Origin of the sequence: Leifsonia shinshuensis (assembly GCF_031456835.1) — a bacterium.
Classification (GTDB): Bacteria; Actinomycetota; Actinomycetes; order Actinomycetales; family Microbacteriaceae; genus Leifsonia; species Leifsonia shinshuensis_C.
This window is the reverse complement of record NZ_JAVDVK010000001.1, coordinates 273,226-386,274: the sequence shown is the minus strand read 5'-3', so window position 1 is coordinate 386,274 and position 113,049 is coordinate 273,226. Positions and strand designations below refer to the sequence as shown.

109 protein-coding genes and 2 tRNA genes (2 of these 111 cut by a window edge) are annotated in these 113,049 nt (G+C 71.8%); 51 read left to right on the top strand and 60 right to left on the bottom strand.

Features of this window, described 5'->3' with window-relative positions; genetic code table 11:
• From J2W45_RS01985 to J2W45_RS01970, 4 genes are all read left to right on the top strand, one after another.
• Positions 1–1,044 carry the 3' portion of an MFS transporter gene (locus J2W45_RS01985; RefSeq protein ID WP_310128583.1) on the top strand. The gene continues 222 nt to the left of window position 1, outside the view, so only the last 1,044 of its 1,266 coding nucleotides appear in the window; its start codon lies beyond the left edge, outside the window; its stop codon occupies positions 1,042–1,044.
• A gap of 62 nt (positions 1,045–1,106) precedes the next feature.
• On the top strand, positions 1,107–2,144 hold the full coding sequence (locus tag J2W45_RS01980) for an LLM class flavin-dependent oxidoreductase (RefSeq protein ID WP_310128582.1): 1,038 nt from the start codon (positions 1,107–1,109) through the stop codon (positions 2,142–2,144).
• A gap of 15 nt (positions 2,145–2,159) precedes the next feature.
• Positions 2,160–2,239, top strand: a tRNA-Leu gene (locus tag J2W45_RS01975).
• A gap of 123 nt (positions 2,240–2,362) precedes the next feature.
• Complete coding sequence (locus J2W45_RS01970; RefSeq protein WP_310128580.1) at positions 2,363–3,142, top strand: DedA family protein; 780 nt, start codon at positions 2,363–2,365, stop codon at positions 3,140–3,142.
• A gap of 335 nt (positions 3,143–3,477) precedes the next feature.
• Here J2W45_RS01970 and J2W45_RS01965 read toward each other — a convergent pair whose 3' ends face one another.
• The 4 genes from J2W45_RS01965 to murI form a co-directional block, all read right to left on the bottom strand.
• Complete coding sequence (locus J2W45_RS01965; RefSeq protein WP_310128578.1) at positions 3,478–4,380, bottom strand: cation diffusion facilitator family transporter; 903 nt, start codon at positions 4,378–4,380, stop codon at positions 3,478–3,480.
• A 72-nt stretch (positions 4,381–4,452) separates the two neighbouring features.
• Complete coding sequence (rdgB, locus tag J2W45_RS01960) at positions 4,453–5,067, bottom strand: RdgB/HAM1 family non-canonical purine NTP pyrophosphatase (RefSeq protein WP_310128576.1); 615 nt, start codon at positions 5,065–5,067, stop codon at positions 4,453–4,455.
• Positions 5,064–5,813: a ribonuclease PH gene (gene rph, locus J2W45_RS01955; RefSeq protein ID WP_310128574.1), complete on the bottom strand. Its 750-nt coding sequence runs from the start codon at positions 5,811–5,813 to the stop codon at positions 5,064–5,066. The genes rdgB and rph overlap by 4 nt, the downstream gene beginning before the upstream one ends.
• Before the next feature lie 31 nt (positions 5,814–5,844).
• On the bottom strand, positions 5,845–6,663 hold the full coding sequence (gene murI, locus J2W45_RS01950) for a glutamate racemase (protein ID WP_310128572.1): 819 nt from the start codon (positions 6,661–6,663) through the stop codon (positions 5,845–5,847).
• 67 nt (positions 6,664–6,730) lie between these two features.
• Here murI and J2W45_RS01945 point away from each other — a divergent pair, with 67 nt between their 5' ends.
• Positions 6,731–8,050, top strand: a complete 1,320-nt coding sequence (locus J2W45_RS01945) for a nicotinate phosphoribosyltransferase (RefSeq protein ID WP_310128569.1) — start codon at positions 6,731–6,733, stop codon at positions 8,048–8,050.
• 27 nt (positions 8,051–8,077) lie between these two features.
• On the opposite strand, the gene J2W45_RS01940 is transcribed toward J2W45_RS01945, so the two are convergent.
• From J2W45_RS01940 to J2W45_RS01930, 3 genes are all read right to left on the bottom strand, one after another.
• Positions 8,078–8,356 (bottom strand): DUF3039 domain-containing protein, encoded by a 279-nt coding sequence (locus J2W45_RS01940; RefSeq protein ID WP_310128568.1) that lies wholly within the window; start codon positions 8,354–8,356, stop codon positions 8,078–8,080.
• 69 nt (positions 8,357–8,425) lie between these two features.
• Positions 8,426–9,967 carry a hypothetical protein gene (locus tag J2W45_RS01935; RefSeq protein ID WP_310128566.1) on the bottom strand — a complete coding sequence of 514 codons (1,542 nt, stop codon included), beginning with the start codon at positions 9,965–9,967 and terminating at the stop codon, positions 8,426–8,428.
• An 11-nt stretch (positions 9,968–9,978) separates the two neighbouring features.
• Positions 9,979–10,962 carry an ABC transporter ATP-binding protein gene (locus J2W45_RS01930; RefSeq protein WP_310134870.1) on the bottom strand — a complete coding sequence of 328 codons (984 nt, stop codon included), beginning with the start codon at positions 10,960–10,962 and terminating at the stop codon, positions 9,979–9,981.
• A gap of 344 nt (positions 10,963–11,306) precedes the next feature.
• Between J2W45_RS01930 and J2W45_RS01925 the strand changes: the two genes are divergently transcribed.
• From J2W45_RS01925 to J2W45_RS01900, 6 genes are all read left to right on the top strand, one after another.
• Positions 11,307–11,999, top strand: a complete 693-nt coding sequence (locus tag J2W45_RS01925; protein WP_310128564.1) for a phosphocholine cytidylyltransferase family protein — start codon at positions 11,307–11,309, stop codon at positions 11,997–11,999.
• Between the two features lie 71 nt (positions 12,000–12,070).
• Positions 12,071–12,934, top strand: coding sequence for an ABC transporter permease (locus J2W45_RS01920; RefSeq protein WP_310134868.1), 864 nt, complete (start codon positions 12,071–12,073; stop codon positions 12,932–12,934).
• Complete coding sequence (locus tag J2W45_RS01915; protein ID WP_310128563.1) at positions 12,935–13,669, top strand: ABC transporter ATP-binding protein; 735 nt, start codon at positions 12,935–12,937, stop codon at positions 13,667–13,669.
• A 133-nt stretch (positions 13,670–13,802) separates the two neighbouring features.
• The gene (locus tag J2W45_RS01910; RefSeq protein WP_310128561.1) at positions 13,803–14,120 is read left to right on the top strand and encodes a hypothetical protein; all 318 of its coding nucleotides are present in this window, start codon (positions 13,803–13,805) and stop codon (positions 14,118–14,120) included.
• Positions 14,121–14,307: 187 nt separating this feature from the next.
• On the top strand, positions 14,308–14,619 hold the full coding sequence (locus J2W45_RS01905; RefSeq protein WP_310128559.1) for a helix-turn-helix domain-containing protein: 312 nt from the start codon (positions 14,308–14,310) through the stop codon (positions 14,617–14,619).
• 68 nt (positions 14,620–14,687) lie between these two features.
• Entirely contained in the window at positions 14,688–15,716 is a 1,029-nt protein-coding gene (locus J2W45_RS01900) for a hypothetical protein (RefSeq protein ID WP_310128557.1), read from the top strand.
• A 25-nt stretch (positions 15,717–15,741) separates the two neighbouring features.
• Here J2W45_RS01900 and J2W45_RS01895 read toward each other — a convergent pair whose 3' ends face one another.
• The 4 genes from J2W45_RS01895 to J2W45_RS01880 form a co-directional block, all read right to left on the bottom strand.
• The gene (locus J2W45_RS01895; RefSeq protein WP_310128555.1) at positions 15,742–16,647 is read right to left on the bottom strand and encodes a glycosyltransferase family 2 protein; all 906 of its coding nucleotides are present in this window, start codon (positions 16,645–16,647) and stop codon (positions 15,742–15,744) included.
• Positions 16,640–17,458 (bottom strand): CDP-alcohol phosphatidyltransferase family protein, encoded by an 819-nt coding sequence (locus J2W45_RS01890; protein ID WP_310128554.1) that lies wholly within the window; start codon positions 17,456–17,458, stop codon positions 16,640–16,642. The genes J2W45_RS01895 and J2W45_RS01890 overlap by 8 nt, the downstream gene beginning before the upstream one ends.
• A gap of 2 nt (positions 17,459–17,460) precedes the next feature.
• A complete protein-coding gene (locus J2W45_RS01885; protein WP_310128552.1) occupies positions 17,461–18,504 on the bottom strand; it encodes a glycosyltransferase family 2 protein in 1,044 nt (347 codons plus the stop codon).
• Positions 18,505–18,630: 126 nt separating this feature from the next.
• Positions 18,631–20,325 (bottom strand): S1C family serine protease, encoded by a 1,695-nt coding sequence (locus J2W45_RS01880; protein ID WP_310128550.1) that lies wholly within the window; start codon positions 20,323–20,325, stop codon positions 18,631–18,633.
• A 145-nt stretch (positions 20,326–20,470) separates the two neighbouring features.
• Here J2W45_RS01880 and J2W45_RS01875 point away from each other — a divergent pair, with 145 nt between their 5' ends.
• Positions 20,471–21,670 (top strand): pyridoxal phosphate-dependent aminotransferase, encoded by a 1,200-nt coding sequence (locus tag J2W45_RS01875; RefSeq protein ID WP_310128548.1) that lies wholly within the window; start codon positions 20,471–20,473, stop codon positions 21,668–21,670.
• On the opposite strand, the gene J2W45_RS01870 is transcribed toward J2W45_RS01875, so the two are convergent.
• The 7 genes from J2W45_RS01870 to J2W45_RS01840 are packed head-to-tail and all read right to left on the bottom strand — an operon-like array spanning position 21,657 to position 27,672.
• Positions 21,657–22,493 (bottom strand): carbon-nitrogen hydrolase family protein, encoded by an 837-nt coding sequence (locus J2W45_RS01870; RefSeq protein WP_310128546.1) that lies wholly within the window; start codon positions 22,491–22,493, stop codon positions 21,657–21,659. The two genes, J2W45_RS01875 and J2W45_RS01870, sit on opposite strands and share 14 nt — an antisense overlap.
• Positions 22,490–24,268, bottom strand: a complete 1,779-nt coding sequence (locus J2W45_RS01865; protein WP_310128544.1) for a sensor histidine kinase — start codon at positions 24,266–24,268, stop codon at positions 22,490–22,492. The genes J2W45_RS01870 and J2W45_RS01865 overlap by 4 nt, the downstream gene beginning before the upstream one ends.
• On the bottom strand, positions 24,265–24,663 hold the full coding sequence (locus J2W45_RS01860) for a response regulator (RefSeq protein WP_310128542.1): 399 nt from the start codon (positions 24,661–24,663) through the stop codon (positions 24,265–24,267). The genes J2W45_RS01865 and J2W45_RS01860 overlap by 4 nt, the downstream gene beginning before the upstream one ends.
• Complete coding sequence (locus J2W45_RS01855; RefSeq protein ID WP_310128540.1) at positions 24,656–24,814, bottom strand: hypothetical protein; 159 nt, start codon at positions 24,812–24,814, stop codon at positions 24,656–24,658. Before J2W45_RS01855 ends, J2W45_RS01860 begins: the two co-directional genes overlap by 8 nt.
• Positions 24,811–25,584 (bottom strand): PHP domain-containing protein, encoded by a 774-nt coding sequence (locus J2W45_RS01850; protein WP_310128538.1) that lies wholly within the window; start codon positions 25,582–25,584, stop codon positions 24,811–24,813. Before J2W45_RS01850 ends, J2W45_RS01855 begins: the two co-directional genes overlap by 4 nt.
• The gene (locus tag J2W45_RS01845; protein ID WP_310128537.1) at positions 25,581–26,594 is read right to left on the bottom strand and encodes an ATP-grasp domain-containing protein; all 1,014 of its coding nucleotides are present in this window, start codon (positions 26,592–26,594) and stop codon (positions 25,581–25,583) included. The genes J2W45_RS01850 and J2W45_RS01845 overlap by 4 nt, the downstream gene beginning before the upstream one ends.
• 10 nt (positions 26,595–26,604) lie before the next feature.
• Positions 26,605–27,672: a response regulator gene (locus J2W45_RS01840; RefSeq protein ID WP_310128536.1), complete on the bottom strand. Its 1,068-nt coding sequence runs from the start codon at positions 27,670–27,672 to the stop codon at positions 26,605–26,607.
• A 119-nt stretch (positions 27,673–27,791) separates the two neighbouring features.
• Between J2W45_RS01840 and J2W45_RS01835 the strand changes: the two genes are divergently transcribed.
• Positions 27,792–27,868: transfer RNA gene (locus J2W45_RS01835), tRNA-Met, on the top strand.
• Positions 27,869–27,989: 121 nt separating this feature from the next.
• Complete coding sequence (locus J2W45_RS01830) at positions 27,990–29,144, top strand: ROK family transcriptional regulator (RefSeq protein ID WP_310128534.1); 1,155 nt, start codon at positions 27,990–27,992, stop codon at positions 29,142–29,144.
• Positions 29,145–29,170: 26 nt separating this feature from the next.
• Here the strand turns inward: J2W45_RS01830 and J2W45_RS01825 are convergent, their stop codons facing one another.
• The 4 genes from J2W45_RS01825 to J2W45_RS01810 form a co-directional block, all read right to left on the bottom strand.
• A complete protein-coding gene (locus J2W45_RS01825; RefSeq protein WP_310128532.1) occupies positions 29,171–29,644 on the bottom strand; it encodes a hypothetical protein in 474 nt (157 codons plus the stop codon).
• The gene (locus tag J2W45_RS01820; RefSeq protein WP_310128531.1) at positions 29,644–30,837 is read right to left on the bottom strand and encodes an ROK family transcriptional regulator; all 1,194 of its coding nucleotides are present in this window, start codon (positions 30,835–30,837) and stop codon (positions 29,644–29,646) included. Before J2W45_RS01820 ends, J2W45_RS01825 begins: the two co-directional genes overlap by 1 nt.
• Before the next feature lie 175 nt (positions 30,838–31,012).
• Positions 31,013–33,937: a UPF0182 family membrane protein gene (locus tag J2W45_RS01815; protein WP_310128528.1), complete on the bottom strand. Its 2,925-nt coding sequence runs from the start codon at positions 33,935–33,937 to the stop codon at positions 31,013–31,015.
• Positions 33,938–34,019: 82 nt separating this feature from the next.
• The gene (locus J2W45_RS01810) at positions 34,020–35,183 is read right to left on the bottom strand and encodes a PDZ domain-containing protein (protein WP_396427051.1); all 1,164 of its coding nucleotides are present in this window, start codon (positions 35,181–35,183) and stop codon (positions 34,020–34,022) included.
• Positions 35,184–35,355: 172 nt separating this feature from the next.
• On the opposite strand from J2W45_RS01810, the gene J2W45_RS01805 reads away from it, so the two are divergent.
• Together J2W45_RS01805 and J2W45_RS01800 are read left to right on the top strand one after the other, a co-directional pair.
• Complete coding sequence (locus J2W45_RS01805) at positions 35,356–36,717, top strand: zinc-dependent metalloprotease (RefSeq protein WP_310128526.1); 1,362 nt, start codon at positions 35,356–35,358, stop codon at positions 36,715–36,717.
• Positions 36,718–36,850: 133 nt separating this feature from the next.
• Positions 36,851–37,657 carry a TOMM precursor leader peptide-binding protein gene (locus J2W45_RS01800; RefSeq protein ID WP_310128524.1) on the top strand — a complete coding sequence of 269 codons (807 nt, stop codon included), beginning with the start codon at positions 36,851–36,853 and terminating at the stop codon, positions 37,655–37,657.
• On the opposite strand, the gene J2W45_RS01795 is transcribed toward J2W45_RS01800, so the two are convergent.
• On the bottom strand, positions 37,602–39,428 hold the full coding sequence (locus J2W45_RS01795) for an ATP-dependent helicase (RefSeq protein WP_310128521.1): 1,827 nt from the start codon (positions 39,426–39,428) through the stop codon (positions 37,602–37,604). The two genes, J2W45_RS01800 and J2W45_RS01795, sit on opposite strands and share 56 nt — an antisense overlap.
• Positions 39,425–40,444: an NAD(+) diphosphatase gene (nudC, locus tag J2W45_RS01790; RefSeq protein ID WP_310128519.1), complete on the bottom strand. Its 1,020-nt coding sequence runs from the start codon at positions 40,442–40,444 to the stop codon at positions 39,425–39,427. Before nudC ends, J2W45_RS01795 begins: the two co-directional genes overlap by 4 nt.
• Positions 40,445–40,504: 60 nt before the next feature.
• Between nudC and J2W45_RS01785 the strand changes: the two genes are divergently transcribed.
• On the top strand, positions 40,505–41,578 hold the full coding sequence (locus tag J2W45_RS01785) for a phosphotransferase (protein ID WP_310128517.1): 1,074 nt from the start codon (positions 40,505–40,507) through the stop codon (positions 41,576–41,578).
• Here the strand turns inward: J2W45_RS01785 and J2W45_RS01780 are convergent.
• A complete protein-coding gene (locus tag J2W45_RS01780; protein ID WP_310128516.1) occupies positions 41,509–44,937 on the bottom strand; it encodes an ATP-dependent DNA helicase in 3,429 nt (1,142 codons plus the stop codon). The genes J2W45_RS01785 and J2W45_RS01780 overlap by 70 nt on opposite strands.
• Positions 44,934–48,110 (bottom strand): ATP-dependent helicase, encoded by a 3,177-nt coding sequence (locus tag J2W45_RS01775; RefSeq protein WP_310128513.1) that lies wholly within the window; start codon positions 48,108–48,110, stop codon positions 44,934–44,936. Before J2W45_RS01775 ends, J2W45_RS01780 begins: the two co-directional genes overlap by 4 nt.
• 108 nt (positions 48,111–48,218) lie before the next feature.
• Between J2W45_RS01775 and J2W45_RS01770 the strand changes: the two genes are divergently transcribed.
• Complete coding sequence (locus tag J2W45_RS01770; protein WP_310128512.1) at positions 48,219–48,443, top strand: DUF3107 domain-containing protein; 225 nt, start codon at positions 48,219–48,221, stop codon at positions 48,441–48,443.
• Positions 48,444–48,453: 10 nt separating this feature from the next.
• Entirely contained in the window at positions 48,454–48,756 is a 303-nt protein-coding gene (locus J2W45_RS01765; protein WP_310128510.1) for a hypothetical protein, read from the top strand.
• A 162-nt stretch (positions 48,757–48,918) separates the two neighbouring features.
• Here J2W45_RS01765 and J2W45_RS01760 read toward each other — a convergent pair whose 3' ends face one another.
• On the bottom strand, positions 48,919–49,635 hold the full coding sequence (locus tag J2W45_RS01760) for a ferritin-like fold-containing protein (protein WP_310128508.1): 717 nt from the start codon (positions 49,633–49,635) through the stop codon (positions 48,919–48,921).
• A 124-nt stretch (positions 49,636–49,759) separates the two neighbouring features.
• Here J2W45_RS01760 and J2W45_RS01755 point away from each other — a divergent pair, with 124 nt between their 5' ends.
• Complete coding sequence (locus J2W45_RS01755; RefSeq protein WP_310128506.1) at positions 49,760–51,238, top strand: DEAD/DEAH box helicase; 1,479 nt, start codon at positions 49,760–49,762, stop codon at positions 51,236–51,238.
• Positions 51,239–51,329: 91 nt separating this feature from the next.
• Here J2W45_RS01755 and J2W45_RS01750 read toward each other — a convergent pair whose 3' ends face one another.
• On the bottom strand, positions 51,330–52,430 hold the full coding sequence (locus tag J2W45_RS01750; protein ID WP_310128504.1) for an aggregation-promoting factor C-terminal-like domain-containing protein: 1,101 nt from the start codon (positions 52,428–52,430) through the stop codon (positions 51,330–51,332).
• A gap of 76 nt (positions 52,431–52,506) precedes the next feature.
• The gene (locus tag J2W45_RS01745; RefSeq protein WP_310128503.1) at positions 52,507–53,379 is read right to left on the bottom strand and encodes a PHP domain-containing protein; all 873 of its coding nucleotides are present in this window, start codon (positions 53,377–53,379) and stop codon (positions 52,507–52,509) included.
• Between the two features lie 33 nt (positions 53,380–53,412).
• Between J2W45_RS01745 and J2W45_RS01740 the strand changes: the two genes are divergently transcribed.
• Positions 53,413–54,933, top strand: a complete 1,521-nt coding sequence (locus J2W45_RS01740; protein WP_396427050.1) for an aminopeptidase P family protein — start codon at positions 53,413–53,415, stop codon at positions 54,931–54,933.
• 89 nt (positions 54,934–55,022) lie between these two features.
• Here the strand turns inward: J2W45_RS01740 and J2W45_RS01735 are convergent, their stop codons facing one another.
• A complete protein-coding gene (locus tag J2W45_RS01735; protein WP_310128499.1) occupies positions 55,023–55,670 on the bottom strand; it encodes a YflT domain-containing protein in 648 nt (215 codons plus the stop codon).
• Positions 55,671–55,748: 78 nt separating this feature from the next.
• On the opposite strand from J2W45_RS01735, the gene J2W45_RS01730 reads away from it, so the two are divergent.
• From J2W45_RS01730 to J2W45_RS01720, 3 genes are read left to right on the top strand one after another with little or no spacing between them, the layout of a single operon-like run.
• On the top strand, positions 55,749–57,071 hold the full coding sequence (locus J2W45_RS01730; RefSeq protein WP_310128497.1) for a magnesium transporter MgtE N-terminal domain-containing protein: 1,323 nt from the start codon (positions 55,749–55,751) through the stop codon (positions 57,069–57,071).
• Positions 57,058–57,579: a DUF1003 domain-containing protein gene (locus J2W45_RS01725; RefSeq protein ID WP_310128495.1), complete on the top strand. Its 522-nt coding sequence runs from the start codon at positions 57,058–57,060 to the stop codon at positions 57,577–57,579. Before J2W45_RS01730 ends, J2W45_RS01725 begins: the two co-directional genes overlap by 14 nt.
• Positions 57,572–58,726: an Mrp/NBP35 family ATP-binding protein gene (locus tag J2W45_RS01720; protein WP_310128493.1), complete on the top strand. Its 1,155-nt coding sequence runs from the start codon at positions 57,572–57,574 to the stop codon at positions 58,724–58,726. Before J2W45_RS01725 ends, J2W45_RS01720 begins: the two co-directional genes overlap by 8 nt.
• 126 nt (positions 58,727–58,852) lie before the next feature.
• On the opposite strand, the gene J2W45_RS01715 is transcribed toward J2W45_RS01720, so the two are convergent.
• From J2W45_RS01715 to J2W45_RS01705, 3 genes are all read right to left on the bottom strand, one after another.
• Positions 58,853–60,334 (bottom strand): pyridoxal phosphate-dependent decarboxylase family protein, encoded by a 1,482-nt coding sequence (locus J2W45_RS01715; RefSeq protein ID WP_310128491.1) that lies wholly within the window; start codon positions 60,332–60,334, stop codon positions 58,853–58,855.
• Positions 60,321–61,691: an MFS transporter gene (locus tag J2W45_RS01710; protein ID WP_310128490.1), complete on the bottom strand. Its 1,371-nt coding sequence runs from the start codon at positions 61,689–61,691 to the stop codon at positions 60,321–60,323. Before J2W45_RS01710 ends, J2W45_RS01715 begins: the two co-directional genes overlap by 14 nt.
• 79 nt (positions 61,692–61,770) lie before the next feature.
• A complete protein-coding gene (locus J2W45_RS01705; protein ID WP_310128489.1) occupies positions 61,771–62,136 on the bottom strand; it encodes a twin-arginine translocase TatA/TatE family subunit in 366 nt (121 codons plus the stop codon).
• Between the two features lie 94 nt (positions 62,137–62,230).
• Between J2W45_RS01705 and J2W45_RS01700 the strand changes: the two genes are divergently transcribed.
• Positions 62,231–62,863: an O-methyltransferase gene (locus tag J2W45_RS01700; protein ID WP_310128486.1), complete on the top strand. Its 633-nt coding sequence runs from the start codon at positions 62,231–62,233 to the stop codon at positions 62,861–62,863.
• 63 nt (positions 62,864–62,926) lie between these two features.
• Here the strand turns inward: J2W45_RS01700 and J2W45_RS01695 are convergent, their stop codons facing one another.
• The 3 genes from J2W45_RS01695 to dapE form a co-directional block, all read right to left on the bottom strand.
• Positions 62,927–63,100: a DUF3117 domain-containing protein gene (locus J2W45_RS01695; RefSeq protein WP_310128484.1), complete on the bottom strand. Its 174-nt coding sequence runs from the start codon at positions 63,098–63,100 to the stop codon at positions 62,927–62,929.
• 68 nt (positions 63,101–63,168) lie between these two features.
• The gene (locus J2W45_RS01690) at positions 63,169–64,431 is read right to left on the bottom strand and encodes a mannosyltransferase family protein (RefSeq protein ID WP_310128482.1); all 1,263 of its coding nucleotides are present in this window, start codon (positions 64,429–64,431) and stop codon (positions 63,169–63,171) included.
• On the bottom strand, positions 64,400–65,497 hold the full coding sequence (gene dapE / locus J2W45_RS01685) for a succinyl-diaminopimelate desuccinylase (protein WP_310128481.1): 1,098 nt from the start codon (positions 65,495–65,497) through the stop codon (positions 64,400–64,402). Before dapE ends, J2W45_RS01690 begins: the two co-directional genes overlap by 32 nt.
• A gap of 17 nt (positions 65,498–65,514) precedes the next feature.
• Here dapE and dapD point away from each other — a divergent pair, with 17 nt between their 5' ends.
• A complete protein-coding gene (gene dapD, locus J2W45_RS01680; RefSeq protein WP_310128479.1) occupies positions 65,515–66,504 on the top strand; it encodes a 2,3,4,5-tetrahydropyridine-2,6-dicarboxylate N-succinyltransferase in 990 nt (329 codons plus the stop codon).
• 87 nt (positions 66,505–66,591) lie between these two features.
• On the opposite strand, the gene J2W45_RS01675 is transcribed toward dapD, so the two are convergent.
• From J2W45_RS01675 to pdhA, 3 genes are read right to left on the bottom strand one after another with little or no spacing between them, the layout of a single operon-like run.
• Positions 66,592–67,980: a dihydrolipoamide acetyltransferase family protein gene (locus tag J2W45_RS01675; protein ID WP_310128477.1), complete on the bottom strand. Its 1,389-nt coding sequence runs from the start codon at positions 67,978–67,980 to the stop codon at positions 66,592–66,594.
• The gene (locus J2W45_RS01670) at positions 67,980–68,990 is read right to left on the bottom strand and encodes an alpha-ketoacid dehydrogenase subunit beta (RefSeq protein WP_310128475.1); all 1,011 of its coding nucleotides are present in this window, start codon (positions 68,988–68,990) and stop codon (positions 67,980–67,982) included. The genes J2W45_RS01675 and J2W45_RS01670 overlap by 1 nt, the downstream gene beginning before the upstream one ends.
• The gene (gene pdhA / locus J2W45_RS01665; RefSeq protein ID WP_310128473.1) at positions 68,987–70,147 is read right to left on the bottom strand and encodes a pyruvate dehydrogenase (acetyl-transferring) E1 component subunit alpha; all 1,161 of its coding nucleotides are present in this window, start codon (positions 70,145–70,147) and stop codon (positions 68,987–68,989) included. Before pdhA ends, J2W45_RS01670 begins: the two co-directional genes overlap by 4 nt.
• A gap of 184 nt (positions 70,148–70,331) precedes the next feature.
• Between pdhA and J2W45_RS01660 the strand changes: the two genes are divergently transcribed.
• Positions 70,332–70,796 (top strand): Lrp/AsnC family transcriptional regulator, encoded by a 465-nt coding sequence (locus tag J2W45_RS01660; RefSeq protein WP_310128471.1) that lies wholly within the window; start codon positions 70,332–70,334, stop codon positions 70,794–70,796.
• A gap of 58 nt (positions 70,797–70,854) precedes the next feature.
• On the opposite strand, the gene J2W45_RS01655 is transcribed toward J2W45_RS01660, so the two are convergent.
• Positions 70,855–73,152 carry a polyribonucleotide nucleotidyltransferase gene (locus tag J2W45_RS01655; protein ID WP_310128470.1) on the bottom strand — a complete coding sequence of 766 codons (2,298 nt, stop codon included), beginning with the start codon at positions 73,150–73,152 and terminating at the stop codon, positions 70,855–70,857.
• 372 nt (positions 73,153–73,524) lie between these two features.
• On the opposite strand from J2W45_RS01655, the gene J2W45_RS01650 reads away from it, so the two are divergent.
• Genes J2W45_RS01650 through J2W45_RS01640 form a run of 3 tightly spaced genes read left to right on the top strand, consistent with a single transcriptional unit; the run spans position 73,525 to position 76,111 of the window.
• The gene (locus J2W45_RS01650; RefSeq protein WP_310128468.1) at positions 73,525–74,238 is read left to right on the top strand and encodes an ABC transporter ATP-binding protein; all 714 of its coding nucleotides are present in this window, start codon (positions 73,525–73,527) and stop codon (positions 74,236–74,238) included.
• Positions 74,235–75,524, top strand: coding sequence for an ABC transporter permease (locus J2W45_RS01645; protein WP_310128466.1), 1,290 nt, complete (start codon positions 74,235–74,237; stop codon positions 75,522–75,524). The genes J2W45_RS01650 and J2W45_RS01645 overlap by 4 nt, the downstream gene beginning before the upstream one ends.
• A gap of 2 nt (positions 75,525–75,526) precedes the next feature.
• On the top strand, positions 75,527–76,111 hold the full coding sequence (locus tag J2W45_RS01640) for a TetR/AcrR family transcriptional regulator (RefSeq protein WP_310128463.1): 585 nt from the start codon (positions 75,527–75,529) through the stop codon (positions 76,109–76,111).
• Between the two features lie 95 nt (positions 76,112–76,206).
• Here J2W45_RS01640 and J2W45_RS01635 read toward each other — a convergent pair whose 3' ends face one another.
• From J2W45_RS01635 to J2W45_RS01625, 3 genes are all read right to left on the bottom strand, one after another.
• Positions 76,207–76,503 (bottom strand): hypothetical protein, encoded by a 297-nt coding sequence (locus J2W45_RS01635; RefSeq protein ID WP_310128462.1) that lies wholly within the window; start codon positions 76,501–76,503, stop codon positions 76,207–76,209.
• A 69-nt stretch (positions 76,504–76,572) separates the two neighbouring features.
• A complete protein-coding gene (locus J2W45_RS01630) occupies positions 76,573–77,331 on the bottom strand; it encodes a fructosamine kinase family protein (protein ID WP_310134863.1) in 759 nt (252 codons plus the stop codon).
• Positions 77,332–77,365: 34 nt separating this feature from the next.
• Positions 77,366–77,779: a VanZ family protein gene (locus J2W45_RS01625; RefSeq protein WP_310128460.1), complete on the bottom strand. Its 414-nt coding sequence runs from the start codon at positions 77,777–77,779 to the stop codon at positions 77,366–77,368.
• An 18-nt stretch (positions 77,780–77,797) separates the two neighbouring features.
• Here J2W45_RS01625 and J2W45_RS01620 point away from each other — a divergent pair, with 18 nt between their 5' ends.
• Both J2W45_RS01620 and J2W45_RS01615 read left to right on the top strand, forming a co-directional pair.
• A complete protein-coding gene (locus J2W45_RS01620) occupies positions 77,798–79,003 on the top strand; it encodes a low temperature requirement protein A (RefSeq protein WP_310128458.1) in 1,206 nt (401 codons plus the stop codon).
• A gap of 45 nt (positions 79,004–79,048) precedes the next feature.
• Entirely contained in the window at positions 79,049–79,216 is a 168-nt protein-coding gene (locus J2W45_RS01615; protein ID WP_310128456.1) for a hypothetical protein, read from the top strand.
• Between the two features lie 22 nt (positions 79,217–79,238).
• On the opposite strand, the gene J2W45_RS01610 is transcribed toward J2W45_RS01615, so the two are convergent.
• From J2W45_RS01610 to pdxR, 5 genes are all read right to left on the bottom strand, one after another.
• A complete protein-coding gene (locus J2W45_RS01610) occupies positions 79,239–79,769 on the bottom strand; it encodes a DUF1269 domain-containing protein (protein WP_310128454.1) in 531 nt (176 codons plus the stop codon).
• Between the two features lie 201 nt (positions 79,770–79,970).
• Entirely contained in the window at positions 79,971–80,240 is a 270-nt protein-coding gene (gene rpsO / locus J2W45_RS01605; RefSeq protein ID WP_018190446.1) for a 30S ribosomal protein S15, read from the bottom strand.
• Positions 80,241–80,385: 145 nt separating this feature from the next.
• Positions 80,386–81,153, bottom strand: a complete 768-nt coding sequence (locus tag J2W45_RS01600; protein ID WP_310128452.1) for a VOC family protein — start codon at positions 81,151–81,153, stop codon at positions 80,386–80,388.
• Between the two features lie 65 nt (positions 81,154–81,218).
• The gene (locus J2W45_RS01595; protein WP_310128450.1) at positions 81,219–81,845 is read right to left on the bottom strand and encodes a TetR family transcriptional regulator; all 627 of its coding nucleotides are present in this window, start codon (positions 81,843–81,845) and stop codon (positions 81,219–81,221) included.
• A 7-nt stretch (positions 81,846–81,852) separates the two neighbouring features.
• The gene (gene pdxR, locus J2W45_RS01590) at positions 81,853–83,304 is read right to left on the bottom strand and encodes a MocR-like pyridoxine biosynthesis transcription factor PdxR (protein ID WP_310128449.1); all 1,452 of its coding nucleotides are present in this window, start codon (positions 83,302–83,304) and stop codon (positions 81,853–81,855) included.
• Between the two features lie 82 nt (positions 83,305–83,386).
• Between pdxR and J2W45_RS01585 the strand changes: the two genes are divergently transcribed.
• On the top strand, positions 83,387–83,827 hold the full coding sequence (locus J2W45_RS01585; RefSeq protein WP_310128447.1) for a carboxymuconolactone decarboxylase family protein: 441 nt from the start codon (positions 83,387–83,389) through the stop codon (positions 83,825–83,827).
• Positions 83,828–83,912: 85 nt separating this feature from the next.
• On the opposite strand, the gene J2W45_RS01580 is transcribed toward J2W45_RS01585, so the two are convergent.
• Positions 83,913–84,287 carry an FKBP-type peptidyl-prolyl cis-trans isomerase gene (locus J2W45_RS01580; protein ID WP_310128446.1) on the bottom strand — a complete coding sequence of 125 codons (375 nt, stop codon included), beginning with the start codon at positions 84,285–84,287 and terminating at the stop codon, positions 83,913–83,915.
• 180 nt (positions 84,288–84,467) lie between these two features.
• Positions 84,468–85,862, bottom strand: a complete 1,395-nt coding sequence (locus J2W45_RS01575) for an FAD-binding oxidoreductase (protein ID WP_310128444.1) — start codon at positions 85,860–85,862, stop codon at positions 84,468–84,470.
• A gap of 206 nt (positions 85,863–86,068) precedes the next feature.
• Between J2W45_RS01575 and J2W45_RS01570 the strand changes: the two genes are divergently transcribed.
• The 7 genes from J2W45_RS01570 (at position 86,069) to J2W45_RS01540 (ending at position 91,221) form a co-directional block, all read left to right on the top strand.
• Positions 86,069–87,541: a DNA-3-methyladenine glycosylase 2 family protein gene (locus J2W45_RS01570; RefSeq protein ID WP_310134861.1), complete on the top strand. Its 1,473-nt coding sequence runs from the start codon at positions 86,069–86,071 to the stop codon at positions 87,539–87,541.
• 33 nt (positions 87,542–87,574) lie between these two features.
• Complete coding sequence (locus J2W45_RS01565; RefSeq protein ID WP_310128442.1) at positions 87,575–88,339, top strand: glycosyltransferase family 2 protein; 765 nt, start codon at positions 87,575–87,577, stop codon at positions 88,337–88,339.
• 45 nt (positions 88,340–88,384) lie between these two features.
• Positions 88,385–88,612 (top strand): hypothetical protein, encoded by a 228-nt coding sequence (locus J2W45_RS01560; protein ID WP_310128440.1) that lies wholly within the window; start codon positions 88,385–88,387, stop codon positions 88,610–88,612.
• A complete protein-coding gene (locus J2W45_RS01555) occupies positions 88,609–89,004 on the top strand; it encodes a type II toxin-antitoxin system death-on-curing family toxin (protein ID WP_310128438.1) in 396 nt (131 codons plus the stop codon). The genes J2W45_RS01560 and J2W45_RS01555 overlap by 4 nt, the downstream gene beginning before the upstream one ends.
• 66 nt (positions 89,005–89,070) lie before the next feature.
• Entirely contained in the window at positions 89,071–89,946 is an 876-nt protein-coding gene (locus J2W45_RS01550; protein ID WP_310128436.1) for a fumarylacetoacetate hydrolase family protein, read from the top strand.
• A gap of 35 nt (positions 89,947–89,981) precedes the next feature.
• Entirely contained in the window at positions 89,982–90,905 is a 924-nt protein-coding gene (locus J2W45_RS01545; RefSeq protein WP_310128434.1) for an alpha/beta fold hydrolase, read from the top strand.
• Between the two features lie 103 nt (positions 90,906–91,008).
• A complete protein-coding gene (locus tag J2W45_RS01540; RefSeq protein ID WP_310128432.1) occupies positions 91,009–91,221 on the top strand; it encodes a hypothetical protein in 213 nt (70 codons plus the stop codon).
• Between the two features lie 37 nt (positions 91,222–91,258).
• Here J2W45_RS01540 and J2W45_RS01535 read toward each other — a convergent pair whose 3' ends face one another.
• From J2W45_RS01535 to J2W45_RS01515, 5 genes are all read right to left on the bottom strand, one after another.
• Positions 91,259–92,830 carry an aspartate ammonia-lyase gene (locus tag J2W45_RS01535; protein ID WP_310134859.1) on the bottom strand — a complete coding sequence of 524 codons (1,572 nt, stop codon included), beginning with the start codon at positions 92,828–92,830 and terminating at the stop codon, positions 91,259–91,261.
• Between the two features lie 168 nt (positions 92,831–92,998).
• The gene (locus J2W45_RS01530; protein ID WP_310128430.1) at positions 92,999–94,381 is read right to left on the bottom strand and encodes an aldehyde dehydrogenase family protein; all 1,383 of its coding nucleotides are present in this window, start codon (positions 94,379–94,381) and stop codon (positions 92,999–93,001) included.
• A 44-nt stretch (positions 94,382–94,425) separates the two neighbouring features.
• On the bottom strand, positions 94,426–95,109 hold the full coding sequence (gene trmB / locus J2W45_RS01525; RefSeq protein ID WP_310128428.1) for a tRNA (guanosine(46)-N7)-methyltransferase TrmB: 684 nt from the start codon (positions 95,107–95,109) through the stop codon (positions 94,426–94,428).
• Between the two features lie 24 nt (positions 95,110–95,133).
• On the bottom strand, positions 95,134–95,427 hold the full coding sequence (locus J2W45_RS01520; RefSeq protein ID WP_310128426.1) for a hypothetical protein: 294 nt from the start codon (positions 95,425–95,427) through the stop codon (positions 95,134–95,136).
• A gap of 94 nt (positions 95,428–95,521) precedes the next feature.
• Positions 95,522–96,988 (bottom strand): NCS2 family permease, encoded by a 1,467-nt coding sequence (locus tag J2W45_RS01515; RefSeq protein ID WP_396427104.1) that lies wholly within the window; start codon positions 96,986–96,988, stop codon positions 95,522–95,524.
• A gap of 98 nt (positions 96,989–97,086) precedes the next feature.
• Here J2W45_RS01515 and J2W45_RS01510 point away from each other — a divergent pair, with 98 nt between their 5' ends.
• Positions 97,087–98,364: a uracil-xanthine permease family protein gene (locus J2W45_RS01510; RefSeq protein ID WP_310128424.1), complete on the top strand. Its 1,278-nt coding sequence runs from the start codon at positions 97,087–97,089 to the stop codon at positions 98,362–98,364.
• A gap of 197 nt (positions 98,365–98,561) precedes the next feature.
• Here the strand turns inward: J2W45_RS01510 and J2W45_RS01505 are convergent, their stop codons facing one another.
• The 3 genes from J2W45_RS01505 to J2W45_RS01495 form a co-directional block, all read right to left on the bottom strand.
• Positions 98,562–98,894 carry a peptidase gene (locus J2W45_RS01505; RefSeq protein WP_310128423.1) on the bottom strand — a complete coding sequence of 111 codons (333 nt, stop codon included), beginning with the start codon at positions 98,892–98,894 and terminating at the stop codon, positions 98,562–98,564.
• A complete protein-coding gene (locus J2W45_RS01500) occupies positions 98,891–100,099 on the bottom strand; it encodes an inorganic phosphate transporter (RefSeq protein WP_310128421.1) in 1,209 nt (402 codons plus the stop codon). The genes J2W45_RS01505 and J2W45_RS01500 overlap by 4 nt, the downstream gene beginning before the upstream one ends.
• Positions 100,100–100,257: 158 nt before the next feature.
• Entirely contained in the window at positions 100,258–102,846 is a 2,589-nt protein-coding gene (locus tag J2W45_RS01495; protein ID WP_310128419.1) for a DEAD/DEAH box helicase, read from the bottom strand.
• Positions 102,847–102,913: 67 nt separating this feature from the next.
• Here J2W45_RS01495 and J2W45_RS01490 point away from each other — a divergent pair, with 67 nt between their 5' ends.
• The 9 genes from J2W45_RS01490 (at position 102,914) to J2W45_RS01450 (ending at position 111,521) form a co-directional block, all read left to right on the top strand.
• Complete coding sequence (locus J2W45_RS01490) at positions 102,914–104,440, top strand: molybdopterin-dependent oxidoreductase (protein ID WP_310128417.1); 1,527 nt, start codon at positions 102,914–102,916, stop codon at positions 104,438–104,440.
• Between the two features lie 45 nt (positions 104,441–104,485).
• Positions 104,486–105,616, top strand: coding sequence for a ThiF family adenylyltransferase (locus tag J2W45_RS01485; RefSeq protein WP_310128415.1), 1,131 nt, complete (start codon positions 104,486–104,488; stop codon positions 105,614–105,616).
• Positions 105,617–105,724: 108 nt separating this feature from the next.
• On the top strand, positions 105,725–106,957 hold the full coding sequence (locus tag J2W45_RS01480; protein ID WP_310128413.1) for a molybdopterin molybdotransferase MoeA: 1,233 nt from the start codon (positions 105,725–105,727) through the stop codon (positions 106,955–106,957).
• Entirely contained in the window at positions 106,954–107,964 is a 1,011-nt protein-coding gene (gene moaCB / locus J2W45_RS01475) for a bifunctional molybdenum cofactor biosynthesis protein MoaC/MoaB (RefSeq protein ID WP_310128411.1), read from the top strand. Before J2W45_RS01480 ends, moaCB begins: the two co-directional genes overlap by 4 nt.
• On the top strand, positions 107,961–108,374 hold the full coding sequence (locus J2W45_RS01470; protein WP_310128408.1) for a molybdenum cofactor biosynthesis protein MoaE: 414 nt from the start codon (positions 107,961–107,963) through the stop codon (positions 108,372–108,374). The genes moaCB and J2W45_RS01470 overlap by 4 nt, the downstream gene beginning before the upstream one ends.
• Before the next feature lie 37 nt (positions 108,375–108,411).
• The gene (locus J2W45_RS01465) at positions 108,412–108,816 is read left to right on the top strand and encodes a TOBE domain-containing protein (protein WP_310128406.1); all 405 of its coding nucleotides are present in this window, start codon (positions 108,412–108,414) and stop codon (positions 108,814–108,816) included.
• The gene (modA, locus tag J2W45_RS01460; RefSeq protein ID WP_310128404.1) at positions 108,813–109,625 is read left to right on the top strand and encodes a molybdate ABC transporter substrate-binding protein; all 813 of its coding nucleotides are present in this window, start codon (positions 108,813–108,815) and stop codon (positions 109,623–109,625) included. Before J2W45_RS01465 ends, modA begins: the two co-directional genes overlap by 4 nt.
• A 10-nt stretch (positions 109,626–109,635) precedes the next feature.
• Positions 109,636–110,478, top strand: coding sequence for an ABC transporter permease (locus tag J2W45_RS01455; RefSeq protein ID WP_310128402.1), 843 nt, complete (start codon positions 109,636–109,638; stop codon positions 110,476–110,478).
• Positions 110,475–111,521: a sulfate/molybdate ABC transporter ATP-binding protein gene (locus tag J2W45_RS01450; RefSeq protein ID WP_310128399.1), complete on the top strand. Its 1,047-nt coding sequence runs from the start codon at positions 110,475–110,477 to the stop codon at positions 111,519–111,521. The genes J2W45_RS01455 and J2W45_RS01450 overlap by 4 nt, the downstream gene beginning before the upstream one ends.
• 90 nt (positions 111,522–111,611) lie before the next feature.
• On the opposite strand, the gene J2W45_RS01445 is transcribed toward J2W45_RS01450, so the two are convergent.
• A complete protein-coding gene (locus J2W45_RS01445; RefSeq protein WP_310128397.1) occupies positions 111,612–111,863 on the bottom strand; it encodes a MoaD/ThiS family protein in 252 nt (83 codons plus the stop codon).
• Positions 111,856–112,953, bottom strand: coding sequence for a GTP 3',8-cyclase MoaA (gene moaA, locus J2W45_RS01440; protein WP_310128396.1), 1,098 nt, complete (start codon positions 112,951–112,953; stop codon positions 111,856–111,858). The genes J2W45_RS01445 and moaA overlap by 8 nt, the downstream gene beginning before the upstream one ends.
• A 47-nt stretch (positions 112,954–113,000) precedes the next feature.
• On the opposite strand from moaA, the gene J2W45_RS01435 reads away from it, so the two are divergent.
• Positions 113,001–113,049, top strand: partial view of a sulfite oxidase-like oxidoreductase gene (locus J2W45_RS01435; RefSeq protein WP_310128394.1) — the 5' portion only. Its footprint extends 545 nt past the window's final position; the window shows 49 of its 594 coding nt (coding positions 1–49); it begins with the start codon at positions 113,001–113,003; its stop codon lies beyond the right edge, outside the window.

Sequence of the window (113,049 nt, the reverse complement as noted above, 5' to 3'; positions counted from 1 at the left end):
GGCGAGCGCACATCCATGATCGGCGCGGCCGTCGTGGCCATCGTCGGCGTGGTGATCTGCCTGCTCGCGCCGAACTACTGGGTGCTGATGGGCGGCATCTTCCTGGTCGGGATCGCGACCGCGGTCTTCGCGCTCGCCCGGCACGCCTTCATGACCACCTACGTGCCCGCCCGCTACCGTGCCCGGGCGCTGTCGACGCTCGGCGGCATCTTCCGCGGCGGCTGGTTCATCGGACCGCTGATCGCCTCGGCTGTCATCGCGGCGACCGGCTCGACGCAGTCGGTGTTCTGGATCTTCATCGTCAGCTGCCTGGGCTCGGTGATCGTGCTGCTCGCCCTCCCCGACCCGGAGGCGATGTTCGGTCCGTCGCAGCGGGTCGCCGACGAGTCCGGCGCCCAGGTGACGGAGGGCGAGGAGGATGCGGAGGAGCGCACGCACGGACTGTTCCGCACCATCTGGTCGTTCCGCGAGGTGCTCGCCCGGATGGGCGCGGGCGTCTCGCTGGTCGCCGCCATCCGTTCGGCGCGCACGGTGCTGCTCCCGCTGTGGGCGGTGTCCATCGGCCTGAGCGAGTCGAACACCGCGCTCATCATCGGCATCGCCGGAGCGGTCGACTTCGCACTCTTCTACGCCAGCGGCCAGATCATGGACCGGTTCGGCCGGATGTGGAGCGCCATCCCGTCGATGATCGGGCTCGGGCTCGGCTTCCTCGTGCTCGCCTTCTCGCACGATCTCAGCACCAACGTCGCCTGGTACATCGGGGTCTCGCTGTTCCTCTCGCTCGCCAACGGCATCGGGTCGGGCATCGTCATGACGCTCGGCGCCGACCTGGCGCCGAAGGACCGGCCCGCGCCCTTCCTCGGCGCGTGGCGTTTCTCGGCGGACGCCGGGCAGGCCGCCGCTCCCCTCTTCGTGTCGCTGCTGACCGCGCTCGTCTCGATCTCCTTCGCCAGCGGTGTGATGGGCGTGCTCGGACTCGTCGGCGCCGGGATGCTGGCCCGCTACATCCCCCGCTATGTGCCGAGGAAGGCGCGCACGGCCTGACAGGGAATACGCTCGGCCCCGACGGTGCTAGCTTCCATGCATACGCATGAGACGAGGATGACATGGCCGCACGACTGGAACTCGGGATCGACACCTTCGGGGACGTGACGCTGGACGCCGACGGCACCCCGCTGCCGCAGGCACAGGTGCTGCGCAACGTCGTCGAGGAGGGCGTGCTGGCCGACCGCGTCGGCCTCGACTTCTTCGGCGTCGGCGAGCACCACCGCGCCGACTTCGCCGTCTCCGCGCCCGAGGTCGTGCTGGCCGCCATCGCCGGCCGCACCGAGCGCATCCACCTCGGCTCGGCCGTAACCGTGCTGAGCTCGGACGACCCGGTGCGCGTCTTCCAGCGCTTCGCCACTCTCGACGGCGTCTCGGGAGGCCGCGCCGAGGTCATCCTCGGGCGCGGGTCGTTCATCGAGTCCTTCCCCCTCTTCGGCCTCGACCTCACCCAGTACGAGGAGCTGTTCGAGGAGAAGCTGGGACTGTTCGCCGCTCTGCGCGCGCAGGAGCCGGTCACCTGGACCGGGCAGCTGCGCGCACCGCTCACCGAGCAGTCGGTCTACCCGCACGTCGAGAACGCGCCGCTGAAGACGTGGATCGGCGTCGGCGGCAGCCCGGAGTCGGTCGTCCGCGCCGCGCACTACGGGCTCCCGCTGATGCTGGCGATCATCGGCGGCGGCCCCATGCGCTTCCAGCCGCTCGCCGAGCTCTACCGCAACGCGCTGGAGCAGTTCGGCCAGGACACGACGCTGCCCATCGGCATCCACTCCCCCGGTTTCGTCGCCGAGACCGACGAGGAGGCGAAGGACACGCTGTGGCCGCACTACGAGGTGATGACGAACCGGATCGGCCGCGAGCGCGGCTGGCCGCCCGCCTCCCGTGCCCGGTTCGAGCACGAGGCGGGGCCGGACGGCGCGCTCGTCGTCGGCTCGCCGGAGACCGTCGCGCAGAAGATCGTGTACGCCGCCCGCGGCCTCGGCGCCTCGCGCGTCGACATCAAGATGGGCAACGGGACGCTGCCGCATTCTGACCTGATGCGCTCGATCGAGCTGTACGGCACGGAGGTCGCGCCGCGCGTCCATGAGCTAATGTCGTAGCCGCGCACAGCGACCGCGGGAGTGGTGAAACTGGCAGACACGCAGGATTTAGGTTCCTGTGCTTCGGCGTGAGGGTTCGAGTCCCTTCTCCCGCACCTCGTACGACCACGGGATGATCTTTCCCCGCGGCGCCGAATTCGCACGCTTCGTGCAGCTTCCGGCCACCAGCCGCCGCTAAACTCGGCCACAGCTTTCCCACCGATCCCTCCTGGAGAACAGTGATCCATCACGCCGGCCTCATCCCGTGGCTCGACCCCCACACGATCATCGACTCCGCCGGGCCGTGGGCGCTCCTGGTCGTGTGCGGCATCGTGTTCGCCGAGACCGGCCTGCTGATCGGCTTCCTGTTCCCCGGCGACACACTGCTGATCATCTCCGGCCTGCTCACGCACACCTCGCACGTCTTCGGGCTCGACATCTGGTGGGTGGCCCTGGCCATCGCGTTCGCGGCCTTCATCGGCGGTGAGGTCGGCTATCTGATCGGCCACAAGGCCGGGCCGAAGGTGTTCGAACGCAAGGAGTCCGGGCTGTTCTCGATGGAGAACGTCCGCCGGACCAACGCGTTCTTCGAACGCTTCGGAGCGCTCGCGATCATCGTCGCCCGGTTCGTGCCCATCGTCCGCACCTTCGCACCCGTCGCTGCCGGCGTGGGTCACATGAGCTACCGCAAGTACTCGCTCTACAACGCCCTCGGCGCGCTGCTCTGGGGCGCCGGCGTGACGTACTTCGGCTACCTGATCGGCTACATCCCGCCGGTCGCGGACTTCGTCTCCAGCTACATCGACGTCATCCTGATCGGCGCCGTGCTGATCACCCTGGTGCCCACGCTGATCCACTACTTCCAGTCCTCCCGCAAGGCCAAGCGCAAGGCCGCGGAGGCGCAGGCCGCTGCGGCGCAGCCGGGCGCGCAGCCGACCCAGCCTGCCGCCGGCGACGCGGCCCCCGCCCCGCGCGCGGCGCAGCCCGCGCAGCCGGCGCCCACCCACCCCGAGGCGTAAGCGTCCGCGTCCCTCCCGTCGCGGAGCGCCCGTCCCCTCTCGCTGAGGTGCACGTTGTTGCGCCGCGGCACGGCGTGTCGCCCACAACAGGGTGCACCTCACCGAGCTGACCCTTGGCTTAACGTCGGAGAACGGGTCCCGAATCTCCGACGCAACGCTCGGGCGACGGAGATTGCGCGGCGAAGCCGTCGGATCTCCGACCTTCGCGCACAGATCTCCGACCGTAGGTCGGCGCCGTCTCATTCGCTGAGGTGCACGTAGTTGCGCAGGCGCACGGCGTGTCGGGCGCAACAAGGTGCACCTCGGCGGACTGACGGACCAGAGCCCGACGCGGGTCAGCGGTGGAACTCGTCCTCGTGGGCGGCGTGCTCGGCCGGTTCGAGCTGGAACGTGGAGTGCTCGACGTCGAAGTGCTTCGAGAGGCAGCCGGACAGCTCGTCGAGCAGCGCGCCGGTGCGGCCGGAGCGGAACACCGACTGCTCGCACACCACGTGGGCGCTGAACACCGGCGCCCCGGAGGTGATCGCCCAGACGTGCACGTCGTGGACGGCGACCACGCCCGGCGTGCCCAGGATGTGGTCCCGGATCTCCGCGACGTCGGTGTCGGCCGGGGCGGCCTCGCTGAGCACGCGCACCACATCCCGCAGCAGCGAGAACGCGCGCGGCACGATCATCACGGCGATGAGCAGTGACGCGATCGCGTCGGCCGGGGCGAAACCGGTGGTCAGGATGACGACCGCCGCCACGATGACGAGCGCGGACCCGATCAGGTCGCCCAGCACCTCGAGGTAGGCGCCGCGCATGTTGATCGACCGGCCGGCCGCCGGCCGGAGCAGCAGCAGCGCGCCGAGGTTCGCGACCAGGCCGATGACGGCGACGATCAGCATCGGGATGCTGTGCACCTCCGTCTCACCGCCGACCAGCCGGCCGATGGCGCCGATCGTCACCGCGACCGCCACCACGACGAGGATGAGCCCGTTGATGAGCGCGCCGAACACCTCGGCGCGGCGGTATCCGAACGTCTGGCGGTCGGTCGCCGGGCGCGCCGCGACGATGGTCGCCATGAGCGCGATGACCAGTCCGGCCAGGTCGCTGAGCATGTGCCCGGCGTCGGCGAGCAGAGCGAGCGAACCGCTCAGCCAGGCTCCGAAGACCTCGACGACGAGCACCGCCGCCACGATCCCGATGGCGATCAGGAGGCGGTTTCGGTTGGCGGTGTGGCCGTGGTCGTGACTCATCTCGACTTCTACGGTAGATAGAACTCGCGGTGTCCGCCAGGGGCGGCGACTAGATGGGAATGAGTGGCGTTCTCAGCTGCCGGCGTGCTCGGCCGCCGAGAGCTCGCGCAGCGCGGGCACGATGGCCGCGAACGCCCGCGCCCGGTGGCTCTCCGCGTTCTTCTGCTCGGGAGCGAGCTCCGCCGCCGTCACGTCGTGGCCGTCCGGCACGAAGATCGGGTCGTAGCCGTGTCCCCCGTCGCCGCGGGGCTCCCGCGCGATGCGTCCCGGCCAGATGCCCTGGACGATGGTCGGCTCTTCGCCGGGCACCACCAGAGCGAGCGTCGCCGTGAAGTGCGCGGCTCGGGCGGTGTCCGGGATGTCGGCGAGCTGGTCGAGCAGCAGCCGCAGGTTGGCGGCCGCGTCGCCGTGCGTGCCGGACCAGATGGCGGAGAAGATGCCGGGCGCGCCGCCCATGACATCCACGCAGATGCCGGAGTCGTCGGCGAGCGCCGGCAGGCCGGTGTGCTCGGCCGCCGCGCGCGCCTTGATCAGCGCGTTCTCCTCGAAGCTCGTGCCGTCCTCGACCGGGACGGGCCCGTCGTAGGCGACGATCTCGAGCCCCGGCAGCTCGCTGCCGAGGATCCCCTGGAACTCGCGGGCCTTGTGAGCGTTGTGGGTGGCGAGGACCACGCGCACGGCGGTCACGCCTCCGCGACGGCCGGCGTCAGTGCGGCCGACTGGATGCCCGCGAGCTCGGTGGTCCCGGCGAGGGCGAGGTCGAGCAGGTCGTTGAGTTCACGACGGTCGAAGGGCGCGCCCTCGGCGGTGCCCTGCACCTCCACGAACAGCCCGCGGCCGGTGACGACGACGTTCATGTCGGTCTCGGCGCGCACGTCCTCCACGTAGGCGAGGTCGAGCATCGGCGTGCCGTCGATGATGCCGACCGAGACGGCCGAGACGGAGTCGATGAGCGGCGTCGCCTTCTGACCGATGAAGCGGTGCTCGCGACCCCACTCCAGGGCCTCGGCGAGCGCCACGTAGGCGCCGGTGATCGCGGCGGTGCGCGTCCCGCCGTCGGCCTGCAGCACGTCGCAGTCGAGCACGATCGTGTTCTCGCCCAGCGCCTTCATGTCGACGACGGCGCGGAGGCTCCGGCCGACCAGTCGGCTGATCTCGTGCGTGCGGCCGCCGACGCGTCCCTTCACGGACTCGCGGTCCATCCGCTCGTTGGTCGACCGGGGAAGCATGGCGTACTCGGCGGTGACCCAGCCGCGGCCCTTTCCGGCCATCCAGCGCGGGACGCCGTTCGTGAAGGATGCCGTGCACAGCACCCGCGTGTTGCCGAACGAGATCAGCGCGGAGCCCTCGGCCTGACGGCTCCAGCCCCGCTCGATGGTGACCGGCCGGAGCTGGTCGGGGGTGCGCCCGTCGGCGCGGGTGATGTCGGTCACGGGGATCTCCTCGGATCGGGGGACGGTTGCTCTACAGGGGCAGGTCGATGACGCCGGTCTGCACCAGGTCGACCCGCGAGACCTCGGGGCCGATGAAGCGGTGCGCCAGGCGCAGGAAGGTGTCGGCGTCGGAGCCGGTGGCCTCGTACCGGATGGTGGGGGGCAGCGGCGAGCGCCGCTCGAGTCCCTGGCCCACGAGCGTGCGGTAGACGTCCTTCGCGGTCTCCGTGTCGCTGGAGACCAGCGAGACGCCCTCGCCCATGACGTAGGAGATGGCGCCCTTCAGGAACGGGTAGTGGGTGCAGCCGAGCACGAGCGTGTCGACGTCCGCGTCGCGCAGCGGGCGCAGGTACTCGGCGGTCACGCGCAGCACCTCCTCGCCGGAGGTGATGCCGGCCTCCACGAACTCGACGAACCGGGGGCACGCCTGCGTGAAGAGCTGCAGCGTCGGTGCTGCCGCGAAGGCGTCCTCGTAGGCACGGGAGGCGATGGTGCCGACCGTGCCGATCACGCCGACGCGGCCGGTGCGGGTCGCGGCGACGGCGCGGCGGACGGCGGGCTGGATGACCTCGATGACGGGCACGTCGTAGCGCTCGCGCGCATCCCGGAGCATGGCCGACGAGGCGGTGTTGCAGGCGATCACCAGGAGCTTGACGCCCTGCTCGACCAGGAAGTCCATGACCTCGAGCGAGTAGCGGCGCACGTCCGCGATGGACTTCGGCCCGTAGGGCGAGTGCGCCGTGTCGCCGACGTAGAGCAGCGACTCGTTGGGGAGCTGATCGCGGATGGCGCGGGCGACGGTCAACCCGCCCACACCCGAGTCGAAGATCCCAATCGGCGCATCCGTCACAGCAGTCCAGCCTACCCGCCGTCCGCTCGCCGCCTCCGCTGCGGCGGTCGTGAGTAGGCTGGGCGGCGTGACCGAGAGACCGACGTCCTCCGCCTTCCTCACCGACCGCTACGAGCTGACGATGCTCGACGCCGCCCTCCTCGCCGGCACGCACGATCGCGAGTGCGTGTTCGAGGCGTTCACCCGCCGCTTGCCGGCTGGGCGCCGCTACGGCGTGCTCGCCGGAACCGGGCGGCTGCTGGAGCTGATCGACCAGTTCCGCTTCGGGGATGCCGAGCTGCAGTTCCTGCGGGACAACCGGATCGTGCGGGACGAGACCATCGACTGGCTGGCCGACTACCGCTTCTCGGGCACCATCCGCGGGTACCGCGAGGGCGAGCTGTTCTTCCCGGGCTCCCCGTTCTTCATCGTGGATGCGCCCTTCGCCGAGGGCGTCATCCTCGAGACCCTGCTGCTCAGCGTGTTCAACTACGACTCCGCCGTCGCCTCGGCGGCCGCGCGCATGGTCGCGGCCGCGGGCGGGCGCCCGCTGGCCGAGATGGGCTCACGCCGCGCGAACGAGCGCTCCGCGGTGGCTGCTGCGCGCGCCGCCTTCATCGCCGGGTTCTCCGCCACCTCCAACCTCGAGGCCGGACGCACCTGGGGCGTGCCCACCATGGGCACCGCCGCGCACGCCTTCACGCTGCTCCACGACTCCGAAGAGGCCGCGTTCCGGGCGCAGGTGGATGCGCTGGGCCCGGGCACGACGCTGCTGGTCGACACCTTCGACGTCGCCAAGGCCATCGAGACCGCCGTGCGCGTGGCCGGCCCCGAGCTCGGCGCCGTGCGGCTCGACTCGGGCGACCTGCCGAAGCTGGTGAAGCAGGTGCGCGAGCAGCTCGACTCCCTGGGGGCGACGAAGACGCGCATCACCGTCACCAACGACCTCGACGAGTACACGATCGCGGCCCTCGCGGCCTCCCCCGTCGACTCCTACGGTGTGGGGACGTCGGTCGTGACCGGCTCGGGCAATCCGGCGTCCGGCATGGTCTACAAGCTGGTGGCGCACCGCAGTCACGGCAGCTCGGGCGAGTGGATCCCGGTGGCGAAGAAGTCGGACGGCAAGGCGAGCGTCGGGGGCAGGAAGCATCCGGTGCGCCGCCACGACGCCGCCGGCACCGCCGTGGCGGAGGTCGTGCACATCGTCGAGAAGGGCGACATCCCGGACGACACCGGTCGCGACCTGCTCGTGCCGCTGATCACCCGCGGCGAGGTGCATCTGGAGCACCTCGGCGTCGAGGGGACGCGCCGCGCCCGCGAGCACCGCGAACTCGCCATGAGCGAGCTCCCGGATGAGGCGTTCCGCCTGGGCCGCGGCGACCCGGTGTTGCCGACGATCTTCGAGTGACGAGCGGGGGCCGCCCGCGATCGGCGCTCAGTCGCCCTGCAGGCCCTCGTAGATCTCGCGGCAGGTCGGGCAGACCGGGAACTTCTCGGGGTCGCGGTTCGGCGTCCACATCTTGCCGCAGAGCGCCTTGACCGGCTTGCCGGTCATCGCGGACTCCAGGATCTGCTCCTTCTTCACGTAGTGCGAGAAGCGCTCGTGATCGCCCGGCTCCTGGTTCTGCAGGAGTTCCTCGAGCTCGCGATCGAGCGTGGTCGCACCGCCGCCGCCGGGCTCGCCGAAGGGATCGGAGATGCTGGCTTCGTTCATGTCTCCAGTGTAGACGCCCGAGGTCCGAACGCTCCGGGGTGACGGGACCCGAAACCCTGCGGACCCGCCTCAGTCGTTGCGGTTGGCGAACGCCATGAGCTCCGGCCCGCGGCGGTCGAACACGCGGCCGCCGAGCCACAGCCCGAAGAACAGCGTCCCGAACCCGATCAGCACCGCGACCACAGGGGCGATGCCGAGCCAGAAAGGGTTCACCGTCAGCCCCAGCACGAGGAACACCAGCACCGGCGAGGCGAGGATCAGGATGGCGAAGAAGCTCAGCGACTGGACCACCGCGGCGGAGGCGCCGGAGGTCTGCGGCTGCGTGAACGCGCTGTCCCCCGGCTTCGTCGCGGGATAGGGGAACAGCGCCGACGAGATGCTGGAGAGCCCGAGGCCGATCACCAGGATCGCGCCGCTGAGAGCTGCGACGGCGGGCAGCACGGCCCAGTCGCCGAAGACGATCGTGGTGGCGATCGACCCGACGATGAGCACCGGGATGCCGACGACCACGGGCGGGAACATGCGGCCCGCGCGGTCCGAGATGCCCCGCGTGCCGGAGACGAGGTGCAGCCAGATCGCGGTGCTGTCGAACGCGAGATCGTTGTGGATGCTCCACCCGAGGAACAGGCAGACCAGCGGCAGCGGTACCAGCGCCACGAAGTGCGACGGCAGCCCGGCGACGGCGAGGGCGACGATCACCAGGACGGGGATCACCGGGATGAGCACGATCGACACCCAGTAGCGCGCATCCCGGCCCCAGTAGGTCATCGAGCGCGCGGCGATCGCGGCGGTCGGCCCGCCCGGCAGGCGGTCGAACCAGCCGAGGCCGTGGTACGCCTTCGACCGGGCCTCGCGTTCCGGCGAGGCGACGACGCGGGCGACCAGGGCCGTCCACGCCAGCCAGAGCAGGGCGAGGGTCGCCAGCGCGATGAGCAGCTGCAGCATCGCGGTGCCCCAGGCCCCCTGCGCCGCGGCGCCGGGCGCCGACCAGGCGGCGCCGAGCGGCGTCCACGCCAGCCAGCGGGCGAAGCCGCCGAGGGCGCCGAGGCCGTCACGGCCCCAGTCGACGGTCACCAGGAGCAGCAGAACGGGGGCGATGAGCACGAGCAGCAGGATGCCGATGACCCCGCCCGCTTCACGCGACCGGCGGGTGTTCAGGAGCGAGTGAGCGATGGCGGTCGTCACCCGGGAGGCCAGCACGCAGGTCAGCACGACCACGACCGCGGAGACGAGGGCGACCAGGACGGTCCCGGGATTCTGCGACCAGGTCACGACGGTCGCCGCACTGCACACGATGAGCACGAGCGACGGGATGCCGATCAGGCCCGCGAGCAGGAGTCCGGTCGCGAGCGTCCGGTTCGGGATGCCGAACAGCGAGAACTCCCGCGGATCGAGCGTGTCGTCGACACCGAAGAGCAGAGGGAGCAGCGCGAAGCCGGCGACGACGACCGACCCGATGACGACGATCACGCTGTGCGTCGCGGACGCGTCGTCCACCACCCGGGCGGCGACGAGCGAGCCCACCACGATGACCGTGATGAAGCCTCCGTAGAGCAGCCCGATGACCAGGCCGAACACCTGCCAGGGCGAGCGCCGGAAGGCGTTGCCCATGATCCGGAGCTTCAGTCCGAGAAACTGTGCAACCACTCCATGCCTTCCGCTGCCTTCCGGCCGCCGGCCAGCTCCACGAACCGCTCCTCGAGCGTCTGCTCGCCGCGCACCTCGTCGATCGTGCCGGAGGCGAGAACCTGTCCGCGCACGATGATCGCGACGCTGTCGCAGACGCGCTGGATCATGTCCATGCCGTGGCTGGACACGACGACCGTGCCGCCCGCGGCGGTGTAGCGCTGCAGGATGTCGATGATGTTCGCGGCGGAGACCGGGTCGACCGACTCGAACGGCTCGTCGAGCACCAGCAGGCGCGGCGAGTGGATCATGGCCGCGGCGAGCGCGATCTTCTTCGTCATGCCGGCGGAGTAGTCGGCCACGAGGCGGTCGAGGGCGTCCTCGATGCCGAAGGCGGCGGCGAGGTCGGCGGTGCGCGCGCGAACCGTCTTCGCGCTCAGGCCGCGCAGCGTGCCGGCGTACCGCAGGAACTGCGCGCCGGTGAGGCGGTCGAAGAGCCGCAGCTTGTCCGGGAGAACGCCGATGATGTGCTTGGCGCGCACCGGCTCGGCCCACACGTCGACGCCGTGCACGATCACGCGGCCCGCGTCCGGTCGGAGCAGGCCCGTGACGATCGACAGCGTCGTGGTCTTTCCGGCGCCGTTGGGGCCGACGATCCCGTAGAAGGAGCCTTCCTTGATCTCCAGGCTCACTCCGTCGACCGCGACCGTGTCGCCGTAGCGCTTGTGCAGGCCGCCCAGCGACAGCACGGTCGGGCGGGTGTCGACCACGGGAGCCGGCGCTTCGGTCGCCCGGGGCTCGGAAGTGGCCCGCGTGGTCTGCCGCGGCTTGGCCGTCGTCGTCCGCTTGCGCGGCGCGCGAGTACTGGTGCCCGCGGCGGCCGCAGCCGTCTTCGCGGGCGCTCGCTTCTGCGCAGGGCGCGGCGGCGGCGCCGCCTCCGCCTCGATCTGCGCGGCCGTCGGCTCGGCAGCCTCCGCCATGGTCTCCCCCCTCTGCGGGTCCGGCTCCGCTCCCTGCTCCCGATCCTCGGCGGGCTCGGTGATCTGGGGACGGGCGTGCTCGGAACTCACCCCGCTAACGTACCAAGACCTGGATCGGCGCGAACCCCCCGGCGTCATCCGCGGCGCGCGGCGGCGCCTCCGAATGTCCTGTGAGGAACATAACGACACAACAACGACATCCGTCAACCCCTGCCCCCCGACAGGGGCCCCCGGTAGTCTGGGGCAGCATTCGGGGGAAATCGGTACGACGCGTGTCGATCGCCCCACACGCGGATTAATCCTGGGTGAACCATTCCCGGGCCCGCAGACCCAAGGAGATGATTGTGACGACCCAGGTAGTGATTCTGGCGGCCGGCATGGGAAGCCGGCTCGGACGGAGCCTTCCCAAGCCGCTGACCGAGCTGAGCGACGGCCGCACGATCATGCAGCAGCAGTTCGACAACATCCACGCCGCCTTCGGCAAAGACGTGCAGGTGACCATCGTCGTCGGCTACAAGCTGGAGCACATCATCGAGGCGTTCCCCGACGCCCAGTTCGTCTACAACGAGCAGTACGACCAGACCAACACCTCCAAGAGCCTCATGCGCGCCCTCCAGGCGTCCGGCCCCGGCGGCGTGCTCTGGATGAACGGCGACGTAGTCTTCGACCCGGCCGTCCTCGTGCGCGGCGCGGCCATGGTGGCCCGCGACCAGACCTTCGTCACGGTCAACACCTCCTCCGTCGCCGACGAGGAGGTCAAGTACACGACCGGTCCCGAGGGCTACATCCAGGAGCTGTCCAAGACCGTCAAGAACGGTCTCGGCGAGGCGGTCGGCATCAACTACATCTCGTCGGCCGACAAGGCCACGCTGCTGCGTCAGCTGCAGCGCGTCGGCGACCAGGACTACTTCGAGCGCGGCATCGAGCTCGCGATCGAGCAGGACCACCTGCTGGCCGAGCCGGTCGACATCTCCGACCTGTACGCCGTCGAGGTCGACTTCCAGGAGGACCTGGAGCGCGCGAATCTTTTCGTGTAGTCGACGCTGCGTGAGCCCTCACGCAGCTTCGATCAATACGATGGGTTCTCGTGACCAGTACCCCGACTGAAGTGCGCCCTGCGCAGCGCTCGCGCTTCACGCGCTACCGGCACTCCCTCTGGCTGCTGACCAAGCGGGACCTCAGCGTCCGCTACTCCACCAGCGCCCTCGGATATCTGTGGTCAATCCTCGACCCGCTGGTGATGAGCCTGATCTACTGGTTCGTCTTCACGGTGATCTTCCACCGCACGGTCGGTGAGAACCCGTACATCGTCTTCCTGCTGGCGGCCCTGCTGCCGTGGATGTGGTTCAACGGGGCGGTCTCGGACAGCACGCGTGCCTTCATCCGCGAGGCGAAGCTCATCCGCTCGACGATGATCCCGCGCACGATCTGGGTGAACCGGATCGCCGCCTCCAAGGGGATCGAGTTCCTGCTGTCGCTGCCGGTGCTCGCCGTCTTCGCGATCTTCACCGGAGCGCGGCTGAACGTCGAGGCGCTGCTGTTCCCGCTGGCCATCCTCATCCAGACGGTGCTCACCGTCGGCGTCGGCCTCATCGTCGCGCCCCTCGTGGTCTTCTACCGCGACCTGGAGCGCGCGGTGAAGCTCGCGCTGCGCTTCCTCTTCTACGCGTCCCCGATCATCTACAGCGCGCGCGACCTGCCCGGCGGCTGCGGCGCGGGCGTGGCGGCCAAGCACTGCGCCGCGTACCTCGCCACGCATCCCGGAGCGCAGACCGACGTGCTCTTCTCGCTGCACTTCTGGTCGGCGTTCAACCCGCTGACCGGCATCTTCAGCCTGTATCGCGCCGCATTCTTCCCCGAGGAGCTGGACTGGTTCCTCGTCGGGGTCAGCGCGGCGATGTCGCTCGTGCTGCTGGCGATCGGCTGGGGCGTGTTCAAGCGCTTCGAGCGCGACATCCTGAAGGAGATCTGAGTGGCACCCGTCATCGCGGTCGACCGCCTCGGCGTCCGGTTCCGCCGCAACCGGGGCGCCCGGCGCACATTCAAGGACCTCTTCTCGTCGAAGCAGCGGCGCGCGCGTCCCGACGACTTCTGGGCGCTCCGCAACGTCAGCTTCCATGTCCAGCCCGGTGAGGCCATCGGCGTCGTCGGCCGCAACGGCCAGGGAAAGTCGACGCTGCTGAAGCTCGTCGCCGGCGTCATGCTGCCCGATGAGGGCACGGTGCGCGTGACGGACGGCGTCGCGCCGCTGATCGAGATCACCGGCGGTTTCGTCGACGACCTCACCGTGCGCGACAACGTGTATCTGACGGCGGGACTGCACGGGATGTCGCGGTCGCAGATCGACGAGCGCTTCGACGAGATCATCGGCTTCGCCGAGATCGAGGACTTCGTCGACACCCCCTACAAGCACCTCTCGAGCGGGATGAAGGTGCGCATCGCCTTCTCCGTCATCGCGCAGCTCGAGGAGCCCGTGTTGCTGGTGGACGAGGTGCTCGCGGTCGGCGACCGCGGGTTCCGCGAGAAGTGCTACCGCCGCATCGAGGAGCTGCTGGCCGGAGGCCGGACCCTGTTCTTCGTCTCGCACAACGAGAAGGACCTGCGACGCTTCTGCGAGCGCGGGCTGTACCTCGACAAGGGCGCCCTCGTTCTCGACGGTCCGATCGACGAGGTCCTCGCTCTGTACAACGCCGACTACGGCACCTGACCCCACCCGTTCTGCGGCCGGTGACGCGACGAGAAATCGTCCACAGAAAATAGTTCGGCGAGTTCTCCCCAGAAGGGGCATTCGTGCCCGATTCCGGGCCTCGAGCGTCGGAGGGGGTCGTTACTTTCGAGCCATGAATCCTCTCCGGCTCCTCCGCGCCCCCTCCCCCGCCGTCCGTCCCCGCCGTCTCGCCTACCCCGTCCCGTGGAGCGTCGACCGCACAACCGCACCGCACTACCGGATCGTGAACACCGGCCGCGAGACCCTGCGCGGCGTCACCGTGAGCATCGCCGGCGAGTCCCGGCTGCGGGTGAGCATCCCCGCCACCGTTCCACCGGGCGGGTCGGTCCGGGCCAGCGTGACCGGTCCGCACCCGTCGCGCGACACCGTGCTGGTCGTGCGGTGGTTCCCACCGGACGGCCGCGAGTACCTCTGGCAGATCAGCCTCTGAGGCGGGCGCACCGCCTCCGGCGGCGCGTGCGCCAGTGCGGTGTCCCGACACGTCCCGTCGGGACACCTCGGGGCGCGCAGAAAACGCATGCATCGACGTCATTTCCGGACACCGAATCGTGAGGTCCGCGCATTCGGGTGCAGGCGCTCTGGAGTCGGCGCGCACTTGGCTCTGTAGTGGATGCATCATGCACCACTCCGTCGCACCCGCCGCCGCACTGCTCGGCGAACGCATCCGCCAGGCCCGCATCGGTCTCGGGCTCAGCCAGGAAGCCATCGCCGGTCTCGCCGGCATGCACGTCACGAACTTCGGCAAGATCGAGCGCGGGCGCGCGAATCCCAGCCTCCTGACCATGCTGCGCATCGCCGTCGCCCTCGGCACCGACGTGGCGACGCTCACTCAGGACATCACGCGCGACTCGGTTCCCGACGACCTCGGGGTGCTGTCGGCGCACGAGTACCTCGACGAGCGCTCCCGTCGGCGCACTCGCGGTCGCTGATCCCGGCAGCCCGGTCGCCGGCACGACATGGATGGCGCTTCCGGCTGGGCGGCCTACACTCTACCGAGATGGCAGCCAAGCAGAAACCGATCATCTCCGTCACGGGCGGCCCGCAGCGAGGCGGCGATACGCCGCGCGCACTCAACACGACCCTGGACCGGTTCCTCGGCATCCAGCGGCCGGTGGTGCTCGCACACCTGCGCAGCATCCGCCGCCGCAACCCGCAGGCGTCCGCGGACGAGCTCGCGCGCATCCTGGAACGCCGCTACCTGGCGGCGGTCACGAGCGGCGGCGCCGCCGTCGGCGCGACGGCCGTGATCCCCGCGATCGGGACCGGTGTCACCCTGGCGCTCTCCGGGCTCGAGACGGCGGGGTTCCTGGAGGCCACGGCGCTGTACGCCCAGTCGATGAGCGAGCTGCACGGGATCGCGGTCGACGATCCCGAGCGTGCCCGGGCGCTCGTGCTGACGATGATGCTGGGGCGCGAAGGCTCCGACCTCGTCCGCCAGCTCGCCGGCCAGTTCGGCGGAGGCGTCACGCGCACCGCCTACTGGGGTGAGCTCGTGACGTCCAGCCTCCCGAGCATGGTGGTCGGACCGCTCGTCGACCGGCTGAAGAGCGCGTTCATCCGGCAGTTCGCGATCCGCGGCGGCGCCAGCATCGTGGCCCGCGCGATCCCGTTCGGTATCGGCGCGGTCATCGGCGGCACCGGGAACAACATCCTCGGACGCCGCGTGGTGCAGAACGCCCGGCTCGCCTTCGGGCCGGCGCCGCTGGTGATCCCCGCCGCGCTCGCTCCCATCGAGGGACCGGGCGCGGTGCGCCGTCTCGGCTCGGCCACCGGCGACCGCGCGGTCCGGGTCACCCGCGCCACCGGCGAGGGCGCCGCCCGGATGGGCCGGGCGACCGGCGAGCGTGCGGCGCGCCTCGGAAAGGCGTTGCGCGGCGCCCTGCCGCGCAGACGTCCGACGGATGAGGAGCCGGCCCTGGACGCACCGGACGAGCCCCTGGCGCTCGAACCGCCTGTCGAACGACCGGGCACGAATGCCGGGTCCGGCGACGACGACGGAGACGATCGGGCCCGCGTCGCCGGCTGAGCGAAGACGTTCCGGGCTCCGGACGTCAGACGATGGGTGGTCGGCCCGCAGCCGTCATGCGCGCGACCGTGCGCCAGCGCAGCGGACGCCGCTCCCCCGGGTCGGTGCGCCAGCCCTCCGCCCAGCCGCCGAACCACGCGCGCAGCACGGCGGGCTTGCGGAACCAGCGGAGCAGCTGGATGCCGGTCCACGACCCCACGTACAGCGGGACGAGCACGGCCGGCAGGTTGCGGCGCGCCAGCCAGACGCGGTTGCGGGCGTTGAGCCGGTAGTAATACGAGTGCCGGGTCGGAGAGACCGACGGATGCTCGGCCACCAGGTCCCCGGCGTACCAGACACGCTTGCCCTGGTCCCAGACCTTCCAGGCGAGGTCGATGCCCTCGTGCGCGTAGAAGAACGGGGCCGCCCATCCGCCCGCGCGCTCGAAGACGTCGCGCGGGAGCACGATCGCCGCCTCCAGCACGGCGAACACGTTGCTCGACCGGGCCGGATCGCCCTTGCGGATGCGCGGGATCCAGCGCCGCGGCGGGGCCGTCCCGTCGGGCACGCGCAGCCGCGGCTGCAGCATCCCGATCGAGGGGTCGCGCCGCAGCAGAGCGATGGCGTCCGCGAGGAACGTCGCCGACGGGATGTCCGCGTCGTCGTCGAGGAAGAACAGCCACTCGCCGGTCACCAGCGGGACTCCCGCGTTGCGGCCAGCCGGGATGCCGACGTTCTCCGGCAGCGCCAGCGCGCGCACGCCCTCGGGGAGGGCGGGATCCGCTGTCGTCGGGTCCCAGCCGTTGCCGACGACCACGATGTCCGTCTCGACCCCCTGCTGGGCGAGCACCGACTCGAGCCCCCGGCGCAGCTCGACCGGGCGGGTGCCCTGCGTGAGCACCACGACGGCCACCCGCGGCTGCTCGCCGGAGGACGCCCGCTGCTCAGCCACGGACCCGCCGCGAAGCCATGATCGTCACGAAGTGCCCGATCAGCGCCAGGATCGACAGCGGAACCAGCGCCACCAGCAGGATGCGGTCGGCGAAGGTCGCACCGATGAACAGCCCGACGATCGAGAACACGAAGATCAGGATGGTCAGCTCGACCGAGTGGTACAGCCGGTGGAACGGCAGGAACCGCGCGGCACGACGCAGTGTCGCGACCAGGCCGTGGGTCGGCGCGTACTCCGACTGGGTGTCGGCCAGCTTCGGCAGGCCGGCGTTCGCGCGGGCCACGCGGACCATGTCGTTGAGCGCCTTGTTCAGCACGATGACGAGGGCGAGCAGCGTGCCCAGATTGGTCCAGAGGAAGTCCTGCGGCGCCTCGAACGGGTAGCCGGCCGCCCGGATGCCGAGCGCGATGGCGATCAGCGTCTCGGTCGAGTAGTGGCCGACGTTGTCCAGGAAGATGCCCGCGGGCGACGAAGTGCCGCGCCACCGCGCGACCTCGCCGTCGCAGCAGTCGACGAGCATCTGCAGCTGGCCGAGGACGAGCGCGAGAGCGGCGCCCCCGATGCCCGGGATGAGAAGGGAGGCGGCGGTCGCCCATCCCGTCAGGATCATCAGCCCGGTGACGCCGTTGGCCGAGATCGACGTCTTGAGCAGCACCCAGGTGAGGTACGGCGACAGGTTGCGGAGGTACAGCGACGCGGTCCAGTGCTCGGCGTTGCGGCGCCCACGGACCTCGGGCGGCTGCGCCACCGCGCGCAGCTCGGCGATCGACGTGGGACGGGCGCCGTGCGCCGAAGGTCCGGGTGCGGTCATGCCTACCTTCCGGTGTGGGCTGTGATGTTGCGGGTGAGCGACAGGTATCCGAGGATGAACCCGACCCCCCAGCTGAAGTGGATGCACGGCAAGACTACGAGAAACCACAGGAACGGGCGAAAGCCGTCCTTGCGCCCCCACAGCACCGCCGAGACGATGACGATGACGATGTAGAGCGCCGGGATCGCGAAGCCCCACAGCAGCCACGGCGCGGCGCCGAGGATCGCCTGCACGATCCCGCCGAGGCCCAGCAGCGTGCCGATCGCGACGCCGAGCACCATCACCGGCGGCGCGAAGTAGCGGAGGCCGTTGGAGGCGGGGAACCGCCGGGCCAGCTCGCCGCGCCAGATGCCGGTCGAGAAGAACTGCCGGGCGAGGCGGTAGAGGTTGGGACGCGGACGGTACGTGACCTTGAGCCGCGGGGTGAACCAGACCGTGCCGCCCGAGGTGCGGAGCCGGCGGTTGAGCTCCCAGTCCTGCCCGCGCTTGATCTCCTCGTCGAACAGGCCAACCTCGATCAGGCGATCGCGGCGGAACACTCCGAGGTACACCGTCTCCGCCGGGCCGGCTTCGCCGCCGACGTGCAGCTTGGTTCCGCCGAGGCCGACGCGGCTGCCGTAGGCGCGCGCGACGGCGCGCTCGAAGTCGGTCGTGCCCTGCGCATCCATCAGGCCACCGACGTTGTCGGCGCCGGTCTCGAGGATGGTCTCCACCGCGATGCGGGCGTAGTCGGGCGGGAGGACGCTGTGCGCGTCGACGCGGATCACGATCGGGTACCGCGACTCGCGGATCGCCAGGTTCAGCCCGGCGGGCGTGGACCCGATGGCGTTGTCGACGACGCGGATGCGGCCGTCGACGGCCGCCAGTTCCTCGACCAGCTCGGTGGTGCCGTCCATGCTCGGGCCGAGGGCGATGGTCACCTCGAAGGGGCCCGTGTAGTCCTGCGCCAGCAGGCTGTCGACGGCCGCCCGCACGTGGGTGACCTCGTTGAGCACGGGCATCACGTACGAGACACCCGGAAGGGTGTTCACGGTGTGGTCCGGCATCTGATCCTTCGGTGTAGCGGGTCGGCGTCGAGCCTATCAGCCGGGCCCTGCACGAAACCGGGGACGCCCTGACGGCGGAAGGCCGCCCCGCGCATCGCGGGACGGCCTTCCGGGTGGCGGGATGCGTCACTCGGCCGGAAGCGACCCCAGGGTGACCGAAGCGGTCTTGGTCTGACCGTCGCGGATGTACGTGACGTCGACCTTCGCGCCCGCCGCCTGTGCGCGCACCTGCGCGGTGAGGTCGGTGGCGTCGGTGATCGGGGTGTCGTCGAGGTTGACGACCACGTCGCCCGCCTTGAGCCCCGCGTTCGCCGCGGCGCCGCCGCCGGTGACGCTCTTGATCAGCGCGCCGACCGTGGTCGCCTTGCTGTCGCTGCTCGCGTCGGCCACCGACGCGCCCAGGAGGCCGTGCGTTGCGGAGCCGTTCTTGATGATCTCGCCGGAGATCCGCTTGGCCAGGTCGGACGGGATGGCGAAGCCGACGCCGATGCTGCCCGACTGGGATCCCTCGGAGCTCGAGCCGCCGGCGCTCGCGATCGCGACGTTGACGCCGATCAGCTCGCCCTTGCTGTTGAGCAGGGCGCCGCCCGAGTTGCCGGGGTTGATCGACGCGTCGGTCTGGATGACCGGCAGCGAGATCGTGCCCTGCGCGCCGGACTGCTGCTGCTGCGAGCCGGAGCCGCCCTGGTCGGGGAAGTCGAAGTTGAACGGGTTCTGGCTGTTGCCGCCGCTGTTCGAGTCGTCCTTCGGGGCCGCCGAGGAGGCGATGCTGATGCTGCGGTTCAGCGCGCTCACGATGCCGTCGGTGACCGTGCCGGAGAGACCGAGCGGTGCACCGATGGCGACGGTGGTGCTGCCGACGTTCAACTTGCTCGAGTCGCCCCAGGTGATCGGGGTCATGCCGGACGCGTTGTCCAGCTTGATGACGGCGAGGTCGGTGGTCGGGTCGGTGCCGATCAGCTTGGCGGTGTAGATCTTGCCGTCGTTGTCGGTCACGGTGATGCTCACGTTGGACGCCTGGCCGTCGAGGGTCACGACGTGCGTGTTGGTGAGCACGTAGCCGTCGGAGCTGAGGACGACGCCGGAACCGGTTCCGCCGGAGCTGGACGCGGTCACCGAGATGGTGACGACGCTCGGCGACGCCTTCGCGGCGACGGCCGTGACGGTGCTGGCGTCGTTCGCGTCGTTGACGGTGATGTTCTGCGGACCGGAGACGGTCTTGATGGTCGCGTTGCCGCCATCGGTCGCGGCGAAGATGCCGACGCCGGCGCCTGCGCCGGCGACGCCGCCGATCAGGGCGCCGATCGCGAGCGTCGCGATGATCAGGCCGGTGTTGCCGCGCTTGGCCGGCTTCGGAGCTGTCGCGGTCGGGGCACCCGGGGCGCCGGGTGCGGTCGCGTACGGCTGCTGGTGGGCGTTCGGAGCGTAGGGCTGGCCGTAGCCGGCGGGCTGGCCGAAGGCGCCGTTGCCGTAGTGCGGCTGCTGCTGGCCGTAGGGCTGGCCATACGGCTGCGGCGGGACGGGCTGGGTGGGCTGCGTCTGGTGGGCGGCGGGCTGCACCGGGACCGTCGGCTGCTGCGCCGTCGGCTGCTCGGCGGCAGGCTGCTGGGCGGCGGGCTGCGGTGCGGCGCCCTCGGCGGCCGGGGCGGTCCATCCGGCGGCCGGCTGCTCGGCGGTGGGCTGCGGGGCGGCGGGGGTCTCGGCGGCCGGAGTCGGCGCGGCCGGGGTGTGCTCGGAACCGGTGGAAGCGTCCACGACCGCTGCGGTGTCGGCGTCGTGCTCGGGCTTCGCGGGCTCCGGGGTGTTCGGGGTGTCGGTCATGGTGTTGCTCCTTCCAAGCACAGACAGCTTGGGATGCCAACCTGAGCGTTCTATTTGCCGATGCTGTGGGCGACCTTCTGCATGTCGATGACTCTCCACAACGTATCCGATGGGTTCGATGCGAGTAAGGCCGTAGCGTTGTCCCATGACGATTCCTGGAGCGTGGCGGCGAGCCGCAGGCGGCGCGGGACTCCTCGGCGCGGACGGGACGGTGCGCCCGACGATCTTCGCGGAGATGAGCGCGCTGGCCACCCGCACCGGCGCTATCAACCTGGGCCAGGGCTTCCCCGACGAGGACGGACCGGCCGAGGTGCTGGAGGCGGCGGTCGCAGCGATCCGCGACGGGCACAACCAGTACCCGCCGGGGCCCGGCATCCCGGACCTGCGGCTGGCCGTGGCCGAGCACCAGCGCCGGTTCTACGGGCTGGAGGTCGACCCCGATCGCGAGGTCCTGATCACCGCCGGGGCGACCGAGGCCATCGCCGCCACGCTGCTCGCCCTGCTCGAACCCGGCGACGAGGTCGTCACCTTCGAGCCGTACTACGACGAGTACGGTGCGGTCATCGCGCTCGCGGGTGGCATCCACCGCACCGTTCCGCTCGAACCGCCCGCCTTCCGGCCCGACCTGGACCGGCTCCGCGCGACGGTGACGGACCGCACGCGCGTCATCCTCGTGAACACGCCGCACAACCCCACCGGCGCCGTCCTCGACCGGGAGACGCTCTCCCTCGTCGTGGAGCTGGCGGAGCGTCACGACGCGATCATCGTCACCGACTCGGTCTACGAGCACCTCTCCTTCGTTCCGGAGCACATCCCGATCGAGTCGCTGCCCGGAGCCCGCAACCGTACCGTGGCGATCTCGTCCGGCGGCAAGACGTTCAGCACGACCGGCTGGAAGATCGGCTGGCTGACCGCTCCCACGGAGCTCGTGACGGCGGTGCTCGCCGTGAAGCAGTTCCTCACCTACGTCAACGGTGCACCGTTCCAGCCCGCCATCGCGGCCGGCCTCCGGCTGCCCGACTCGTTCTTCACAGGGATCGCGGACACGCTCGCGCACAAGCGGGACGTGCTCTCCGACGGGCTGCGCGCCGCCGGGTTCGGGGTGTTCCCCTCCGACGGCACGTACTTCGTCGTCGCCGACGCGGCACCGCTGGGCTATCCGGATGCGGTCCGGCTCTGCCGCGAGCTGCCCGAGCTCGCCGGGGTCGTCGCCGTGCCGCTGTCGGCGTTCGCGCGCGACGACTACGCCGGGCGCACCGCATCCCTCGTCCGCTTCGCCTTCTGCAAGCGGATCGAGGTGCTGGAGGAGGCGGCGAGGCGGCTCGCCGCGATCACAGCGGGCTGACGCGGTACCGCCGGAGCTGCAGAGCCGGGTTGCGCTCGCGCACCTCGCGGATGCGCGCGGACGACACCTCGGCGACGGCCACCCCGGTCGTCTCGCCGAGGCCGGCGAGCGTGACACCCATCGGGTCCACAACGGCGCTCGCACCGACGCCGATCGACGGCGGATGGTCGGCGGCGGCCACGTAGAGCGTGTTCTCGATCGCGCGGGCGGCCAGCAGGGTGTTCCAGTGGTGCTCCTTGAGCGGCCCGCGCACCCACTCGGCAGGGACAGCGACGAGATCGGCGCCGGCGTCCGCGAGGCGCCGGGTGACCTCGGGGAACCGCAGGTCGTAGCAGGTCTGGAGGCCGACCGTGATGCCGTCCACCTCGAACGTCTGCGGCTCATCCAGGTCGCCGGGCACGACCCAGTCGGACTCCTGCGCCCCGAAGGCGTCGTAGAGGTGCTGCTTGCGGTAGGTCGCGACCACGTCGCCGCCCGGGTCGACCGCGACGAGGGTGTTCGAGAACTTGTGGTGCACGTCCGTCCGCTCCACCAGTCCGGCGACGATGAAGACGCCCTGTTCGCGCGCCGTCGCGGTGAGGCCGCGGACGAAGTCGCCATCCAGCGGCTCCGCGTTCCGGGCGAACGACGGACCGAGCGGGTCGGTGAAGTAGGAGGAGTACTCGGGCAGGACGACCAGGCGGGCGCCCCGGGACACGGCCACCGCCACCAGCCCCGCGACGACATCGCGGTTGTGCACGCGGTCCTCGCCCGGCGCGAACTGGGCCACCGCAACGGCGATGGATCGGTCGTCCACGGTCAGTTCTGCCGGACGGTCCGTCACGGCGCCACCTCCGCGCGCGGGATCGCATCGACGACCGGCCGGGGCGTCTCCACGGGGAGCACGATGCTGATCGAGGTGCCGACGCCCTCCTCGCTCGCGATGTCGAGGCGGCCGCCGTGCGCGGTGACGATGGCCTTCGTGATGCTGAGACCCAGCCCGACGCCGGGAACGGCGTTGCGCGTCGCGGTGGACGCGCGGAAGAACCGCTGCGACAGCTGGCTCAGCTCGACAGCCGGGATGCCGATCCCCGTGTCGGTGACGGCGATCACCGCCTGCTCGCCTTCGCAGCGCAGCGAGACCGTGACCGTGCCGCCGGACGGCGTGAACTTGACGGCGTTGGAGATGAGGTTGTCGACGGCCTGCCCGAGCCGGAGAGGGTCCGCCCGGAGTTCGACCGGCGACTCGGGGACGTCGCCCACGAGGGTCACTCCCGAGTTTGCGGCGACGGGACGCGCCGACTCCACCGATGCGGAGACGACGCCGCCGAGCTCCACGTCCTTCAGGTCGAGCGGGAAGCGGCCGGACTCGACCTGAGCCGTGAAGAGCAGGTCGCCCACCAGCCGCAGCAGGCGGTGCGCGTTGCGCTCGGCGACGCTCAGGTACTGCTGCTGCTCCTCCGAGAGCGGCGACTCCTCGTCGTCGCGCATCAGCTCCAGGTAGCCGAGGATCGAGCTGAGCGGCGTGCGCAGCTCGTGCGAGATCAGGCCGACGAACTCGTCCTTCAGCCGGGCGAACTCCCGCGCCTGCGTCATGTCGGTCGCCACGAAGATGAAGCCGACCCGATGCCCGTTCTCGTCGAGGCGCGGCGTCGCCGCGACCTGCACCGAGACGCGCTTGCCGTCCGGTCGCACGTACGTCCAGTCGCGCACGTCGGCGGAGCCGGCGCGCACGGTGTCGACCAGCGCCGAGAACTCGTCGGTGCTCGCGACGGTCGTGAAGCGCGCATCCATGTCCTGCAGCCGGTCGGAGAGCTCGGAGTCGAGGTGGAAGTCCACGATGCGGTGCTTCGCGTCGAGCACCTCCTTCTCTGTAATCCCGAACATCTTCTCCGCGCCCGGGTTCCACACGTCGATGAGGCCGTCGAGATCGGTGCCGATCACGGACTGCTCGGTCACCGCGTTCCAGATGCTCTGGATCAGGCGGTTCGCTGTCTTGAGCCGGGCCTCGTTCAGCACCAGCTCGTCCTGCGCCTGCACCGCCTGCGCCAGCAGCTGCTGCTGCTGCTCGCTCGCCTCCCGGGCAGCGGCGAGCTGGATGCGCATCCGGTGGGCGATCTCGTTGATGACGATGGCGACGATGAGGTAGATCACGGGCGAGAAGAAGGCCCGGACGACATCGCCGGCGGTGTGACCCACACCGTCGACCACGATCGGGGCGATGAGCACGACGAAGGTGCCGAGCGCCGCGATCAGGATGTTGATCCGCCCCGCTTCCGTGGCGATCCACACGAAGGGCAGCAGGGTCAGCACGGCGAACGGCGACGCCGCCGAACCGGTTCCGAGCCGCAGCAGCCCGACCGCGAAGAGCGACAGGACGGGGATGACGACCGCCCACTCCGGATGCAGGCGCCCCCACGGCACGACCAGCGCGAGGACGGTGGCGACGGCCACCAGCGCGATCCCGGCGATGAACAGCGGACCGTTGGTGACGGGCACACCGTTCGGCACGGCGGCGATCACCGCGGCGATGGCGAAGCCGATGATCGTCGGCACCTGCTTCATGAACGCCGACGGCGAGTCGATCGGGATGCGGCTGAGCCACCGGTCGAGGGTCATGCGGGCTCCCCCAGCTCGAGCATCTCGCGGATGCGGGTGGACAGGACACGCGGGCTGAACGGCTTCACGATGAAGCTGTCCGAGCGGTCGGCGACGACGCCGTGGTCGGTGAGCAGCTGCACCGAGGCGGAGACCATGAGGATCAGCGTCGAGCGGGTCAGGTCGTCCGCGCGGATCGCTTCGGCCACCTCCACGCCGTTCAGGCCGGGCATGGAGATGTCGAGCACCGCGAGGTCGACATCCCCGCCGCGCACGGCGTCGAGGGCCGCGCGGCCGTTGTCGACGGCGGCCACGATCTCGACGCCCGCGCGCTTGGCGGCGATGGTCATCAGGCCCCGGATGTCGTCGTCGTCATCGGCGATGACGACCCGCCTCAGGCGTCCCTCGTCAGACATGCAGGAACACCACCCGCACGACGACGATGGCGGCGCAGACCAGCAGCGCGATGGCGCCGTACAGCGGCAGCCGGTACTCCCAGCGGCGGTTGCGCTCCAGTTCGTCCTGGATGCGCTCGCGCAGCTCGGCCGGTGGCTCGACGGGGCTCATCGCCCTCCCTCCCGTTCGGCGCGGCTGGATGCCGCGGCGGCATCGAGCAGCTGCGGGACGCGCGAGTAGCGCCCCACATCGCTTGCGACATGGCTGTCGGTGGACGCAACGATACGCGCACCCGCGTCCAGCAGAGCGGCGATCGCCGCCGGGCCCGGGCAGGCCCACTTCTCGTTGACCTCGACGATCGTCGCGGTCGCCGCTGCGGCCTCGGCCCAGGCGAGCAGGCGCTCGGGCCCCAGCTGCGCCTCGTCCAGGCCGACCTTCGGCAGGATCGAGAACCAGTGCGCCAGCTGCGCGTGCCGCGTCCGCTCCATCGCCCGGATGCTCGCCTCGATCAGCAGGTCGAGGGCGTCGTCGTCGGACAGGCCGGCGTCCAGCCGCTCGCGCGTCGCGGTGGGCGACCACGGGCCGTCCGTCCCCGGGAACTGGTGGTCGCCGATGACGACGGCGTCGACTCCCCCGGGGCCGACGACCAGGTCGGCGGGTGTGTCGACGGCGCCGGAGGCGTCGAGCAGCTTCGCCTCGACACCGGTGACGACCGTCAGGCCGTCCGGGACGCTCTCGGCCGCCACCGCCGCGACGAACTCCGGCACCCACGTGGTGGATGCGCGCACGTGATCCGTCAAGCGAACCGTGCGCAGACCGGCGGCAGAGGCGGCGGCGATGTTCTCGGCGAGCGTGCTGCGGGCGTCGTCGGAGAACGTGGAGTGCACGTGGAAGTCGCCGCGGAGCAGGGCGGGGAGCCGCTCGGCTTCGGTGACGCTCACTCCTCGAAGCCCTCCGCGTGTGCGGCGTTCTCGGAGACCAGCACGTCGGCCGGTCGCAGGAACACATCCTCGAGGAACCGGACGTTCGCCAGCTCCTCGAAGTCGACGGCAGACGGAACCGGGCGCCCCAGCACCAGGTCGAGCAGCAGCGACGGCATGTCGACGCCCGACGCGATGGTGAGCGGCATGGCACCCGGGAAGCGGGGGTTCACCTCGAGCAGGGCGGGAACGCCGTCGGCGCTGTAGCGCAGCTGGACGTTGGCCACGCCGGTGAGCCCGATGGCACGGGCTACGGCCGCAGCGGTGTCGGAGAGCTCGGGGCGGCGGACGGTGCGGCCGGCGATCGAGACGCCCGAATCGACGCGCTCGCGCGAGCGCGGCACGGCTGCGATGACGTCGCCGTCGAGGCTCGCGAGCACATCCACCGAGAACTCCTCGCCCGGCAGGTTCTCCTGGATGATGATGCTCTCGTCGGTGCCGATCGCCTCGAGCGCTTCGCGGTCCGCGATCAGGCGGACGCCGCGCGAGCCGGCGCCGGACCGCGGCTTGATGATGACCGGGAAGGTCCAGTCGGCCGCCACGCCGTCGCTGTTCAGCAGCCGTGTCTCCGGCACGCGCGCCTTCCCGGCGACGCGCTGCACGAGCGCGAACTTGTCGAGGCAGGTGACGAGCGTGTCGTGCGACGGGGCCGCCAGCTCCGTCCCGACGGCCTTGAGTTCGTCGCGGCGGGCGGCGAGGCCGGACAGTTCGACGTCCACGGTCGAGAACAGCACGTCGATGCGGTCCTCGCGGCTCATGGCGATGAGCGCATCCACGAACCCGTCGGAGCGTCCGGGCGGCACGATGCGGCGCTGCTCGGCGGGGACCAGGTACAGTCCGCTCGCCCAGCCGTCCATGTCGGCCGCGAACACGTCCACATCGTCCCGCGCCAGGAGGGACCGGATGACGGCGACGCCCGCGGGGCCGCCGGCGCCCGTGACCAGGACGCGGGTTCGTGTGGAGTCGGTCATTCGCGGTCCTCTACTGTCGGGTTCCGGGGTAGCGGGCCTCGGCGGAGAGCGTCGAGGCGGGGATGGAGATGTCCGCGGTGTCGCGCATCACCTCCAGCGGTTCGCAGTTCTTGCCGCCGCCGAAACGCGACCAGTAGCGGGCGGTCGCGAGCACGAAGTCCGGTTCCAGGTAGGCCCGCAGCTCCGTCTGCGACCGGAAGCAGTCGATGAGCCGCAGCTTGGTGTCGGTGAAGCCGTCGATCGGCACGAACCGGGTCGGCCGGAAGTCGATGGTGGCGGACGGGCTCTGGTAGCAGCAGACCGTGCGCACCGTGCGGGTGGCCACGTTGGTCGCGGCGTGGACTGCGCGGTGGTCCTGGTGGCGGTCGTGCGACGAGTGCGTGTAGACGATGTCGGGCTGCACCTCGGCCACCACGCGCTCGATGATGCCGACGGTCGGGTCGGCGGCGGAGATCTGCGTGTCCTCGAGGTCTTCGAGGAACAGCCGGGCGCCGAGCAGCTCGGCGGACGCGAGCGACTCGTGCTGACGGTTGTCGGCGTCGCCGCCCCGGGCGCCCCGTGACAGCGTCAGGATGACCACCTGGTTGCCCGCATCGCGGTGGGCGGCGAGGATGCCGCCGACGCCGATCTCGACGTCGTCCGGGTGCGCGCCGATCGCGAGCACCACCTGCTGGCGCGACGCGGCCCGCTTGACCCGGCCCTCGGCGGCCAGGCGGTTCACGATCGCGACGAGCTCGGCGGACGCGACGGGCTTCGTCAGGAACTCGTCGGCCTGGGCACGTAGCGCCGACACGGCGTAGTCGACGGAGACGTGCGCGGTCATGACGACCACCGGCATCCCCGGGTACTGGCTGCGGAGCTCCTTGAGCAGGTCGAGGCCCGAGATGCCCGGCATCTCTATGTCCGTGATGACGAGGTCGGGCTCGAACTCCGCGATGCGGTCCAGCGCGACCGACGGGTCGGTGACCGCGATCGCCACGGCGTCCGCCCTCTTCTCCAGCACGGTCTTCATGAAGAAGGCCACATCCGGGTCGTCCTCGACCACCACCACCCGGAACTTCGTCACGGCACTCGCCATCGCATCCCCTATCTCGGAACGACTCTAGTAGGACGACCGGTCCACACGACGGGACGCGCCCGGGAGGGTGTTCGCGATTTCACCTCCGCGAAATCCCGTGCTAACGTTGTCTCTTGTGCCGCGGGGTGGAGCAGCTCGGTAGCTCGCTGGGCTCATAACCCAGAGGTCGTAGGTTCAAATCCTGCCCCCGCAACCAGTAAGACCCCCTGACCGGGGATTCTCCGGTCAGGGGGTCTTTGTTTTTGCTCGCGGCGAATCGACGCGGCTCTCCCCCGGATTCGCTAGGGTCGTGTCGCAACGACACGTCGGGAGCAGCAGTGGCAGAGGAGCACGGGAAGGCGACGCAGGCCGCCGTCCGCGAGCGCAACCTGACGACCGCGCTGCAGCTCGTGCTCTCCGGCAACGGGACCGCGACCCGGGCCGGCATCGCCCGGCGCACCGGCCTCACCAGCGCGACCGTGTCGTCCCTGCTCGCCGGGCTCATCGCCGACGGGCTCGTCATCGAGGGACAGCTGGCCGAGTCGACGGGCGGCAAGCGCGCCACGACGCTGCGGATCGCCGCCGAGGACCACGTGCTCCTCGCCCTGATCGTGCAGCCCGGCCTCGTCCGCGGCGCCGTGATCGATCTGCTCGGCGCCGAGGTCGCCACCGCGTCCCAGCGGCCGGCCACGCCGGGATCGCTCGAGGATGTGCGCACCGTCGTCCGCAAGCTGGTGGCCGCCACGACCGCCCGCATCGTCGCCGTGGGCGTGCAGGTGCCCGGCATCGCCGATGGCCCGCTCATCCGCGAGTCCGTGCAGCTCGGGTGGACGGACGTCGACCTGGCCCGCGAGCTGGCCGGGATCGTGGAGGCGCCCATCCACCTCATCAACGACGCCGACGCGGAGGCCATCGCCGACTCCACGGCCGCGGACGAACCCGGCGCCGACGACTTCGGCGCCAGTCAGCTCTTCGTCTCGCTGAGCACGGGCGTCGGGGCCGCGGTCATCCTGGACGGCGAGGTGGTCGCGGGCGCGTCACACCGGGCGGGAGAGATCGGTCACGTCCCGGTGCTGTTCGGGCCGGAGGCGCCGGTGTGCGCCTGCGGCAACCGGGGCTGCCTCGAAGAGGTCGTCTCGGTCACGAGCCTGCTCGGGCTCCCCCATGGCACCGACCTGGAGGCACTCGACCTCGCCGCCCTCGCCGCAGCGCCCGAGTCGCGGCATCGCATCGCGGACGGCGCGCGGGTGCTGGCGCGCGCCCTGCTGCTGGTAGGAGCGGCGCTCGACGTGCCCAACATCGTCATCGGCGGCGCCGCGCCGCGGCTCGGCCCTGAGTTCATCGGCCACCTGCGGGCCGAGGCGGCCCGGCATCCGGTCAAGGCGGCGATGCCGCTCGGCTTCCGGTACGCGCGCGTCGCGCAGGAGCAGCCCTATCGCGGCGCCGCGCAGTACGCGCTCCGCTCGACCCTCGGCATCAGTTGGGCGGGCTGACCGGGCCAGGCGGCCGCAGGGGCGGCTCAGGATGCGGTGAGCAGCGCCAGCAGGGCCGCGCCGTGCCGCCGGTCGTGGCCGAAGGTGGCGATGTCCGCATACGAGGGCTCCGGATGCGCGCCCATGTCCACCACGAGCACCGAGCGGCACGTGGCGCGCACCGCATCCACCACCTGGCGGGCCCAGCGGGTGGCCGCATTGTCCGCGCCGACCACGACGACCGGGGTCGCGGTCGCCAGGACGAGCTCCGGGTCGTCCGACGGTCCCACCTGGACGACCGGATTGCCGGCCCACCGTGAGGCGAGCGCGCTGCCCTCCTCGGCCCACGCGTCCTGCAGCGTGTACCAGCGCGGCACGCCCAGCACGTCGTTGTCGAGCGTGGCCAGCCGCACGACGGTGCAGCGGCCGCGGAACCGCGGCAGCGCATCCCGCACGCCGTTCGCGAACCCGAAGGTCACGGGCGACGCGGACCGCAGCTCGGGCTCCGCGACCAGGGTCATCAGGACACCCCCAGCTGGGCGGAGAGCACCATCACCACGCACCCGCGGAGCACGATGTCGCGGCCGAGGCTCGTCATCCGCAGCGTGACGCCCGAGTGGAAACCGGCCATGGTGCGGTTGCGGAGCGTCTCACCGACCGCCTCCAGCAGGACGCCGTCGATGAGCTCCTCCGGGCCGCTGAGCACGACCTCGGACAGGTTGAGGGCACCGACGATCGGCGCGAGCGCCACGCCCAGGCGCTGGCCCGCCTCGCGGAGCACCGGACCCGCGGGCTCGCCCTTCGCGGCGGCCGCCGCGACGCGCGACTCCAGCCGCGGGACGGCCAGCCAGGCCTCCAGGCAGCGCTCGCGGTCGTAGGGCGCCTCGGGACCGCCGTCGGTTCCCACCATCACCTGGCCGATCTCGCCCGCGGCGAACCGGCTGCCGAAGACGAGGGCTCCGGCGACGAGCAGGCCCGAGCCGACGCCGTGGCCGACCTTCACCAGCATCATGTCGCCCTGCGCGTCGGCGAAGCCGTGCTCGGCGAGCACGGCGACGTTCGCGTCGTTCGCGACGAACACGGGCAGGCCGGTGCGCGCGGCGACCCGCTGCTGCAGCGGCTCGTCGACCCAGCCGAGGTTCGGTGCGGCGGCGACCGTGCCCTCCGCATCCACGATGCCGGGCGAGCCGATGCCGACGCCGAGCACGGGCGCGGTCGTCGCCTCGACGAGACGGTCGACCAGCGCGAGGACCTTCTCGGTAGCCTCCTCGCCGCGGCTGCCCGCGAGCTCCACCTCGACAGCGGCCAGGATGCGGCCGTCCATGTCGAGGACGGCCCCGCGGAACACCGCGTGCTCGCTGAGGTCGACGCCGATGATCTGCGTGGCGCCGCGGTTCACGTCGAGGAGCACCGCCGGCTTGCCGGGGCGGGCGTCGTCGCGCTGACCGAGCTCGACCACGAGACCCTCGGCGATCAGCTCCCCCACCAGGTCGGAGATGGTCACCCGGGTGAGGCCGGTGGTGCGTGCGAGGTCGGCGCGGCTGACCCGGCCGGAGCGGTACAGCGACTGCAGCACCAGGGAGCGGTTGTGCCCGCGGGCGTGTTCCGGCAGCACCTTCGTGCGGGGCCGGAGGGCGCGGCCCGGGACGAGGCCGCGGTCGGGCGCTGCTGCCCGCTCCGAGTGGGTGGAGCGCGTTCCCTGGTCGATCGCCATGTTTGTTAGTAAAGCTGACAATCAAAGTCCTGGCAACTGTTCGCGCCCCCTTTTCTGCGGTAGACCAACAAGGCCGGGCGGCCGACGGGATGTGCTCCTCGCACTTCCGACAGTGCCCGAACATAGCGGAACGGCCCGCACGGGATGTCCGTGCGAGCCGTTCCGGGTGGTCGCGTTACTTCGCGGCGGGCTGCCCCTCGGCCGCCACGGCGTCCGAGATCGCCTGCTGCAGGCGCTTCTGCGCCTCGCCGTAGGCCTGCCAGTCGCCCGACTTCAGCGCGGCCTGGCTGTCGCTGAGGGCCTGGTTCGCGCGCTGCAGCGCCTCCTGCAGGGCGGTGTTCCCCGCGGTGGAGCCGCTGCCCGTCGATCCGCCGGTGGACTGGCCCGTGCCGGGCTGCGTGGTCCCGGAGCCTTCGGTCGGCACGTTGTTGTCGCCGGCGGACGCGCCGGAGTCGCCGCCGAACAGGGCGTCGAGCGCCTGGTCCAGGGTGTCCTCGAACTCGATCTTGTCGCCGAAGGCCACCAGCACCTTCTGAAGCAGCGGGTAGCTGGTCTCCCCCGACGAGCGGACGTAGACCGGCTGCACGTACAGCAGGCCACCGCCCACCGGCAGCGTCAGCAGGTTGCCGTTGATGACCTCCGATTTACCCTGACGCAGCAGGTTGAGCTGCTGCGACACGGTCGGATCCGAGTCGAACTGGTTCTGCATCTGGCCGGGACCGGGGATGGTGTCGCTCGACGGCAGCTGCAGCAGCCTGAGCTTGCCGTAGCCGGACGCGACCGTCCCCTTGGTGTCGCCGGCGTCCGCATCCACCGCCAGATAGCCCTTCAGGACCGACCTGCTCGACTCGCTCGTACCGGCCGGGATGAACGTCGAGTACAGCGAGAACGCGGGCGACTCCTGTCCGGGCATCTTCATCGTGAGGTAGTACGGCGGCTGGAGTGCCGGGTTGCTCGACGGCGAGGTCGGGTCGTTCGGCGTGGTCCAGGCGTCCTCGCGCGAGTAGAACGAGCCGGCGTCGTCGACGTGGTACTGGCCCAGCACCGAGCGCTGCACCTTGAACAGGTCGGACGGGTAGCGCACGTGGCTCATCAGCTGGGCGCTCATGTCGCTCACCGGCTTCACCGTCGCGGGGAAGACCTTCTCCCACGTCTTCAGCACCGGGTCGGTGGTGTCCCACGCGTACAGGGTCACCGAGCCGTCATACGCGTCGACCGTCGCCTTCACGGAGTTCCGGATGTAGTTGATGTCGTCGAAGGCGTAGGCGGGCTTCGGGGTGTCCTTGTCCGCCGTCGCGTCGCTGAGGCTGCCCACGTGCGAGTACGGGAACTGGTCGCTCGTCGTGTAGCCGTCGATGATCCACTTGACCCGCCCGTCCACGACCGCGGGGTACGCCTGCGAGTCGAGGGTCAGGTAGGGCGCGACCTTCTGCACGCGCTTGATCGGGTCGCGGTCGTACAGGATCTGCGAGTTGCTGTTGACGGCGTCGGACAGCACGATCTGCTCGTCCTGGAACTTCAGCGCGTAGACGAGGCGCTTGAAGATGTTGTCGAGCTTCGGACCGCCGTTGCCGCTGAACGTCGTGTACGTCTGCTGGGCGCCGTCGGCGCCGCCCGGGTAGTCGAGCTCGACCTGCTTGCCGTCCTTCGGGCCGCCGACGATCGAGTAGGTCGGCGACTGCTCGCCGAAGTAGATGCGCGGCTGGTACTCGCCGAGCGTCCCGGTGGTGGGGATGCCGGACTCCATGAAGACCGGCTGCCCGTCGGGCGAGCGCTGGTTTCCGTACGCGGCGACCAGGCCGTAGCCGTGGGTGTAGACGATGGTGTCGTTGAACCAGTTGCGCGTGCCGCCGAGGCCGGACTGCTGCAGCTCGCGGACGGCGACGACCGCATCCTGCTGCGTGCCGTTGACCTCGTAGCGGTCGACATTGAGCTTCTCGGGGAAGGCGTAGTACTGGCGGAACTGCTGCAGCTGCCGGAACGAGGGGCTCACGACCGCGGGGTCGAGGATGCGGATCTGCGCGGTGGTCTGCGCATCCTGCCGCAGGGCGCCCTGCTCGGCCGTGGTCTTGGCGTTGTACGGGATCGTCTCGATGTCGCTGAGCCCGTAGGCCTCGCGCGTGTAGTCGATGCCCTTCTGCACGTAGGGCGACTCCAGCGTCTTCTGGCTGGGGTCGACCTGGAAGCGCTGCACGACCCAGGGGACGATGGCCCCGACGACGAGCGCGGCGACGATGAGGAGCGCCGTGCCGACGATCGGGAAGCGCCAGCGGCCGATGAAGGCGGTCAGGACGAACAGGATGGCCACGAACACGGCGGCGCCCGCGAGGATCGCCCGGCCGGGGATGGTCGCGTTGACGTCGGTGTACGCGGCGCCGTTGATCATGTCGTTGACGTTCGAGTCGGTGACGGTCGCGTAGCGGTCGAGCCAGATGCTGACGCCCTGCAGCAGCAGGTACAGCGCCGCGATGACCGAGATCTGCACTCGCGCTGCGCGCGAGATGCGCACCTCGCGGCCGCTCACCCGGATCGATCCGTAGAGGTAGCAGGTGGCGAGGGTGGCCAGCAGCGAGATCAGGACGACGGCCGAGGCGAAGCCGACCGCGCTGCGGTAGAACGGCAGCGCGAAGAGGTAGAAGCCGATGTCGAGGTGGAACAGCGGGTCGGTCTTGCCGTACGACGTGCCGTTCAGCCAAAGCGCGGCGGTCTGCCAGCGGCTCGCCGTCGAGACGCCGGCGAAGATGCCGAACACGATCGGGATGCCGTACATCGCGAGGCGGCGCAGCGGCTCGATGACCTGCTGGTAGCGGTCGAGCTGGGAGTTCAGCTTGGCGTAGACCGGACGGAGCCGGTACGCGAGCTGGATGGACAGCCACAGCGGCACGGCCATCCCGAGGAAGCCGATGAAGAACATGCTGATGCCGGCGAACCACTGCGTGGTCAGCACCTTCAGGTAGCCGAGCTGGTCGTACCAGAGGATGTCGGCGTAGAGCCCCGCGAAGACGAAGAACAGGATGACCACCGCGACGATCACCCCGAGAGTGATCCAGATCGCCGCGCGCCGGCGGCCTGCGGGACGGACTGCAGCAGTTGAACTCACGTATGGCCTTCTTGGTCTCGTGGCGGGGGTGAGAACCATCCTAGGCAGCGAACGCTTGGAGAACGCTGCGGTCGAGCGGTGATCAGCCTGCGGGGCAGGTGGGAAGCCCCGCCGTGCTTCCTCCATCGCGGACGGCCTGGAGGACCTTCAGCGAATCGGCGAGCGTCTTCACGGCGAACACGTGCAGCCCGGACGGGATGTGGCCGGTGACCTCGTCGCAGTTCGAGGCGGGCGCGAGGAAGTAGGACGCCTTGCCGGTGTCGCGCGCGGCGTACATCTTCTGCCGGATGCCGCCGATCGGGCCGATCTCGCCGGCGTTGTCGATGGTGCCCGTGCCGGCGACGCGCTTGCCGCCGTTGAGGGACTCCGGGGTGAGCTTGTCCATGATCCCGAGCGCGAACATCTGACCCGCGCTCGGGCCGCCCACGTTGTTCAGCTGGATCTTCACGTCGAACGGGAAGGTGTAGTCCATCCCGGCGCCGATGCCGAGCACGACCTGGCCCTGCGACTCGATCGGGGTGATCGCGACGGTCGACGCCACGCCGTCGCGCACGATGGCGAGCTCGGCCGCCTTGCCCGTGCCGTTGGCCTTCACCGCGTCGCGCAGCCCCTGGATGCTCGTGATCGTCGTTCCGTTGACAGCGGTGATCTCGTCGCCGACCTTCAGCTCCTTCGACGCCGGGGTTCCGGTGATCAGCTGCTTGACGGCGACGTTCTCGGGGAAGGTGTAGCCGAGCTGGTTCAGCGCGGCGGCGATCGCATCCTGCTGGGAGTCGACCATCAGCGCGGCGTTCTCGGCGTTCGACTGCTCGGTGGTGGTGCCGGGCGGGAAGACGGTCTCCAGCGGCAGGACGGCCTTGCTGGGCTGGAACCACGCCCCCGCGATCTCGAGCCAGCTGGGCCGCTGCTCCGGGTTGCCGACGACCGAGACCGTGAGCAGATCGAGCGATCCGGAGGTCGGGTAGGTCTTCTGGCCGGGGATGGTGATGAGCTCCTTGGCGTCGCCACTGGGCTCCGCGCCGACCTGCTGGTCGGTGCCGAGGGTGTTGAAGACCGGTCCCGGCTGCTCGATCACGAACGGGGCGGGGACGAGCGCGAGCACGAGGGCGAGCACCACGGCGACGCCGATGGCCACCCACCCGGCGATGACGCGGCGCGGCGGCGCGACCCGGACCGGCTCGTCGCCGGCGAAGCCGTCCGGCGCGGAGCCGTCCCGTTCCGGGCGGTCGTCGCTGAACAGGGTCACGGGCCCGTCCTCTCGGTCAGTGTTCGCCACGGGCGCACGGCCCGAAGGCGAGCATAGGGCAATTCCCATCCGCCACTCCGGCGCCAGCGGCTAGCGTAGATCACGAGCCTGAAGTCGCGCCGACGGCGCCGAATCGCCGACGGCCGGCTCATTCGAGAAGAGGACGCTGACCATGGCCGACGATCGGAACGACGACCGGGATCCGGACCGCGAGGACGACGAGTTCCGCGACATGCTGAGCCAATTCCTGTCCGGGAACGGGGCCTCGATCGACCCGAGCCGGCTGGCCGGCGCCGCGGGCCTCCCCAACGATCCGGCCAGCATCCAGGCGCTCCTCGGCCAGCTGCAGAACGCCCTGATGAACCCCGGCGGCGGCATCAACTGGGACATCGCCGACCAGCAGGCTCGACAGCTCGCCGCGGACGGCGCGCACTCCGTGACGCCGGCCGAGCGCGCATCCCTCGACCAGGCCTTCCACGTGGCCTCGCTGTGGCTCGACCAGGCGACCGGCGTCGCGTCGCTCAGCGCCACCCCCGAGCTCATCGGTCGCGCCGAGTGGGCGCGGCAGACGATGCCGCTCTGGAGCCAGCTCGCCGAGCCGGTCGCGCTCAGCATCTCGGACGCTCTGACCCGGGTGCTCTCCGAGCAGGCGCCGGAGGAGATGCAGGCGATGCTGCAGAACGCCGGCCAGGTGATGCGCTCGATCGGCGGCGCCCTCTTCGCGATGCAGCTCGGCCAGGTGGTCGGGCAGCTCTCCAAGGAGGTCGTCTCGGGCGGCGACATCGGCATCCCCCTGCTTCCGGACGGACAGGCGGCGCTGATCCCGCAGAACATCGAGGCGTTCGGCGAGGGTCTCGACATCCCCGCCGACCAGATCCAGCTCTACCTCGCGGTGCGCGAGCTGGCGCACGCGCGGCTGTTCCGTCACGCCAAGTGGCTGCGCCTCCAGCTGATCACGCAGATCACGGCGTTCGCCAAGGGCATCACGATCGACACGGACGCTCTGGAGTCGCTGGCCGAGAACTTCGACCCGTCCAACCCGGAAGAGCTGCGCGAGGCCATGGTCAGCGGGCGGCTCATCCCGCCGCGCACCGAGGAGCAGCAGGAGGCGCTCGCCCGTCTCGAGACGGTGCTCGCGCTGGTCGAGGGATGGGTGGACGTCGTGACCGCGAACGCCACGCGGCTGCTGCCGCGCGCCGACGCGATCGCCGAGACCGTGCGGCGCCGCCGCGCGTCGGGGGGTCCGGCGGAGTCCGCCTTCGCCACTCTGGTGGGGCTCGAGCTGCGACCCCGGCGGCTGCGCGACGCGGCCGCGATGTGGCAGGCGGTCACGGACGCGGTCGGGATGGACGCGCGCGACGACCTGTGGTCGCACCCCGACCTGCTCCCCCAGTCCTCGGACCTCGACGACCCGTCGGCGCTCGTCGCCCGGCTGACCGCGGCCGCGACCGGCCAGGAGCCGGAGCAGGACGCGCTCGACCAGGCGATCGAGGACCTGCTGCGCGACGACCGGGACCGTCCGACCGAGGGCTGATGTCCGCTTCGGTGGCCTCTTTTCGGAGCGGTCGCCGCTGACGTCGGCACCGATCCTGTGGAGAGACTGGCCGGAGAAATCCGGCCTGTGGACAACCCCGGATCTGCCCGGTCGGTCGGGCAGCATTTCGGACATGGTCCTCGTTCTCGACTCCCGCATCCCCCGCGTCTGGCGCACCCCCGACAGCCTCCAGTTCGGCGTCGACGAACCCGTGCTCGTCCTCGACCGGGTGAGTCATGCCGAGGAGCGCATGCTGGCCGGGCTGGCCGCCGGGGTCACCGAGGAGGGGCTCCGGGTGATCGCGTCCCGGGCGCGAGCGGCGGAAGGGGCGGCGGAGGACCTGGTGCGGCGGCTCGCGCCGGTGCTGGCGCCGACCTCTGCGGCGCCGCCGACGGCTCGCGACCCACTGGTTGTGGTCGACGGGGCCGGACCGACGGCCGTGCAGCTCCAGCGGATGCTGACCGACGCCGGTGTGGAGGTGCGCAGCGGGCTGGCGTGGACGGATCCGGCCGTGGAACGCGCCGACGTCGCGGTGATCGTCGCCTCGTACGCGATCGAGCCCCAGCGGCATGCCCGCTGGCTCCGCCGGGACGTGCCGCACCTGCCGCTCGTGTTCGGCGATGGCGGGGTGGTGGTCGGGCCGCTGGTGCGGCCCGGCGACGGCCCGTGCCTGCGCTGCCTCGACCTGCACCGCACGGAGGCCGACGCGGCCTGGCCTGCGATGGCGGCGCAGCTGCACACCCGTCCGGCGCCGGGCGAGACGCCGATCGTCGCGGCGGCGACCGCCGCACGCGCGGCCGCGGTGCTGCTCGCACTCCTGCGCGACGGCGGCGGTCCCGCGTGCGGGGAGGCGGCGCGGCTGGCGCCGGGTTCCGCGGACTGGGTCAGCCGGACGTGGTCGCCGCACCCCGCGTGCGGCTGCCTCGGGCTGCCCCCGTGACGCCGGCCGAGGCGGCCGGCGGGCCTGCTGCCGCAGCGCCGTTCGCGCGCGCGGCGGGCGGTCGCAGCTCCGCCAGGAAGCGCGACGGCTGCCGCAGAGAGGGACGCCCGGGCTGGTTGCCCCGTGCCGACCAGCTCAGGCGCAGGCGCTGCCGTGCCCGGGTGATGCCGACGTACAGCAGGCGGCGCTCCTCGTCGATCTGCTCGAACGTCCCGGCGTAGCTGATGGGCACGAGCCCCTCGCTGAGGCCGATCAGGTAGACGGACGGCCACTCCAGGCCCTTCGCCGCGTGCAGGGTCGCCAGGGTGACCGCCGACATGGTCGGCTCGTGCTGGCCGGCCTGGCGTGCGAGCAGCTCGTCGGTGAAGCCGCGCAGCGTCTGCCCCGGCGGCTGCTCGTCGACCAGACCCATGATGGCGTTCAGCGACTCCCAGCGCTCCCGGACAGCTCCGCGCCCCTCCGGCGGCTGCACCGACCAGCCCAGCGAGCGCAGCACGTCGCTGACCGTGCGGAACAGCGGCTCGTCCGACGCCACCAGGCTCGCGGCGCGGAGCGACATGAGCGCCTGGCGCACCTCGGGCAGGTCGAAGAACCGCTTCGACCCGCGGATCTGGTAGCTGATCCCGCGGTCGCCGAGCGCCTGCTCGAGCGCGGCGGCCTGGACGTTCACGCGGTACAGGACCGCGATGTGCTCCGGACGCGCGCCGGCCGCGAGTTCCGCCGCGATCTGCTCGGCCACAGCTCGCGCCTCCGCCCGATCGTCCTCGAAGGCCGCGGGCTCCGGCACCGCCACCTCGGGCGAGTCCCCGCCACCGTGCGACGCCACCTCCGCGGGCCGCAGCGTGAGGGCCCCGGAGCGGCCGCGCATCAGCCGGTTGGCGGTCTCGATCACGGCAGGCGTCGAACGGTAGTTCTGCTCCAGCCGCACCACGGTCGACCCGGGATGCTCGCGCTCGAAGCCGAGCAGGTACTCGCTGCGGGCTCCCGCGAACGAGTAGATGGTCTGGCTGGCGTCGCCGACCACGCAGAGGTCCTTTCGGGTGCCCAGCCAGAGCTGCAGCAGCTGGTGCTGCAGCGGGGAGACGTCCTGGTACTCGTCCACGACGAAGAAGCGGTACTGCTCCCGCACCTGCATCGCCACCGCCGGCTCGCTCTCGATCATGCCGGCGCAGGCGAGCAGCACATCCTCGAAGTCGATCTGCTTGCGCTCGTCTTTGAGGTCCTCGTAGCGCTGCAGCAGGGCGGCCACCTGCTCCGCCGACAGCGACCCCGGAGTGGGCCGGCCGGCCGCGGTGTACTGGTCGATTCCGAGGCCGGAGACCTTGCGCCACTCGATCTCGGCCGCCACATCCCGCAGCGTCGCCGTGTCGACCTTGAGTTTGAGCGTCTCGGCGGCGTGGCCGAGGATGCGGCCCTTCCCGTCGAGCACGGAGGGCAGCTGACCCCCGACGACCTGCGGCCAGAAGTAGTTGAGCTGGGCGAGCGCGGCCGAGTGGAACGTCCGCGCCGACACGCCGCCGGCCCCGAGCTGCCGGAGCCTCCCCCGCAGCTCCGCCGCGGCGCGGGCGGTGAACGTCAGCGCCATCACGCGGTTGGGCGCGTAGGCGCCCGACGCGACCCCGTACGCGATACGGTGCGTGATCGCGCGGGTCTTGCCGGTGCCCGCACCGGCGAGGATGCATACCGGCCCGAACAGCGCCTCGGCCGCCACCCGCTGCTGCGCGTCGAGACCGGCCAGCAGCGCCTCCGGCCCGGCGGGCGACGCGGTCACGGCGCGGGCGGCTCGTCGAGCGGGCCGCCGTACCAGTCCTCGATGAGGGCGCGCGCGATCGACGAGCGCCCCGGAAGGATGATCTGCTCGCGGGCCGCCCACAGCTCGTCGCGGCTGAACCACCGCACGTCGAGGATCTCCTCACCGTCCGGGTCGAGCGCCCCGGCGGCCTGGTCGTGGGCCAGCCGGGCGGTCATGCCGACCATCACGGACGCCGGGAACGGCCACGGCTGCGACCCCTTGTACTGCGCATCCACGACGCGGATGCCCGCCTCCTCGAACATCTCGCGCTCGACCGCGGCCTCGAACGACTCCCCCGGCTCGACGAATCCGGCGAGCAGCGAGTAGCGCGAGTTCTCCCACATGGCGTTGGAGCCGAGGAGCAGCCGGTCGTCGTCGTCGAGCACGGTGACGATCACGGCGGGGTCGGTGCGCGGGAAGACCTCGGAGCCGTCCTCGAGACAGCGGCGCACCCAGCCCGCCTGCTCGACGACCGTGGGCGTGCCGCAGCGCGGGCAGTGCGTGTGGGACGCGTGCCAGTTCGCCATCGCCAGCGCCTCGGTGAACAGGCCCGCATCGCGGTCGCTGAGCGCCGTCGCCACCGTCCGCAGGTTGCCCCAGCGCGCCTCGTCCGGCTCAAGCTCCTGCGCGGCGGCGTCCGTCAGCACCTCCAGCACCACAGCGGTGCCGGACGGCTCCGTCGCGCTCGCCACGGTGGTGCGCCCGAGGTAGACGCGGATCAGGGCGGAGGTCACCCGATCGACGGGAAGCAGCTCCAGGGCGGCCGGACCGGCATCCGGGGCGGACCAGCCGTCGGCGGCGGGAGTCGCGGCGGCCACGCTCTCCGCAGTGAGCAGGGCGCGCCCCTTCCACAGCGCGAGCACCCGCGTGCCCGGTTCCTGCCACAGCTCGTCGAACAGAGCGGGACGCGAGCGGGCGGAGTGATCGCGGTCGGTCGCGTGGCGGGACAGCGGGAGCGCCGCGAGCGGCAGAGCGGAGGTCGGGGCGGACGACATCGAGGTCCTTTCGGGGCGTGGCGGACGGCCGTCGCAGGGAGGCCCGATTAGCCTGGGTGCATGGCCAGATCCCATCTCACTCTAGCCGCGCTGGCCACCTCGGCCGTCCCCGACCTCGACGTCTCCGGCGCTCGCACCCACAGCGCCGGCGGGTCCGGCGACTTCGACTCCGCGCTGCTCTCGACGAGGGACGGCTCCACCGTCATCGTGCGCGTCCCCACCTCGCAGGTGGCCGAGACGGAACAGAGCGCCGACCTGGTCGCGCTGCGCGCGCTCACCACGGGCATCCGCAGCCGCCTGCCGTTCGACGTGCCGCGGTACCTGGGTCAGGCGCCGATCGGCGGCACCCGCGCGGTCGTCTACGACTTCCTGCCCGGTCACCACATCGCCGTCGGGGATGTGCCCCCGGGCGACGGGCTCGCCGGCTCGATCGGGCACGCCATCGCCGCCATCCACGCCCTCCCGACCGCCTTCGTCGGCGAGGCCGGGCTCCCCGTGATGTCCGCCGCCGAGTGCCTGACCGCCGCCAACGCGGTCATCGAGTCGGCCGCATCCACCGGGCTGCTGCCGACCGCGCTGCGCGACCGCTGGCGCGACGCCGCGGCGGACCACTCCATCTGGCAGTTCCAGCCGACCGTCATCAACGGATCGTTGACGGCCGACTCGTTCCTCGTGCAGGACGACGTGGTGAGCGCGGTGATCGGCTGGTCGGCGCTCCGGGTCGGCGACCCGGCCCGCGACCTGCACTGGCTGCTCGCCATGAACCCGGACGCGACGGACGGCGCCCTGGGCGCCTACGCCTCCACGCGGCAGGTCGCCACCGACCGCCAGTTCACGCAGCGCGCCATGCTGTACGCGGAGCTGGAGGTGGCGCGCTGGCTGCTGCACGGCCGCGAGGTGCGCGACCAGTCCATCGTGGACGACGCGGTCGAGATGCTCGACGGCCTGGTCGAGCGGGTGCACACCAACTCGATGAACCCGCTGTCGACCGCGACCGGCCCGATCATGGCCGTCGGCGACGTGGAGGCGATGCTCGACCGGACACCGGGCGACCGGCCCGAGGGCTACCGCCGCTCGGGCGGGATGAAGCCCGTCGCCGACGACCAGAGCGACGTCAGCTCCTCCTCCGCGTAGAGCCGCTCCGGCCGCACCACGCGGTCGTCGGCGACGAAGTAGAAGACGGCGTCGATCCGCTCCGGGTCCACCCCGGCGTAGCGGGCGAATGCCAGCCGGTAGAGCGCGAGCTGCAGCTGCTTGCGCTCGAGGTCCTCCGCGTCGCGCGGCGCCTTCCCGGTCTTCCAGTCCACGATCTGGTAGTCGTGGATGCCGTCGCCGGCCCGGTAGACCGCATCGAGCTTGCACACCACCACCTGGCCGGCGAGCGTGATGTGGATCTCGAGCTCGACCTCCTCCGGACGCCGGCCCGACCACTCGCTGCGCTCGAAGGTCGCCTTCAGCTCGGCGAACCGCTCGGCCTCGAGGATGTCGCCCGCCGGGTCGTCGAGTTCGGCGCTGTACGCATCCAATTCGTCCGCAGCCCCCGCCAGGGTGCCGAAGCGCTCCTCGACCCAGCCGTGGAACAGCGTTCCGAGCCGGGTCTGGCGATAGGGCCGTTCGGGCATGGGACGCCGCAGAGCGGCGGCGACAGAGGCCGGGTCGGTGACGTAGTCCTTGAACCGCGAGGCGGGGATGCGGGCGGGCAGCTCCACGAGCGCGGCGTCCTCTGCGCGGCGCGCGCGCTCGGCGAGCAGCAGGTCGAGGTCGCGGGCGTAGACGCCGCCGTCGCCGGTGCCCTGCTCGCGCGCGCGGCGCACCGCCTCGGCCGCCTGCTCCACGCGGGTGCGGCGGCCGCCGAGCGGCTCGAGCGGCCAGGTGACGGTCGAGGAGGCGAGGGCGAGCGGGTTCTCGTCCGGCTCGTCGCAGTCGGGGAAGGCGTCCTCCGGCAGCAGTCCGGCCTCCTGGAGCTCGAGCAGGTACGCGCCCGGGCCGCGCGGCTTCGTCTGCGTCGACCAGTAGGAGCCGCTCAGCAGCAGCCGCTGCCGCGCGCGGGTCACCGCGACGTAGATCAGGCGGCGCTGCTCGTCGAGGTGCCGGGCGACGTTCTCCTCCTCGAACGCGGCGATGGACTCGTGCACGTCCTTCTGGGTCTCGGCCGTGCGCCACGCGATTACCGGGAGTTCGGCGGAGTCGCCGCGGAACTCGTTCGGGAGCTGCCCGAACGCGAGCCAGCCCTTGCGGCTCTGCGGCGGCCCGGGCAGCTCGCCGTCGACCAGGCGCGGGACCGCCACGACGTCCCACTCGAGCCCCTTGGCGCCGTGGATGGTGAGGATCTGGACCGTGCCCGGCTCCGGCTCCTCGCTGCGCGGCGCAAGGTTGTCGCGCTGTTCCGCCTCCGCGAGCCAGGAGAGGAAGGAGCCGAGCGTCGCCTGGTCGTCGGCGGCGAGGTACGACGCGACCTGCTCGGCGAAGGCGTCGAGGCTGGCCTGCCCGAGCTGGGCCGTCTCGTTGGCGGCCACCTCGATGTCGAGCAGCAGCTCCTGCTGCACCAGGGTGACCAGGTCGAGGAGGTCGAGGCCGACCCGCGAGCGGAGGTGGTCGAGCCGACGGCCCGCGTCGCGCATCCGCTCGAGCCCGGCCGGGCTGAAGCCGGCGAGCAGGGAGTGGCCGTCCGGTGCGTCGAGCACGAAGTCGAGCGCGTCGACGAGGGAGGCGCCCTCCTCCCCCGCGACCGACCGGCGGAGGCGCTCGCGCAGCTCCGGGTCGAGACGCTGGTGGCGGTGGTCGCGCTCGGCGAGCCAGGAGGCGACATCCCGCAGCACCGCGATGTCCTTCGGCCCGATGCGCCACTTGGCGCCGGTGAGCAGCCGGATCAGTTCCGAGCCCGCCGTCGGGTCGTGCATGACGCGGAGCGCGCTCACCAGGTCGGCGATGACCGGCTGCTCGAGCAGCCCGCCGAGCCCGAGCACGTGATACGGGACGCCGTGGCGCGCCAGGGCGCTGGTGAACACGTCGATCTTCTTGAGCGACCGGCAGAGCATCGCAGCGCTCGGCGGCGAGCCGTCGGCGTCCCGGTCGCGCAGGCGGGCGGCCAGCCAGCGCGCGACCGTGTCCGCCTCGTCGGCCACCGTCTGCTCGAAGACGGCGGTCAGCTCGCCGGGGACGGCACCGAGACGCGGCTGCAGCTGCTCGACGTGCACGGGCGAGGCCGCGGTCAGCGGAGCGACCAGCACGTTGGCGGCGTCGAGCACCCGGGTGGGATTGCGCCAGCTGGTGCTCAGCGCGTACTCGTCCGCGGCCTCCGGCGTGCCGGGCCGCTGACCGGTGAAGTCGGCCGAGAACCGGCCCAGGTTGGCGGCGCTCGCCCCGCGCCACCCGTAGATCGACTGGTGCGGGTCACCGACCGCCATGACCGGCTGCCCGGCGAAGAGCCGCGAGAGGAGGCGCGTCTGCACGACCGAGGTGTCCTGGTACTCGTCGAGGAGCACCACCCGGTAGCGCCGCCGGTAGTCGGCGACGACGGCGGGCAGGCGCTCGCAGACGTCGAGCGCGAGCGCCACCTGGTCGGAGTACTCGACGAATCCGCGCCGCCGCTTCTCGTCGGCGAACGCGCGGGCGAGATCGAGCAGCGGCGGCAGCGCACCGACCGCGTCGACCGCCGAGCGCACCGACGCGTACAGGTCCTTCACCCGGCCGTTGCCCGTCGGGAGCTCGGCGGTGCGCGCGAACTGCTCCACCATCCGCTCCACCTCGCCCGCATCGGCGACGTTCTCGCTCAGTGCGCGGCTGAGGCCGACGACGGCGCTCGTCACCGCCTCCACGCCGCGGTCGAGCTCCACCAGCCGGTCGTCCGTGCTGGTCACGACCAGGCGGCGGGCGAGCTGCCAGGCGGACGCCTCGCTGAGCACGGCGGATTCGGGCTCGCGCCCGATCAGGAGCGCGTTCTCACGGAAGATCGCGTTCGCGAAGGCGTTGTAGGTCGCGACCTCGGGGGCGTCGAACGGGTCGAACTCGACGTCGGTCACGCCCGAGGCGACGAGCTGCTCGATGCGCGTCCGGATGCGGCCGGCCAGCTCGCCCGCCGCCTTGCGGGTGAAGGTCAGCCCGAGGATTTCGGGCACGCGGACGTGCCCGTTGGCGAGCAGCCACACGACGCGGTTGGCCATGGTCTCGGTCTTGCCGCTGCCTGCTCCCGCGACCACGATCGCCGGCCGCAGCGGCGCCTCGATGACTGCCTGCTGCTGCGGGGTCGGGATGGGCAGCCCGAGCGCCTCCGCGATCGCGGCGGCGCTCAGTGCGGTGCGCGGCCGGGGGCGGCCGTCAGACGCGACGCCCGCATCCCCCTGGGCGTGGTCGGCCGCCTCGGCCTCCTGGGTCTCCTGGGCCTCCTGGGCCTCCGCCAGCGAGAACGCCTGCTCGACGAGGTCGCGGCCCGCCTCCTCCGCCGCCCACTCGAGCAGGCCGTCCTCGTCGATGCGGGTGGCTTCGTCGGTCATGCTGCTCCTCCCGCGCTGACCGCAGGCACCAGGTGGATGCGGTACTCGTACTTCCCGTGCGGATCGCGTTCGCCGAGGTCGACCACTCCGGCGAAGGTCGACCCCGCCATCCCCTCGGCCGCCCCCGCCACGCGGTCGCGGAGCCGGTCCAGCCGTTCCTCGTCCACCCGGTCCTGCGCGACCTCGCGGTAGCCCTTCCCCCGCACGCCCTTGGCGACGAACAGGAGCTTCGCCCCGCCGGACGGCAGACCGCCCGCCTGCTCGACGGCGCCGTGCTCCATCGCCAGCTGGTACGCGCCGAGCTGCGCGTGCTCGGCCGCCTCCGCCGCCGACGGCGTGCGGTTGCCGGTCTTGAGGTCGACGATCACCACGGTGCCGTCCGGGGTGCGCTCCACGCGGTCGATCGTCCCGCGCACCAGAGCGCGTCCCACGCGCAGCTCGAAGGCGCCCTCGGAGCCCAGCAGCACGCCGCCGGCGCGCTCGAAGTCGCGCAGGTACTCGGAGACGCCCGCGGTCAGCGTGCGCGTGCGCCGCCGCTCGCGCTCCTCGAGCCAGGGCGACTCGAACTCCAGCTCTCCCCAGCGCCGCTCGATGCCGCGCCAGAGCCGTTCGACGCTGAGGTCGCGGTCGTCGCTGGTGCTCGCCTCCTCCATCACCGCGTGCACCACCGTGCCGATCCCGGCCGCGAGCCCGCTCGGCGAGGCGGCCATGGTGTCCACGAACCAGGCCAGCGGCGACTTCTCGAAGGTCTCGAGCCGGGACGGCGACACGCGGACGACGGCCTCCGCGTCGGCGAGGTCGACCAGCGGCTCCGTGGTCGAGGGTTCGATGAGCCCGTACCAGGAGGCCGGATCGGCGCCCTCGACCTCGGCGTCCGCGAGCCGGGCGAGCGCCTCGGCGGCATCGGGCGCGCCCGTCGCCACCAGGCGGCGGCGCAGACGGCCGACCATGCCGCGCAGCGAGAGCGGATGCAGCTGGTCGTCCAGGTCGTCCACGGCCAGCTCACCGGCCAGCCGGAGGAACGGCGACGGCTGCTCGTCGTCGTTCGCCGTCGCGGTGAGCAGCACCTGCCCGCGGGAGCGCGACACGGCGAGCGCGAACATCCGCAGCTCGTCGCCGAGCACCTCCGCGCGCTCGTCCTCGGTCGCGGTCGGGCGGCCCTCCAGCGCATCCGCCAGCTCCTGCGGGTGCAGCAGCGATCCGCGCAGGCGCAGATTGGGCCAGACGCTCTCCTGCAGCCCCGCGACCGCCACGACCTCGAACTCCCGGCCGATGGCCGCGCTCGGGGTGCACACCAGCACGGCCTCGCCGGAGGTGCGGGCGGCCAGGGTGTCCTCCGGGACCTCGGCGCCGAGCAGCTCGACCACGAAGTCGGACGCGGGGCGTTCGGGGTACCGCTCGACGAAGCGCCGCGCGGCGGTGAACAGGGCGACGACGCCGTCGAGGTGGCGGTTGGCCTCGTCGGCGACGATCCCGCTGCGCCCGGACTGCTCCAGCCAGCGCGCCGCGAGGCCGCTGCGCTCCCAGACGTGCCAGAGCAGCTCCTCCACGGAGGCGCCCTGCGCGGCCTTCTCGCGCCCGGAACGCAGCGTCTCGGCGAGCCGTCCGGCACGGCGGGCGGGGGCGGCGTCGATCGTGGCCAGGTGGGCGGGGTGCTCCAGCGCCTCCACCAGCAGCTCGTCTCCCGGCCGGTTGCCCTCGCCGGCCAGCTCCTCCTGGCGGAGCGCCAGCCGCAGCCGCCGCAGGCTCACGCTGTCGAGGCCGCCGAACGGCCCGAGCAGCAGCTCGGTCGCGACGATCGGCGTGAGCTCGATCGCCCCCAGCTGCACGCCCGCGACCGTGACCAGCTGGCGGGCGGCGACGTCGTCGCGCAGCGGACGCCCGGCGATGCTCGTCGTGGTCGGCACCTCGGCGACGGCGAGCGCGCGCGACAGCGCGGGGACGTGCGCTCCGGAGCGGACGATGACGGCCATCTCGCTCCACGGCACACCGTCGAGCAGGTGCCGCTCGCGCAGCTTCCGGGCGAGGCGGGACGCCTCCGCCGGCGCCGAGGCGGCGACCAGGCGGACGATCTCGGGGCGGGGGACGTCGGCAGATGGGGTCTGCACATCCCGCTCCGTCGTCGGCTCGGCCTCGGGCTCGGGGCGGCCGGCGGACGCCATGCGCTGGACGCCGGCCGCCGCCGTGCCGATCCGCTCGGTGACGCGCGCGGTGAGCTCGCGCAGTGCGGGCGTCTGCCGGTGGGCGGTGGTGAGCACGAACCGGGTCACCGGGACGCCGAGCCGCGACTCCAGCTGGCCCAGAGCCGTCGTCTCGGCGCCGCGGAAGGTGGTGGATGCCACGTCCGGGTCGCCGAACGCCACCACGGCGACGCCGCGGTCGGCGAAGGCGCGGAGCAGCGCGACCGTGGCGACCGTCGCCTCCTGCAGGTCGTCGACGAACACCGCGCGCAGGCGGTCGAGCGAGCTTCCCTCGCGGACGACCGTCACTGCGGAGGCGATCAGCTCGGCCGAGTCGACGAAACCGCCGCGGTAGCTGTCGACGACGAGCTGGTACTCGGCGATGAACCGAGCGCCCGCCCGCCATTCGTCGCGGCCCGTGATGGCACCCAGCTCGGACAGGCGGGACGGGGTGACGCCGCGCTCGGCGCAACGCGCCATCAGCTCGCGCAGCTCGGTGCGGAACCCGCGGAGCGTGCGCACCTCCTCCACCAGCGGTTCCGGCCAGTGCGGGCCGGTGCCGTCCTCGATGTGGCCGCTGAGCAGTTCGGCGATGATCTGGTCCTGCTCGCCGCCGGTGAGCAGCCGTGGCGGCTCGGCGCCGAGGCGGCGGGCACGTTCGCCGACGAGCTGGAACGCGAGGGACGTCGCCGTGCGTGCCAGCGGACCCTGCGTCGGGACGGCGAGGCGCAGCGCGATCCGGTCGCGGAGCGCCGTCGCGGCGGTGCGGGATGCGCTCAGCGCGAGCACCTCGTCCGTGCCGTACCCCCGGCCCAGCACCCGCTCGGCGAGCGCCTCGACGAGCGTCGTCGTCTTGCCGGTTCCGGGGGCGCCGAGGACCGCGGCGGAGGCCTCGTCGGGCAGCGTCAGCACCTCGGCCTGCGCGGCGTCGAGCGTCGGGACGCTCGCGCCGTCAGCCCGTGCTGCGCGCATCCGGAAGCCCTGCGTCGTCATGGCTTTCACGCTATCGGCGTCCGCCGACAGAGAACGCGAGCGGGGGCCGCGAGCCGTGTGCCGTAGTCTGAACTCACACCCGCCGGTCAGACTCGAAAGGCACCAAACGTGGAGATCCGTATCGGAATCGTCAACGCCCCCCGCGAGCTCAGCTTCGAGACGTCGCAGCCGGCCGAGCAGCTCACCGAGCAGGTGGAGACGGCGCTGACGAACGGCGGCGGTGTGCTCAAGCTCACCGACGACAAGGGCCGCCTCTACGTCGTGCCGACCGCGGGCATCGCCTACGTCGAGCTCGGCACCGAGGAATCGCGCCGGATCGGCTTCGTCGGCTAGCCTCCCTCTCGTGGAACTGCTCTTCGTCGTCCTCGGCGGCGCCATCATCGGGCTCGCCGGCCGCTACCTCCTGCCGAACCGGCACACGCACGGCTCCGTGCTGATGCCCGCGATCGGCGTCGCGTCGGCGTCCGTGCTCTGGGTCGCCCTCACCTGGGCCGGACTGAAGTGGGACGGCGGCTGGATCTGGTGGATCACGCTGCTCGGCACAGCCCTCATCGTGGCGGTCGCCGACCTCCTGATCGGCCGCCTGCGCACCGAGAGCGACGACCGCATGCTGCACGCGCTCGCGAAGGGCGCCGTCGCGCGCTGACGCGCCCCTGGCGCACATTCGTGCCGAATGTCGCCTCTCGCCCCCGCTGAGCGCGCATTCGTGACGAATGTGCGGCTGCGGCACCCGGGAACATTCGTGCCGAATGTCGCCTTTCGTGCCCAGCGAGGGCGCATTCGTGACGAATGTTTCGGGGCGGGTCCGTCAGGCGGTCAGGCCGAGGGCGTCCATCCGGCGCGTGTGGGCGGCGATCAGCTCGGTGAAGATCGGCTCGATCCGCTCCTCGTCGGTCGCACGGTTGCCCGAGAGGTGCAGGGCCGACCGCGCCACGAGCAGCGTGTCGCCGACCAGCCGCCTTCCCCACATCGCCAGGCGCGAGGCCAGCAGCGGGTCCGCGCCGATCTCGGTGCGGAGAACCTCCAGCACGCCCTCCTGGCCGGACTCCGAGCCGAGCAGGTGCGCGATGCGCGGGCCCACGTCGCCCGGCAGACCGGCTGCGAGCCGGATGAAGAAGTCGTCGAGGAGGCCGCCGGTCACCAGCGCCGAGAGCAGCGTCTCGCGCCAGTCCGCCCCGACGATGAGCGCGCTGAAGCCTTCGATCTCCACGGCGAACGGCTCCATCGCCGCCGCCGGGTCGTCGCCGCGGCGGCGGATCTCCGCCACGATCCCCTGGTGCTTCGACAGTGCGTGGCCCGCGGCCGCCGAGACCAGCCCCTTGGCGCGGAGGTCGTCGGCTTCGGCCGCGACACGCGACAGCGTCTCGAACTGCTCCAGCTGGAGGTACGCGGCCTGACCGAGATACGGCAGCAGGTCCGGCATGACCTCGTGCAGGTCGACCCGCACCGTCGCGACCGGGCGCGACCGAGGGGTCAGGCGCGGGAGCTCGCCGGAGGGCCGGCGACGGGTGAACCAAGTCGACACGCTCAGCAGTGTATCGGGACGGTCCAGTAGGCTGGTCACGCCGTCGGCGCAGGATCGACGGCCTCACGCCTGCGACAGAGAACAGGGCGTGGACCCTCCCATCGAATCGACAGGCATCGCACCAGTGACTTTCTCCGAACTCAACATCGACCAGGACATGGTGGACGCGCTCGCGGCCAAGGGCATCATCGAGCCGTTCCCCATCCAGGCGCAGACCATCCCCCTCGCCCTCACCGGGCAGGACATCATCGGCCAGGCCAAGACCGGCACCGGCAAGACGCTCGGCTTCGGCCTCCCGCTGATCCAGCGTCTCGGCCTGGACCCCGCGCCCGGCGTGAAGGCCCTCGTCGTCGTGCCGACCCGCGAGCTGGCCATCCAGGTCTACGAAGACCTCGAGACCGCCGCCGCCGGCCGCCCGACCTCCATCGCCGCCATCTACGGCGGCAAGGCCTACGAGGGCCAGATCGCGCAGCTCAAGGGCGGCGCGCAGATCGTCGTCGGCACCCCGGGCCGTCTCCTCGACCTCGCCGGCCAGCGCCTGCTGAGCCTGGCGAACGTGCAGGAGATGGTGCTCGACGAGGCCGACAAGATGCTCGACCTCGGCTTCCTGGCCGACATCGAGAAGCTGTTCGCGCAGACCTCGCCGACCCGCCACACCATGCTGTTCTCGGCCACGATGCCGGGCCCGATCGTCGCCCTGGCGCGCCGGTTCATGACGCGCCCGGTGCACATCCGCGCGACCGACCCGGACGAGGGCCAGATCCAGGCCAACATCAAGCACCTCATCTACCGGGCCCACTCGCTCGACAAGGACGAGGTGATCGCGCGCATCCTGCAGGCCGAGGGCCGTGGGAAGACCGTCATCTTCACGCGCACCAAGCGCGCCGCCGCCAAACTGGTCGAGGAGCTGAACGACCGCGGCTTCAACGCGGCGGCCGTGCACGGCGACCTGAACCAGGAGCAGCGCGAGCGCGCGATGGCCGCGTTCAAGGCCGGCAAGAAGGACATCCTCATCGCCACGGATGTCGCGGCCCGCGGCATCGACGTGGATGACGTCACGCACGTCATCAACCACACCATCCCGGACGACGAGAAGACCTACCTGCACCGCGCGGGCCGCACCGGCCGCGCCGGCAAGACCGGCATCGCGGTGACCTTCGTCGACTGGGAGGACCTGCACAAGTGGGCCCTCATCAACCGGGCGCTGGAGTTCGGCCAGCCCGAGCCGACCGAGACCTACTCGTCGTCACCGCACCTGTTCAGCGACCTCGACATCCCGGCGGGCGCCAAGGGCCGGCTGAAGTCGACGCCGGCGGTCAAGGCTCCGGAGACCCCGCGCGGCGGGCGCACCGACTCGACCGGGCCGGAGGCCTCCGAGCGCTCCGGCAGCCGCCGTCGCCGCCGCACCCGCGGAGCGGGCGAGTCCCAGGGCGGCGCTCCGGCCGCGTCGACCGAGGGCGCTCCGGCGTCCGAGGGCGGCGAGCAGAAGGCCGCGGCCGGCACGCACGACGGCGGTGGATCGCAGCACCGCGACGGCAACAGCGCGCCGCGCCGGCGTCGCCGCCGCTCGCGTGGCGGCTCCCCCGCGACGCCCGCCAGCTGACCGGATCCGTTCTCCCGCCGAAGTGCACGTCGTTGCGGTCGACACGCCGTGCGACTGCACAGCAACGTGCACTTCGGCGAAAGGTCTGCGCTCAGTACCAGTTCGGGTCGTGGCTCATCTCGAAGTTCCACGCCGCACAGGGTGATCCGTACGCGCGGTTGATGTAGTCGAGCCCCCAGTTCACCTGGGTGTTCTGGTTCGTCATCCAGTCCGGGCCCGCACTCGCCATCTTGCTGGCGGGCAGCGACTGCGGGATGCCGTACGCGCCACTCGACGTGTTGTAGGCGTCGGCGCGCCAGCCCGACTCGTGGTTCCACAGCTTGATCAGGCACCCCATCTGGTCCTGCCCCCAGCCGAAGGCCGCGAGGCGGCTGGACGCGTACGCCTGCGCTCCCGCCGGGTCGACCACCATGCCGGGCGGAGGCGCGAAGCCGTCGGACCCGCCGCCCGAGTTCGCGGCCTGCTGGGCGGCCTCGGCCGCCGCGACGCCTTCGGCGTACTTCTGCTCGACGGACGCCTCCGTGTTCTTGAGGGTCGCCAGCTGCGCGTAGAGCGTGTTCGCGTGCTGCTTCTGGTCGGCGAGCTGCGCATCCGCCGCCTGCTTCGCCGCCGTGGCCGCGTCGAGCGCCTTCTTGGCGGCCGTCGCGAGCTGGTCGCGGATGGTCTGCGCCGCGGACGCCTGGGCGCTCAACGACGTGGCGAGGTTCTTCTGGGCGGTGGCCTGTGCGAACAGGGCGCTGGAGCGGTCGGCCAGCTTCGACACGGCGCCCAGCTGGTAGAGCAGCGAGTCGGACCGGGAGGCGCTCGGGCTGAGGAAGAGCCGGAGGGACACCGAGGATGTGCCCGCGCGCGTGAGCTGCTCGGCGAGCGTGCCGCTCTGCGCCTTGAGCTGGTCGGCCTTCGCGCCCGCCTCCTGCGCACGCTCAGCGAGGTCCTGCGCTTTCGCGGTCGCCGCCTGCAGCGCCGCCTCGGCCGCGCCGTACTCCCCGAGTCGCTTGACCGCGAGGTCGCCCGCCGCGTTGGCCGCGGTCTGGAGGCTCTGCAACAGGCCGTTGATCCGATCCACCTCCGCCTGGGCGGCCGCGGCGTTGTTCTTGGCGGCCTGCACGTCATCCCATGACGGGTAGGAGTCCGCGCTGGCCGGGGCCGCGCCTCCCGCGATGACCAGCGCAGCGGTCAGGGCGGCAGCCACCGCCGATCCTCGCCAGAACCGTCTCACCCGTGCACCTCGCTTCTCCCCCGCCGGGGTCCAGGCTACGGGCGGATCGTCACGGAGCGTAGAAAGGCGCCGCGCCTGTCGCTTCTTCGATCATCGCGTCGACCACCTCGGGGTCGGTGGTGTTCTCGCCCAGCCGGTTGGGCTTGCCCGCACCGTGGTAGTCGCTCGACCCGGTGATCCGGAGGCCGTAGCGGTCCGCGAGCTCGCGCAGCCGGGCGACGCCGTCGGCGGTGTTCTCGCGGTGGTCGAGCTCCAGGCCGAACAGCCCGGCGTCGACCAGGCGGCGGAGCCGGTCCTCGGGGATGACGCGGCTCCGGCCTCCGGTCGCGGGATGCGCGAGCACCGGCAGGCCGCCCGCGCCGCGGATCAGGCGGACGCCCGTCAACGGCTCGGGTGCGTAGTGCGGCTGGAAGTACCCGCTGCGCCAGTGCAGGATGCCCGCGAAGGCGGCACTGCGGTCGGACGCGAGCCCGCGGGCGACGAGCGCGTCGGCGATGTGCGGCCGCCCGACGGTCGCGCCCTCCGTCGCCTGCGCCAGGACGTCGTCCCAGGTGATGTCGTAGTCCTCGGAGATGCGCCGGACCATGTCCTCGGCGCGGCGCATCCGCCCGTCCCGGATGCGGAGCGTCTCGGCCGTGAGCGCCTCGTTCGTCGGGTCGAACAAATAACCGAGCATGTGGACGCTGGCGAACTCGATGCGCGTGGAGAGCTCCATGCCCGGGATGACGGTGACGCCGACGCGGGCCGACTCGGCGGCTGCGTCCGCCCATCCGGCGGTCGAGTCGTGGTCGGTGAGCGCGACCGTCCCGAGACCGGCTGCCGCGGCGGCGCGGACCAGCTCGGCCGGGGTCTCGGTCCCGTCCGAGACGCTCGAGTGCGTGTGCAGGTCGACGGGACCACGGAACCGTCGCGCATCAGCCATGGTCAACATCCTAGGAGTGGAAGAATGGTCGGCATGTCGCAGTCCACGAACGCCACGGCCGACCACGCGCCCCGCGCAACCCAGAACCGCTCCACGACCCCCGGGTCGGATGCGTTCCGCGAGTACATCGGGAGCGGATGGGCGGACCGCCCGGAGGTCGTCCCGGACGCCCGCAGGCAGGCCGCGTACGCCGCCGCCCGCCGTGCACGGATCTCGGAGCAGTTCCCCGGCAAGCGGCTCATCATCCCGGCCGGCCGGCTGAAGCAGCGGTCGAACGACACCGACTTCCCGTTCCGCGCGCACTCCGCCTTCGCGCACCTCACCGGCTGGGGCTCCGACTCCGAGCCGGGCAGCGTGCTCGTGCTGGAGCCGACCGCCTCCGGTCACGACGCGACCCTCTACTTCCGCGAGCGCGCGGGCCGCGACTCGGACGAGTTCTACGCGAACCCGGAGATCGGCGAGTTCTGGATCGGACCGCGCCCCTCGCTCGCGCAGGTCGCCGGCGACCTGAACCTGCCCACCCGGGGCATCGCCGAACTGCAGACGGTGCTCGACGCGGTCGACGGCGACACGATCGTGCTGCGCGAGGCCGACCCGGCGATCACCGACGAGGTGGATGCGGCCCGGCTGCTGCTGGGAACGGGCGCCGACGACACGGACGACGAGCTCGACGCGGAGGACCACGGCGACGACGACAAGCTCGCCCGCGACCTCTCCGAACTGCGGCTGATCAAGGACGAGTTCGAGATCGGCGAGCTGCGCGCGGCGGTCGCCGCGACGGCGCGCGGGTTCGAGGACGTCATCGCGGACCTGCCCCGGATCACGGCGCATCCCCGCGGCGAGCGGCTGGTGGAGGGCGTCTTCAACGGCCGGGCGCGCGCCGACGGCAACGCGGTCGGCTACGACACGATCGCGGCGAGCGGACCGCACGCGTGCATCCTGCACTGGACCAGGAACGACGGGCCCGTGGTGCCCGGCGACCTCATCCTCATGGACGCCGGTGTGGAGCTGGACAGCTACTACACCGCGGACATCACGCGCACCTTCCCGGTCGACGGGACGTTCAGCGAGACTCAGCGCCTGATCTACGAGGCCGTCCTGGAGGCGGCGGACGCAGCCTTCGCGGTCGTGCGCCCGGGCATCCGCTTCCGCGAGATCCACGCGACCGCGATGGCGGTCATCGCGCGCAAGACCGCCGAGTGGGGGCTGCTGCCAGTGACGGCGGAGGAGGCATTGGAGGCGGACAACCAGCAGCACCGCCGCTACATGGTGCACGGCACCAGCCACCACCTGGGCCTCGACGTGCACGACTGCGCGCAGGCGCGGCGCGAGCTCTACCTCGACGGCGTCCTGGAGCCCGGGATGGTGTTCACCATCGAGCCGGGACTGTACTTCCAGCCCGACGACCTCACCGTGCCGGAGCGGTTCCGCGGCATCGGCGTGCGGATCGAGGACAACATCCTCGTGACGGCCGACGGCGCCGAGAACCTCTCTGCGGCGATCCCGCGCACGCCCGACGACGTCGAGGCGTGGGTGCGCCGCCTCGCGCACTGACCCGGGGCTCTTCCTTTCGCCGAGGTGCACGTTGTTGCGCGGTCGTACGGCGTGTCGACCGCAACGACGTGCACCTCGGCGGAGACGGGTTAAGCGGAGGGCGCGGGCGGGTTGTCGTTGCCCGCGGGCGGAGCGACCGGCGGCGCGACGGGCGGCGCGGCCGCCGGGGGCGCGGGCGGCGGGTCGGACGGGTGCTGCGGCTGCGCGGGCGGCGTCCAGCCGGCTGGGGCTGCGGGCTGCTGCTGCTCCGCTCCCCCGCTCGCGAGCAGGTTGCGGGCGCGGTTGCCGAGCTCCGAGTCCACGAGCACCGAGTAGCTCGTCGCGATCACCTGCTGCACGGAGGTGAAGTCGCGGCGCCGGCGGTTGACGGCGTACGAGACGATGCCCCACAGCATCCCGAAGCCGGCGCCGAGCAGCAGGGCGGCGAGCACGAAGGCCAGGCTGACCGTCGGCGAGAAGATGACGAGCAGCAGCCCGAAGAAGATGCCCAGCCAGGCGCCCGAGGCGGCTCCGGCGAGCGCGACGCGCCCCCAGGTCAGCTTGCCGGTGACGCGCTCGACGCTCTTCAGGTCGCTGCCGACGATAGAGACCTTGTCGACCGGGAAGTCGGCCCGGGCCAGCACATCCACCGCCTCCTGCGCCTCGGGGTAGCTCTCGAAGGTGGCCACGACCTCGCCGCGCGGCAGCGTCGGGAAGAGGATGCGGTTGCGCCCGTTCAGGGACCCAGGTGTGCTCATGCGCCCCATTGTTCCATCCGGGACCGTGCGGGGCCCAGCGACCAGCCGTCGTTCACCCTCGAGGACTAGGTTATGAGGGTGAGTGCCGCCAGAGTCTTCGTCGCCCGTCTCGCCGGGACGACCGTGTTCGACCCCGTGGGAGACCGGGTCGGCAAGGTCCGTGATGTCCTGGTCGTGTACCGGAAGAACGATCCTCCGCGGGTGGTCGGGCTGATCGTCGAGATCCCCGGCAAGCGCCGCGTCTTCCTCTCGATCGGGCGGGTCACGAGCATCGGCAGCGGCCAGATCATCACGAACGGCATCATCAACGTGCGCCGCTTCGAGCAGCGCGGCGGAGAGGTGCGCGTCATCGCCGAGCTGCTGGGCCGCCGCGTCGTGTTCGCCGACGGCAGCGGCGAGGCGACCATCGAGGACGTCGCGATCGAGGAGACCGACACCGGCGACTGGGCCGTCAGCCAGCTGTTCGTCCGCAAGCCGAAGACCGGCCCCTCGCCGTTCGGAAAGGGCGCGACGACGTTCGTCACCTGGAACGAGGTGCGCGAGAAGCAGAACCGCGGCGAGGCGCAGTCCGCCGAGCAGCTGATCGCCACCTATTCCGAGCTGAAGCCGGCCGACCTGGCCAACACGCTGCTCGACCTCCCCCAGCAGCGGATGCTCGAGGTGGCCGAGGAGCTGCCCGACGACCGCCTGGCGGACGTGCTGGAGGAGATGCCCGAGAGCGAGCAGGTGCAGATCCTCGCCAAGCTGAACGACGACCGCGCCGCGGACGTGCTCGACCAGATGCAGCCGGACGACGCCGCCGACCTGATCGCCCAGCTGTCGGACGAGCGCGGTGAGCACCTGCTCGAGCTGATGGAGCCGGAGGAGGCGGAGGACGTCCGCATGCTCCTCAGCTACAACCCGGACACCGCGGGCGGCCTGATGACCACGGAGCCGATCATCGTCTCCGCCGACGCGACCGTCGCGGAGGGTCTCGCCCTCATCCGCCGTCACGAGCTCGCACCGGCCCTCGGGGCCGCGGTGTGCGTGACGCTCCCGCCCTACGAGGCGCCGACCGGCCGCTTCCTGGGCGTCGTGCACTTCCAGCGGATGCTGCGCTACCCGCCGCACGTGCGCCTCGGCACCCTGCTCGACCCGGGCCTGGAGCCGGTCACGGCGGACACCTCCGCGGCCGAGGTGTCGCGCATCCTCGCCTCGTACAACCTGGTCTCCGTGCCGGTCGTGGACGACAAGCACCGACTCGTCGGGGTGGTGACCATCGACGACATCCTCGACTACCTGCTCCCCGACGACTGGCGAAGTCAAGACGAGGACGAGCCCGTGAAACATGCGGCGCCGTCCGACGAGACCGGCAGCATCCGCATCGTGAACGGAAGGAGGGGCGGAAGTGGCACGAGGTAGGCAGGACACGGGGCTCGACGCCCCCAAGGGGCTGCGGACGCCGGTGCTCCGGCGCGACCCGATGGAGTCGAGCGACCGCTTCGGGCGGTTCACCGAGTGGATCGCCCGCGCCATGGGCACGCCGTGGTTCGTGCTCGGGCTGACGATCTTCGTCATCGCCTGGATGGCGTGGAACACGCTGACCCCGAAGACGTGGCGGTTCGACTCCGCCGATCTGGGCTTCATCGCCCTCACCCTGGTGCTGTCGCTGCAGGCGTCGTACGCCGCACCGCTCATCCTGTTGGCGCAGAACCGTCAGGACGACCGCGACCGGGTGCAGATCGAGCAGGACCGGCAGCGCGCCGAGCGCAACCTGGCCGACACGGAGTACCTGGCGCGCGAGGTCGTCGCGCTGCGGCTCGCCGTGAAGGACATGGCGACGAAGGACTTCATCCGGGCCGAGCTGAGATCCCTGCTCGAAGACCTGGAGCGGAGCGAGGCGGGCGAGGGCGAGCAAGCACGTGCCTGAGCGGGGCGGCGACCTCGCGGGCGCCGTGCGGAGCGCGCTCGCGGCGGTGCTCGATCCGGAGATCCGCAAGCCGATCACCGAGCTCGACATGGTGGGCGACGTGACGGTGGATGCGGACGGCCGCGCCGCGGTCGGCATCAAGCTGACGATCGTCGGCTGCCCGGCCGCCGACGCCATCGAGCGCGACGTGCGCGCGGCGACCTCGGCCGTGCCGGGCGTCACCGCCACCGAGGTCGACGTCACGGTGATGACGCCGGCGGAGCGGCGAGCGCTGACCGAGAAGCTGCGGGCCGGACGGCCTGCGCGCGGGGCGCAGTTCGGACCGGACTCGCTCACCCGCGTATACGCCGTGACCAGCGGCAAGGGAGGCGTCGGCAAGTCGACGCTCACCGCGAACCTCGCGGTCGCCCTGGCGGAGCGCGGCCTGCGGGTGGGCATCGTGGATGCGGACGTGCACGGGTTCTCGATCCCCGGCATCCTGGGCCTGACCGACGAGAACGGCGTCGCGCCGCGCCCCACCCGGGTCGACGACATGATCCTGCCGCCGGTCGCCTACGGGGTGAAGGTCGTGTCCATCGGGATGTTCGTGGACTCGGCCTCGGCGGCGGTCGCCTGGCGTGGACCGATGCTGCACCGGACCATCCAGCAGTTCCTCTCCGACGTGTTCTTCGGCGACCTGGATGTGCTGCTCCTCGACCTGCCGCCCGGCACCGGCGACGTGGCCATCTCCGTCGGCCAGCTGCTGCCGACGGCGGAGGTGCTCGTCGTCACGACGCCGCAGCCCGCCGCGGCCGACGTGGCGGAGCGCAGCGGCGTCGTCGCCCGCCAGACCGGCCAGCGCGTCATCGGCGTGATCGAGAACATGGCGGGGCTGGTGCAGCCGGACGGCAGCATCCTCGACCTGTTCGGCACCGGCGGCGGCGCGGAGGTCGCCCGCCGCCTGTCGGCCGGGCAGGACGAGGAGGTGCCGCTGCTCGCGAGCGTGCCGCTCAGCATCCCTTTGCGCGCCGGCGGCGACACCGGTGCGCCGATCGTGGTGACCGACCCCGCGGACCCGGCGGCCGCCGCGATCCGCGCGGTCGCGGACCGGCTCGCGACCCGCTCGCGCGGCCTTGCCGGCCGCAAGCTCGGCCTCTCCGTGCGCTGACGCGCCGCGCGCCACTGCGCCGGCCCCCTAGGCGGCTCGCGAGCAGCGCAGCGAGTGGTGACATCTGGTCGCAATTCGCGGCGGATTCGCGCGATTACTCACGACTCGCGGGGCGCAACGCGCGCGTCAGGCGTCGGGCGGCTCGACGGCGCGGGCGAGGAGCTCGACCAGGAGGCGCTCGGCGACGGGACGCGGCAGCGCCTCGACCAGGGCGAGCAGCGGCGCTTGGTCGTCGGGAAGGCCGGGCGTCGCCGATCCCGTCAGACCGAGGCCGCTCAGGATGTGCGCAGCGGTCGCCGAGTCGGGCACCGCTCCCGTGGGCAGCGGCGGCAGCGCCGCTACGACCGCCTCGCGGTCCACGGCGGGCACCCCGCGCGCCTCGTCCGCGGCGCCGCGCAGCGCGGCCTCCAGCTCGTCCAGGCGGCTCTCCGTCACCGGAGTGATCGTCAGGTGCGTGGTGTGCGGCAGCCGCGTGCCGTCGGGCTGCGCGAGGCCCGGCTGCAGTTGCAGGATCCAGCCGCGGCGGCGCACCCGGTCGGCCCAGCGGTGCGGGTCGACGCGCCGCTCGACGGGCACGGTGTCGTCGGCGGCGACGGCGAGCAGCGGTCCGGTCGGCTCGCCGACGACGCGCAGGCCCTCGATGTCGCCCACGATGTCCAGGAGTCCGCGGGTGGCACGGCGGCACGACTCCGCCAGCTCGGCGAAGCCGCGGGCGCCGAGCGCCTGCACGATCGCCCACGAGGCCGCCATCGCCGCGGCCGACTTGGAGCCGAGGAGGGTCGCGTTGACGACCGGGTACCCGGGCCAGCCGGTCGTCGCGAAGTACTGCCGGCGCTGGCGGTCGCGTCCGCGCTGGAGCAGCACGCTCGCGCCCTTCGGGGCGTAGCCGTACTTGTGCAGGTCCGCGGAGACGCTGGTGACGCCCGCGACGCGGAAGTCCCAGGCGGGCAGCGCCGAGCCGTCCGCCGCGCGCCAGAAGGGCAGGATCCAGCCGCCGATGCACGCGTCGACGTGGCACGCGACGCCCGCCTCCTCACACGCCGCGGCGACCGCCTCGACCGGGTCGAGGGTCGCGTACGGGTACGACGGGGCCGAGACGACGACGAGCGCGACGTCCGGGCCGATCCGCCCGATGAGGGCGTCGGCGTCGACGGTGCCGCTCACCGCATCCACCGGCACGAGGTCCAACGCGAGGTCGAACAGCGCCGCCGCCTTCTGGAACGCCGCGTGCACCGTTACCGGCGCCAGCAGCCTCGGCGTCCCCGTCCCGCCCGCGGCGCGCCAGACGTCGCGCGCTGTCTTGACCGCGAGGAGGCACGACTCGGTCCCTCCGGACGTCACCGACCCGACGACGTCGTCGTCGCCGTGCAGCAGCTCCCGGGCGAAGGCGACGACCTCGCGCTCCATCACCGCGACCGACGTGAACGTGGTGGGGTCGAGCCCGTTCACCGGCTGGACCAAGCGCATCGCGTCTGCCGCGAGCCGGTCGAGCTCCGGCATCCCGGAGTCGTACACGTAGCTGAGCACGCGCCCGCCGTGGGTCGGGGCGTCGGCCTCGCGAAGCGCGGAAAGGCGAGCCAGGATCGCCCCGGCGTCAAAGGACGTCATCGATGTCTCCCTTCCGCAGCCGGTAGCGCGCGAGCGGCACCAGACTGATCGCGATGATCGCGGCGGGCACCAGGCTGAAGCTGAGCGCGATCCCCGCGACCGCGCTCGCGGGCTGGCCGGCGGCGTCCGCGACGGCCGCACTGCGCGAGACGTAGCCGCTGACGGCGAGGACGATGCTGAGCACCGTGGCGCCGAGCGCCATGCCCGTGGTCTCCCCCGCGGTCCACATGCCGCCGAACGTCCCCGCCCGGCCCTCGCCGTTGCGGCGGGCGTCGTGCGAGATCACGTCGGGCAGCATGGCCATCGGGAGCGACTGCATCCCCGCGTAGGCGGCGCCGGCCACGGCGACGGGCGCGTACACCCACGCGCCGGGCGCCCACAGCAGGCCCACCATGGAGAGCGCCGCAACGGCGAAGAGGATGCTCGCCGCGACGAACCCGCGCTCCTTGCCGATCCGCCGGGCGATCACGCCCCACAGCGGCGCGACGACGAGCGCGGGGGCGATCAGCGCGACGAACAGGAACGTGACGGCGTCCTCCGAGTGCAGCACCCACGTGGCCACGTAGTTCGCCCCGGCGAGCATCAGACCGGTGGCGAGCCCCTGCAGGAGGAACGTCAGCAGCAGCGCGCGGAACGGCTGGCTCTCGCGCAGCACCCGCACGCCCGCGGCGTAGTTCGACCGCACGGTCGCCCACACGCTCGCCCGCGGCGGCACATCACCGCTGGGCAGGCCGCGCGGTGCGACGAACGCGGAGACCAGCATCCCGGCGCCGATCACCACGCCCGCGACGAGCGCCATCAGCAGGTACCCGGCGAACGAGTTGCCGCCGCCGAGGGTGCGCAGCGCCGGACCGCCCGCGCCGAACAGCAGGATCGCGAAGGTCAGCACCACCACGCGCCAGGTGAGCAGACGCGTGCGCTGGTCGTACCCGGAGGCGAGCTCGGCGGGCAGCGCGATGTACGGCACCTGGAACAGGCTGAACGCGGTCGCCGTCAGCACGAAGGCGACCAGCACCCAGACGGCGGCCGCGCCGGCGGCGGTCCCGGGCGGCACGGCGAACGTGAGCAGGAAGAACACCGGCAGCGCGATCGCGCCGAGCAGCATCATCGGCCGCCGCGATCCGTGCACCGCGAGCATCCGGTCGCTGCGGGCGCCGATCACCGGGTCGATGAGCACATCCCACACCTTGGCGACGGTCACGACGACGCCCGCGACGATCGCGGCGACCCCGAGCGAGTCGGTGAGGTAGTAGACGAGCACCAGGCCGGGAAGCGTGGCGAACCCGCCCGTCCCCAGCGAGCCGACGGCGTAACGCGCGACGGTCGCCCGGGTCAGCGACTGCTCCGTTGCGATCATGTCCGCAGCGTAGTGGATGCGCGCCCCGCCCACGCGCGCCCCGCCCGCGCGGACCGCCCCGGCGGCGCGGGCCGCCGCGTCAGGTGGACTCGGTGTCGAACGGCGGCGTCGCCCCGGCCGCCAGCGGCATCCTCCGCTGCGCGTAGGCCGACTGCGTCACCGGCTTGATCGCGCTCGCGGGCTCCGCCGAGTCCTCCAGCAGCGCCTCGCGGATGATGCGCCGGGGGTCGTACTGCCGGGGGTCGAGCTTCTTCCAGTCGACGTCGTCGAACTCCGGGCCCATCTCGTCGCGCATGCGGTCCTTCGCGCCGTTCGCGAAGTCGCGCAGCGAGCGCACCAGCTGACCGAGCTTGGCGGCGTAGGCGGGCAGGCGTTCGGGGCCGATGACGAACGCGGCGATGACCGCGACGATCAGCAGCTTGTCGAAAGTGAGCCCGAACACCATTCCAGGGTATCGCGGCGGTGCCTGCACGGATGGCGCGGGAGCCGACCGTATCCTCGGAGTTGACCACGAAACGCGGTCGATCGACGGGAGCACTGTGTCAGACAAGGACTCGAACTGGAGGTTCGCCGACGACGTCGTCGTGGAGAGCGAGGTGATCGCCCGCGCCCGGCAGCAGTCGCTGGAGCTGGGCGTCGAGCCGATCTCGCCCGCGACGGGCGCGCAGGCCGCCGTGGTGGTCGCTGCGACCCGCGCGGAGAACGTGGTCGAGATCGGCACGGGTGTCGGGGTCTCCGGCCTCTGGCTGCTCACCGGCGGCACGGAGGCGCAGCTCACCTCGATCGACGTGGAGGTCGAGCACCAGCAGCACGCGCGCGCCTTCTTCACCGAGGCGGGCATCCCCTCGAACCGCGTGCGTCTCATCCCGGGCCGGGCGCTCGAGGTGCTGCCCCGGATGAACGAGAACTCCTACGACATCGTCTTCATCGACGCGGACCCGCAGTCGGTCATCGAGTACGTCGAGCACGGCCTGCGCCTGGTGCGGCCGGGCGGCACCGTTCTCGTCGCCCGCGCGCTGTGGCGCGGCCGGGTCGCCGACCCCGCCGCCCGCGACGAGGTCGCCACCGGCTTCCGCACCCTGATCACCGAAACCTCCGCCTCCGGCGCCGTCATCAGCGCGCTGTCGCCGGCCGGCGAAGGGCTGCTGCAGATCACCAAGCTGGCCCCGTAACGCCGCACAGACGAGAAGGGCCCCGATCGGTTCGATCGGGGCCCTTCTCGGTACAGACGTTGGTCAGGCGGAGGTCACGACGTTCGCAAGGGCGTCGTGGAGCTCTTTGGCTTCCGCGTCGTTGACGGAGACCACCAGTCGTCCCCCACCCTCGAGCGGCACACGCACGATGATGAGCCGTCCCTCCTTCACAGCCTCCATTGGCCCGTCCCCGGTCCTCGGCTTCATGGCCGCCATGCAGCTCCCCTTTCGTGGATGTCCTCCTATTATCCGACATCCTTGCGGGCCTGCGGAAATCGTGGGCATCACGGAGGTGACCAGTCGTATCCGTCGATCGACCAGCAGACGGCCACCCAGCCCACCTGGAGTGCCAGGAAGAGCGCCACCATCCCGACCCGGTACACGCGGCTGCGCGGCAGCGCCATCGCGCCGAGCAGCGGGAACAGCGGCATCAGGAGGCGGAACGTGCTCGACTGCGGGAAGAAGACGGCGAGCAGGTAGACGGAGTACGCGGCGATCCAGAACCGCAGATCGACGCCGAGACGACGCACCGCGGGCGAGAAGAGCAGCACCGCGAACAGCGCGACGAGGACGATCAGCACGACCACGCCGACCCAGCCGGGCAGCCCGAGCATCGCGCTCGCCCACCAGTCGGCGCCCTGGAACCACGGGGTGAACGGCAGCAGGTCCGTGTACCCGATGTACGGGGCGCGCCACGCAAGCTCGGTGTCGGTGTATGCCGTGTGCGACCCGGTGCCGATGGCGGCGACGGCGGGCCAGGCCAGGCCGGCCAGCCCGCTGAAGATCGCCAGCGACACGCTCAGGATGCGCTCACGCGCCGGGAACGGATCCTCGCGCCGCCGGAACCACCGGTACCCGACGTGCAGGGCGAGCGCGAGGGCGAAGGCGAGCCCGCTCGGCCGGGTGACGGCCATCGCCAGCACCACGGGGAACAGCCAGCCGTAGCGGCGTTCGACGAGGAGGAGCAGCGCCACGGCCAGCAGCAGGATGTACAGCGACTCCGCGTAGGCCACCTGGAACAGCGGCGCCACGGGAGCCACGCAGAACAGGACGACGGCGAACAGGCTCTGCGACGGGCTCAGCCCGACGCGCCGCATCAGCCGGTGGAACACCAGCGCGGCGCCGGCGCCCGCGAGGAACGAGACGAGCACGGCGGCCACCGGCCAGGGCGCCCGCGTGAGGAACATGACCGCATCCACCACGCCCGGGTACCCCGGCATGAACGCCCAGGCGTTCTCGCTCACGTGCACGCCGTCGCTCGTCGGCAGGGCTGCCGGGTAGCCGGAGACCGCGACGATCTCGTACCAGCGGCCGTCCCAGATGTTGGCGAAGGAGAAGTAGTCCGGCGACGCGGACGTCCAGGCGTTCGGGCCCTCGGTCGCGGCGAAGATCAGCAGGATGACGGTGGTGACGACGCGCGAGGCGAGGTACACCGCGAGCACGCGCACCCACCACGACGCCCACCACGCACCGCGGCCGGTCTCTTGCCGGTCGACGGCTTCCGTGCCCGGGGCGTCAGCGGGCGCCTGCACCCGTGAGCCAGGCACGCAGCCCCTCCTCCACCGCCACGATCTGCTCCACGTCGACGCGCTCGTCGTCGGCGTGCGCCTTCAGCGGGTCGCCCGGGCCGTAGTTCACCGCCGGGATGCCCAGCGCGCTGAACCGGGCCACGTCCGTCCACCCGTACTTCGGCTTGGCCACGCCGCCGACCGCGGCGACGAACTCCTGCGCGAGCGGCGCATCCAGGCCCGGCCGGGCGCCGTCCGCGCGGTCGACGACCGTGATCTCGTAGTCGCCGAAGAGCTCGTGCATGTGCTCGATGGCCTCCTGCGAGCTGCGCGACGGCGCGAATCGGTAATTGATGTGCACCATGCACTCGTCCGGGATGATGTTGCCGGCCACCCCGCCGGAGATGCCCACGGCGTTGAGGCCCTCCTTGTACACGAGGCCGTCGACCTCGACCTCGCGCGCCTGGTACGAAGCGAGGATGTCGAGGATCGGCGCGGCCTTGTGGATGGCGTTGTCGCCCACCCAGCCCCGCGCCGAGTGCGCGCGCAGGCCGTAGGTGCGGACCTCGACGCGCAGGTTGCCGTTGCAGCCGCCCTCCACGACGCCGTTGCTCGGCTCGCCGAGGATGCCGAAGTCGCCGACGAACAGGTCCGGGCGGTTGCGCGCGAGGCGGCCGAGGCCGTTGAGCTCGGCGTTGACCTCCTCGTGGTCGTACCACATCCACGTCACGTCCACGGCGGGGTCGGTGAGCTCGGCGGCCAGCTTGAGCTGCACCGCGACGCCGGCCTTCATGTCGACCGTGCCACGACCCCAGAGAAAGCGGATGCCGTCGTGCTCCTCGAAACGCGTGGGCAGGTTGTTGTTCAGCGGCACGGTGTCGATGTGACCGGCGATCAGCGCCCGCCGCTCACGGCCGAGGTTCGTGCGGGCGACGATCGCGTCGCCGTCGCGGATCACCTCGAGGTGCGGGAGCCCGCTGAGCGCCGCTTCGATCGCGTCGGCCAGCGTCCTCTCGTCGCCGGAGACCGACTCGATGTCGCACAGCTGACGGGTCAGCTCGATGGAGGTGGTGCTGAGGTCCAGGGGCACGCTGCTGTTCTGCACCCTACTAACCTAGGGGCATGCCTTCCGACGTGCCTGACAGTTCCGCCGCGCCCGCCGCTCCCCGCTCCGCCTGGGGCTACGGCCTGGCCACCGTCGCCGCCGACGGGACCGTGCTCGACACGTGGTTCCCGGAGCCGCGGCTGGGGACGCTGCCCGCCGGCCGCGACCGCTGGATCGCGCCGGCCGACCTCGAGGAGCTGGCCGGCGACGACCCGCGCCGCGCCGTCCGCATCGACATCGTGACCGTCGACATCCAGCTGGACGCGCCGCCCGCGTCGACCCCGGACGCCTACCTGCGCCTGCACCTGCTCTCCCACCTGCTGGTGCAGCCCAACGGACTGAACCTCGACGGCATCTTCGCGCACCTCCCCACGGTCGCCTGGACGAACGCCGGCCCGGTCAACCCGGCCGACCTCGACCGGCTGCGTCCGCGGCTGCAGCGCGCGGGCATCCAGGTCTCGGGCATCGACAAGTTCCCGCGGCTCCTCGACTACGTCACGCCTGAGCGCGTGCGCATCGCGGACGCCTCCCGCGTCCGGCTCGGAGCGCACCTTGCGCCCGGCACCACCGTGATGCACGAGGGCTTCGTCAACTTCAACGCGGGCACGCTCGGCACGTCGATGGTCGAGGGCCGCATCTCGCAGGGCGTCGTGGTCGGCGACGGCTCCGACATCGGCGGCGGCGCATCCATCATGGGGACGCTGTCCGGCGGCGGGACGCACCGCGTCTCGATCGGCGAGCGCGCGCTCCTCGGCGCGAACTCCGGCATCGGCATCTCCATCGGCGACGATTCCGTGGTCGAGGCCGGCCTCTACGTGACCGCCGGAACCAAGGTGGTGCTCGTCGGCGAGGCGCCCACCGCCGACGGCCGCCCGCGCACCGTGAAGGCCGCCGAACTGTCCGGGATGCCGGGCCTGCTCTTCCGCCGCAACTCCCTCACCGGCGCCGTCGAGGTGCTCCGCCGCGCCGGCACCGGCGTCGAGCTGAACGCCGCCCTGCACGCCTGACCCGCCCCCTTCATCGCTTCCTCAGTTAATCCGCTCTCGCGCGGCGTGTCGCCGGATTAGATGAGGAACCGATGAAGGGGAGTCGGGTCAGAGCATGGCGAGGGTCGAGGCGGGGTCGGCGAGGATGCGGCCGATGTCCGCGAGGAAGCGCGAGGCCTGCTCGCCGTCGACGATGCGGTGGTCGAACGACAGCGCGAGCGTGAGCACGTCGCGGAGGGCGATGCCGCCCTCGTGCTCCCAGGGCTGACGCCGCACGGCGCCGACCGCGAGGATCGCGGCCTCGCCCGGCGTCAGAATCGGCGTGCCCGCATCCACCCCGAACACTCCGACGTTGGTGATCGTGATCGTCCCGCCGCTCAGGTCGGCGGGCGCGGTGCGCCCGGCGCGCGCGGTCTCGGCGAGCGAGCGGATCGCGGCCGCGATGCCGACGAGCGACATGGCGTCGGCGTCGCGGATCACCGGGACCATCAGGCCGCGCGGCGTCGCCGCCGCGATGCCCAGGTGCACGTACTCGGTCTGCACGATCTCGTTCGCGGCGTCGTCCCAGCGGGCGTTCACCTCGGGGGTGCGGCGGACGGCGATCAACAGCGCCTTGGCGACGACGGCGAGGAGCCCCGGCCGTACCTCCGCGAACTCCGGCCGGGCGCGCAGACGCCCGACCAGCTCGGTGGTCGGCGTGACGTCGATCGTCAGGAACACGGTCGCCTGCGGCGCGCCGAACGCGCTGCGGACCATCGCCTCGGCCGTCGCCTTGCGGACGCCGCGGATCGGGATGCGCGTCTCGCGCGACCCCGCGGACGCCGGCGCATCCTGCGGGGCGGCGGACTCCTCGCGCTCCACGTAGGACTGCACGTCGCTCCGCGTGATCAGCCCGCGGTCGCCCGACCCGACGACCGACGCCAGGTCGATCCCGTGCTCCCGCGCGTACTTGCGGACCGGCGGCGTCGCCCGCGGCCGCTCCGCCAGGGCGACGGGCGACGGCGACGATGACGACACAGGGGCGGATGCCGCAACGGACACCGCACCGGCAAGCGCCGCACCGGCTGACGCAACGTCGGCCCGCACCGGCGATCCCGCCGCCACGGCCAGCCCGGGCCGCGCCCGACGCGCCGGCCGACCGCCCGCGTCCGCGCGCGCCCCGTACCCGACCAGCGTCGGCTCGCGCTTCTCGGCGTCCCCGTGTCTCTCGGGCACGCTCGGCGCGTCAGGCGCCGGATCCATGGCCCGCTCCCCCGCATCCACCTCGAACGCCACCAGCGGCTCCCCCACCGCGACGGTGACGCCCGGCTCCACGAACAACCGGGACACGGTCCCGTCGTACGGCGCGGGCAGCTCGACCAGCGCCTTCGCGGTCTCCACCTCGGCGATGATCTGGTTGAGGTGCACGGTGTCGCCGACGGCGACCTTCCACGTCACCAGCTCCGACTCGGTGAGTCCCTCACCGAGGTCGGGCAGCGCGAACTCTCGGACGGCCATCAGTCCTCCACCCCGGTCAGCGAGTTGGGCCGGTCCATCGCGCGGTCGATGCCGTCGAGGATGCGGTCGAGGTCCGGCAGGTGCGCCGCCTCCAGCTTCGCCGGCGGGTACGGGATGTCGTGCCCGGTGACGCGGACCGGCGCGTGCTCCAGGTGGTAGAAGCAGCGCTCGGTGATGGATGCGGAGATCTCGGCCGCGAGGCCGCCCGAGAGCGCCGCCTCGTGCGTCACGACCAGCCGGCCCGTGCGCTTGACCGACGCGACCACGGTGTCGAGGTCGAGCGGCGAGAGCGAGCGGAGGTCGATCACCTCGACGGAGACGCCGTCGTCGTCCGCAGCCACCGCGGCGTCCCGCGCCAGCTGAACCAGGCCGCCGTACGTGACGAGCGTCACGTCGGTGCCCTGCGTCAGCACCCGGGCGGTGCCCATCGGGCGCGCGTCGGCGAGCGGAGCATCCTCATCCACCTCGCCCTTGGCGTGGTACCGGCGCTTGGGCTCGAAGAAGAGCACCGGGTCGTCGGACGCGATCGCCTGCTGGATCATCGTGAAGGCGTCCTGGGGGTCGGACGGGCTCACGACGCGCAGCCCTGCCGTGTGCGCGAAGTACGCCTCGGGCGAGTCGGAGTGGTGCTCGGCCGAGCCGATTCCGCCCGCGAACGGCACGCGGATGACCATCGGCATGCGCACCGCGCCCTGGGTGCGGTAGTGCATCCGCGCCACCTGGTTCACGATCTGGTCGAAGGCCGGGTAGATGAATCCGTCGAACTGGATCTCGACCACCGGACGGTATCCGCGGTATGCCATGCCGACCGCGGTGCCGAGGATGCCGGACTCGGCGAGCGGCGAATCCATCACCCGGCGCGGCCCGAACTCGGTCTGCAGGCCGTCGGTGACGCGGAAGACGCCCCCGAGCGTGCCGATGTCCTCGCCCATCAGGACGACCCGGTCGTCGGCGGCCAGGGCCTTGCGGAGGCCGGCGTTGATCGCCTTGGCCATGCTGAGTGCGGTCATCGGCTGTCGCTCCCCACGAACGTGCGCAGGTAGCGCGAGTAGTGGTCCCGCTGGCGGGCGAGACCGGTGTGCGGCTCCGCGTACACGTGGTCGAACACAGCCAGCGGCTCCGGGTCGGTGAGCGCGGTGATGCCGGCGCGCATCTCGGCCGCCACGGCATCCGCCTTGGCGATGATGCCGGCCATGCGATCGTCGGTCAGGGCGCCCTGGGCGTTCAGGTACGCCTCCACCCGGCTCACCGGGTCCTTGCCGCGCCACTCGTCCAGCTCGGCGGCGTCGCGGTAGCGGGTGGGGTCGTCGGCGGTGGTGTGCGGGCCCATCCGGTAGGTGACCGCCTCGATGAAGGTGGGGCCGCCGCCGCTGCGCGCGCGGTCGAGGGCGGCGCGGGTGACGGCCAGCACGGCGAGCACGTCGTTCCCGTCGACGCGGACGCTCGGCACCCCGAAGCCCGGCGCGCGGTCGGCGATGGGACGCTGCGCCTGCAGCGACACCGGCTCGGAGATCGCGTACTGGTTGTTCTGGCAGAAGAAGATGACCGGGGCGGCGTAGGTCGCGGCGAAGATCAGCGCCTCGTTCACGTCGCCCTCGCTGGTCGCGCCGTCGCCGAAGTAGGCGACAGCCACGGCGTCCGTGCCGTCGGCCTGGATGCCGAGCGCGTACCCGGTCGCATGCAGCGTCTGCGCGCCGATGATCACCTGCGGCGTCGCCATGTTGATGTCGTACGGGTTCCAGCCGCTCTGGGTCGTGCCGCGCCACACGCGCAGCAGGTCGACGAGGCCGGCGCCGCGGCAGTAGGCGACGCCGTGCTCGCGGTAACTGGAGAACACGAAGTCGTCGTGGCGCAGAGCGCGGCCGGAGCCGATCTGCGCCGCCTCCTGGCCGAGCAGCGGCGGCCACAGTCCCAGTTCGCCCTGACGCTGCAGCGCGGTGGCCTCGGCGTCGATGCGCCGGATGACGCGCATGTCCTCGTACAGCGCGAGCAGCTGGTCGGTTCCGATGTCGGAGACCCAGGCGTCGTACCGGTCGTCCGCGTGGCGGACACCGCCGGCATCGAGCAGGCGTACCACGTCGATCCCGCCGAGCCCGAGCTCGCCGAGGGATTCGAGGTCCGAGTGGGAGCCACCCCGACGGGTGGCCGGCTGATTGTCGATCGTCACGGTTCACGCAACCTTCACTCTCGCGCCCGGCCGCCGCTGCTTGTGGCGCGCACGACCGGCTTCCGGCCTCCTTGCCGGAATTAGTGGGAAGGCTACGCTGTGCGGTCAGCGCGCACAACCATCGGCGTGTCGACCGTGCAGGATGCTCTATGCAGCGTGCGCGGCGACTGCTAGCTTTCACACTATGCGCAGCTTCGACGGCACCGATCGCCGCATCCTCCTGGCGCTCGCGGACGACCCGCGATCGACCAACGTCTCCCTCGCCGACCGGCTCGGACTCAGCCGGAACACCGTGCAGGCGCGGGTCGCCGAGCTGGAGCGGAACGGCGCGTTCCTGTCGTTCGAACGACGGATCTCGGCGCGCGTCGCCGGGTACCCGCTGGCGGCGTTCGTCAACGTGCACGTGCAGCAGCAGCGGCTGGCCGCCGTGGTGGAGTCGCTGGCCGCGATCCCGGAGATCGTGCAGGCGCACGGCCTCTCCGGCCCGTCCGATCTGCTGCTGCGGGTGGTCTGCGTCGACGCGGAGGACCTGTTCCGGATCACCGGCATTATCCAGTCGACGGACGGCGTCGACCGCGCCGAGACGTCCCTCGACATGGGCGAGCTCATCCCCTACCGCCTGCGCCCCCTCCTCACCCGCGACGCCTGACGGGAAACGCAGAAGGCCGCGCCGACAGGAGTCGGCGCGGCCTTCGTGTGCAGAGGGGTTACGCCTCGGCAGGGGCCTCGACCGGGGTCTCAGCCGCGGGCGCGGCGGGGGCCTCGGCGGACTCGTCGGCGATCACCGGGGCGAGCGACAGCTTTCCGCGGTCGTCGATCTTGGTGATCTCGACCAGGATCTTCTGGCCGACACCGAGCACGTCCTCGACGTTCTCCACGCGCTTGCCACCGGCGAGCTTGCGGACCTCCGAGATGTGCAGCAGGCCGTCCTTGCCCGGGAGCAGCGAGACGAACGCACCGAACGCGGCGATCTTGACGACGGTTCCGAGGAACTGCTCGCCGACCTCCGGGTTGGTGGGGTTCGCGATCGCGTTGACCTGGGCGCGGGCCGCCTCGGCCGACGGGCCGTCGGTGGCGCCGATGTAGACGGTGCCGTCCTCCTCGATGGAGATCTCGGCGCCGGTCTCGTCCTGGATGGCGTTGATCGTCTTGCCCTTCGGGCCGATCAGCTCGCCGATCTTGTCGACCGGGATCTGGACCGAGATCACGCGGGGCGCGGTCGGGGCCATCTCGTCCGGACGGTCGATCGCGGCGTTCAGCACGCTCAGGATCGTGGTGCGAGCGTCCTTCGCCTGCTTCAGCGCGCCGGCCAGCACCGACGACGGGATGCCGTCGAGCTTGGTGTCGAGCTGGATCGCGGTGACGAACTCGCTCGTACCGGCGACCTTGAAGTCCATGTCGCCCAGCGCGTCCTCGGCGCCCAGGATGTCGGTGAGCGCCGCGTAGCGGGTCTCACCGTCGACGACGTCGGAGATCAGGCCCATGGCGATACCGGCCACCGGGGCGCGCAGCGGCACACCGGCGTTCAGCAGCGACAGGGTGGACGCGCAGACGGAGCCCATCGACGTGGAGCCGTTGGAGCCGAGAGCCTCGGACACCTGGCGGATCGCGTAGGGGAACTCGTCGCGGCTCGGCAGCACCGGCACGAGGGCGCGCTCGGCGAGGTAGCCGTGCCCGATCTCGCGACGCTTCGGCGACCCGACGCGGCCGGTCTCACCGGTCGAGTAGGGCGGGAAGTTGTAGTGGTGCAGGTAGCGCTTCTTCGTGACGGGCGACAGCGAGTCGATCTGCTGCTCCATCTTGAGCATGTTCAGCGTGGTGACGCCCAGGATCTGGGTCTCGCCGCGCTGGAAGATGGCCGAGCCGTGGACGCGCGGGATGACCTGCACCTCGGCGTCGAGCGGACGGATGTCCGTGAGCCCGCGGCCGTCGATGCGGATGCCCTCGCGCAGCACGCGGCCGCGCATGACGACCTTCGAGACCGACTTGTAGGCGGCCGAGAACTGGGTCAGCACCTCGGCGGGGAGCGCACCGGCCTCGACCTTCTCGGTCAGGGCGACCTTGACGCGCTCCTTGAGGGCGTCGTCGGCGTTCTGGCGCTCGATCTTGTCGGCGATCTGGTAGACGTTCACGAGCTCGTCGTAGGCGAGGCCCGCGACGTTGTCGTAGGTCTCCTGCGAGTAGGGCAGGAACACCGGGTAGTCGGCGATCGCCTTGGCGGCCTGCTCGGCGATGACGTTCTGCGCGCCGACGAGCTGGCGGATGAACGGCTTCGCCGCCTCCAGGCCCTGCGCGACGATGTCCTCGTTCGGCTTGACCGCTCCACCCTGGATCAGGTTCCAGCTGTTCTCGGTGGCCTCCGCCTCGACCATCATGATCGCGACGTCGCCCTCCGAGCCGTCCTCGTTGGTGAGCACGCGGCCCGCGACGACGAGGTCGAACACGGCCTCCTCGAGCTGCGAGGCCTTCGGGAACGCGATCCACTGGTCCTCGTGGGTGCCGTTGCCGGGGATGAGCGCGAGGCGCACACCGGCGATCGGGCCGGAGAACGGCAGACCGGAGATCTGCGTGGAGGCGCTGGCCGCGTTGATGGCCAGAGCGTCGTAGAACTCGTCCGGGGCGATGCTCAGGACGGTGATGACGATCTGAACCTCGTTGCGGAGGCCCTCGACGAACGACGGGCGCAGCGGCCGGTCGATCAGACGGCAGACCAGGATCGCCTCGGTGGAGGGGCGGCCCTCGCGACGGAAGAACGAGCCGGGGATCTTGCCGGCGGCGTACGAGCGCTCCTCGACGTCGACGGTCAGCGGGAAGAAGTCGAAGTTGTCCTTCGGGTGCTTGCTGGCGCTGGTGGCGCTCAGCAGCATGGTCTCCTCGTCGAGGTAGGCGGCGACGGCGCCCTGTGCCTGCTGGGCGAGGCGTCCGGTCTCGAACCGGACCGTACGGGTGCCGAAGCGGCCGTTGTCGAGAACGGCTTCGGCGAATTTGATTTCAGGACCTTCCAAGAGGTCTTTCTCCTTTGTTTAACGTCGCTGTCCCGTGTGGACGCGACTGTCATTCAAGGAGCAGGAACAGGCAGTTCGACACGTCGTGTGTACGCGGCATCCCATGCGGGTCGCGTGGGCTGAGCCCGTCTGGCCATCAGTAGAAATACACGGTTGCGGGCCGCTCTCGCTGCCACCGCATCCGGATACCACCACCGAGGACCAGCTCCTGCCAGCCTGCTCCGGGTTCCTTCTCGGTATTGAGTTGGATGGACGGCGCTCGGCCGACCACCAGCATCCTATCAGTCGGGCCCGTGGAGTGGGTGGGCACGCGGAGAGAGCAAGCGTGGAGGAGAATTGGCAGTTACTGCCTTTTCTTAGTACGGTGCATGCATGAACACACGAGAGGGTGACGTCGCACCCGCCATTCACGCCGAACACGTCTCGAAGGCCTACGGAAAGGGCGACAGCCGGTTCCAGGCGCTGTCCGACGTATCCCTCCGCGTCGACCGCGGCCAGTCCGTCGCGATCGTCGGCAAGAGCGGCTCCGGGAAATCCACCCTGATGCACGTGCTCGCGCTCCTCGACCGGCCCGACAGCGGTTCGATCACGGTCGGCGGGGTGGATGCGGCGCACCTGTCCGGACGTGACGTCAACCTCATCCGCAACCGGCAGTTCGGCTTCGTGTTCCAGCAGTTCTTCCTCACGGCGAGCAGTTCCGTGCTCGACAACGTGACCCTCCCGCTGAAGATCGCGGGCGTCCCGGCGGCCGAGCGCAGGCGACGCGGGATGGAGGCCCTGCGCCGGTTCGGGCTGGAGGACAAGGCCAAGAACCGCGCGACCGACCTGTCCGGCGGCCAGAAGCAGCGCGTCGTCCTCACCCGGGCCCTGGTGACCGAGCCGGAGGTCATCTTCGCGGACGAACCGACCGGGAACCTCGACTCGACCACCGGCGCTCTCGTCGAGGACGAGCTGTTCGCCCTGAACCGCGAGCGCGGGATCACCCTCGTCGTCGTCACACACGACGAGGATCTCGCGGCTCGCTGCGACCGCCAGGTGACGATCCAGGATGGGCGCATCCTCGACGAGCTCGGAGGTGCCCGGTGAAGAGCCTCGACCTGATCCGCACCGCCGTCGCCAACACGTTCCGCAGCAAGCTCCGCACCACGCTGACCGTGCTCGCGCTGTTCGTCGGGGCATTCACCCTCACCCTGACCACAGCGCTGGGGGCCGGTGTCTCGGACTACGTCACCAAGCAGGTCGCCTCGCTCGGCGCGGGCGACGTCTTCCTCATCTCTAAGGCTTCCAGCTCCACCGCCACCGCCTCCGGGCCGCAGAAGTACGACCCCGCGACCTCGACCGCGTCGAACGGCACCGCCAACCCGCTCACCGGGTCCGCGGGCGCCCTGACCGACGCGAACATCGATCAGCTGAAGAGCATCGACGGGCTCACGGACGTGTCGCCCGTGTCGGCCGTCGCCATCGACTGGATCACGGGGCCCGCGGACGAGAAGTACGAGTTCTCGATCGCCCCGACGTCGTCCATCGCGCGGTCCGACCTGATCGCGGGCAGCCAGCTCGACCGCTCGTCGAGCACGCCCGAGGTCACCCTGCCGGAGGACTACCTCCAGCCCCTCGGGTTCGACACCGCCCAGGACGCCGTCGGCGCCGAGATCACCCTCGGCTACACGGACATCGCCGGCGGAGCGCACACCACGACCGCCACGGTCGCCGGGGTGTCCAACACCAGCCTCCTGAACTCCGGCGCAGGTGCGAACGCCGCGCTGGTGGACGAGATCGGCCAGCAGCAGAAGGCCGGCTCCTCGGCACCTGCTCAGTATCAGGTTGCCGTCGCCCACTTCGCACCGGACGCGACCGACGCGCAGATCGCGGCGCTCAAGGCGGACATCTCCGACAAGGGCATGAGCGCCCAGACGATCGAGGACCAGCTCGGCGTCATCCAGACCGTCATCTCCGGGATCACCGGAGTGCTCAACGCCTTCGCGATCATCGCCCTCCTCGCCGCGGCGTTCGGCATCGTCAACACCCTCCTCATGAGCGTGCAGGAACGCACGCGGGAGATCGGCCTGATGAAGGCGATGGGGATGAGCAACGCCCGCGTCTTCACCCTGTTCAGCATCGAAGCGGCCTTCATCGGACTGCTCGGCAGCCTGCTCGGCGTCGTCGCGGCGATCGCGATCGGCCTCCCGCTGAGCTCGGCGCTGGCGAGCGGACCGCTGGCGGCGCTCTCGGGGCTCAGTATCCTGCTGTTCCAGCCGGCGGGCATCGTCGGCGTCGTCGTGCTCATCGTGCTCATCGCCTTCCTCGCCGGAACGCTGCCCGCCCGCCGAGCCGCCCGGAAGGAACCGATCGACGCACTACGCTACGAGTGACCATGACCCCCTCGATGACCACGAACGGCAATGCCCGCGGCCGGGCGACCACGCGTGCCATCGAGAACGCGGCGGTGCGGCTCGCTCTCGACAAGGGAGCGGCCGCACTGACCGTGGACGAGATCTGCAACGCGGCGGGGATCAAGCAGCGGACCTTCTTCAACCACTTCGCCACCAAGGAGGACGCGCTGCTCGGCGCCGCTCTCCCCCGCATCCACGAGGGTCGCGTGCGCGAGTACCTCAGCGACACCTCGATCGGCGTGCTCACCGGAGCCCTCGAGCTCATCGAGCTCCCGGCCCGCGACGACGGTGACGACCTCGACACCGCCCGCCTCCAGGTCCTGGCCGCCTCTCCGGCGCTCGCGGAACGGCAGGCGTCCCGGCTGATCCCGCTCGCCGGGGAGATCCGCGGCATCATCCGGCTCAAGCTCTCCAGCCTTGGCGCCGACCGCTCGCCCGAGCAGCTCGACTCGTCCGCAGCGCTCATCACTCGCATCGCCAGCTCGCTCCTGCTCGAGCGCCGGCTCCCCGGCGACGACGCCGCTCCGGTGCAGCAGCTGGCCTGGGTCTGGGACCGGATGCTCTAGCTCCCGCCGGCCGGCACGAGACGCAGCACGACGGCGGTCCCGCCGGTCGTGTGCGGTCCGCGGGCGCCGGGGTCGGCCGGCGCCCGCGGGTTCCGTCAGCGCCGGGGGTTCCCGGGTGCCGCGTCCGCATCGCCGGACGCGTCATCGGCGGCGCTGCGCGCCGGATCGTGCTCCGCCCGCGGGTAGTCGCCGATCCGCTGGTGCGTGCTGCGCACCAGCGGCGGCTCACCGTCGTGCTGGGCTCCGACATAGGCCCCGAGCTGCTCGGTCTCCGCCGGATCGTCGTCCGACGTGCCGGTGTACCGGCCGTGCACCTTCCGGGGCTCGGCGGCCTCCGGCTCCGCCTGCGTGTAGCGGCCTTCGACGAGGTCGCGCTCTTCGCTGTCGACCATGATCATCTCCTTGCTTGCGATACCGCAATCGTCCCGCGTCCGAAGCCCGGAGGGAAGGGGGTGCGGAGGTCAGAGCGTCAGCGTCGCGCGCGCCGCGTCCGCCAGCGCCCGTCCATAGGACGGACCGTGCCCGGCGGCGTGCACTGCCAGCGGGTGCAGCTGGTGCACGGGGATGCGCTCCCGCCAGCCGGCGCGCAGCGGTCGCGTCGCGTCGTAGCCCGCCAGGATCTCGTCGAGGAACGGTGCGCCGAAGAGGTCGAGCATCGCGAGGTCGGTCTCCCGGTGGCCGCCGTGGGCGGCCGGGTCGATCAGGATCGCGCCCCGCGCATCCCACAGCACGTTGCCGGTCCACAGGTCGCCGTGGATGCGCGCCGGCGGTTCGTCGTCGTCGAAGTCGCCGGCCGCGACGCGGTCGAGCGCCTCGCGGATCACCGGCAGCTGCGCCGACGTCACCGTTCCCGCCTCCACCGCGATGTCGAGGTAGGGCAGGACCCGGTCGCGGACGTAGAACCGCCCCCAGGTCGTCTCCCGCGCAACGGGGAGTGGACGCCGGCCGATGAAGAGCGGGCCGTCCCAGCCGGCCGGCGGTGCGCCGAAGGCGTCGGCTCCCGCCGCATGGGTCACGGCGAGCGCCGCGCCGAACGCCCGTGCGGCATCCGCCGTGGACCGGCTCTCCCGGATGCGCTCCAGCTCGATGCGGCCGGGCCGCACGTCCGCGACGCGGACGACGCGAGCTCCCCCATCCGCCTCCGGCTCGGCGAGCCAGCGCAGCCCCGCCGCCTCCGCCTCGAAGAACAGCGCCGGCGCATCCGTCCGCTCCTTGATCAGGGTCTCCACGCCGACACCCTACGACGCCGGCACCCTACGTCGATCGTCGCCGGCGAGCCGCCAGCGCGCAGAGCGCGACGCCGATCGCGGTGCCCAGCGTGTTGGCGAGCAGGTCGCGCGGGTCGCTGACCCGCGCCGGCAGGAAGAGCTGGACGAACTCGATCAGGAGGGTGGCGGTCGCACCGATCGCCAGGGCGAGCCACCACCGCCAGGCGCCGAGGAGCAGCGTGAACAGCACGCCCATCGGCACGAACAGCAGGATGTTGGCGGTGAACTCGGCGACGCTCCCGGTCACCCAGCCGAATCCCGGCAGGCCGGAGACCGCGCGCAGCAGGGCGCGCAGCAGCGGATTCCCTTCAGGGTTCCCGGGCGCCGGGTTGAGCGTGATCCACGCGACCGCCGCCAGATAGACGACGGTCAGGACGGGGAGCACGGCAGGGCGGCGCATCCTCCTATGCTGGCGCACATGACCAGTGCGTTCCGCATCCCGATGACCGGACGCTCCACCGACGAACGGCACCGGGTCTCCAGCCCCCTGGAGCTCCTGTTCGACCTCACGTTCGTCGTGGCCATCGCCCAGGTGGCCGGCCAGCTCGCCCATGCGGGCGAGAGCGGCGAGCTGCTGGCGAAGCTCCCGCTGTACCTGCAGGTGTTCTTCGCGATCTGGTGGGCGTGGATGAACTTCACCTGGTTCGCCTCGGCGTACGACACCGACGACGTGCTCTACCGCGTGATGACCCTCGTGCAGATGGGCGGTGTGCTGGTGCTGGCCGCCGGGGTGCCGGCCGCCTTCGCCGGGGAGAGCTTCACGGCGATCATCGTCGGCTACCTGATCATGCGGTTCGCGCTGGTCGCCCAATGGCTGCGCGCCGCCGCGGAGTACCCGGCCGGACGCACGACGGCGCTGCGCTACGCGATCGGCGTCTCCGCCGTCCAGCTGTTGTGGGTGGCGTGGGGCTTCCTGCCGCCCCACGTCGCCGTGTACCTGTTCGTCGTCGGGGCGGTGCTGGAACTGCTGGTGCCGCTGTGGGCGGAGCGCACCGGGATGACGAGCTGGCATCCGCACCACATCGCGGAGCGCTACGGCCTGTTCACGATCATCGTGCTGGGCGAATCGGTGTCGGCCTCGGCGGTGGGCGTGCAGAGCGCGCTCGCCCGGTCCGGGTTCTCGGCCGCGCTGGTGTGGATCGCCGTCGCGGGCCTGGTGCTGCTGTTCGCCCTGTGGTGGCTGTACTTCCTCGAGCCCGCCGCCGAGGGTCTCCGCTCGCGGCGCGGCCGCTCGTTCTACTGGGGGTACGGGCACTACTTCGTGTTCGCGTCGCTGGCCGCACTGGGCGCGGGGCTGGAGGTGGCGGTGCAGGAGGGCGCCGCGCACGAAGCCGCGGCGAACACGACGGTGGAGTACATGATCGCGGCGCCCGTGGCGGTCTTCCTGTTCATGCTCTACGTGCTGCACGCGCCGCTGGTGCCGGAGGTCGTCATCCGGCCCCTGAAGACCGCGATCTCGATCGCGCTCATCCTGCTGCTGCCGCTCGCCTCCCCCGTGATCGGCCTGGTCGGCGTCACCATCGGGATCGCCCTGGTCGCGGCGGCGCTCGTGGCCGCCACGCTGATCGACCGGGCGGTGGAGCTGCGCCGTGCCGGCGAAGGGTCCGAGGCGGCCGCCTCCTGAACTGCGCCCCTTGTTCTCGCGCCGGAGGCGCGGGAGAGTCGAGGGATGAGCCGACAGGACGACCGCGCCGATCAGCTGACCACCGCCCCGCGCGCCGACGCGAGCGACGCCGATCCCCGGATCGAGGTCACCGAGGGCGAGGACGGGCGGCGGCGGATCGACCTGCGCGACGACGCGGAGGTGCGGCCGGGGACGGACCCCGAGCACCGCTGACCCCGAAGGGTGGGTCGGGCGTCTACGAGTGCGCGGCTTTCGACACCTCCTCCTCCGACTTGGCGATCGCCTCCTGAAGCTTCTTGTAGTCGTCCTCGTCGATGGCCTTGGCGATGCGCTTGTCCGCCTTGACCAGTGCCTCCTCGACCTTGTCGGCCCACGTGTCGTCCACGACGGCGACGACTGCGGAAGATCCCGGCGGCAGGTACTCGTCGAGGTCGACGCCGAGCTTCTTCTCGTCGTGCCGCTTCTGGAGCGCCCCGATGCCGGCTCCGATCCCCGCGCCGAGCGCCGTGGCGAGCAGCAGCGGAGGCGCGAACAGCCCGACGACGATGCCGGCGCCCGCCCCGATGCCCGCACCGCGACCGACCTTGCCCGTGTCGTGCTCCGTCACCGAGACCTTGCCGTCGGCGTCGCGGCTCATTACGACCGCGCCGTCCACTTTGTAGTCGCCCAGGTCCTCTCCGGCCTTGAGTGCGGCGTAGTCGCTCTCCGCCAACGTGGAGTCGGTGTACGCGCCGACCACCAGGACGAGATTCCTCTCCGCTGCCATGGTGCTGCCTTCCCTCTCGGTGGTCCGCCCGGGCGGCGGTCCTCACGCGGACGTGGTCGCCCACGTGGAGGGTCCGGCGGTATACAGCACATCGCGTGGTCGTCAGCGAACCCCGGACACACAGAACGGGCCGCCACCCGAAGGTGACGGCCCGTTCCGAAGAAGTTCGCGGTGTCGCTCGAAGTTATCGACGCACGCCTTTTATCGACGCAGCCCGAGTCGCTCGATGAGCGAGCGGTAACGGTTGATGTCGATGTCCGACAGGTAACCCAGCAGACGGCGACGCTGACCGACCAGCAGAAGCAGGCCACGACGCGAGTGGTGGTCGTGCTTGTGCTCCTTGAGGTGCTCAGTGAGATCCTTGATCCGCTTGGTCAGGATCGCGACCTGGACCTCGGGGGATCCGGTGTCACCGGGGTGGGTAGCGTACTCTTCGATGATCGCCTTCTTGGTGTCTGCATCCAGCGCCATAGAGGGATCCCCTTTCTGCTCGTTGCGCGGTGCCCGGGGCCGTATGCCTGGGCTCTCTTGATCCGCGGCCGTTCGACGGCAACTGGAAGAGTCTACCAGAACCACCACCCACAACCGTCCGCGCGGACGGCGGCAGAGCGCGCGCTCAGAGGGGTTCGGGCTCCGGTTCGAGCAGGGCGAAGACGGCGCCGTGCGGGTCGACGATCTCGGCCCAGCGGCCGACGCCGGGCGCGGACAGCGGTTCTGTCCGCAGCGTGCCGCCGAGCTCGGTGGCACGCACCACGGCGGCGTCCAGGTCGGCGACGTTGAAGTAGACCAGCCAGTGGGCGGGCTCGGTCCCGTCCGAGGTGTACGCGCCGGCCACGCTCGTCTCCCCCACGTCGAACAGCCCGTACGGCTGCTCGCCGACGCGCATCTCGCTGACCGCGAAGCCGAGCACGGACTCGTAGAAGGCGAAGGTCGACTCCGGGTCGGATGCCACCAGCTCGAGCCAGTCGACCGCACCCGGCTCATCGCGCAGCCAGGGCGCGTTGCGCTCCATCCGCTGCCAGAGGCCGAACACGGCACCGGCCGGATCCGCCACGATGGCGAGCCATACGCCCGGAACCGCCTCGCCGGGCTCCAGCAGCACCGAGCCGCCCGCGGCGAGCGCGGCGTCCGCGGCCGCCTGCAGGTCGTCGACGGAGAAGTACGCGGTCCAGGCGGCGGGAGCGTCGGGGCCGGGCAGCGGGCCGATCGCGGCCACCGCGACGCCCCGGCTCTGAGCGAGGGCGAAGTTCCCGGTCTCCGGCAGGAACGCCCCGACCTCCCAGCCGAACAGCTCCCGGTAGTAGTGGGCGGCGGCGGCGTGGTCCGGGCTCTGGAGGTCGACCCAGATGGGAGTCCCGTGCGGGAACGCGTCTTCGATCGGCATGGCCACACGCTACTCGCCCGCACCTCCCGCGGCGAGAGGCCGACGCAGGGCGCGCCGATGGGGGGTCAGAGTCCGCGCAGCAGGTCCGCCAGAGCGGCGACGACGGTCGGCGCCGGCGGACCGTCGTCGTGGCTCGCCCACCACACCAGGGCGGAGAAGATGGCGGCGCTGAGCGCGTCGGCGAGCACCTGCACCCGGAGCGCCTGCGCATCCGCACCGAGCCGGGACGAGAGGAACCCGATCAGCAGGTCGCGGTCGGCTCCCATCGCCGTGACGCCGAACCCGACGAGTGCGGGATGCGTGCCCATCAGCGTCAGCCGGCGGCGGGTCGCCTCCTCCGCCTCCGGCGGCAGGGTGAAGGCGGCCGTGACGGCCTCCGCCAGGACGGCGGCGACGGGTCGTCCGTCCGACGGCGCGTCCAGCACCTCGTGCATCCGGCCGACCACCGGCTCGATGCCGCCCCAGACGAGCGCGGGTTTGCTCGGGAAGTAGCGGAACAGCGTCCTCCGGCCGATCCCCGCGAGGGCGGCGATGTCGTCCATCGTCGTCTCCTCATAGCCGCGCTCGGCGAAGTGCCGCAAGGCGAGCAGGGCGACGCGCTCGGGGTCCACGTCCGCCGGGCGACCCCGGCGCTTGGGCGCGGTGGCGTCGGGCCCGGTCAGGTGGGGCACGTCGGCGTCGGGCGCTGTCATCCTCCGATCATTCCACCGCGCGGCCGCCGCCGGCCTCCTCGCGCGCGATCGCCTCCGACAGGGTGCGCAGCCCGTCCGGGATCTGAGCGGCCGGGATGCTGCCGAAGCCGAGAAGCAGGCCGTCGGGTCCCGCGCCGGTCCGGAACCGGGACACCGGCTGAACGGCGACGCCCGCGACCGCCGCGCGCTCGGCGACCCGGAGGACGTCGAACGGCGCCTCCGCCCCCCGCTGCAGCAGCGCGAGATGCAGCCCCGCCGCCGACGGCACGGGGACGAGACCGGGGTCGAGCCGCTCCGCCGCCCGGCGCAGCAGCGTGTGGCGCTCCTCGTAGACGCGGGTCGCCGCGCGCACATGGCGCGCGAAGGCGCCGGAGTCCAGCAGCCGGGCCATCGCCCGCTGCGTCACCGTGTCGCTGTGCCAGTCGGCGAGCCGCTTGGCGTGCCGGAGGGCGGCGAGCACGGCGGGCGGCGCGACGACGAAGCCGAGGCGGAGCGCCGGGAGCATGGTCTTGGAGAACGTGCCGACGTAGACGACGCGGCCCTCCGCATCCAGCCGCTGCAACGGGTCGAGGGGCCGCGCGCCGAAGCGGTACTCGCTGTCGTAGTCGTCCTCGATGACCACGGCATCGTTCCGGACAGCCCACTCCAGCAGGGCGACGCGGCGCTCCAGCGGCAGGATGCCGCCCAGCGGGAACTGGTGCGACGGCGTCACGTAGACCAGCCGTGCCGGAGGCAGCAGGTCGACCCGGAGGCCGTCCTCGTCGACCGGCACGGGCACCACCCGCGCGCCCGCCATCTCGAACACCTGCCGGACCGGCGGGTAGCCCGGGTCCTCGACCGCGACCGTGTCGCCGGGACGCAGCAGCACCCGCGCCAGCAGGTCGAACGCCTGCTGGGCGCCGTTGGTGACCACGACATCGCCCGGTCCGGCCTCCACCGAGCGGGCGACACCGAGGTGGCGGGCGATGCCCACGCGCAGGCGCTCGACGCCCGCGGGGTCGTCGTACGACGCCGTCCGCACCGCGGGACCGCGCAGCTCGGCGGTCATCGCGCTCCGCCACGCGTCCACGGGGAACAGGGCGGGATCCGGCGAGCCGATGCGGAAGTCGTACGCCACCGGCCGGGGTTCGGTCCACAGCGGGTCGTCGACGGCGCGCCAGGCGGGCGCCGGACGGACGGCTCCCCGCCGACGGCCGCTGGGCTGGGCCGGACGCTCGGCCGGCGTGTAGGCGACGAACGTGCCGGCACCGACCCGCGCATCCAGGTAGCCCTCGGCGGTGAGCCGCTCGTACGCGGTGGAGACCGTCGCGCGCGAGACCCGGAGGCTCGCCGCCAGCTCCCGGGTCGCCGGGAGGCGCTCGCCCCGGCGCAGCCGCCCGTCGAGCACGGCGTCGCGGAGCTGGCGGTAGATCCGCTCGGCGCGGTCACCGCGTCCCTCGATGGCGACGTGAAGGTCCACGGCGACTCCTCCGGATTGGTCTGATCGGATGCTGTCCGATTGGATCTTACGTCGCGCCATTCGCGACCGTAGCGTCGAAGCCATGACAGAACGCATCCAGATCCCGTCCCTCGCTCCCGAGGGCTACCGCAAGGTCATCAACCTCGACGGCTACGTCGGAGGCGCGGTCGAGGAGCCGCTCGGCGACCTCGTCAAGCTGCGCGCCTCCCAGGTCAACGGCTGCACCTACTGCGTCGACATGCACTCGGTCGACCTGCAGGGCCGCGGCGTGCCCCTGCGCAAGGTGTTCGCCGTGTCCGCCTGGCGCGAGTCGCCGTGGTTCACCGAGCGCGAGCGCATCGCGCTGGAGCTGACCGAGGCCGTCACGCTCATCCACGAGGACAGCGTGAGCGACGAGCTCTACGCACGCGCCCTGGCCGAGTTCGGGGAGACGGGCCTGGCGAACCTGCTGCTCGCCATCGCGACCATCAACATCTGGAACCGGATCGCCATCCCCACCCGCATGCAGCCGTCGAGCCTGTGACGGCCCAGCGGTGAGAACGCCGCCGCAGACGACGAAGCGCTCCCCCGGCGGTGCCGAGGGAGCGCTTCGCGGTTCGAGGGGAGGCTCAGCTGACGCCGAGCAGGTCGATCACGAAGATCAGGGTCTTGCCGGAGAGCGGGTGACCGCCGCCGGCCGGGCCGTAGGCCAGCGCGGGCGGGACGGTGAGCTTGCGGCGTCCACCGACCTTCATGCCCGGGATGCCGTCCTGCCAGCCCTTGATGAGGTTGTTCAGCGGGAAGTTGATCGACTGACCGCGGCTCCACGACGAGTCGAACTCCTCGCCGGTCTCGTACTCGACGCCGAGGTAGTGCACGTCGACCCTGGAGCCGGGGGTGGCCTCCGGGCCGGTGCCCTCGACGATGTCGACGATCTCGAGCGTCTCCGGAGCCGGGCCCTCGGGGGCGTCGACTTCGGGCTTCTGGTTGGTGTTCTCTGCCATGCGCTCCATCCAACCGGTGTGCGGGGGCCGCGTCAAAGCCCGTTCGCTGAGCGCGCACGACGATCGGGGGTTGCGCTGGCGGCCCGGGCGGAGCATCCTTAAGGCCATAACTCGACCCCCCGGGAGCGCTGCAGGCATCGCCGCACCACCGGGGGTCGAGTCTGTTAAGCCCCGAATCCGTCAGGCCCCGAAGACCTTGCCCGGGTTGAGGATGCCGAGCGGGTCGAACACCGACTTCAGCTTCACCTGCAGCTCGTACGAGTCAGGGCCGAGCTCGTCGGCGAGCCAGCGGCGCTTCAGGACGCCGACGCCGTGCTCCCCGGTCAGCGTGCCGCCCAGTTCGATGGCCGTGCGGAACAGATCGTTGGCCGCATCCCACACCGCCTGCGGCACCTCGTCACCGGTGTAGACGAAGTTCGGATGCAGGTTGCCGTCGCCGGCGTGCGCGACGGTCGGGATGGGGATGCCGTAGCGCGCGGAGATCCGCTCGATCGCGGCGAACATCTCGGGCATCCGGGATCGCGGGACCGCCACATCCTCGATCAGCACCTCGCCGCTCGAGGCCAGCGCCGGGTGGAACGCGCGGCGCAGCGCGAGCAGCCGCTCGCCCTCCTCGGCGTCCGCCGCGACCCGGACCGTGCCGCCCGTCTCGGTGAGGACGGTGCCGGCCGCCCCGGCGTCCGCCGCCGCGGTGGGCCCGTCGAACTGGACCAGCAGGTACGACGCGCCCGCGCTCGCGCCGAACGCCTCCTCGATGCGCTCCCGGCCGAGGTAGGCGGAGATCCGCTCGAGCGCGGGGGCGTCCAGGAGCTCCATCACCGCGGGGCGCAGGCGAGCGGCGGTAATACGCGCCGACGCCTCCGCGGCGGCGCGGACGTCGGGGAAGAGCGCGCCGAGCGTCACCGGCTCGCCGGGCGGGATGGGCTGCGCGCGCACCGTGGCGCCGACGATCACCCCGAGGGTGCCCTCGGAGCCGACGAACAGCGCCGTCAGGTCGTAGCCGGTCACGCCCTTGACCGTGCGGTGACCGGTGCGGACCACGCGGCCGTCGGCCAGCACGACGGTGAGGCCGAGCACCGCCTCCCGCGTCACCCCGTACTTCGCGCAGAGCAGGCCGCCGGCGTTGGTGGCGATGTTGCCGCCGACCGTCGAGATCGCTTTGCTGGCCGGGTCGGGCGCGAAGAACAGCCCGTAGGGCTCCAGGGCGGCGTTCAGATCGCTGTTGACGACGCCCGGCTCCACCACCGCGAGCTGGTCCTCCGCCGAGATCTCGAGGATGCGGTTCATGCCGGACACGTCGAGCACGAGGGAGCCCTCGGTGCCGTTCGCTCCCCCGGCGAGCCCGGTCCCGGCTCCCCGCGGCACGACGGGGATGCGGAACTCGCTCGCCGCCCGCAGCGCGGCCTGCACGTGCTCCACCGTGCGGGCGGAGACGATCGCGAGCGGTGAGCCGGTCGCGATCCAGCCGGAGCGGTCGGTGCGCGCCGCATCCAGCAGCGCGGGGTCGGTGCTGAGCACGCCCTCGGCGATGGCCTCCTCGCCGAGCGCCGCCGAGAGCCAGTCGAGGACGTCCATGCGTCCAGGCTACCGATCGGGGGGCGAGGGCGTTCCGCGGTGATGTCCGATTTCCGCTATCGGGTGTCGGCGGCGGGTGTCAGGCTGGACGCATGAGCACCATCGAGAAGCCCGCCTCGCATCCCGCGCCGCGACGCGTGGCGGCCCCGCGCGCACGGTCGGCCGACCCGCTCGGCGACCCGGTCTTCGCCGAGCGGTACCGGGCGATGAGTGCTCGGGATGCGCGCTTCGACGGGCAGTTCGTCACCGGCGTGCACACCACCGGCATCTACTGCCGCCCGAGCTGCCCGGCGGTCACGCCGAAGCCGGGGAACGTGTCGTTCTACCTGACGGCGGCCGCCGCGCACGAGGCCGGACTGCGGGCATGCAAGCGGTGCCTTCCGGACGCGGTGCCGGGGTCCCCCGAGTGGAACATCCGCGACGACCTCGCCGCCCGGGCCATGCGGCTCATCGCCGACGGGACCGTCGAACGGGAGGGAGTGCCCGGGCTCGCCCGCCGGCTCGGGTACACGACGCGGCACCTCACGCGGGTGCTGACGGCGGAGCTGGGCGCCGGGCCGCTCGCCCTCGCCCGCGCGCACCGCGCGCAGACCGCGCGCCTCCTGCTGACCGGGTCGGACCTCCCGATCACCGACGTCGCCTTCGCCGCGGGCTTCCGCAGTGTGCGCCAGTTCAACGAGACGATCGCGGAGGTGTACCGCCTCACGCCCGGCGCGCTGCGGGCCTCCGCCCGCCGCGGGACCGCCGTCGCGCCGCATCCCGGGCAGGGGGCGGTCTCGATCAGCCTGCGCCTGCCCGCCCGGCCGCCGTTCGACGGCGCGTCGCTGATCGCGTTCTTGACGGCCCGGGCCATAGACGGGGTGGAGGCGGCGACCGGCGGGGACGACGCCCCCGGCTACGCCCGGGCACTGCGGCTGCCGCACGGCCCCGCGGTCGTCCGGCTCACCCCGACGGGCAGCCCGGAGGCGCCTGCGGTGCAGTGCGACGCAGCCCTGGCCGATGTGGCCGACCTGGCGCCGCTCGTCGCCCGCGTGCGCCGCCTGCTCGACCTGGACGCGGACGCCGCGGCCATCGACGCCGCGCTCGCCTCCGACCCCGCCCTCGCGCCCAGCGTCGCGGCGACGCCCGGGCTGCGGCTGCCGGGAGCCGTGGATGCGGAGGAGATCGTGTTCCGCGCGCTCATCGGGCAGCAGGTGTCGGTCGCCGCCGCACGGACGGCCCTGACCCGGCTGACCGAGGCGCTGGGCGAACCGGTGGCGCTGACGCTCCCCGGTGCTCCGGCGCTCGGAGCGGGCAGCGGGTTCACGCGGCTGTTCCCGACGCCGAGCGCCATCGCCGAGGGCGGCCGGGAGGTGCTGCGCGGACCGGCGCGGAGGATCGACGCGATCGTCGGCGCGGCCGAGAAGCTGGCGGACGGCAGCCTCCGCATCGACGTCGGGGAATCCCGGGAGGACTTGGAGGCGCGCCTACTCGCCCTGCCCGGCGTCGGACCCTGGACAGCCGGCTACATCGCCCTTCGGGTCCTCGGCAGCCCCGACGTCCTCCTCACCGGCGACCTGGCACTGCGACAGGGCGCGGAGCGGCTGGGCCTGCCGTCGGAGCCGCGGGCGCTCGAGGCGTACGGCGCGCGGTGGGCGCCGTGGCGGAGCTACGCGGGGATGCACCTGTGGCGCGCGTGAGCCCCTGAGCTCCACCGCGCGTAGGATCTGGCTGTGCCCACCGTCTCCGTCGTGATCCCCGTCCTCGACGACGCCGGGATGCTCGCCCGCTGCCTCGCGGCGCTGGCCGTGCAGCTCCGGCCCGCCGACGAGATCGTGGTGGTCGACAACGGCAGCACGGACGACACGGCCGCCGTCGCCCGCGCAGCGGGAGCGCGCGTGATCGAGCAGCCCGTCCGCGGCATCTGGCCCGCCGCGTCGGCTGGGTACGACGCCGCCACCGGGGACATCATCGCGCGGCTCGACGCCGACTCGCGACCGCCGGAGGACTGGCTGCTGCACATCGAGGCGGAGCTGATCGACGCCCCGGAGGTCGGTGTGCTCACCGGCCGGGGCGTCTTCTACGACGGCAACCCCCTCGTCGCCGGGCTCGGCCAGCTGCTCTACATCGGCGGCTACTTCTGGTCGATGGAGCTGTGGCTCGGCAACGCGCCCATCTTCGGCTCCAACTTCGCCATGCGGCGCGAGGTGTGGCAGGACGTCCGCTCCCGCGTGCACCGCGACCGCTCCGACATCCACGACGACCTCGACCTATCGTTCCATCTCGACCTCGCGACGGTGGTGCGCTTCGACGAGCGGCTGACGGTCGGCATCTCCGCCCGCCCCTTCGCCACCTGGGGCGGCCTCGGCCGCAGGCTCCGCTGGGCCTACACGACGCTGAGCATGCACCTGCCGGACCAGTCCCCGTGGCGCCGCCGCACGACGCGCCGCCGTCTGCGGCGAGAGGGCGAACAGGAGGCGCCGGGCGCCGTCGCGTGACGTCGTATATACTGTGACCGGATCTGTATATATTGGAGGGTCAACGTGCCTGACACCATGACGCCCGGGCGGAGCAAGAAGCTCATCGCGTTCCGCGACGACCAGATCGCCGCGCTCTCCGAGATCGCCGCCGACACCCACACCAACTTCACGGCGACGGTGCTCGATGCCGTCGACGCGTACATCGCCGCGCATGACCACACCACGCAGGAGATCGTCGACCGACTGATGCGCCAGAACGCGGGACTGCTCGACCGTCTTCGTGACGCGTGAAGGTCCGGTACCTCGCGGTCGATGATGCCCTCGTCGTCATCTCGGCCATCCACGGGCGCGATCCGCTGCGGTATGTGAGAGACACCGCGCTGCTGGAGTCAGCCCTCGAACGCCCGGCTGCGACGCTGTTCGGCCGAGATGCCTACCCGGACCTCCACACGAAGGGCGCCGCTCTGCTCCATTCGGTGCTGCGCAATCACCCTCTCCTGGACGGCAACAAGCGCACGGGCTGGATGTTGTGCGCACTCTTCTTCGCGCTCAATGGTCACGTCGAGCGCTATGACGAGGATGCGATGTTCGACTTCCTGATCTCCGTGGCCGCTGGCGACATCGAGGATGTCGGCGATATCGCGGCGCGGCTTGCGGACTGGTTCGTGCCCGCCGGCGGGTGATCCAGCGCGCCGCGCTAGGGATGCGCTCGGTTCGGCCGCGCACGCGCATCCCGATAGCCTGTATCGGTGAGATTCTCGCACCTCAGCACCGCCGCAGATCAGAAGCCCCGCCTGGCCGCCGTCATCGGAGACGGAGCGCTCTTCCTGGACGAGGTGATGGCGGAGCCGCCGCGGGACCTGCAGGAGCTGATCGAGCGCGGGGATGAGGGACTCGCCGAGGTGCGCGCCCTCGTCGCCGAGGCGGAGTTGGAGGCGGGCGAGCTGCCCACCGCTCATGAACTGCGCCACGCGTCCGCCGTCCTCCGGCCGCCGCACGTGATCGCCATCGGCGCGAACTACGCCGCGCACGCCTCCGAGCTGAAGCTCCGCAGCGAGAAGGCCGCGACCGTCTTCAACCTGTGGCCCAACTCCCTCGCCGGCCACGGCGGAACCACGGCCTGGCCCGCCGACCTGTCGACGCAGGTGGACTACGAGGCGGAGCTCGGTGTCATCATCGGCAAGCCCGCCCGCGACGTCGCGGTGCAGGATGCGCTGGACTACGTCTGGGGCTACACGGTGGTCAACGACATCACGGCGCGCGACCTGCAGTTCTCCGAGGCCCAGTGGTCGCGGTGCAAGTCGTTCGACGGGTTCACCCCGACCGGACCCGTCGTCGTCACGGCCGACGAGATCCCCGACCCGCAGGACCTCTGGCTCACGACCAACGTCGACGGCGCGATCCTGCAGGATGCGTCCACCGCCGACATGGTCCGGTCCGTCCCCGAACTGATCGAGTTCCTGTCGCGCTCGGCGACCATCCCGCCGGGCACCCTCATCTCGACGGGCAGCCCCGGCGGCGCCGGATACTCCCGGAATCCACCGGTGTTCCTGCGCGACCGTTCCACCGTCACGGTGTCCATCGGCGGGATCGGCTACCTCACCACGTACTGCCGCGTCACGTGAGCCGCGCCGCCGCCGCGGTGGGCTAGCGTAGCCCCATGTCGATCGGTGAGCGGCGACCTGTGACGGGCGGCGACGACGAGGCTGCACGCCTCGACGCCGCCCTGCCCGACATCGACTGGTCCGTCGCGCCCGTCGGAACCGTGTTCACGCGGTTCCGCGCCCCGAGCGGGGAGCTCGCCGTCGCGTCGCTCGGTGACCCGGGCGACCCGCGGGTCGTGCTCATCCCGGGCGTCACGGGCTCGAAGGAGGACTTCTACCTTCTCGCGCCGATCCTCGTCGCGGCGGGGTACTACGTGCAGAGCTTCGACCTCGCCGGCCAGTACGAGTCGGCCGACGCCGGTCCCCCGCCCGGCGAGCGGTACACCTACGAGCTGCTGGTGGGCGACGTCGTCGCCTTCCTGCGCGACGGCGGACCCGCCCACGTGCTCGGCTACTCGTTCGCCGGCATCCTCTCCCAGCTGGCGCTGGTGCGGCATCCCGAGCTGTTCCGGTCGCTGACCCTGCTCACCGCGCCGCCGGAGCCCGGCCAGGCGTTCCGCGGCGTCCGGGTCATCGGGTGGCTCAGCTGGCTGACCACCGCCCGGCAGGGCGCGTTCCTCATGATCTGGGGCATCACCACGAACAAGAACCGCGTCTCGGACATCCGGCTCGCCTTCGTGCGGTCGCGGTTCGCCTTCACCCGCCGTTCCAGCGTCGACGACATCGTGGGGCTGATGAAGCGCGTCCCGGATGTGCGCGCGCGGGTGGCGGCCAGCGGCATCCCGGTGCTCGTCGCGACCGGCGACCACGACCTCTGGCCGACCCACCTGCACGCGGCGAACGCGAAGGCGCTGGGCGGGCGGCTCGCGGTGTACCGCACAGGGCACAGTCCGTGCGAGACGGCTCCGCACCAGCTCGGGCGCGACATGATCGCCCTGTTCCGGGAAGCCGAGGGCGGCGACGCGCCGTCCTCCCGCTGAGCGCGCCGCATCCACACGCCAGAGTGTCCCCCGATTGAGGGGTAGACGCGTCGATCTGCGCCGCCCGAACATGGTCGCGCAGTCACGGGTGAGGAGGCTGGGGATGTCCGAGGACGATGTCATCCACCCACCGCACGCCCCGCGCTTGCGGGAGCATGTGGGGATGGTTCGCTGGCGCCGGTCCGGCGACGGAGACTGGTGCGCGGAGACGGTACGGGGGCAGTTCGTCGGGTGCGACGGGCGCGTCTGGCGGGTCCGCCTCTACTCCGGGATCGAGCTGGAGTACGACCTGGAGGACTGGGCGCCGTTCCAGTGAGATCCGTGGCCCCGCGTCGACCGCGGGGCCGCGGAGGTCACTCCGTCTCTTCGCGCGCCTCGGCGATCGCGTCCGCCTCGATGACGGGGATGGCCGTGGTGATGACCTCGAGACCGCTGAGGCGCGCGGGCGACAGCAGGCGGGTCACCTCGTCGCGGCTCATCAGCTTGGCCTCGACCACCAGGTCGGCGACGTTGCGCCCGGTCAGCAGGGCCGACTTCGCGAGCGCGGCCGCCGCCGCGTAGCCGATGTGCGGGGTGAGCGCCGTGATGACGCCCACCGACGATCCGACCATGGCGCCGAGGCGCTCCTCGTTGGCGGTGATGCCGTCGACGCAGTTGATCCGCAGGGTGCGGAACGCCTGCGCCATCCAGGTGATGCTCTGCAGCAGCGAGTGCGCGATGACCGGCTCGAAGGCGTTCAGCTGGAGCTGGCCGCCCTCGGCCGCCATGGTGACCGTCACATCCGCGCCGGCGACCGAGAACGCGACCTGGTTGACGACCTCCGGGATCACCGGGTTCACCTTGCCGGGCATGATGCTGGAGCCCGCCTGGCGCGGCGGGAGGTTGATCTCGCCGAGCCCGGCCTGGGGGCCCGACGAGAGCAGGCGGAGGTCGTTGCAGATCTTGGAGAGCTTGATCGCGCTGCGCTTGAGCGAGCCGGAGAACGACATGAACGCGCCGGCGTCGCTGGTCGACTCGATGAGGTCGGGAGCGGTCTCCAGGTTCAGCCCGGTGATGACGTTGAGGTGGCGGACGGCCGCGGCGGCGTAGCCGGGATCCGCGGTGATGCCGGTGCCGATCGCCGTCGCTCCGAGGTTGATCTCGGCGAGCAGCCACTTGGTCTCGGTGAGCCGCGCGTGGTCCTCGGTGAGGGTCGTGGCGAAACCGTGGAACTCCTGGCCGAGCGTCATCGGGACGGCGTCCTGCAGCTGCGTGCGGCCGACCTTCAGGATGTTGCGGAACTCCGCCGCCTTGTTCGCGAACGAGTCGCGCAGCAGCGCCAGCTCGTCGAGGAGGTGGGCGAGGGCGAAGGTGAGGCCGATCTTGATCGCGGTCGGGTACGTGTCGTTCGTGCTCTGGCTGCGGTTGACGTCGTCGATCGGGTGCAAGTGGGCGTAGTCGCCCTTCGGGTGGCCGTCGAGCTCGAGCCCGATGTTGGCGATGACCTCGTTGGCGTTCATATTCGTCGAGGTGCCGGCGCCGCCCTGCATGACGCCGACCACGAACTGGTCGTGGTACCGGCCGTCGATGATGAGCTGGCAGGCGCGGTCGATCAGCTCGGCCTTGTGCGGCTCGAGCACGCCGATCTCGAGGTTGGCGCGCGCGGCGGCCTGCTTGACGCTGGCGAGGGCGACGACGAGGTCCGGGTAGACGGAGATGGGGCGCTTGGCGATCGGGAAGTTCTCGAGTGCCCGCGAGGTGTGGATGCCCCAGTACGCGTCGACGGGGATCTCGCGGCTGCCGAGGGAGTCGCTCTCGGTGCGGGTGGGGCGGCCGTCGGGGGCCTGCGCGGGGACGTCGGACACGTTCTCGGACGCGTCCACCAGGGGGTCGGCGACGACCGCGTCGGTGATCACCGGAATGGGTGAGGTCTTCGAGTCGTCCATGGTTGCTGTCGGGTTCACGGTTGGCACCGTTGCCTCTCGTTGTGCGGTGGCATGTCTGTCTTCAGCCGGACGTTCGTGGCCTCCGGCATGGCCGAGCCTACCCCCGGGCGCTGGCACCCCACTGGACGTCCTGTCGCTCACTTTCGGCGGCTTTCGACAGCGTGTCGATCAGCCGAGCTTGCGCAGAAGGCCCCGCGCGAAGCGGTCCTTGCCCTCGGTGTACGGCGGGTAGATCAGCGCCAGGGTGTCGGGCGCGAGCGACTTGCTGAGCACCGCCTTCTCGTGACTGAACGTGCGCAGCGAGCGCTCCCCGTGGTACGCGCCCGCACCGCTCTCCCCCACCCCGCCGAAGGGCAGCCCGGCCACCGCGAGGTGCGCGGCCGGGACGCCGAACCCGACCGCGCCGGAGCTCGTCTCGGTGAGGATGCGGCGGCGCGCGCGGGCGTCGGAGGTGAACGCGTACAGCGCGAGCGGCTTGTCGCCCGCGCGGATGATGCGGATGGCCTCGTCGAGACCGTCCACCGGCAGGATGGGCAGGATCGGCCCGAAGATCTCCTCCGCCATCACCGGCGAGTCCGGCGCCACGCCGGTGAGGACCGTCGGCGCGAGATACCGGGTGGCGGCGTCGTGGTCGCCGCCGACCGCGGCCGTGCCCGAGCCCAGCATCCCGGTGAGCCGCTCGAACTGGCGGTCGTTGACGATGCGGCCGTAGTCGGGGCTCTGCGCGGGGGCGTCGCCGTACAGCTCGCGCACCGCATCCCGGAGGGCATCCGCCAGCCGCGGCGCGATCGCCCGGTCGACCAGCACGTAGTCCGGCGCGACGCAGGTCTGGCCCGCGTTCATGAACTTGCCCCAGGCGATGCGGCGGGCCGCTGCGGCGATGTCGACCGTGCCGTCGACGTAGACCGGCGACTTCCCGCCGAGCTCGAGCGTGACCGGCGTGAGGTTCTCGACCGCCGCGGCCGCGACGATCCGGCCGACGCGGCCGTTGCCCGTGTAGAAGATGTGGTCGAAGCGCTGCGCGAGCAAGTCGGTGGTCTCGTCCACGCCGCCCTCGACCACGGCGACCGCCCGCCGGTCGAGGTACTCGGGGATGAGCCGGGCCATCGCCGCGGAGGTCGCCGGTGCGAGCTCGCTGGGCTTCAGCACCACGGCGTTGCCCGCGGCGAGGGCGCCGACCAGCGGAGCGAGCAGCAGCTGGACCGGGTAGTTCCACGGGGCGATGATCAGCACCACGCCGACCGGCTCCAGGATGGTGGATGCGCGCGCGGGCATGAGCGCACCCGGCACGGCCACGCGTTGCGGCCGCAGCCAGCGGCGGAGGCGTTTCAGGGTGTGGTCGATCTCGCCGACGACGAAGCCGAGCTCGGCGATCTGCGACTCGGTCGGGTTCTTCGCGAGGTCGGAGAGCAAGGCGTCCTCGAACACCGCGGAGCGCTCCGTGAGCATCCGGCGGAGTGCGCGGAGCTGCCCGAGACGCCACGCGAGCGGCTTGGTGACCCCTCGGTCGAAGGATGAGCGGAGATCGGCGACCGTGCGCGCATGCGTCATGCGCTCATCCTAGGCAGTCGCTCCGCCGTCAGCCCGCTCGACCGTCAGCGGGCGGGACGGTAGGCCAGATCGAAGATGGCGTGCCCGAGCCGTTCGCCGCGGCGCTCGAACTTGGTGACCGGGCGGTCGTCGGGGCGCGGGACGAAGTGCTCCTCCCCGGCCAGGTTGGCGAGCCCGGGCTCGGCGTCGAGCACCTCGACCATGTGCTCGGCGTACGGCTCCCAGTCGGTCGCGAGGCGCAGCACGCCCTCCGGGTGGAGGGCGTGCACCAGCAGGCGGGCGACCTCCGGCTGCACGAGCCGGCGGCGGTGGTGGCGCGCCTTCGGCCACGGGTCGGGGAAGAAGATCAGGATCTCGTCGATGGACGCCGGGGCGATCCCGCCGTTGAACACCTCGACGGCGTCGTGCCGGATGATGCGGATGTTCGTCAGCCCGCGGTCGCGCATCGCACCGAGCACGCGCCCGATGCCCGCGCCGTGCACCTCGATCCCGAGGAAGTCGCGCTCGGGGTGCCGCTCAGCCAGCGTGAGCAGGTTCTCGCCGTTGCCGAAGCCGATCTCGACGACCCGCGGGGCGGTCCGTCCGAAGGCGGCGTCGAGGTCGAGCGGCGACCCGTCGAACTCCAGCCCGAAGGCGGGCCACAGCTCGTCGATCGCCCGCTGCTGGGCTTCGGTCTTGCGTCCCCGGACGACGAAGCTGCGCGGCCGGACGAGGGGGGATGGTTCCATCCCCCCATTGTCGCGGACGAAAGCTCAGAGCCAGGCGAGCGGCAGGGCGGCGAAGCCGATCCCGATGCCGATGAGGGCGAGGAGGGCGACGAGCAGGACGCCGGCGAGCATCACGGCGTTGAGCACGATGCCCCAGATCGCCCAGGTGCAACCCTCGGGCTCGCGGCCCAGGGCGAGGACGCCGACGACGAGGCCGGCGATGGGGGCGATGAGCGTCCAGCCGAAGACGATCGAGGCGGCACCGAGCACGAAGCTGGTGATGCTGAGCGTCCGGACGGGAGCGACGGTCTGGTAGGGGGTACTGGTGGTGGTGGTCATGGATCCAGTCAAGCGGCGGCGGCCCGGCGCCGGTATCCGGATAACCCCCGACTAGACCCTGAGGGAAGCCCCTCAGGGTCTCGTCGGACGGCTGTCAGACCTGGCCGAGCAGTCCCTCGATGGGCCCGCGGGCGAAGTAGATCAGGAAGCCGGCGGCCACGATCCACAGCAGCGGGCTGATCTCCTTGGCCTTGCCCGCGAGCGAGCGGATGAGCACCCAGCTGATGAAGCCGACGCCGATGCCGTTCGCGATCGAGTAGGTGAGCGGCATGACGATGATGGTGAGGAACACCGGCAGCGTGACCGAGAACTCCGAGAAGTCGATGTGCCGGATCTGCACCACCATGAGCGCACCGACGACCACCAGCGCCGCGGCGGCGACCTCGAGCGGCACCACCTGGGTGAGCGGCGTGAAGAACATCGCGAGGAGGAACAGCACGCCGGTGACGACGCTGGCGAAGCCGGTCTTCGCGCCCTCGCCGATGCCGGAGGCCGACTCGACGAAGACCGTATTGGACGACGCGGAGGTTCCGCCGCCGACGATCGCGCCGACGCCCTCCACGATCAGCGCGGACTGGAGGCGCGGGAACGTGCCGTCCTCGTTGGCCAGCCCGGCGCTGCGCGCCAGACCCGTCATGGAGCCCATGGCGTCGAAGAAGTTGGTGAAGACCAGCGTGAAGATCAGCATGATCGCGGCCAGCGCGCCGATCCGGCCGAACGCGCCGAACAGGTCGACCTGGCCGACCAGGCTGAGGTCGGGCAGCGAGACGAGGGAGGTCGGCAGCTGCGGCACGGTGAGGTTCCAGCCGGCGGGGTTCTTGCCGAACGACGGTCCGACGTGCCAGATCGCCTCGCCGATGATCGCCACGACGGTCGCCGCGACGATGCCGATCAGCAGGGCGCCCTTCACCTTGCGGGCCATGAGCACGCCCATGATGACCAGCGCGATCAGGAACGTGATGGTCGGGAGGGTCGCGATGGAGCCCGCCTCGCCGAGCTGGACGGGCGGCGACGACAGCGTCGTGGTGCGGACGAATCCGCTGTCCACGAAGCCGATGAACGCGATGAAGAGGCCGATGCCGACGGTGATCGCCGTCTTCAGCTGGGCGGGCACAGCGTTGAAGATGAGCTTCCGCAATCCGGTGGCCGACAGCAGGACGATGATGATGCCGTTGATGACGACGAGGCCCATCGCCTCCTGCCAGGTCAGGATCTTGACCACGTTGACGGCGAGGAACGAGTTGATGCCGAGACCCGCGGCGAACGCGAACGGGAGCCGGGCGATCAGGCCGAAGAGCAGGGTCATCACGCCGGCACTGAGCGCCGTGACGGCGGCCACCTGGGTGGTGCCGAGCGTGTGGCCGACGACATCCTTCGTCCCGCCCAGGATCAGGGGGTTCAGGATGACGATGTACGCCATGGTGACGAAGGTCAGGACGCCGCCGCGCACCTCGGTGCCCCAGGTGGTGCCGCGGGCACTGATCTCGAAGAAGCGGTCGATGCGCCCAGGGGCGGACGTGGGCGCGCTGGTCGAAGCGGAAATGGTCGACTCCCGTAGGATCTTGTGGGCGGTGACCCGGCGAGGACTCAGGTTCGTCGGGTAGTGCGCGAATGCGCAGCATCAAGCCTATTCCGACTCGAGACCTGTGAAGGACACGCATGGCTCTGCCCTGGACGCTGCACGGCGACGGCAAGAAGGTGGGGGCGCACGAGATCGTGCTGCCCGGCGAACGGCTGACCTGGCCACGGACGATCGGCCTCGGCGCGCAGCACGTCGTCGCCATGTTCGGGGCGACGTTCCTGGTGCCGCTGCTGACCGGTTTCCCGCCGGCCACCACGCTGCTCTTCTCGGGCGTCGGCACGCTGCTGTTCCTCGTGATCACCGGCAACCGGCTGCCCAGCTACCTCGGCTCGTCGTTCGCCTTCATCGTGCCGATCGTCGCGGCGACCAAGGCTCACGGGATGCCGTCCGCGCTGTTCGGGATCGTCGTCACCGGCATCCTGCTCGCCATCGTCGGGCTCATCGTGGTCGGCACCGGGACGCGGTGGATCGACGGACTCATGCCGCCCGTCGTCGCCGGCGCGATCGTCGCGCTGATCGGCTTCAACCTGGCGCCCGCCGCCGGCGCGAACTTCGCCAAGGCGCCGGTGACGGCCCTCGTCACGCTCGCCGCGGTCATCCTGTGCACGGTGCTGTTCCGCGGGATGCTCGGGCGGCTGTCGATCTTCCTCGGCGTCGCGGTCGGCTACGTCTTCGCCTGCCTGGTCGGCCAGGTCGACTTCAGCGGTGTCGCGAAGGCCGACTGGGTCGGGCTGCCGCAGTTCACCCTTCCGGCGAACCCGTTCACCGCTCCGGCCTCGACCTGGGGCATCCTGCCGGCGTTCCTCCCCGTGGTGCTGGTGCTGATCGCCGAGAACGTGGGGCACATCCGCGGCGTCGCGCAGCTGACCGATCCGTCGGTGAACCGGCTCACCGGCCGCGCACTGTTCGCGGACGGGCTCGCGACCACCGTCGCCGGGTTCTTCGGCGGCTCCGGGACCACCACGTACGGCGAGAACATCGGCGTGATGGCGGCGACGCGCATCTACTCGACCGCCGCGTACTGGGTCGCGGGCATCGTCGCCATCCTGCTCGGCCTCTCCCCCAAGGTCGGCGCGGTCATCAACACCATCCCGGCGGGCGTGCTCGGCGGCGTCACGACGGCGCTGTACGGCCTCATCGGCATCATCGGCGTGAAGATCTGGCTGGACAACAAGGTCGACTTCTCGAAGCCGAAGAACCAGTTCACGGCGGCGACGGCCCTCATCATCGGCATCGGCGACTTCACGCTCAACCTCGGGCAGCTGACCTTCAACGGCATCGCCCTCGGCGCGATCGCCGCGATCGTTGTCTACCACGTCATGAACGCGATCTCCCGGGTGCGCGGCACCGACTGAGGCGACCCGCCGACCCCGACTCACCGGGGGCGACATTCGTGCCGAATGTCGCCTCCCACGAGCGCGTTCCGCACATTCGTCACGAATGTGTGAGCGCGGGCAGGGGAACATTCGTGCTGAATGTCGCCTCCCGCGAGCGCGTTCCGCGCATTCGTCACGAATGTGCGGCTCGAGCAGCGGTCGCTCGGCGCGCTCCCCTACTGGTGGAAGTACGGGATGATCAGGTACAGCCCGTAGATCACGGCCAGGGCGCAGCCCGTGAAGCACGCGTACGCAGCGGTCAGGGCGAGGCGCTTCTGGCCGGCCGTCAGCGGGTTCTTGCGCTGGGCCTTCTCGGCCTTGCGCTGCAGCTTCGCTGCCTTCTCCGGCGTCAGCACGGTGATCGCGTCCGTGAACTCCACCGGCTCGACGAACAGCGCGCGGCCGGCGACCGCCAGCAACCGCGTGCCGAGCGCGTAGAAGGCGACGACCACGCACGCCCCGATCAGGGACGCGGCGAAGACGAGCACGAAGGCTCCCCAGTCGATCATGCGGACTCCCTCCGCGGACGCTTCAGCGGCTTGACCTTCTCGATCTTGACGGCCTTGCCGGAGGCGGCCACCTCGCTCTTTCCCTGCAGCGGGACGGGCTTGACCGCGTTCTCGCTGGTGACCCGGTTGCGGGATGCGCGCCAGAAGATGTAGGTGACGACGGCGGCGCCGACGAGGGTGTCGATCACGACGCCGATCGGCCCGACATCGGCGACCAGCGCCGCAACAGCTCCGACGATGGCGGCGGAGGGCAGCGTCAGCGCCCAGCCGATGGCGATCCGGCCGGCCGTGCCCCAGCGCACGGACGATCCGCGACGGCCGAGTCCCGAGCCGATCACCGAGCCGGAGGCGACCTGCGTGGTCGACAGCGCGAAGCCGAGGTGGCTCGACGCCAGGATCGTCGCGGCCGTGCTGGTCTCCGCGGCGAAGCCCTGAGCGGGCTTCACCTCGGTGAGGCCGCGGCCGAGCGTGCGGATGATGCGCCAGCCGCCCGAGTAGGTGCCGAGCGCGATGGCCAGCGCGCAGGCGATGACGACCCACGTCTCGGGTCCGGACCCTGTCGGCTGGATTCCGGCCGCGATGAGGGTCAGCGTGATGACGCCCATGGTCTTCTGCGCGTCATTGGTGCCGTGCGCCAGGGCGACCAGCGACGACGAGAAGATCTGGCCGTAGCGGAAGCCTCCGCGGCCGTCGGGGCGGCCGTCGTAGCGGCGGGTGATCCAGTACGCGAGCTTGGTCGCGCTCCAGGCCACCACTCCGGCGGTGAACGGCGCGATGACGGCAGGCAGGATGACCTTGTCGAGCACCACGAGGAAGTCGACCGATTGGATGCCCGCGCCGATGATCGCGGCGCCGATCAGGCCACCGAACAGGGCGTGGCTGGAGGACGACGGCAGGCCGAAGAGCCACGTCACCATGTTCCAGACGATGGCGCCGACCAGCCCCGCGAAGATGAGCGTCGGCGTGATCTGCACGCCGCCGTCGCCTTCCTTGATGATGCCGCCCGAGATGGTCTTGGCCACCTCGGTGGACAGGAAGGCGCCGATCAGGTTGAGCACCGCCGCCAGCGCGACGGCGACCTTCGGCCGCATGGCGCCGGTCGCGATGGGTGTCGCCATCGCATTCGCGGTGTCGTGGAAGCCGTTCGTGAAGTCGAAGAAGAGCGCCAGCAGGATGACCAGCACGACGATGAGGGTGAGGTCCACCGTTCCCCTTCTCGCGATGACGCTGCTCGTGTCGGATCAGTCCCTCCCGATGCAAGGCTTCGTTCGGAGTTCATGCAAGGGACCTGGCGCTGTTCAGACACCGTGACGATACTCACACGACGCCTCCGCAGGGTCAAACCGGCGGTGCGCCGGGAGCGTCAGAGGCGGCCGACGGAGGTCACCCGCACCACCGCGACCCCCTCGCGGGCCGAGTCATCGAGCAGCACGTCCGCCGCGATCCCCCAGTCGTGGTGCCCCTCCGGGTCGGCCAGGATCTGCCGGACGCGCCAGATCCCGGTCTCGCCCTCCGGCTCCTCGTCGACGATGATCATCGCCGCCGAGCGGGCGGAGGCGTCGGTCAGGATCTCGTCGTGCTCCGCGTAGTACCCCTCGAGCGCCTGGTCCCACTGCGCCTCGGTGAAGGGGGCGATCCCTCCGGCGAGCACGGCGGCCTCCGCCTCGAGCACGCCCAGGTCGTTCACCCGGTCGAGGGCGGCGAGCTGGACCCGCCGGAACAGCTCGTTGCGCACGAGCACGAAGAACGCGCGCCGGTTGGTCGTCACGTTGCGGGGTGCCGGCGGCGCAAGCTCCGTCGCCTCGGCGGCGTGGCGGGCGGCGTCGGGGTGGACGAGCTCCTCCCACTCGTCGAGGAGGCTCGAGTCGACCTGGCGCACGAGCTCGCCGAGCCACTCCACGATGTCGCGCAGGTCCTCCGTGCGGAGGTCGAGCGGCACCGTCTGGTTGAGCGCGCGGTACGCGTCGGACAGGTAGCGGAGAACCACGCCCTCCGACCGCGCCAGCTTGTAGAAGGCGATGAACTCGCCGAACGTCATCGCCCGCTCGTACAGGTCGCGCACCACCGACTTGGGCCGCAGCTCGAAGTCGGCCACCCAGGGCTGGCTGGAGGCGTAGGTCGCGAACGCCTCGTGCAGCAGGATGTCGTGGGGCTTCGGGTGGGTGACCTCCTCGAGCGCCTCCATCCGCTCCTCGTACTCGATGCCCTCCGCCTTCATCGCCGCGACCGCCTCGCCGCGCGCATGGTACTGCTGGGCGGAGAGCACGGGCCGCGGGTCGTCGAGGGTCGCCTCGACGACGGAGACGATGTCGAGGGCGTAGACCGGAGACTCGATGTCGAACAGCTCGAAGGCGGCGAGCGCGAACGGAGACAGCGGCTGGTTGAGGGCGAAGTTGGGCTGCAGGTCGACGGTGAGCCGGATCTCCACCCCGTCGCCGGTGCGGACCGCCTCGACCACGCCGGCCGTCAGCAGCGACCGGTACAGCTCGATGGCACGCCGGGCCAGCGCGAGCTGCCGCTTCCAGGGCTCGTGGTTGTCAAACACCAGCGCGCGGACGTGGCCGTACACGTCACCGCCGCGCCCGATCACGTTGATGAGCATCGCGCTGGTGATCTGCATCGAGGAGGTGAGCGTCTCGGGCTCCGCCTCGATCAGCCGGCGGAACGACGGCTCGCCCCAGGAGACGAAGCCCTCGGGCGCCTTCTTCCGGACGATCTTGCGGCGCTTCTTGGGGTCGTCGCCGGCCTTCTCGAGCGCCTTGAGGTTCTCCGACTCGTGCTCGGGGGCCTGGGCGACGACCGTCCCGGCCGTGTCGAACCCGGCACGGCCCGCGCGACCGGCGATCTGGTGGAACTCGCGGGCGTTGAGCTGCCGCATCCGGGTGCCGTCGAACTTCGTGAGGGCGGTGAGCAGCACCGTGCGGATCGGCACGTTGATGCCGACGCCGAGCGTGTCCGTCCCGCAGATGACGCGCAGCATCCCCCGCTGGGCCAGCTGCTCGACCAGGCGGCGGTACTTGGGAAGCATCCCCGCGTGGTGCACGCCGATCCCCTGCCGCAGCAGGCGGGCGAGGGTCTTGCCGAAGCTCGTCGTGAACCGGAACTCGCCGATGAGCTCGGCGATCGCCTCCCGCTGCTCCCGGCTCGCGATCTTCGCGCTCGACAGCGACTGCGCGCGCTCCAGGGCGGCCAGCTGCGAGAAGTGCACGACGTAGATGGGCGACTGACCGGTGTGGAGCAGGTCCTCGATGGTCTCGTGGACCGGCGTGACCTCGTAGTAGTAGTGCAGGGGCACCGGCCGCTCGACGCCGGTGACCGTCGCGGTGGGCCGGCCGGTGCGTCGCTCGAGGTCGGCGGCGAGCGCGGTGACGTCGCCGAGGGTGGCCGACATGAGCACGAACTGGGTGTGCGGCAGGGTCAGCAGCGGCACCTGCCAGGCCCAGCCCCGATCCGGGTCCGAGTAGAAGTGGAACTCGTCCATCACGACTTGGCCGACCGGCGTCTCGTCGCCGTGGCGGAGCGCCAGGTTGGCTAGGATCTCGGCCGTCGCGCACACGATCGGCGCGTCGGCGTTGACGGCGGAGTCGCCGGTCGTCATGCCGACGTTCTCGGCACCGAAGATGTCGACCAGGGCGAAGAACTTCTCCGACACCAGCGCCTTGATCGGAGCGGTGTAGTAGGTGCGCTCGCCGCGGGCGAGGGCGGCGAAGTGGGCGCCGACGGCCACCAGCGACTTGCCCGTTCCTGTGGGGGTGCTCAGGATGAGGTTGGCCGCATCGATGACCTCGATCACCGACTCGTCCTGGGCCGGGTACAGCTGGATGCCGCCCTCCTCCACCCAGGAGATGAACGTCTCGTAGACCGCGTCCTCGCTGACGGAGCCGGGCCCGGACCAGCCGGGGATGTCCTCCACGCGCAGTCGGCGGACGGAGGGTGCGGTGCTGTCGGACATGATCCCCAAGCCTGTCATGCCCGCCGCCTCGTGGCGCGCTTCCAGCCGGGCGACATAGGTTGAGCCCGTGACGGAGTTCTGGCGGCCGGCGGCCGCGGGCGTGGCGAGCGTGGTCGCCGGCGTCGGCGCAGGCGAGCTGGTCAGCGCGTTCGTGATCCAGAACGGCAGCCCGGTCCTGACGGTGGGCGCGCTGCTGATCGACCTCGCCCCGGCCTGGGTGAAGGAGGCCGTGATCGGCCTGTTCGGGACGGGCGACAAGGCGTTCCTGATCGTCTCGCTCGGCATCGTGGTGCTGGCCGGTGCGGCGCTGGCCGGATGGCTGGAGCGCATCCGGCCTCCGCGGGGACGCATCCTGATCGGCCTGGGCGGCGCCGTCGGGGTCGTCGCCGCGGTGACCCGCGCGGGCAACGGACTGCTCGAAGCCATCCCGTCCGTGCTCGCGGCGGTCGTGGCCATCCTCGTCCTCGGCACGCTGATGCGGCTGCTGCGCGACACCGAACCCACGCGCATAGCGCCCGAGGGTCGGGTGAGCCGCCGCCGGTTCGTGGGGACCACCGCCGCTACGGCGGCGGGCGGGGCGCTCGCCCTCATCGTCGGTCAGGCCGTCGCGGGCGGCTTCCGCGCCGCCTCTGCGGCGCGGGCGGCCATCCGCCTCCCCGCGCCGGCGCGCACCGCCCCTCCCGTGCCGGCAGCCGCATCCTTCGACATCCCGGGCCTGTCGCCGATCATCACGCCCAACGCGGACTTCTACCGCATCGACACCGCCCTCCAGATCCCCGGGATCGATCCCGCCTCGTGGCGTCTGCGGATCACCGGCATGGTCGAGCAGGAGGTCGAGCTCACCTTCGCCGAGCTGCTGAAGCTTCCGCTTGAGGAGTCGACCACCACGCTGACGTGCGTCTCCAACGAGGTCGGCGGCGACCTGATCGGCAACGCCACCTGGCTCGGCTACCCCATCCGGCACCTGCTGGCGCGGGCGAAGCCGTCGGCGGACGCGGACATGGTGCTCTCGACCAGCCAGGACGGCTGGACGGCGAGCACGCCGCTGGAGGCGCTGACCGACGAGCGGAACGCGATCCTCGCCGTCGGGATGAACGGCTCCCCGCTGCCGCTCGAGCACGGCTACCCGGTGCGGATGGTCGTGCCCGGCCTGTACGGCTACGTCTCGGCCACCAAGTGGGTGGTGTCGCTGGAGGTGACCCGGTTCGACGAGCACACCTCCTACTGGACCGACCGCGGCTGGTCCGAGATGGGCCCGGTCAAGCTGTCGTCGCGCATCGACGTCCCGGCGTCCGGACGCCAGGTGAAGGCGGGCACGGTCACCGTCGCCGGCGTCGCCTGGTCACAGCACGTCGGCGTGAGCGCCGTGCAGGTGCGTGTGGACGACGGCCCCTGGCAGCAGGCGACCCTGGCGGACGCGATCTCGGCGGACACCTGGCGGCAGTGGCGGTACGACTGGGACGCGACGCCCGGCGCGCACACGCTGCGCGTGCGCGCCACGGACGCGAAGGGCCTGGTGCAGACCTCCACGGTGCGCGATGTGGTGCCGGACGGCGCGACGGGGCTGCACAGCATCCAGGTCACCGTGGCGTGACGCCCGACTGCGACCACCCGCCCGCTTCTGTGATTGGCTGAAGGCATGGCCCTCCCGCCGCTCGTCGAACCCGGTCCCGACCTCACCCCCGACCGCGTCGCCCGCTACGCGCGCACGACGCAGCTGCCCGGCTTCGGGACGGACGCCCAGCGCCGCGTGCGCGCCGCGCGCGTGCTGGTCGTCGGCGCGGGCGGACTCGGCTCGGCGGTGCTGCCGCTGCTCGCCTCGTCCGGGTTCGGGACGATCGGGATCGTGGACGACGACCGGGTGGAGCCGAGCAATCTGCCGCGGCAGAACATCCACACGCCCGCCGATGTGGGGCGGCCGAAGGTGGAGTCGGCGGCCGACACCGTGCGTGCGCTCGGCGACGAGGTGGAGGTGCGGATCTTCGCCGAGCGGCTCAGCGCGGACAACGCGGAGCGCATCCTCTCGGGATTCGACCTGGTGCTGGACGGCAGCGACAACTTTCCTACCCGCTACCTCGTGGACGACGCGGCGACGCTGGCCGGCATCCCGGTCGTCTGGGGCGCGGTGCACCAGACCGGCGGTCAGGTGGGGCTGAGCTGGTCGGCGCAGGGTCCGACGTACCGCGACCTCTTCCCGGTGCCGCCCGCGCCCGGAACCGTCGCAAGCTGCGCCGAAGCGGGCGCGCTGCCGTCGGAATGCGGAGTGGTCGGCGCTCTCATGGTCGGCGAGGCGGTCAAGCTCGTGACCGGCACCGGGACGCCGCTGCTCGGCCGGGTGGTGTTGCACGACGCCCTCAGCGGAGGTTTCCGCGAGCTCGCCTACGAGCGCGACCCCGAGGGGCCCCCGGTGACGGGCCTGATCGACTACGACCTGTTCTGCGGCATCACCGACACGATCTCCCCGGCCGAGCTGGATGCGCGGCTGCGCGCAGGCGAGGCGTACACACTGCTCGACGTGCGCGAGCCGTGGGAGGCCGACATCGTGGAGCTGCCGGGCTCGCTGCTGGTGCCGCTCGGCGTGGTGCAGCGCGATCCCGCCGGGGTGGCGGAGCGCCTCCCCGGCGACCCGCTGGTGATCGTCTGCCACCACGGCATCCGGGCCGAGACGGCGCGCGTGCTGCTGGCGGAGGCCGGCCTGCCCGGGCTGGTGCTCGCCGGCGGCCTCGACGCCTGGTCGCGCGACGTCGATCCGTCCCTGCCGCGCTACTGAGCATCCAGGGGTCGCAACACGCCGTCATCCGTCGGCGATGACGGCGCGTCGCGACTCCTCGTCGCACCAGCCGGTGGCGCGGCGGCGGGGACGCGGGATACTAGGCGCATGACAGGCGACCCGTCCGCGCGACCGCGCAGCGTCGAGGAGCACGCCGCGCTGGTGGCGCGCATGCTCGAACCGCTCTCCGAGGAGCCGGCGGAGGAGTCCGTCCCCCTCGACCACGCCCTCGGCCGGGTGACCGCGGAGGAGGTGCGGTCGCAGGTCGACCTGCCGCTGTTCCGCAACTCGCAGATGGACGGGTACGCGGTGCGGTCCGCCGACGTGCACGAGGTGCCGGTCGCGCTCGAGGTGACCGGCGACATCCCGGCGGGGCACACCACCCCCGTCTCCCTCGTCGCCGGAACGGCCCTGCGCATCATGACCGGCGCGCCGGTGCCCACCGGCGCCGACACGATCGTCCCGGTCGAGGACACCGAGCTGGTCCTCGGGCGCGACGACGACCTGTCCGGCGCGATCGTCGAGATCCGCCGCAGCCGCCGGCGCGGCGAGTACGTGCGGGAGCGCGGCAGCGACGTCCGGCGCGGCGACGTGCTGGTGCCCGCGCGCACCCGCCTGGCGCCGCGGCACCTGGCCGCGCTGGCCGCGGCCGGCGTCGAATCGGTGACCGTCCGCGCACGGCTGCGCGTGGGCATCCTCACCAGCGGCACCGAGCTGATCGCGACCGGGACGCCCGGCTTCGGCCAGGTGTACGACGCGAACGGCATCGCCCTCGCCGCTCTGGTGCAGGAGGCCGGGGCGACCGTCTCCGTGCGCGCCAGCAGCGACGACGACCCGGCAGCGTTCGAGCGCATCCTCGACGACGCCCTGCGCACCAGCGACCTGATCATCACCTCCGGCGGCATCTCGCGCGGCGCGTACGAGGTGGTGCGGGAGGTGCTGCACCCGCGCGGCGCCGACGTTACGACGGTCGCCATGCAGCCGGGCGGACCCCAGGCGACCGCTGTGGTCGGCGGAGTCCCGGTGTTCGCCTTCCCCGGCAACCCGGTCAGCACGCAGGTGTCGTTCGTCGTGTTCCTGCGGGACCCGCTGCGCGCCGCGGCCGGTCTGCCGGGCATCCCGCCGCGTGAGGTGACCCTGCGGGAGCCGGTGCGCTCGATTCCGGGGCGCCGCCAGTTCCTGCGCGGCGTCCTCGACGGCGCCGGTGCCGCGGTCTCCCCCGCCTCCGGCCCGTCGTCGCACCTGGTCGCCGGGATGGCGAAGGCCGACGTGCTCATCGACCTGCCCGAGGAGGCGGAGACCCTGGAAGCCGGCTCGCCCGTGACAGTCTGGACCCTATGACGCAGCTCACCCATCTCGACGCCGACGGCCGCGCCCGCATGGTCGATGTCGGCGGCAAACCCGAGACCGATCGCGAGGCGGTCGCCCGCGGACGCTTCGTGACCACGCCGGAGGTGGTCCGGCTCGTCGCGGCCGACGACCTGCCCAAGGCGGACGTGCTCGCCACTGCGCGCATCGCCGGGATCGGCGGGGCGAAGCGGACCAGCGAGCTCATCCCGCTGTGCCATCCCCTGCCTCTCAATGCCGTGCGGGTCGACTTCGAGCTGGACGCGGAGTCCGGCACGATCGAGATCGAGGTGGTCGCGCGGACGCACGGCCGGACCGGCGTCGAGATGGAGGCGCTCACGGCGGTCGCCGTGGCCGGCCTCACCCTGCACGACATGGTGAAGGCGGTGGACCCCGCCGCGATGCTGACGGATGTGCGGCTCGTCGCCAAGAGCGGCGGCAAGCGCGGCGAGTGGACACGGGATGCGGCGGCCGCCGCTCCCTCCGGCGCTGCTCCGGACTCCACCGCCGAGGACGCCGAACAGCCCGCCACGGTGACCGGCGCGATCGTCCTGGTCGCGTCCACGCGCGCCGCGACGGGCGTCTACGAGGACACCACCGGCCCGGTCATCGCCGACTGGCTGGCCGAGCGTCGCCTGCCCGCGGTCGTGCGGGTCGTCGCGGACGCCGCTGTGGATGCGGCCCTGCGCGAGGCGGTCGACGCGCGTCCCCTCGTCGTCATCTCCACCGGCGGCACGGGCATCTCGCCCACCGACCGGACACCGGAGGCGACGGCGGCCGTGCTCGACCGGGAGCTGCCGGGCGTCGCGGAGGCGCTCCGCGCCCGAGGCGCCCAGGCGACGCCGCTCGCGGCGCTGAGCCGCGGGCTGGTCGGCGTCGCGGGATCGACGCTGGTGGTCAACCTGCCCGGCTCGCGCGGCGGCGTCCAGGACGGCCTGGAGGTTCTCGACGGCCTGCTCCCCCACCTGCTCGACCAGCTGCGCGGAGGTGATCACCGATGAGCGACGTGCTCGCCGCTGTGACCGGCGACCCCCTGGACCCGTCGACCGTCGACGAGTTCGTGTGGCGGGCAGAGGCCGGGGCCGTGGTCTCGTTCCAGGGCATCGTGCGCGACCACGACGGCGGGAAGGGCGTGGTGTCGCTCGACTACCGCGCGCATCCTGAGGCGGAGAGGTTCCTCCGCGAGTGCTGCGAGGAGGTCTCCCGCAGCACCGGTCTGCGGGTGGCCGCACAGCACCGGGTCGGGTCGCTGACCATCGGCGACCTCGCCTTGATCGCGGCCGTCGCTGCCCCGCACCGCGCCGAGGCGTTCGCGGCGTGTGCGGAGCTCGTGGAGATCATCAAGGCGCGCGTGCCGATCTGGAAGCGCCAGCACTTCACCGACGGCGATTCGGAGTGGGTCGGCCTCTGAGCCCTTTTTCCGCATCCGCGGATCTAGGATGGGTTCCATGCCGCAGATACGGATCAAGGATGCTGCGCTCTACCTCGGCGTGAGCGACGACACCGTGCGCCGCTGGATCGACGCGGGAACGCTCACGAGCAGTCAGGACGGCTCTGGACGGACGGTCGTCGACGGTCTCGAGCTCGCGCAGCTCGCCAAGCAGAACGCCGTGCTGCCGCCCGACCCGTCCGGCTCCACCGGCTCCGCGCGCAACCGGTTCGTCGGGCTGGTCACCGACATCGTGGCCGACCGGGTCATGGCTCAGGTCGAGCTGCAGTGCGGCCCGCACCGCGTCGTGTCCCTCATCAGCAGCGAGGCCGTGCGCGAGCTCGGGCTGGAGCTCGGCTCGGTCGCCGTGGCGGTCGTGAAGGCCACCAACGTCATGGTCGAGGCTCCGGCGGGGTCGCGGTGAGCGCGCGGCGGCGGGGTGCGGTGCGGGGTGCGGCGGCTGTCGCCGGGCTGCTCCTGGCGGCCTCGGCGCTGGCCGGGTGCAGCGTTCCTGGGGCCGGTCAGACCGTGACGCCCTCCGGCTCGGGCACGCGCGTCAGCGGCACGATCACCGTGTTCGCCGCCGCGTCGCTCACCAAGACGTTCACCGAGCTCGGCACGGAGTTCGAGGCCGCGCATCCCGGCACGACCGTCACCTTCTCGTTCGCCGGCTCGTCCGACCTCGTCACCCAGCTGACCGCCGGGGCGCCCGCTGACGTGTTCGCCTCCGCTGACGAGGCGAACATGACCAAGGCGGTCGCCGGGAAGGTCATCCAGGGCACTCCCACGGACTTCGCCACCAACGTGCTCGCGATCGCGGTCCCGCCGGGCAACCCGGCGCACGTGAAGAGCTTCGCCGACCTGGCCTCCCCTGGCATCAAGACGGTGGTCTGCGCTCCCCAGGTGCCGTGCGGGGCGGCGACCGCGAAGGTGGAGCAGTCGGCCGGCGTGACGCTGCACCCGGTGAGCCAGGAGTCGTCGGTCACCGACGTGCTCGGCAAGGTGAGCTCGGGCGAGGCCGACGCGGGCATCGTGTACCGCACCGACGTGAAGGGCGCGGGATCGTCGGTGGAGTCCGTGCCGTTCCCGGAGGCCGCGAAGACGGTCAACGTCTACCCGATCGCCTCCGTCGCCCACGCCCCCAACCCCCGAGGCGGAGCGGCGTTCGTCGCGTTCGCTACCGGACCCGAGGGCCGCCACGTGCTCGCCGCCGCCGGTTTCGGGGCGCCGTGAGGATGCGGGCATGAACGGCGGCACTGCGGGACCGCGGCTGGGCGTCCCCCGCTGGATCGTCGTGGTCGCGGCGATCGGCGCCCTGTTCGTCCTGCTCCCCCTCGTGGCGATGGCCGCGCGCGTCGACTGGGCCGAGTTCATCCCGCTGATCACGTCGCCGTCGTCGGTGGATGCGCTCCTCCTCAGCCTGCGCACGTCGCTGATCGCGACGGCCGCCTGCCTGGTGCTGGGCGTCCCGATGGCGATCGTGCTCGCGCGGGTGCCGTTCGCCGGGCGGCGCGTGGTGCGTGCCGTCGTCCTGCTGCCGCTGGTGCTGCCGCCGGTCGTCGGCGGGCTCGCGCTGCTCGCCCTGTACGGCCGCCGCGGCCTGCTCGGCGGCACTCTCGACGTGGCGTTCTCGACGCCGGCCGTCATCATCGCGCAGACGTTCGTGGCGCTCCCGTTCCTGGTGCTCAGCCTCGAGGGCGCGCTGCGCGCGAGCGGCGAGCGCTACGAGGCGGTCGCCGCGACGCTCGGCGCGCGACCGTCGGCCGTGCTGTTCCGGGTGACCCTGCCGTTGGTGCTGCCGGCGGTCGTCTCCGGCGCCATCCTCTCGTTCGCCCGGGCGCTGGGCGAGTTCGGCGCCACGCTGACCTTCGCGGGAAGCCTGCAAGGCGTCACGCGCACCCTCCCGCTGGAGATCTACCTGCAGCGGGAGACGGATCCCCACGCCGCTGTCGCGCTGTCGCTCGTCCTGGTGGCCGTCGCGATCGTCGTGGTCGCCGTCGCGCACGGTGCGGGTGAGCGGGTGCGCCCGTGGCGGTCGCGGCGGCGTCCCGCAGACACGACGGCGCACGCCGAGGCGGCGGCGTGAGCCTGCGCCTCGCGGCGACCTCGGCGGCCCGCGACGTCACCGTCGACCTCGCCGTCGCGGACGGCGAGACCCTCGCACTGCTCGGTCCGAACGGCGCCGGCAAGTCCACCGTGCTCGGGATGCTGGCCGGACTCGTCCGCCCCGACACCGGGCGCGCGACGCTCGGCGACGACATCCTGTTCGACCTCCCCGGCGCCTGGCGTCCGCCGCACCGTCGCGGGGTCGCGCTGCTCGCCCAGGACGCGCTCCTGTTCCCGCACCTCAGCGTGCGCGCGAACGTCGCGTTCGGCCCCCGCGCGGTCGGCGCATCCCGGGCCGAGGCCGCTGAGCGGGCGGCCGAGTGGATGCGGCGCACCGGCACGACACCGCTCGCCGACCGGCGGCCGTCCGAGCTGTCCGGCGGACAGGCGCAGCGCGTCGCGATCGCTCGCGCCCTCGCCGCGGAGCCGAGCCTGCTCCTGCTCGACGAACCGCTCTCGGCGCTCGACGTGTCCGTCGCCGCCGACGTGCGCGGGATGCTCTCCGAGGTGCTCGCCGGCCGGACGACGGTCCTGGTCACGCACGACGCGCTGGACGCCTACCTCCTGGCCGACCGGGTCGCCGTCGTCCACGACGGCCGCGTGGTCGAGGAGGGCCCGACGCGCCAGGTGCTCGAGCGGCCGCGGCACCCGTTCACGGCGGAGCTGTCCGGCCTCACCCTGCTGAGCGGCGTGCGCACCGCCGACGGTCTGCAGACGACCGACGGGATGCGCGTGCGCGGCACCGCGCCCGCCCCCATCCCGGTCGGCGCTCCCGCGCTCGCGGCCGTGCGCCCCTCGGCCGTGCGCGTCGCGCCCGCCCCGGATCCTGCCTCTCCGCCCGCCGCCGACACGATCCCCGCCACCGTCACCGCTCTCGAGCCCCAGGCCGACCTCGTGCGCGTCCGCACCGACCGCCTCGACGCCCTGATCGCCCCGGCCGTCCTCGCCGACCTCCGCCTGCACCCCGGCGCCCCCGTCACCCTCCACGTCCCCCTGGACGCCGTCACCATCTACCCCGCCTGACCAGCCCCACTCCCCACCATCGGTTCCTCAGTTAATCCGCCGACACGCCCTGACGAGCCGGATTAACTGAGGAACCGATGAATGGGCGGGTCAGCCGCCGGCGAAGGGAGGGAGGACGTCGACGGGGGTGGCGAGCGTCAGCTCGCGGGAGGGGTCGCGGGAGACGATGCCGCCGACGAGGAACGAGCCGGAGCGGACCACCCGCTCCATCGGCTCGCCGTAGCGGGCGACCAGCTCGCGCTGCAGGCCCTCGATCGTCGGCTCGGGCAGGTCGAGGCGCTCCTCGGGGCGCCCGGCGGCCTCCTCGGCGGCCGCGAAGTAGCGGACGTGCACCTCAGCCACCGATCGCCCCCATGCTGCGCACCGGCGGCGCGAACCCCTCCGCGTCCATCCCGTGCCCGGACTGCTTGCCCCACATCGCCGCCCGCCACCAGCGCGCGATCTCCGCGTCGTCGGCGCCGCCGCGGAGCAGCCCGCGCAGGTCCGTCTCGTCGTCGCCGAACAGGCACGAGCGCACGGTGCCCTCCGCCGTGATCCGGGTGCGGTCGCACGCGGCGCAGAACGAGCGCGTGACCGAGGCGATGATGCCGACGGTGGCGGGGACGCCGTCCACCGTCCATCCCTCGACCCGCCACTCCTCGGCGGGCGCGTGCGGGTCGTCGCGGCCGGCCTCGACGAGCACGAACCGCTCGCTCAGCACGGCGAGCAGCTCGTCGGCGGGGACCATGTTCTCGCGCAGCCACGACCGCTCGGCGTCCAGCGGCATCTGCTCGATGAAGCGCAGGCGGCAGCCGTTCTCGAGCGCCCAGGCGAGCAGGTCCGGCGCGTCGCTGAGGGTGTCGCGCATCATCACGGCGTTGAGCTTGAGCGGCGTCATCCCCGCCTCGTGGGCGGCGCGGATGCCCGCCATCACCGCGGGGAGCCGGTCCCGGCGCGTGAGCCGGGCGAAGTGCTCGCGGTCGACCGTGTCGAGCGAGACGTTGACGCGGGTGAGCCCGGCGTCCACGAGCGAGTGGATGCGGTGCTCCAGACCGATCCCGTTGGTCGTGATCGACAGGTCGATGCCGGGCGCGGCGGCCGCGGAGAGCCCGATGATCTCGGCCAGGTCGGCCCGCATCAGCGGCTCGCCGCCGGTGAACCGCACCTCCCGCACCCCGAGGTCGCGCGCGCCGATCCCGACGAGGCGTGCGATCTCGTGAGCGCTCAGCAGGTCCTCCCGCGGGATCGCGGGGAGGCCCTCCGCCGGCATGCAGTACGTGCAGCGCAGCGAGCACTTCTCGGTCACCGAGACCCGCAGATCGCGCGCCACCCGGCCGAACCGGTCGATCAGACCGGGGTGGTCCGGCCGCCCCGAGGTCTCGGGCGGAGCGCCCGCGCCCGACGCCCGCGGGGCCGTGGCCCGCAGCGGGAGTCCCAGATTGACGGCCGTCATGCTCTTCACCATAGACCGGCCGGGACCGGACCCCATAAGCTTCCCCCATGGGAATCATCTCGTCCGGCTTCCTCGGCCGTCGGAGGACCGACGACC

Excerpts from the sequence above, each read along its gene's own strand:
- J2W45_RS01980 (WP_310128582.1), top strand. The coding sequence starts at position 1,107 with ATGGCCGCACGACTGGAACTCGGGATCGACACCTTCGGGGACGTGACG.
- J2W45_RS01965 (WP_310128578.1), bottom strand. The coding sequence starts at position 4,380 with ATGAGTCACGACCACGGCCACACCGCCAACCGAAACCGCCTCCTGATC.
- J2W45_RS01940 (WP_310128568.1), bottom strand. The coding sequence starts at position 8,356 with ATGAACGAAGCCAGCATCTCCGATCCCTTCGGCGAGCCCGGCGGCGGC.
- J2W45_RS01935 (WP_310128566.1), bottom strand. The coding sequence starts at position 9,967 with ATGGGCAACGCCTTCCGGCGCTCGCCCTGGCAGGTGTTCGGCCTGGTC.
- J2W45_RS01930 (WP_310134870.1), bottom strand. The coding sequence starts at position 10,962 with ATGGCGGAGGCTGCCGAGCCGACGGCCGCGCAGATCGAGGCGGAGGCG.
- J2W45_RS01910 (WP_310128561.1), top strand. The coding sequence starts at position 13,803 with ATGAATCCTCTCCGGCTCCTCCGCGCCCCCTCCCCCGCCGTCCGTCCC.
- J2W45_RS01905 (WP_310128559.1), top strand. The coding sequence starts at position 14,308 with ATGCACCACTCCGTCGCACCCGCCGCCGCACTGCTCGGCGAACGCATC.
- J2W45_RS01900 (WP_310128557.1), top strand. The coding sequence starts at position 14,688 with ATGGCAGCCAAGCAGAAACCGATCATCTCCGTCACGGGCGGCCCGCAG.
- J2W45_RS01890 (WP_310128554.1), bottom strand. The coding sequence starts at position 17,458 with ATGACCGCACCCGGACCTTCGGCGCACGGCGCCCGTCCCACGTCGATC.
- J2W45_RS01885 (WP_310128552.1), bottom strand. The coding sequence starts at position 18,504 with ATGCCGGACCACACCGTGAACACCCTTCCGGGTGTCTCGTACGTGATG.
- J2W45_RS01880 (WP_310128550.1), bottom strand. The coding sequence starts at position 20,325 with ATGACCGACACCCCGAACACCCCGGAGCCCGCGAAGCCCGAGCACGAC.
- J2W45_RS01875 (WP_310128548.1), top strand. The coding sequence starts at position 20,471 with ATGACGATTCCTGGAGCGTGGCGGCGAGCCGCAGGCGGCGCGGGACTC.
- J2W45_RS01865 (WP_310128544.1), bottom strand. The coding sequence starts at position 24,268 with ATGACCCTCGACCGGTGGCTCAGCCGCATCCCGATCGACTCGCCGTCG.
- J2W45_RS01860 (WP_310128542.1), bottom strand. The coding sequence starts at position 24,663 with ATGTCTGACGAGGGACGCCTGAGGCGGGTCGTCATCGCCGATGACGAC.
- J2W45_RS01855 (WP_310128540.1), bottom strand. The coding sequence starts at position 24,814 with ATGAGCCCCGTCGAGCCACCGGCCGAGCTGCGCGAGCGCATCCAGGAC.
- J2W45_RS01845 (WP_310128537.1), bottom strand. The coding sequence starts at position 26,594 with ATGACCGACTCCACACGAACCCGCGTCCTGGTCACGGGCGCCGGCGGC.
- J2W45_RS01840 (WP_310128536.1), bottom strand. The coding sequence starts at position 27,672 with ATGGCGAGTGCCGTGACGAAGTTCCGGGTGGTGGTGGTCGAGGACGAC.
- J2W45_RS01825 (WP_310128532.1), bottom strand. The coding sequence starts at position 29,644 with ATGACCCTGGTCGCGGAGCCCGAGCTGCGGTCCGCGTCGCCCGTGACC.
- J2W45_RS01820 (WP_310128531.1), bottom strand. The coding sequence starts at position 30,837 with ATGGCGATCGACCAGGGAACGCGCTCCACCCACTCGGAGCGGGCAGCA.
- J2W45_RS01805 (WP_310128526.1), top strand. The coding sequence starts at position 35,356 with ATGGCCGACGATCGGAACGACGACCGGGATCCGGACCGCGAGGACGAC.
- J2W45_RS01800 (WP_310128524.1), top strand. The coding sequence starts at position 36,851 with ATGGTCCTCGTTCTCGACTCCCGCATCCCCCGCGTCTGGCGCACCCCC.
- nudC (WP_310128519.1), bottom strand. The coding sequence starts at position 40,444 with ATGTCGTCCGCCCCGACCTCCGCTCTGCCGCTCGCGGCGCTCCCGCTG.
- J2W45_RS01785 (WP_310128517.1), top strand. The coding sequence starts at position 40,505 with ATGGCCAGATCCCATCTCACTCTAGCCGCGCTGGCCACCTCGGCCGTC.
- J2W45_RS01780 (WP_310128516.1), bottom strand. The coding sequence starts at position 44,937 with ATGACCGACGAAGCCACCCGCATCGACGAGGACGGCCTGCTCGAGTGG.
- J2W45_RS01775 (WP_310128513.1), bottom strand. The coding sequence starts at position 48,110 with ATGACGACGCAGGGCTTCCGGATGCGCGCAGCACGGGCTGACGGCGCG.
- J2W45_RS01745 (WP_310128503.1), bottom strand. The coding sequence starts at position 53,379 with ATGGCTGATGCGCGACGGTTCCGTGGTCCCGTCGACCTGCACACGCAC.
- J2W45_RS01740 (WP_396427050.1), top strand. The coding sequence starts at position 53,413 with ATGTCGCAGTCCACGAACGCCACGGCCGACCACGCGCCCCGCGCAACC.
- J2W45_RS01735 (WP_310128499.1), bottom strand. The coding sequence starts at position 55,670 with ATGAGCACACCTGGGTCCCTGAACGGGCGCAACCGCATCCTCTTCCCG.
- J2W45_RS01715 (WP_310128491.1), bottom strand. The coding sequence starts at position 60,334 with ATGACGTCCTTTGACGCCGGGGCGATCCTGGCTCGCCTTTCCGCGCTT.
- J2W45_RS01710 (WP_310128490.1), bottom strand. The coding sequence starts at position 61,691 with ATGATCGCAACGGAGCAGTCGCTGACCCGGGCGACCGTCGCGCGTTAC.
- J2W45_RS01705 (WP_310128489.1), bottom strand. The coding sequence starts at position 62,136 with ATGGTGTTCGGGCTCACTTTCGACAAGCTGCTGATCGTCGCGGTCATC.
- J2W45_RS01695 (WP_310128484.1), bottom strand. The coding sequence starts at position 63,100 with ATGGCGGCCATGAAGCCGAGGACCGGGGACGGGCCAATGGAGGCTGTG.
- dapD (WP_310128479.1), top strand. The coding sequence starts at position 65,515 with ATGCCTTCCGACGTGCCTGACAGTTCCGCCGCGCCCGCCGCTCCCCGC.
- J2W45_RS01675 (WP_310128477.1), bottom strand. The coding sequence starts at position 67,980 with ATGGCCGTCCGAGAGTTCGCGCTGCCCGACCTCGGTGAGGGACTCACC.
- J2W45_RS01670 (WP_310128475.1), bottom strand. The coding sequence starts at position 68,990 with ATGACCGCACTCAGCATGGCCAAGGCGATCAACGCCGGCCTCCGCAAG.
- J2W45_RS01660 (WP_310128471.1), top strand. The coding sequence starts at position 70,332 with ATGCGCAGCTTCGACGGCACCGATCGCCGCATCCTCCTGGCGCTCGCG.
- J2W45_RS01650 (WP_310128468.1), top strand. The coding sequence starts at position 73,525 with ATGAACACACGAGAGGGTGACGTCGCACCCGCCATTCACGCCGAACAC.
- J2W45_RS01640 (WP_310128463.1), top strand. The coding sequence starts at position 75,527 with ATGACCCCCTCGATGACCACGAACGGCAATGCCCGCGGCCGGGCGACC.
- J2W45_RS01635 (WP_310128462.1), bottom strand. The coding sequence starts at position 76,503 with ATGGTCGACAGCGAAGAGCGCGACCTCGTCGAAGGCCGCTACACGCAG.
- J2W45_RS01625 (WP_310128460.1), bottom strand. The coding sequence starts at position 77,779 with ATGCGCCGCCCTGCCGTGCTCCCCGTCCTGACCGTCGTCTATCTGGCG.
- J2W45_RS01620 (WP_310128458.1), top strand. The coding sequence starts at position 77,798 with ATGACCAGTGCGTTCCGCATCCCGATGACCGGACGCTCCACCGACGAA.
- J2W45_RS01615 (WP_310128456.1), top strand. The coding sequence starts at position 79,049 with ATGAGCCGACAGGACGACCGCGCCGATCAGCTGACCACCGCCCCGCGC.
- J2W45_RS01610 (WP_310128454.1), bottom strand. The coding sequence starts at position 79,769 with ATGGCAGCGGAGAGGAATCTCGTCCTGGTGGTCGGCGCGTACACCGAC.
- rpsO (WP_018190446.1), bottom strand. The coding sequence starts at position 80,240 with ATGGCGCTGGATGCAGACACCAAGAAGGCGATCATCGAAGAGTACGCT.
- J2W45_RS01600 (WP_310128452.1), bottom strand. The coding sequence starts at position 81,153 with ATGCCGATCGAAGACGCGTTCCCGCACGGGACTCCCATCTGGGTCGAC.
- J2W45_RS01595 (WP_310128450.1), bottom strand. The coding sequence starts at position 81,845 with ATGACAGCGCCCGACGCCGACGTGCCCCACCTGACCGGGCCCGACGCC.
- J2W45_RS01585 (WP_310128447.1), top strand. The coding sequence starts at position 83,387 with ATGACAGAACGCATCCAGATCCCGTCCCTCGCTCCCGAGGGCTACCGC.
- J2W45_RS01580 (WP_310128446.1), bottom strand. The coding sequence starts at position 84,287 with ATGGCAGAGAACACCAACCAGAAGCCCGAAGTCGACGCCCCCGAGGGC.
- J2W45_RS01575 (WP_310128444.1), bottom strand. The coding sequence starts at position 85,862 with ATGGACGTCCTCGACTGGCTCTCGGCGGCGCTCGGCGAGGAGGCCATC.
- J2W45_RS01570 (WP_310134861.1), top strand. The coding sequence starts at position 86,069 with ATGAGTGCTCGGGATGCGCGCTTCGACGGGCAGTTCGTCACCGGCGTG.
- J2W45_RS01545 (WP_310128434.1), top strand. The coding sequence starts at position 89,982 with ATGTCGATCGGTGAGCGGCGACCTGTGACGGGCGGCGACGACGAGGCT.
- J2W45_RS01540 (WP_310128432.1), top strand. The coding sequence starts at position 91,009 with ATGTCCGAGGACGATGTCATCCACCCACCGCACGCCCCGCGCTTGCGG.
- J2W45_RS01535 (WP_310134859.1), bottom strand. The coding sequence starts at position 92,830 with ATGGACGACTCGAAGACCTCACCCATTCCGGTGATCACCGACGCGGTC.
- J2W45_RS01530 (WP_310128430.1), bottom strand. The coding sequence starts at position 94,381 with ATGACGCATGCGCGCACGGTCGCCGATCTCCGCTCATCCTTCGACCGA.
- trmB (WP_310128428.1), bottom strand. The coding sequence starts at position 95,109 with ATGGAACCATCCCCCCTCGTCCGGCCGCGCAGCTTCGTCGTCCGGGGA.
- J2W45_RS01520 (WP_310128426.1), bottom strand. The coding sequence starts at position 95,427 with ATGACCACCACCACCAGTACCCCCTACCAGACCGTCGCTCCCGTCCGG.
- J2W45_RS01510 (WP_310128424.1), top strand. The coding sequence starts at position 97,087 with ATGGCTCTGCCCTGGACGCTGCACGGCGACGGCAAGAAGGTGGGGGCG.
- J2W45_RS01505 (WP_310128423.1), bottom strand. The coding sequence starts at position 98,894 with ATGATCGACTGGGGAGCCTTCGTGCTCGTCTTCGCCGCGTCCCTGATC.
- J2W45_RS01495 (WP_310128419.1), bottom strand. The coding sequence starts at position 102,846 with ATGTCCGACAGCACCGCACCCTCCGTCCGCCGACTGCGCGTGGAGGAC.
- J2W45_RS01485 (WP_310128415.1), top strand. The coding sequence starts at position 104,486 with ATGGCCCTCCCGCCGCTCGTCGAACCCGGTCCCGACCTCACCCCCGAC.
- J2W45_RS01480 (WP_310128413.1), top strand. The coding sequence starts at position 105,725 with ATGACAGGCGACCCGTCCGCGCGACCGCGCAGCGTCGAGGAGCACGCC.
- moaCB (WP_310128411.1), top strand. The coding sequence starts at position 106,954 with ATGACGCAGCTCACCCATCTCGACGCCGACGGCCGCGCCCGCATGGTC.
- J2W45_RS01470 (WP_310128408.1), top strand. The coding sequence starts at position 107,961 with ATGAGCGACGTGCTCGCCGCTGTGACCGGCGACCCCCTGGACCCGTCG.
- J2W45_RS01465 (WP_310128406.1), top strand. The coding sequence starts at position 108,412 with ATGCCGCAGATACGGATCAAGGATGCTGCGCTCTACCTCGGCGTGAGC.
- J2W45_RS01455 (WP_310128402.1), top strand. The coding sequence starts at position 109,636 with ATGAACGGCGGCACTGCGGGACCGCGGCTGGGCGTCCCCCGCTGGATC.
- moaA (WP_310128396.1), bottom strand. The coding sequence starts at position 112,953 with ATGACGGCCGTCAATCTGGGACTCCCGCTGCGGGCCACGGCCCCGCGG.